Source organism: Pseudomonas sp. P4_D7 (genome assembly GCF_056401755.1).
Genome location: NZ_JBFUIR010000024.1, coordinates 1 through 113,966, shown reverse-complemented (window position 1 = coordinate 113,966; position 113,966 = coordinate 1). Strand labels below are relative to the sequence as shown.

The window sequence follows — 113,966 nt, the reverse complement described above, 5'->3', positions numbered from 1 at the left end:
CAACGGCCATGCCCGCGATGGTCAGGAAATCACCCTCAAGATCATTCCCAAAGCCAAGGACCAACTGCTCGGCGCCTTGCAGCGGGGCGAGGGTGATCTGGTCGCGCCGGGCGAATTGCTCGATTTGCAAGCGGGCTTCGCGGTCGCCAGTAGCGAACCGATTGCCAGCAATGTGCCGCTGGTGCTGGTCGGGATCAAGGGCGAGCGGCGCTACACCAAGGTCGAGCAGCTTTCCGGCAAAACCCTGGCGTTGCCGACCGGCAGTGCGGCGGGGGAGGCGGTCAGTCAGCTCAATCAGAAACTGGCGTTGCACAAATTGGCGCCGATCAAGATCGAATGGGTCGATCCGACCCTGGCGGTCGAAGACGTGCTGGAGATGGTTCAGGGTGGCATTTTCCACCTGACCATCGTCGAGCAACCTATCGCTGAGCGTTGGGGCAAGATCCTGCCGAAGCTGCGTTTTGACCGGCAACTGATAATCAGTGAGCCGGGCGAGGAGTACTGGTTCGTACGCCGCGATGCCTCGATGTTGCGCGCGAGCATCGATCGCTTTCTCGGCGGTTACAAGAAGCCATCCAATGAAGATGCGGCGTTTTTGCGCATCTATCGGCGTCTCTATCAAGTCCACTATCCCTTGGCCAAGGCTGATCGCCAGCGCCTGGAAAAACTGCGCCCGACCCTGCAAAAGCATGCCGACGCGCAGAACATGGACTGGCTGAATCTGGCCGCACTGGCGTTTAAGGAGTCACGCCTGCAACCCAATGCCCGCAGCGGCAGTGGTCCGACCGGGCTGATGCAGATCACGCCTTCTGCCGCTCAGCGAGTCGGCGTGAGCAACATTCAAAATCTCGATGCGAATGTGCAGGCCGGGGCCAAGTACCTGGCGATGATCCGTCGCAAGTTCTTCAACAGCCCAAAGCTCAATGAGCGTGAACGCATGGCTTTCACGTTGGCGGCCTACAACATCGGCCCAGAGCGCGTGCAGGGCATGCGCGCTGAAGCCCGGCGGCGTGGACTGAACCCCAATCAGTGGTTCTTCCAGGTCGAACGCATTGCCATGGAGCAGGTAGGAATGGGGCCGGTCAGCTATGTTAATAGCGTGAACAAGTATTACTTGGCGTTCGACCGGGAGCGGGAGTCGTTGGAGCCCGGGGCGCAAAAAGTCGTCTCACGGAAATGATCTAATAAACTGATTGTTATGGCGGAATATTTGCGCTTTTAACATGAAATTTATTGATTAATATAGCGGCCAACCAACACACATAACTTCTCGCAAAAACAAGGAACGCCCCATGAGCTCTCTGATCAACAAAGTACTGTTCACCCGCGCTGGCTATGGTCTGACCATCCTGCGCATTGCTGTCGGCGTAATCTTTGCGGCTCACGGTTCGCAAAAACTTTTCGGTCTGTTTGGTGGTTACGGTTTGGCGGGCACCGCGCAGTACATGGACAGCATCGGTCTGCACCCGGGCTACCTGATGGCCACATTGGCGGGCGGTACTGAGTTCTTCGCTGGCCTGGCGTTGATCATTGGCCTGCTGGTGCGTCCGGCAGCATTGGGTCTGACCTTTCTGTCGCTGGTGGCGATCTTCACCGTTCACATCAGCAACGGTCTGTTTATGGCCAACAACGGTTACGAGTTCGCCCTGGCTCTGCTCGGTGGCAGCCTCGCCGTCCTGATCGAAGGCGCCGGCAAGCTCTCGGTGGACCGCGCCATCGCCGGTTAAGCGCTCTGGCTCAAGGAACAGGCCCGCATTGTGCGGGCCTTTTTTGTTGCGGCTGATTCTTGACACTGATCGGTCACGTTCTCTAGGATGTTGCCCATGCGCCGATTTAAACAGCTACTTGCGGGGCGCCAGGTGACTTCAAAAGTTGCCGTCAGAAGCCGGAACAGGGCTTCGAAATACCGCTAAAGCGCTGGTTCGGTGTTGCCTCTCACCTGCCATGCAGACTTTTGAGGCAGAGACACGACACGATGAATGCACTACGCCCTCCAGCACGTCCCGCGCCGATCACTGCGCATATCACTCAACGCAACCCGAAAATTCTCCTTGGCGGCAAACATCAGCCAACGCTGCTGCGTTATCTCGATGGCTGGCCACGGCGCAGTGGCGGTCCTGCCGCGTTCCTGATCCAGTTCGTTGAAGACGGCGAGTCGCTGTCACGTTTTGCCAGTGACAGTTTTGATCTGGCGGTGATTCAGACGCCGAGCGCTGAAGATGCGCCGGAGATGATCAAGCAACTGGTGCGCGTTGCGCGGCAGGGCCTGATCACCCGCCGCTGATTCGCTTTACGGATAGTCGATGGCGACGATGTAAACGAACTGCTCGCCGGTCGGCGTCTGCACCCGGACTTCAGCATCCAGCGCCTTGCCGATCAAGGCGCGGGCCAGTGGCGAGTCGATGCTGATCAGGCCCAGTTTCAGATCCAGTTCATCGGGGCCGACGATGCGGTAGCGCGATTGCTTGCCGTCTTCGTCCTCGATGGTCACCCAGGCGCCGAAGTAGACTTTGTTCGGATCGCTGGGTTTTTCACTGACGACTTTCAACGCTTCCAGACGTTTGGTGAGAAAGCGTACGCGACTGTCGATCTCGCGCAGCATCTTCTTGCCATAGGTGTACTCGGCGTTCTCCGAACGATCGCCCTGAGCCGCGGCCTCGCTGACCGATTGCGTCACTTGCGGGCGGCGCACATGCCACAACTCATGGAATTCGGCGCGCATCCGCGCTTCACCTTCAGGGGTGATCAGCGCGGTGCCGGCGGTGCGGGGAGGGCGATAACGGCTCATGGCAACTTCTTTTGATTAAGACCGCTTGAGTCTATCAACCCTCACGCAACACTGTCAGTGGACTTGCGTTGAGTGCCCGACGCGTACCGAATACACCGGCACCACCAATCAACGCCGCGCCAATCAACGGCAGCACCAGCAACCACGGATGCGGATGCCACGGCAGATCGAACGCGTAGCGATACAACACCAGACTCACCACTTCCGAGCCGATCGCGGCGAGTAATCCGCTGACTGCACCGAGCAGGCCGAATTCGATGCGCCGCGCCTTGATCAGCAACTGCCGCTCCGCGCCCAATGCACGCAACAGTGCACCTTGGCGGATACGTTCATCCAGCGTTGCCTGCAAACCGGAAAACAGCACGGCCATACCCGCCGCCAACACAAACAACAACACATATTCGACCGCCAAAGTGACTTGGGCGAGGATGCTGCGCAGTTGTTCCAGCAGGGCCTCGACCTGAAGAATGGTCACCGCCGGGAATGCGCGCGACAGTTCGACGATCTGCTGATCATGGCCGGGGGCCAGATAGAAGCTGGTCAGGTAAGTCGCCGGCAGATCCTTCAAGGTGCCGGGCTGGAAGATCATGAAGAAGTTCGGCTGGAAGTTGTCCCAGTTGATCTCGCGCAGGCTGGTGACCTTCGCTTCACGGTTGACCCCGCCGACACTGAACACCATGTGATCGCCGAGTTTGAGCTTGAGGCTTTCGGCGACTTTGCCTTCCACCGATACGCCGGGAACACCGTCGGTTGGCTGATCTTTCCACCACTCACCGGCAGTGAGCTTGTTCCCCGCCGGCAAATCCGCCGCCCAGGTCAGGCTCAAGTCGCGCTGCACAGCGCGATCGCCTGCCGAATCCTTGCTGACGATTTGCTGCACAGCTTCGCCGTTGATGCTGATCAATCGGCCGGGTACGACCGGATAAAGAGGTGCGGCTTGCGCGGACACTTTTATCAGGTGATCGGTGAAAGCCTGTTTATCTGCCGGCAGAATATTCAGGGCGAAGTAGTTCGGCGCGTTTTTCGGCAACTGGTTTTGCCAGGTGTCGAGCAATTCGCCGCGCAGCAGGGCGATCAAGGCCATCGACAGCAGAATCAGGCCGAAGGCCAGCGACTGACCGGCCGCTGCCAACGGATGCCGCAGCAACTGGCCCAGGCCCAAGCGCCATGGCAGCGAAGCACGGGCGAGCATCCGCCGCAGGCTTTGCAGCAGCAACAACAGCAAACCGCCCAATACCAACGCGGCGACCACGCCACCGCCGAGCAAGGCGAATGTCAGCAGCAGATCGAGGCTCAGGCGCCACATGATCAGGCCGAGGGCGCCTAATGCTGCGCCGTAAACCATCCAGGTGCTCGACGGAATCGGCAGCATGTCGCGGCGCAATACACGCAGCGGCGGCACACGACCCAATGCGGCCAGTGGCGGCAAGGCGAACCCGGCCAAGGCGACCAGCCCGGTGCCGATCCCGGCAACGGCGGGAAACACACCGCCCGGTGGAACGTCGCTTGGCAACAAATCATGCAGCAGTGCGAACAGGCCCAGTTGCGCCAGCCAGCCGAGCAGCGCACCGCTGAGTGCGGCGAACAGCCCGAGTACAGTCAACTGCAGACTGAACAGCACCATGGTTTCCCGCCGCGACAGACCGAGGCAGCGCAGCAAGGCACTGGCGTCGAAACGGCGACTGGCGAAACGGTTGGCCGACAATGCCACCGCCACTCCGGCCAACAAGACGGCGACCAGACTGGCCATATTCAAATAGCGCTCGGCCTTACCGAGTGCACCGCCGATCTGCCGGTTGCCATCGCGGGCGTCCTGAATCCGCTGATTCGCGGCGAGCCCGGGTTTGATCAGTTGTCGATAAGTTTCCAGCGCCTGCGGTTCACCGCGCCACAGCTCGCGGTAACTCACGCGGCTGCCGGGTTGCACCACGCCGGTGGCCGCGAGGTCGTCGAGGTTGATCATGACTCGCGGCGTGAGGCTATAGAAGTTGCCGGCGCGATCCGGTTCATACGTCAGTACTCGGGCCAGTTTCAACGTCTTCATGCCGACATCGATGCTGTCGCCAATTTTCAGATCCAGTGCAGTCAGCAGGCGTGCCTCGACCCAGGCTTCGCCGGGTTGCGGTTCGCCGCCAGATTCTTCGGTGGCGAACGGCGCGGGTGCGCTCTTCAGTTCGCCGCGCAACGGATAGGCACGGTCGACGGCTTTGATACTCGACAACTGAATGCCATTGTCGGTGGCGATGACGCTGGAGAATTCCACCACTTGCGCATGCTTCAGACGCAGCTCGGTGCCACTCCTGATCTGTTCTTCACGGGCTGGCGAGCTGCCCTCCAGCACCAGATCGGCACCGAGAAATTCGGTCGCGCGCAGCATCATGGCGCCGTTGAGGCGGGCGCCGAAATAACCGATGGCGGTACTCGCCGCCACCGCCACCACCAGCGCGAAGAACAACACACGCAATTCCCCGGCGCGGGCATCGCGCATGAGTTGGCGTATGGCGAGACTGAACAGACGCAACAGCGGCAAACGTGCCATCAAGGCTCCAGAGGGGCGACCAACAGCCCGGCTTCAAGACGGATCAGGCGCCGGCAGCGATGGGCCAGGCGTTCGTCGTGTGTCACCAGCACCAGGGTGGTGCCGCGTTCCTTGTTCAATTCGAAGAGCAAGTCGCTGATGCGCTCGCCGGTGTGGCTGTCGAGGTTGCCGGTCGGTTCATCGGCGAACAGCACGTCAGGCTCGGCTGCGAAGGCGCGGGCAATGGCCACACGTTGCTGCTCGCCACCGGAGAGCTGGCGCGGCGAGTGCGTCAGGCGCTGGCCGAGACCGACGCGCTGGAGCAATTCGGTGGCCCGTTCACGCGCATCTTTGCGGCCGTCGAGTTCCAGCGGCAGCATGACGTTTTCCAGTGCGTTGAGGCTATCGAGCAACTGAAAGGACTGGAAGACGAAGCCGACATGCTCGGCACGAATGCGTGCACGCTGGTCTTCGTCGAGATTGCTCAGGCCCTGGCCGGCGAGGATGACTTCGCCGCTGCTCGGCAAGTCGAGGCCGGCGAGCAGGCCGAGGAGGGTGGATTTGCCCGAACCGGACGCGCCGACGATGGCGAGGCTGTCGCCCTTGTTCAGTTCCAGGCTGAGTTCGTGCAGGATAGTCAGTTCACCTTCCGCGCTGGGAACCACTTTGCTGAGGTTCTTCGCGGTGAGAATGCTTGCGCCCATGGAGAATCCGATGCGTGTGTGGTTTTTGAGTGCTGGCCTGGCCTTGATGTGCATGGCCCAGAACGCAGCGGCGGGTACTGTCCTGATCGTTGGCGATAGTATCAGCGCCGGTTTCGGACTGGATACCCGCTTGGGATGGGTGTCGTTGCTCGAACAACGGCTCAAACAGGAGGGTTTCGACGACAAAGTGGTCAATGCCTCCATCAGCGGCGACACCAGCGCCGGAGGCCAGGCACGGCTGCCGGCGCTGCTTGCAGAGCATAAGCCGGAACTGGTGATCCTCGAACTGGGTGGCAACGATGGCTTGCGTGGAATGCCGCCAACTCAATTGCAACAAAATCTTGCCTCGATGATCGACAGCTCGCGTCAGAGCGGGGCCAAGGTGCTGCTGCTCGGCATGCAACTGCCGCCCAATTACGGCAAGCGTTACACCGATGCCTTCGCCGAGGTCTACGGCAAACTCGCCAACGATAAAAAGATCCCCCTGGTACCGTTTTTCCTCGACGGTGTGGGCGGTCATCCGGACCTGATGCAGGCCGATGGTCTGCACCCGGCAGCCGGGGCTCAGGGCAAGTTGCTGGAAAATGTCTGGCCGACGCTAAAACCGCTGTTATGAGGCTTTTCTAAGGACAGGCTTTCGGCTAATGTGGCGCCCCCTTATCTGGAGCCCCCGATGTCGCGTTCTGCCTGGTCCCTGTTTGCCTACCAACTGATCGAGCCTGACGAACAGCTGGATCTGTTCGCCTGCCAGGAAGTGCGGGTGCATCTGGTGACCCGTCAACTCGAACTCGGTGGTTCGGCTGATCGCACCCTGTGCGGCAGCTTGCTGCCGGCGCAACCGCGCTGGTCGAGCGTTGATCGCCGGGTGTTTCAGGATCAGCGCCTGTGCTCGCTGTGCCGGGCGATTCTGGAATCGCAGAAGCGCGGCACCTCGCCGATCTGGCCGGAGCTGCGTTTCGAGCTCTGATTCTGTGGGAGCCGAGCTTGCTCGCGAAGAGGCCAAGTCAGTTAACATTTTTGGCGACTGACCCACTGCTTTCGCGAGCAAGCTCGCTCCCACCTGGAACACCTTGTCGCCTGCAATGGGGTGATCTCCCCGAATATTCAAAGTGCGGTGTACAATCGCGCTCTTATACCCTTGTTGATCATGCGAAGGATTTTCCGGATGTTGCCGCGCTTTCCTGCCGTCACCCGCTGCCTGTCACTTGCCGCCCTGTGTGTGGCCGGTCCCGTTGCTGCATTGGAGTTTCCCCTGCCACCACCCGGTGAAGACATCATCGGTCAGGTGCAGGTGATCAAAGCCAAGTACGAAGATACCTTCGCCGATCTGGGCACGAAGTACGATCTGGGCTACTCGGAGATGGTCGCGGCCAACCCGGGCGTCGATGCCTGGTTGCCGGGTGCCGGCACTGAAATCGTCTTGCCGACCCGCTTCATTCTGCCGCCGGGCCCGCGCGAAGGCATCGTTATCAACCTTGCCGAATACCGCCTCTACTACTTCCCGAAAGGCCGCAACGTGGTGTACACGTTCCCGCTGGGTATCGGTCGTGAGGGTTGGGGCTCGCCAATCGCCCACACCTCGATCATCGCCAAAACGCCAAACCCGACCTGGACGCCTCCAGCGTCGATCAAGGCTGAACACGCCGCAGACGGTGATCCGCTGCCAAACGTAGTGCCGGCCGGCCCAGACAACCCGTTGGGCCCGTTCAAGTTCACCCTGGGTACGCCGGGTTACCTGATCCACGGTTCGAACAAGAAATTCGGTATCGGCATGCGCACCAGTCACGGCTGCTTCCGCATGTTCAACAATAACGTGCTGGAAATGGCCAGCATGGTGCCGGTAGGCACGTCGGTGCGTATCCTCAACGATGCCTACAAGTTCGGCAGCAGTGGCGGCAAGGTTTATCTGGAAGCGCACACGCCGATCGACGACAAGGGCAACCCGTCGGTGGTCGACAAGCACACTGCGGTGATCAACGCGATGCTCAAGCGTGAAGACGTCACCAGCAACCTGCGGGTGAACTGGGATGTGGTGCGTGATGTGGTCGCGGCCGAAGATGGCCTGCCAACGGAAATCGGCACGCCGAGTGCCTCGGCCCCGATGGTTTCGAGTACACCGATCGACTTGCAGCAGTAAGTCGAGGTTAAAGGCCCGCCGATGCGTACAGCGCCGGCGGGTTTTTTATTGCCCGGGCAAAAGCATCGGGCACAAAAAAGCCGACCCGAAAAATCGGGTCGGCTCGATAACAACCCCGAAGGATTATTACTTGCGGCTTGCTTTGTCCAGCATGCGCAGAGCACGCTCGTTAGCTTCGTCAGCAGTCTGTTGTGCTTTTTGAGCAGCAGCCAGAGCTTCATCAGCTTTACGGTAAGCTTCGTCTGCACGAGCCTGGGAGCGAGCAGCTGCGTCTTCAGTAGCGGTCAGACGTGCTTCGGTTTCTTTCGATGCGCTGCTGCAACCGGTAGCCAGAACTGCGGCCAGAGCCAGAGCAGAGAATTTCAGAACGTTGTTCATCGTGTTCCCCTTCAAGGACTTTCAATTAAGTGGCTGTCTCCTCACGATTGAGGAAATAGCCGGCGTACATACTACCCATTACTTGTAGTAAGTAAACTGACGTAAGGCAAGAAGCAAAAAAAATTGTAGGCGTTGATTCTTTTTCGAGCAACTTTTAACTGCGCTGTTTAAAAAATATACAGCTACAAGCCCCGAGCTGAGCGAGTTAATGAGAAAAAGTTCCCGTTGCCACGTGCTGTTTTTGCAGTCTTGGCTAAAGTCTTTCTAGATGAATACGTCGACACTTTTGTTCCGAATTTGCGTGCTGCTTCGCTTATCTTTGTCCATGTTGAGGTGACTTTAAAAAACGCTGCACGTCTTAAGTCTCAACATCCGGCAATGTTCAGGTGACCGGTTTGGCAAGATCTTCTTCCAGGCCCACCCTGCGTCCATCGGAGCAACCCCCGTCAACCCGCTTGATGACGAGCGTACCTTGAGCATTTTTGCCAATGGTGCCTACTATTTATCAGGTGCCAGGTTGCGCGAGATCGGTGTGGCTCTTCTCGGTGTCCATCAGGCACGGGGTGGCGTAGATGTTCCTTCGCCGGAAAAACATCGGTAAGGTAGGGGTCAGAATTCAAGACCCGCGAGGAGTAGTGATGAGCGAGGCGTTGTCCATCCACCATGACCAGGCTGGTCATCAGTTCGAGACCAATGTGGACGGTCATCGTGCCTACCTGACCTATATGGATCTGGGGAAACAGACCCTGGATATCTATCGCACGTTTGTGCCCAATGCCCTGCGTGGCCGTGGCATTGCCGCAGCGCTGACCGAAAGCGCGCTGCAGTACGCCGAAGAAATGGGCTACACGGTGATCCCGTCTTGCTCCTACGTCGAGCGCTACATGGAGCGTCATCAGCGCCGCGCCGCCAAGATCTGAATCGCACACACAAAAACGCCGGGCATTGCCCGGCGTTTTTTTATGCCTGTAAAACGCGTATCAGCTGCGCTGGCGTTTTGGCAGAACATCCTTGAGCTTGGCGTGCATGCTGCGCAGGGTGTTCTCGGTAGCGGACCAGTCGATGCAGGCATCGGTGATCGACACGCCGTATTGCAGGTCGGCGAGGTCTTTCGGAATCGCCTGGCAGCCCCAGTTCAGGTGACTTTCGACCATCAGGCCGATGATCGACTGGTTGCCTTCGAGGATCTGGTTGGCGACGTTCTCCATCACCAGCGGTTGCAGGGCCGGATCCTTGTTGGAGTTGGCGTGGCTGCAGTCGACCATGATGTTCGGCTTGATCTTCGCTTTGTTCAGCGCCTGCTCGCACAGGGCAACGCTGACCGAATCGTAGTTCGGCTTGCCGTTACCACCGCGCAGCACCACGTGACCGTAGGCATTGCCTTTGGTGGTGACGATCGACACGCCACCTTCCTGGTTGATGCCGAGGAAGCGGTGCGGGCTGGACACCGACTGCAAGGCGTTGATCGCCACAGTCAGACCGCCGTCGGTGCCGTTCTTGAAGCCGACTGCCGAGGACAGGCCGGACGCCATTTCCCGGTGGGTTTGCGATTCGGTGGTACGCGCGCCAATGGCCGACCAACTGATCAGGTCCTGCAGATACTGCGGGGAGATCGGGTCGAGGGCTTCGGTGGCGGTCGGCAGGCCTTTTTCGGCCAGATCCAGCAGCAACTGACGACCGATGTGCAGGCCGTCCTGAATCTTGAACGAGTCGTCCAGGTACGGATCGTTGATCAGGCCTTTCCAGCCCACGGTGGTCCGTGGTTTCTCGAAATACACGCGCATGACCAGGTATAGGGTGTCGGAGACTTCCGCAGCCAGCACCTTGAGGCGATCGGCGTATTCGTGGGCAGCCTTGATATCGTGGATCGAGCACGGGCCGATCACTACGAACAGACGGTGGTCGGTGCCATCAAGAATGTTGCGAATGACTTCGCGGCCCTTGGTGACGGTGCGCAGGGCAGCATCGCTCAGAGGAATATCACGCTTGAGCTGATCGGGAGTGATCAGGGTCTCGTTAGAGGCGACGTTTAGGTCGTTGATCGGTAAATCAGCCATCGTTTACTCGTCAGGTCACGGGTGCCGGCCGCCAGCGATCCCCGCGCGGCGGAGCACAGCAGATTTAAGCGCGTCGGGGAGCGGAACCTTAGCGCGTAAAGCGCCTGCTCGACAATGGGCATGTAACGGTTTAGAGAAGAGCGTCAGTCCAGCACTGGCTGGGCGAAAGCCTTGCGCACGCTGTCGTGGGAGAACTCGTCGGCGTGTTGCTCGACCCATTGCAGGGCCACCGCCTGAATTTCTTGCAGGTCATCGTGGGTGTCGTGCATGCGGCAGTAGCGCTCGATCTGACACACTTGCTCACCCATTCGCGCACTGAACAGCGTCTGCTCATCGGTAAACGCGATGCCCACCAGATAGCCTTTTTTGCGCCGCAGGCACCACGCCACGTAGCCCGGGTAACAAATGTCGGCATGCAGTGACGGCATGCGCACTTGCAGCGCCGTGCCATGGCGCCAGGCACGGTGGTAATTGCAAGCGATGCCGCCGAGGCTGATAGTGTGCAGCTGTTGCCTGGAAATACACTCAGGCTTGAGCAAGGTTAATTCAACCGGCACCTCGTCCGGATGAGGAATGAAACGTCCCATGAGCACAGACTCCCTGTGTCAGCCATTTGACATTGTTTCCCCCAGTATAGTGGTCGAATCCGAACTGACCGATTTCGACGCCGACCAACGGCTATTGGCGATGAGCGGCGTTTCGCTGGTGATTTTCACCAGCGTCGGCTGCGCCAGTTGCCGATATGCCCGCGAAGTGTTGCCGGCTATGGCGCTGGGGATTGATCGTCTGTGCTGGATCGATGCCGGCGACAACGGCGGGTTGGTCGAGCGCTATCAGGTCTTTCATTTACCGGCGTTGTTCGTGGTGCGCGACGGCGAGTTCTTTGGGGCATTGCACACGCGCCTGACGACCGATGCGTTGAACGCGGCGCTGGCGCAGGCACTGGGGCGAATTGCAGAGGAGTTGCCATGATGGGGGCAGTGAATAAACCGGTCGTAGGGATCATCGGCACCGGCGCAATTGGTGGTTTTTACGGTGTGATGCTGGCGCGCGCCGGTTTCGATGTGCACTTTTTGTTGCGCAGCGAGTTTTCGGCGGTGGCTGAGCGCGGTTTGCAAATCAACAGCGCGGTGCATGGCCCGCTGACGTTGCATCCGGCGCAGGCCTATTCGTCCGCCGAAGACATGCCCAAGTGCGACTGGCTGTTAGTGGGGGCGAAGACTACCAGCAACGCCGGCCTGGCTCCGTCGATCATTCAAGCGGCCAAACCGGATGCGAAAGTGCTGGTGCTGCAAAACGGTCTCGACGTCGAAGATGGCTTGCGTGAGCTGCTTCCCGATTCCCTGCACCTGTTGGGTGGCTTGTGCCTGATCTGCGTGCATCGCGAGGGGCCTGGACAAGTTACCCACCAAGCCTTGGGCGCGGTGAACGTCGGTTACCACAGTGGTCCGTTCAGCGCTGACGCTGCACGCATGGCGATCGTCGAGGAGGGGGCCGGGTTGTTCCGCGCCGCCGGAATCGATTCCCAGGCGATGGCCAATCTGCACCAGGCGCGCTGGCAGAAACTGGTGTGGAACATCCCCTACAATGGACTCTCGGTACTGCTCGGCGCCAGCACCACGCCGCTGATGGCGGACGCCGACAGCCGTATGCAGATCCAGGCGTTGATGGCCGAAGTGGTGCAGGGTGCCAAGGCCTGCGGCCAGGACATACCGCCGGGATACGCCGATTACCTGTTCATGATGACCGAGAAAATGCCCGACTACTGGCCGAGCATGTACCACGACTTTTTACATAAGCGACCGCTGGAGCTGGAGGCGATTTACGCTCGGCCACTGGCAGCGGCCAAAGCGGCGGGCTGTGAGCTGCCGCGCATCGAAGCGCTGTATCGTAATTTACGTTTTATCGACCGGCGCAACGTTTAGGTCGTTTTTTTGTGAGGGGCGGGGGAAAGCATGGCCAAGAACATCGATGACAAACTGGTGCTGGCGATTTCGTCGCGTGCCCTGTTCGACCTGAGCGAGAGCCACAAGGTCTACCTGTCGAGCGGTGTCGAAGCCTATCGGCAATACCAGATTGAGCATGAAGACGAAATCCTCGCACCTGGCGATGCTTTTCCGCTGGTGGAAAAACTCCTGAAACTCAACAGTCGCCTCGGCCGCGCGCGGGTCGAGGTGATTCTGGTCTCGCGCAACAGCGCCGACACCGGGCTGCGCGTGTTCAACTCGATTCACCATTACGGTCTGGCGATTTCCCGCGCGGCGTTTGTTGGCGGGCGCAGTCCGTATCCGTATCTGAAAGCCTTTGGTTGCGACCTGTTTCTTTCGACCCATGCCGAAGACGTACGCGCGGCGCTGGATGCCGGATTCGCAGCGGCGACGATTCTGTCCGGTGGTGCCAGTCGTGCGGCCAGTGACGAATTGCGCATCGCCTTCGACGGCGACGCAGTGATTTTTTCCGACGAGTCGGAACGCGTCTATCAGTCCGGCGGGCTCGAAGCGTTCCAGGCCAAGGAGCGTGAGTCGGCTCGCGAGCCGTTGCGCGGTGGGCCGTTCAAGGGCTTTCTGGCGGCGCTCAATCTGTTGCAGCGCGAGTTTCCCGATGACGATTGCCCGATCCGCACGGCGCTGGTCACTGCACGTTCGGCGCCGGCCCATGAGCGGGTGATCCGCACCTTGCGCGAGTGGGACATTCGTCTCGACGAGTCACTGTTTCTCGGTGGCCTGACCAAATCGGCGTTCCTTGAAGCCTTCGCCGCCGACGTGTTTTTCGACGATCAGGCCGGTCACTGCGAACTCGCCCGCGAAGTGGTCGCCACCGGTCACGTGCCTCACGGCATCAGCAATGAGCCGTCCATCTAAAGCCCTGTGCTTCAAGACGTTGCGTCGCCCGTCGTAGTCGCCAAGGCACTGCTAAGCTGAATCAAATCTCCGCCATGTTGGCACGCGAGGAGGTCATATGATTCGTTCGATGCTGTATGCCACTGACCTCGGTCTGTACGCACCGTTAGTGATGCAGCATGCCCTGGCGTTGGCGCGAACGTTCAATGCCGATCTGTACGTGGTGCACGCGGTGGAGCCGATGGGGCTGTTTGCCGAATCGGTGTTGCAGAGCTATCTCGACGAGCAGGCATTGAACGAATTCCACAGTCAGGGTCTGAAAACAGTCATCGCCAATATCGAGCAGCGGGTGCTGGACAGTTTTCGCGAAGAACTGGGGGATGAAGGCGAACAGGATCTGCAGCGCATTCGCGCCGTGCGCGTGCTGCAGGGCGATCCGTCGCAGGTGATTCTCGACCAGGTGCAGAAACTCTCCGTCGATCTGCTGATCGTAGGCAGTCATAGCCATGGGGTGGGCGCGGAAACGCCGTTGGGGCGCACGGCGGCGCGGGTCCTGCAATTGGCCAAGGTGCCGGTTTATCTGGTGCCGTTAGTGGAGCGGCGGCGGCGGGAGGATCGCTAAGGCAGGAATAATGGCGCTTTGATAAAAAAGTTCTAGATTTATTATTAAAACCATTAATATAGTTATATACCGTCGCTGATGCCCGTGGCGTCTACCTGCTTTGAGGGATTCATATGAAGCTTCAACAATTGCGCTACATCTGGGAAGTGGCGCACCACGACCTCAACGTTTCCGCTACAGCCCAAAGCCTTTACACCTCGCAACCGGGCATCAGTAAACAAATCCGCCTGCTGGAAGACGAACTCGGTGTCGAAGTGTTTGCCCGCAGCGGCAAACACCTGACCCGCGTGACCCCGGCCGGCGAGCGCATCATCACCACCGCCGGTGAGATTCTGCGCAAGGTCGAAAGCATCAAGCAGATCGCCCAGGAATTCTCCAACGAGAAGAAAGGCACCCTGTCGATCGCCACCACCCACACCCAGGCACGTTATGCACTGCCGCCGGTGATCAGCAATTTCATCAAGCAATACCCGGACGTGGCGCTGCACATGCACCAGGGTTCGCCGATGCAGATCGCCGAAATGGCCGCTGATGGCACTGTGGATTTTGCCATCGCCACCGAAGCGCTGGAGCTGTTCGGCGATCTGGTGATGATGCCGTGCTACCGCTGGAATCGTTGCGTGGTCGTACCGCAGGGCCATCCGTTGACCAAGTTGCCAAAGCTGACTCTGGAAGCGCTGGCCGAATACCCGATCGTGACTTACGTGTTCGGTTTCACCGGCCGTTCGAAACTCGACGAAGCCTTCAGCCATCGCGGCCTGACGCCGAAAGTGGTGTTCACCGCCGCCGACGCCGACGTGATCAAGACTTACGTGCGTCTGGGTCTGGGCGTGGGCATCGTCGCTAAAATGGCAGTCGACACCAAGCTCGACAACGATCTGGTGGTGCTGGATGCCAGTGAATTGTTCGAATCGAGCGTGACCAAGATCGGTTTCCGTCGCGGTACTTTCCTGCGCGGCTTCATGTGCGACTTCATCGAGAAGTTCGCCCCGCATCTGACTCGGGAAGTCATGGCCAAAGCCATTCAGTGCCACAACAAGCAGGAACTGGAAGAGCTGTTCGACGGCGTCGAGCTACCCGTTCACTGATCAGTTGCCTCAGAGTACCTCGGTGACAGCAAACTGTTGCCGAGTGCCCGCCACCAGAATCTCCACCTCATCACCTTCGCACTTGCCCAGCAGACCTTTGCCCAGCGGCGAGCGCGGAGTGATGACGGTAATCGGCTGACCGACCACATCGACTTTCAGGCCTGCTGCATCCGGCGCCAGAAACAGCCATTGCTCGCGACCCTTTTCGTCCTCCAGGCCGAGCAGGGCACCGACTTCGATACCACGGTTTTCATCGTAGGCCCGCAGCGTCAGGTTCTGGCACAACGCCAAAGACTGACGGATTTCCTCGACCCGTTTTGCTTGCCCGGCTGCCAGATACGACGCTTCCAGACCCAGCGTGTCGTACTTGTTTTCGGCGATGTTTTCTTCGTGCGTCGCGGTTTCGTAAGCGGTTTGCGCGGCGCGTTCGGCGATGTCGAGGTCGATGCGCAGTTTGTCGAGAATCAGTTGGTGGACGATGTGCTTGTTCATGATCAATCGCAGAATTGCAAAACGTTGGCGCGGCTTTTCTCGCTCGGGGCCGTCTGATCCTGTTGCAGCCAGAACTGGCATTTCGGATTGGACAGGTTACGCGTGCTGCCGCGTGCCTGATCCAGACGTGCCTGTTGTTCGTTCTTGCGCAGGTTTTCTTCGTACTGCTGGAACTGCGGGCTCGGCGGCGGAATGTCCGGTTGCACCTGCACGGCCGGTGGATTCGCCAGTTGCTGCACCGCTTGCGCAACCGGTGCCAATTGCTCCTTGAACAAAAAGTGCGACAGCAGCCAGCAGGTCAGCGCAATGGCGACAAAGCCCAGCCACATGCCCAAGGCAATGCTGCCGGTCAAATGCAGCGCGCTAAGCTGAACAGGCAACGGGCGACGCGGATTGGGGCGATAGGGCATGGCTGCCTCCTGGCGGATGATTGCGGGCAAGTGGCGATTGTCGCACGAAGATTAATCGCCGTCGGCTCTTCTGCGCGAGGTGATTTATGCGGACAATCGCAGCTTTTGCCAACGGGAGTCTTGAATGCCGCAATTGAAACCCCGCTGGGATATTTTCTGCACGGTGGTCGACAACTTTGGCGACATCGGCGTGACCTGGCGTCTGGCTCGGCAATTGGTGGCTGAGCATGGTTTGGCGGTGCGCTTGTGGGTCGATGATCTGCGCGCCTTCGAACGCATTTGCCCGGCGATTGATATCAACGCCGCACAGCAATCGCAACAAGGCGTCGAAGTGCGGTACTGGCCGGCTGACTGGGTGCACACAGAGGCGGCGGATGTGGTGATTGCAGCGTTCGCTTGTCAGTTGCCCACTGACTACATGGACGCGATGGCTGCGCGCGAGCAGCCGCCACTGTGGATGAACCTCGACTATCTCAGCGCCGAAGACTGGGTGATTGGTTGTCACGGCTTGCCGTCGGTCAAATACAAATCGGTGCAGAAGTTCTTTTTCTTTCCCGGATTCCAGCCAGGCACTGGCGGGCTGTTGCGTGAGCGCGGCTTGCTCGAGCAGCGTCGGCAGTTTCAACAGGATGCCGAAGCTCAACGGCAATTCCTGCAAGGTCTTGGGATCGATCCTGCGTCTGACGCCCAGCTGATTTCGTTGTTTGCCTACGAGAATGCCGGGCTGGCCAGTTGGCTGGACGTTTTGGCGGCGGACGCTGCGCCGACTCACCTGTTGGTGCCGGAGGGGCGGATTCTTGGCGACGTGGCGCGCTGGCTCGGGGTGGAAGCCCTGACGGTGGGCGAGATCAATGTGCGTCAGTCGTTGACCGTGCAGGTGTTGCCGTTCGTCCGTCAGGATCAATACGACCACTTGCTCTGGTGCTGTGATTTCAACGCGGTGCGTGGTGAGGACTCGTTCGTACGGGCGCAGTGGGCGGGGCGGCCGATGCTCTGGCACATCTATCAGCAGGACGAAGACATCCATCTGGACAAGCTTGATGCCTTCCTCGCGCTTTACACAAAAGGCCTGTCACCGGCCGCTGCCGAGGCGATGAACGGTCTGTGGCGAGCCTGGAGCGCCGGTCAGCCCATCGGTGAACACTGGCTCGAAGTCCGCAATCATTGGCCAGAACTGCAAGAAAATGCCGAAGCGTGGTGTCTGGAACAAGGCTTGCAGGCCGATCTTGCCGCAGCGCTGGTACAGTTTTACCTAAATTGGATATGATACGCGGCCTAGATTTTTGTAAATCCCATCCAAATTCGGATATTCGCAATGAAAACTGGTAAAGAACTGAAACCCGGTACCGTGATCCGTCTCGAGAACGATCCTTGGCTGGTTCAGAAAGCTGAATTCACCAAGTCGGGCCGTAACAGCGCGATCATGAAGACCAAGCTGAAAAACCTGCTGACCGGTTACAAGACCGAGATCGTTTACAGCGCTGACGACAAACTGGACGACGTAATCCTCGACCGCAAAGAAGCGACCCTGTCCTTCATCAGCGGCGACACCTACACGTTCATGGACACCACTGACTACACCATGTACGAGCTGAACGCTGAAGACATCGAAGCTGTTCTGCCTTTCGTTGAAGAAGGCATGACCGATGTTTGCGAAGCGATCTTCTTCGAAGAGCGTCTGGTTTCCGTAGAGCTGCCGACCACCATCGTGCGCGTAGTTGACTACACCGAAGGTTCGGCTCGTGGCGACACTTCCGGCAAAGTCATGAAGCCAGCCAAGCTGGCCAACGGTACTGAGCTGCAAGTTGCTGACTTCATCGAAATCGGTGACAAGATCGAAATCGACACCCGCGAAGGCGGTTCCTACAAAGGCCGTGCCAAATAAGCACTGCTTTTTACGGAAAGAAAAAGCCCGGCCATTGAGCCGGGCTTTTTTGTGCCTGCGATTTCTCATTAACCACCGACTCCTGTGGGAGCGAGGCTGCTCGCGAATGCGGGACGTCATTCAATGAAATGTTGACTGACAGGGCGCCTTCGCGAGCAGGCTCGCTCCCACAGGGGGGGTGTGTCCGGTTTCAGACGGTGGTGTGCAGACGTACATCGACGTTGCCACGGGTGGCGTTGGAGTACGGGCAAACCTGGTGAGCGGCGTCGACCAGCGCTTGCGCATCGGCTTGTTCCAGGCCTGGCAGGCTGATGTGCAGGTCGATGTCCAGACCGAAACCGCCAGGGATCTGGCCGATACCGACGTGGGCGGTGATCGAGGCGTCGTCAGGGATTTTGCGTTTGGTCTGGCTGGCGACGAATTTCAGTGCGCCGATGAAGCAGGCCGAGTAGCCGGCAGCGAACAGTTGCTCAGGGTTGGTTGCCGCGCCGCCGGCACCGCCGAGTTCTTTCGGAGTGGCGAGCTTGACGTCGAGGATGTTGTCGCTGGAGACCGCACGACCGTCACGGCCGCCAGTGGAGGTTGCGATTGCAGTGTAGAGAGTTTGCATGGTGTGAGCCTCGTTGAGTGTGATTTTGTGCGCTAATTATTTGCGCGCTAAGTAAGTGCCAGATGAATGTATCGCGCGAATATTTAGTGTGCAAGATAAATTTCGAAAAATGTCCCGCTGGACTGATCTGGCTGACTCGTCCATCGGCTGGAAAGATTCGACTTAGAGGGGATGGCGAGACAATGGGAGCGCTGAAAAATAATTTTCAGTCGATGAAATCAAATGTAGGAGTGAGCCTTAAATAAGGCTTTCCTGCAAATGACTGCGCAGCGCCTGCAACTCCGCTTGCAGCTTCTGCAGCCGTTCCAGAGTGAAACCGCTGGCGCCGAGGATGCATTGCGGAACGGTCTGGGCTTTTTCTTTCAGCGCTCGGCCTTGCTCGGTCAGCTCGACAATCACTACCCGCTCATCCTCACGACTGCGCGTGCGGCTGAGCAACCCTTCGCCCTCCAGGCGTTTGAGCAGTGGCGTCAGCGAACCAGGATCGGTCAGTAGTCGAGTGCTGATTTCTCCGACCGTCAATCCATCCTCCTCCCACAACACCATCATCGCCAGGTACTGCGGATAGGTCAGGTTCAAGGCTTGCAGCAGCGGCTTGTAGACCTTGGTCATCATCAGCGAAGTGGAATGCAGGGCGAAGCAGGCCTGGTTATCCAGCAGCAGGTCGTCGCAGGTGTCGCGTTGGGAAGTCATGTCAAAGCCTTGTTCGGTGATGGTCATGAATCTAGCGCTCGAATCTTTAATGCGCCAGATAATTCTCCGGATCTAATGGCGGCCGAGATCCCGTTGCAGCGCCAGATCCCACGGCGGCACTGGACTGAAACGAGTTTTGAGGTATTCAAGCAACAAGCGGCTGCGCGAGTTGGTTTGCTGTTCCATGCGCAGTGCGTAGATGCCGGTGGATTCCGGGGCCGGCAGACCGTTCTCGCAGAACAGCGGGACCAGTTCACCGCGCAGCAGGTATTCGCTCGCCAGCCAGGTCGGCAAATGCGCAATCCCTAATCCCGCCAAAGCCCCACACACCAGCGCTTCGGCATTGTTGGCGCTCATGCGGATGCGCGCCGGGCGGTGCAAGTGCATCTGGCCTTCCTGCTCGAACCGCCAGGCGAAGGGCGGGGCGAGGCCTTCCCAGTCCAGACCGTCATGCTCGCCAAGTTGCGCCGGACTGCCGGGCACACCCCGGCGTTTGAGATAGTCAGGACTGGCACAGGCTATGCGCACCATGCTCGCCAAAGGCGTCGCCACCAATCGCGTGTCAGCCATTTGCCCGGCACGCAGCACCAGGTCAACCTTGCCCAGGTTCGAGCCGCCCATGTCGACGAAACTGTCGATCAAGTGCAACTGCACATCCAGCCCCGGGTAGAGGACGAGAAAGTCGGCGATCACCGGTGCCAGATGCCGTCGCCCGAACGCGGCGGGGGCGTCGATGCGAATCAAGCCTTCCGGCGCGCTGCTCAAGGACACGGCTTCGGCCCGCGCCAGTTGCAACTCGGCGACAATGCGCCGGGCACGTTCGGCAAACGCCAGACCGGCGGGTGTGGCTCTGACGGCGTGGGTGCTGCGTATAAATAACTGGCTGCCGACGGCGCTTTCCAGGCTGTCGATCCGTCGCGCAACGGCCGAAGGTGTCAGCGGATGACGGCGCGAGGCGGCGGAAAAGCTGCCACTCTCGAGCACATCGAGAAACAGCCCTAATTGTTCAGTCAGTTGGTTGGGGTTCATGAGAATTCACGCTTGTGCGAAATCGGCATAGCCATTGTGCGTTGCTGTGCGTTTCCCCGCCAGCCACGACTGCGTAGGATGAATCGCCTGACGTAAGAGGAATTGAGCTGTGATGGAGTTTTTGTTGTACCTGCTGTTCGGCGCCGCCCTTGGCACACTTGGCGGCATTTTCGGCATCGGCGGCGGCTTGATCGCCATTCCGTTGCTCGGCGTGTGGTTTGGTCTCGATCAGCAGATTGCCCAAGGCACGGCGCTGGTCATGGTGGTGCCGAACGTGATGCTGGCGCTGTGGCGCTATCACCAGCGCAATCGCATCGAACTGCGGCATGCGTTGCCCTTGGCGGTGATGGGTTTTTGCTTTGCGTGGATCGGTTCGATCTGGGCGGTGGGTATCGATGCGCAAACCATGCGCATCGGTTTTGTCGCTTTCCTGGTGGTGCTCTCGGCGTACAACCTGCTGAAGATGTTCGGCAAGCAACCCGCTGCGACTTCCGAGATGCGCTATTCCTGGCCTTGGCTCGGCGTTCTCGGTGCGGCGTCCGGAACCATGGGCGGCTTGTTCGGTGTCGGCGGTGCCGTGGTGGCAACGCCGGTGCTGACCAGCCTCTTCGGCACCACGCAAGTGGTCGCTCAGGGCTTGTCGCTGGCGCTGGCGTTGCCAAGCACCGGCGTGACCCTGGTGACCTACGCGGTACATCACGAAGTGGACTGGATGATCGGCCTGCCGCTGGCCATCGGCGGTCTGGCGAGCATCAGTTGGGGGGTGAAAGTTGCCCACGCCATGCCGGAAAAGCTTCTGCGCGGGCTGTTCTGCGGTTTCCTGGTGCTGTGTGCGGTGATGCTCGCGTTTAAAGTTTAAAACCTTCGACGATATGCTCGGCCAGGCACTCGGTGATCGGCGACGGATTGTTCAGGTTGCGGATCAGCATGATGCTGGCCTCGGGCAACAGCGGCAGATCTTCGGCGGCGCCGAGAATGCGCATGTCCGGGGTGATCAGGCTTTCCAGTTGCGCGGTGATCGCCAGACCCGCGCTCACCACTGCCATCAACGCCGAGAGGCTGGTGCTGTTATATGCGATGCGGTATTCGCGGCCCATCGCATCCAGTGCGTTACACGCCCACAAGCGGCAGAAACAATCACTGTTGAACATCGCCAGAGGTAGTGGCGTTTGTTCGTGGGCGCTGAAATTCTGCGCCTCGGCCCAGACAAAACGCTCCTTGCGCAGCAACTGACCGATTTCGTTGCCCGGTTCACGGGTGACGATCGACAAATCCAGGTCAGTCCGCTGCAACAGTTGTTTGGTCGATTCGCAATGCACTTCGATCTGGATCAGTGGATAGAACTGCGCAAACCGCGACAGGATCCCCGGCAGAAAACGCATCACGTAGTCATCCGGCGTGCCGATGCGCACGGTGCCGACCATGTGCGGCTCGCGCAAGGTGTTGAACACTTCGCTGTGCAGCTTGAGGATGCGCCGCGCGTATCCGAGCAGCACCTGGCCTTCAGCGGTCAGGCGCACCTGGCGTCCGTCGCGCTCAAACAACTGCCGCTGCAACACGTCTTCTTCCAGACGCTTCATCTGCATGCTCACCGCCGACTGCGTGCGGTTGACCATTTCGCCGGCGCGGGTGAAACCGCCCTGATCGGCAATCGCGACAAAGGTGCGCAGGACATCGGTATCGATACTGGGGTAGGCCGACAATTGATGAATCTCCGTGATGCATGCCATCAGAAACATTCGTTGGATTGATCTTAGCGCCGGCGCGAGACTTGAGCCATCCACAAAGGAGGCAACACGATGAAAGGTCAAAGAGAGTATGTAGACGACGCAAAATTTTCCGGCCACGGCCATCTCGTTTCCGACCTGCTGCACAAGTTTAGCCGCTGGTACGAATTGCACCGTGAACGCGAGCTGCTTGCCAGTCTGAGCGACGAAGCGTTGAAAGACATCGGCGTCAGTCGTGCCGACGTTGAACACGAGTCCGTGCGGCCGTTCTGGGATGATCCGATGCATAAATGACCCGCTGCATAAATGATGAGCAGAACGCTACACAAACCCTCTTCCAGTGAGGTAGGTTGCGAGCAGACAAGGAGATGCTCATGCCCGCGACTCTGGCCTTTTCCCTCAAACAGGCGCGACGACTGGCGCTGGCTGCCCAAGGGTTCAACGGGCGCCAGCCGCCGACCGTCAAGGCGCCACACGTCAACCGGCTGATCGAAAGGCTGGGTTTGCTGCAAATCGACTCCGTCAACGCCGTGGTGCGCTCGCACTACCTGCCGCTGTTTTCCCGTCTCGGTTCCTATTCTTCCGATTTGCTCGACCAGGCTGCCTGGAGTTCGGGGCGACGTCGCACGTTGTTCGAATACTGGGGGCATGAAGCGTCGTTGCTGCCGCTGTCGATGTATCCGCTGATGGCGTGGCGCATGCAGCGCGCCAGGCGCGGCGAGGATATTTATCAGCAACTGGCGAAATTCGGTCGCGAGCAGCAGGACGTGGTTCGCCGGGTGTTGAGTTCGGTTGAACAGCAGGGCGCGTTGGGCGCCGGCAGCCTTTCAACCCGTGCAGACAAGGCCGGGCCGTGGTGGGACTGGAGCGCGGAAAAGCATGCGCTGGAGTGGCTGTTCGCGGCGGGTGAAGTGACGGTGGCGGGGCGGCGTGGTTTTGAGCGTTTGTATGATTTGCCGGAGCGGGTGATCCCTTCATCGATCCTGCAACAGGCGTTGCCTGATGAAGCCGAAGCGCAACGTGGGCTGCTGTTGCACGCGGCACAGGCCCTGGGTGTCGGTACTGAAAAAGACCTGCGTGATTACTTTCGCCTGAATCCGGCGGATGCGCGGCCACGTCTCGCGGAACTGGTCGAGGCCGGGCAATTGCAGATGTGCGAGGTTGCCGGTTGGCGGCAAATCGCCTATTGCCTGCCGGAGCCGAGCGTCCCGCGCAAGGTCGTGGCCAGTGCGCTGCTGTCGCCCTTTGATTCGTTGATCTGGGAGCGTAGCCGGACTGAGCGCTTGTTCGATTTTCGCTATCGACTGGAGATTTATACGCCACAGGACAAGCGAGTCTACGGCTATTACGTGTTGCCCTTCTTGCACAACGAGAGGATCGCCGCACGGGTCGATTTGCGCGCCGAACGGGCGGCGGGGCAGTTGGCAGTGCATGCGCTGCACGAGGAAGCGCCGGGGCTGGATGAGCAGGGGATGCTGGCGCTGGCTGTGAATCTGCGGCAGATGGCGGATTGGTTGGGGCTGGCGCGGGTGCAGTTGAATTGTCAGCGCGAGAGTGCGGCGCGGTTGCGGGTGGCAATGGCGCAGGTCGGCTGACTGAGTTGGCCCCTTCGCGAGCAAGCTCGCTCCCACAGGGGATATGCGAACGACACAAATCCAGTGTGGGAGCGAGCTTGCTCGCGAAGGAGGCGACGCGGTCTAGCGGCGAACCTGCTTCAGGGTTTCAGCAATCAAAAACGCCAACTCCAGCGACTGATCAGCATTCATCCGTGGATCACAGTGCGTGTGATAGCGATCCGACAAGCCATCTTCAGTAATCGGCCGCGCACCACCGATGCACTCGGTGACATTCTGCCCGGTCATCTCGATGTGAATGCCGCCGGCATAACTGCCTTCCGCCTCGTGCACCTGGAAGAACTGTTTAACCTCGCCAAGGATCTGCGCAAAGTCGCGGGTCTTGTAGCCGCTGCTGGCCTTGATGGTGTTGCCGTGCATCGGGTCGGAACTCCACAGCACTTGCTTGCCTTCGCGCTGCACCGCGCGGATCAGCGCCGGCAGGTGATCGCCCACCTTGTTCGCGCCCATCCGCGCAATCAGGTTGAGGCGCCCCGGATCGTTGTCCGGGTTGAGCACGTCGATCAGGCGGATCAGGTCATCGGGATCCATGCTTGGGCCAACTTTGACGCCGATCGGGTTGTTCACCCCGCGCAGGAATTCGACGTGCGCGCCGTCGAGCTGACGAGTACGGTCACCGATCCACAGCATGTGCGCCGAGCAATCGTAGTAATCGTTGGTCAGGCTGTCGCGGCGCACGAAGGCTTCTTCGTAGTTCAGCAGCAGTGCTTCGTGGGCGGTGAAGAAGCTGGTTTCGCGCAGTTGCGGCGAGCTGTCCATGCCGCAGGCGCGCATGAACGCCAGGGTTTCATCGATGCGGTCGGCGAGGTGACTGTATTTTTCAGCCAGCGCCGAGTTGGCGATGAAATCGAGGTTCCACTTGTGCACTTGGTGCAGGTCGGCAAAACCGCCCTGGGCAAACGCGCGCAGCAGGTTCAGGGTCGCGGTGGACTGGTGATAGGACTGCAGCAGGCGCTCTGGATCCGGCACGCGGCTCTTTTCGTCGAAGCCGATGCCGTTGACGATGTCGCCCCGGTAAGCCGGCAGCGTCACGCCGTCGATGGTCTCGTCGTTGGCCGAGCGCGGTTTGGCAAACTGACCGGCCATGCGCCCGACCTTGACCACCGGGCAGCCAGCGGCGAAGGTCATGACGATCGCCATTTGCAGTAACACTTTGAACGTGTCGCGAATCTTCGCAGCGGAGAATTCGGCAAAACTTTCCGCGCAATCACCGCCCTGCAGCAGGAATGCCCGGCCCTGGGTGACTTCGGCAAACTGGCGGCGCAGTTCGCGCGCTTCGCCGGCAAACACCAGTGGCGGATAGCTGGCCAGCGTCTGCTCGACCTGGCGCAGATGCGCCGCGTCAGGATATTGGGGTTGTTGCTGGATCGGCAGGGCGCGCCAGCTATCAGGACTCCACGGTTGGCTCATCACGGTCTCTAATTGGTTCTACGCACGGGAAGCCCATGGTAGCAGCAATTAGTACGTGACCTGCTCCCGCCCCATCGCCGACAATCGCCGCTTTGCCACGGCGCCACAGCGGTGCCATCGCGTCACCGCGCCCGGTGACCATCAGGAGACGAAATGACTGAGGAGCGCGTCGAGCATCTGCTCGCCGAAGTACAGGATGAGTTCGGCGTGATTCGCGTGCTGGAAGTGGCCGATTACCGCTTTCTCGAGTTCGGCGATGCGATCGAGCAGAGCTGCGTGTTCACCGCCGACCCGAGCTGGCTCGAATACGATTACACCCGCGCGATGCTGATCGGCGCGTTGTGCCACGAGCAGCCGGAGAGCGCGCTGTTTCTCGGGCTCGGCGCCGGTACATTGACCCAGGCCTGCCTCAAGTTTCTGCCGCTGGAAGATGTCGAAGCCATTGAACTGCGTCCGGATGTGCCGCGCCTGGCCATCGAATACCTTGGCCTGGACGATGATCCGCGGCTGTACATCCGTGTTGGCGATGCGCTGGAGTTACTGCCGACGGCTGAGCCGGCGGACCTGATTTTTGTCGACCTGTATACCGATGTCGGTCCGGGCGTCGGGCATCTGGCCTGGAGTTTTCTCGGCGACTGCCAGAAGCGTCTGAATCCGGGTGGTTGGCTGGTGATCAACCAGTGGGCCACCGATGACGGCAAGCCGTTGGGTGCGGCGTTGTTGCGCGGGCTGTATCACCGGCATTACTGGGAATTGCCGGTGAAGGAGGGCAACGTGATTCTGATTGTGCCGGCGGACCTCGATCAGGAGCTGGACATGCAGGCACTGACGGCCCGGGCTGAAGCGCTGGCGCCGCGGTTGGGGTATTCGTTGCAGTCGTTGATCAACAGTATTCGCCCGGCGACCTGAGTCGTCAGTGATGGCCTCTTCGCGAGCAGGCTCGCTCCCACATTGGAATGCATTTTCCCTGTGAGCGAGCCTGCTCGCGAAGAGGATCTGATAACCAGCAAATATTTCAGATCCCTTTGAAGACTCCAGGCCGCCGCTCCACCAGCGACCGCACCCCTTCCTTGGCATCCTCACTCGCCAACAATTTCTTCACCAACGCCGGTAACCCTTGCGCGGCCGCTGTCTCACCTTCATACCGCGCCTGCCGCGCCGACATCAACGTCGCCTGCACCCCCAACGGCGCCTGCCGCGCAATCCGCTCAGCCAATTCAATCGCCCGCGGCAGCAGGTCTTCGCTGGCCATGACTTCCTGCACCAACCCCAGGTGCAACGCCTCGTGCGCATCAAACTCATCGCCGGTCAGCAGCCAGCGCATCGCGTTGCCCCAACCGGCGATCTGCTGAAAACGTAAAGTCGCACCACCAAAAGGAAAGATCCCACGCTGCACTTCCATCTGTGCGAAGCGGGTATTGCTCGCACACAGGTTTATATCGGCTGCCAGCATCAGCTCGATGCCGATGGTCAGGCAATAACCCTGCGCGGCGACTATCACTGGTTTGCTCACCCGTGGGCCGACGAAAACGCCCCACGGATCGCAACCGCCGGTCGGAACCTGCCAGCTCTGGGCGAGGGCGGAACTGGCGTTGACCAGATCCAGGCCAGCGGTAAAGTGCTCGCCATGCCCGAACACCACCGCCACCCGCGCTTCGCTGTCGGCCTCGAACTCGCCGTAGGCCAAGCTCAGCTCGTTGAGCAGGTCGAGGTCGAAAGCATTGCGCTTGGCCGCTCGATCCAGGCCAATCAGATGGACGTGACCACGACGTTCACGGCTGACGCGGCCGGGGCAGGGCTGATTCATGGGTAGATCCTCGGGCGGGAAGGGCGGGTGCAGCGACGGTATGCCGCACATCAGTGAATCGTTTAAGCGTCATCGCCCGCAGGGCCGGGCCTTTGAAAAATAGACCTTCGCGCGATTATCCGCAAAACCCCGTTACACAGCGGTGACACGCTCATTCAGGCAATAAAAAAAGCTCCCTTTTTGGGCAAAATCCGGTATAGTGCGCGCCGGCCTTTAACCGGGCCGCGTTTAGGTAGCGCATTTCCCGAAGTCAGCTTCGGCTGCACGTCCGCATTGCGGGCTCTTCCCGGACGATTCTTTTTTTCATTCATTCGTTTTCGCAAATCCCCGCCGACAAAGCTGCCAGGGCGACTCTTGAGTCTCAACACGGCATGCGCAGCTTTGGAGCATGGGTCTTTGCGGATGCACTTAGAGGCAGACCCATGACCCAGGAAACCGGCGGATTCGCCGCTTTTAATCTTAACCCGAATATTCTTGCAGCCGTCGCAGCGACTGGCTACGAAGAGCCTTCGGCGATTCAGCAGCAATCGATCCCGATCATCATGGCCGGCCAGGACATGATTGGTCAGGCGCAAACCGGTACCGGTAAAACCGCCGCGTTCGCACTGCCTATTCTGCACCGCATCGATCCTGCCAAGCGCGAACCGCAAGCCCTGATCCTGGCGCCAACTCGTGAGTTGGCGCTGCAAGTAGCAACCGCTTTTGAAACCTACGCCAAGCAAATGCCGGGCGTTACCGTTGTGGCCGTTTACGGCGGCGCGCCTATGGGCCCGCAACTGAAAGCAATCCGTAATGGCGCACAGATCGTTGTCGCCACTCCGGGCCGTCTGTGCGACCACCTGCGTCGCGACGAAAAAGTTCTGTCGACCGTGAACCACCTGGTTCTCGACGAAGCTGACGAAATGTTGAAACTGGGCTTCATGGATGACCTGGAAGTCATCTTCAAGGCTCTGCCAGCGACCCGTCAGACCGTTTTGTTCTCGGCTACCCTGCCGCAGTCGATCCGCGCCATTGCCGAACGCCATCTGCGCGATCCGCAACACGTGAAGATCCAGACCAAGACCCAGACCGTTACCGCGATCGAACAGGCTCACCTGTTGGTTCACGCTGACCAGAAGACTTCGGCCGTTCTCAGCTTGCTGGAAGTGGAAGATTTCGACGCTCTGATCATGTTCGTACGCACCAAGCAAGCGACCCTGGATCTGGCCAGCGCCCTCGACGCCAAAGGCTACAAAGCCGCGGCGCTGAACGGTGACATCGCCCAGAACCAGCGTGAGCGCGTTATTGACTCGCTGAAAGATGGCCGTCTGGACATCGTTGTCGCGACCGACGTAGCTGCTCGTGGTCTGGACGTTCCGCGCATCACTCACGTGTTCAACGTTGACATGCCGTACGACCCAGAGTCCTACGTTCACCGTATCGGCCGTACTGGCCGTGCCGGTCGCGAAGGTCGTGCACTGCTGCTGGTGACTCCACGTGAGCGCCGCATGCTGCAAGTGATCGAGCGTGTAACCGGCCAGAAAGTTGCTGAAGTACGCCTGCCGGACGCTCAAGCCGTTCTCGATGCGCGCATCAAGAAACTGACCAACAGCCTGTCGCCGCTGGTCGCTGATGCCGAATCGACCCACGGTGAGCTGCTCGATCGTCTGACTGCAGACATCGGCTGCACCCCGCGTGCTCTGGCTGCTGCGCTGCTGCGCAAAGCCACCAACGGTCAAGCGCTGAACCTGGCGGCGATCGAGAAGGAACGTCCACTGGTGCCGAACAACGCACCGCGTGGCGACCGTCCTGAGCGCACTGGTGATCGTCCTGATCGTGGTGACCGCGAGCGTCGCGCGCCAATGCCTTTGGGCGAAGGCCGTGCTCGTTGCCGTACCGCGCTGGGTGCGCGTGACGGTATCGCTGCGAAGAACCTGCTGGGCGCCATCCTCAACGAAGGCGGTCTGGCCCGTGAAGCGATCGGTCGCATCCAGGTGCGTGACAGCTTCAGCCTCGTCGAGCTGCCGGAAGATGGTCTGGACAAACTCCTGACCAAACTGAAGGACACTCGCGTTGCTGGCAAGCAGTTGAAGCTGCGTCGCTATCGCGAAGATTGATCCGCCCTTGGGCTGATTGATCGAACATAAAAAATCCCCGACTGGTTCGGGGATTTTTTTTGCCTGTTTTTTGCCTTTGTGGGAGTGAGCCGGCTCGCGAAGGCATCAACCGAAGCGGTAAATATCCATGCCCAGCGCACCCATTGTGAATCCCTTGTGCGCCACGCTGAACTCACCCCCCGCACCCCGGGCAAAATACAACGGCAACAAATGCTCATCACTCGGATGACTGCGCACCGCATGCGGCGCCTGCTGACGATAATCGTGCAGCGCTGCCTCATCGTCGGCCGCGAGCTTATCGATCACCCAGTCACGGAAATCCCGCGCCCAGGGCTCAACGCTTTCCGGGCCGGCGTGCCAGTCCAGTTCGCGCAGGTTGTGCGTGATGCTGCCGGAGCCGATCAGCAAAATGCCCTGATCACGCAGACTCGCCAGTGCCCGGCCGACTCGGGTTTGCAGCGCCGGGCCGCCACGGCTCGGCAGAGAGATTTGCACCACCGGGATATCCGCCTGCGGATACATCAGCGACAACGGCACCCAGACGCCATGATCGAACGGGCGTTGCGGGTCGAGACGGGCAGGCAGGTTGTTGGCAGTCAGTAGATCAGCCACCTCAGCAGCCAGTTGCGGATTACCCGGTGCCGGATACTGCACTTCAAACAGCGCCCGGGGAAAGCCGCCGAAGTCGTGCCAGGTTTCCGGTTGCGCATGGCTGCTGACCAGCAGTTCCTGGCTTTCCCAGTGCGCGGAGACGATAACGATGGCTTTGGGTTTCGGCAATTCGGCGGCCAGACGAGCCAGAGCCGGGCCACTGGCGCCGGGCTCCAGGGCCAGCATGGGTGAACCATGGGAAATGAACAGGCTGGGCAACATGATGGGTTCCTGAGCGTTAAGATGGCTTCATCTTCAGTCAGAACATTGATCTAAATCTAATATAAGTTTTAACGCTTTTTGATCGAATTATTGGGAGTGATGCATGCAGCCTGAGTTTTGGCACAAGAAGTGGGCTTCGGGGCAGATTGGTTTCCATCTGCCTGAGGTAAACCCGTATCTGCAGCGGCACTGGGCGGTACCGGCAGCGGCGCGAGTGCTCGTGCCTTTGTGTGGGAAAAGTCTGGATCTGGCGTGGCTGGCCGGACGCGGTCATCAGGTGCTCGGGGTCGAACTGTCGGAAAAGGCTATCGAGGACTTTTTCAGTGAACATCAGGTGCAGCCGCAGATTAGCCAGAAGGGCGCGTTCAAGGTCTATCGCGGTGAAGCCATCGAGCTGTGGTGCGGTGACTTTTTTGCGCTAACGGCGAGCGATGTGGCCGATTGCGCCGCGTTGTACGACCGCGCCGCGCTGATTGCCTTGCCGGCGACGATGCGTGAGCGGTATGCGGCGCATCTTCAGCAGATTCTGCCGCAGGGTGTGCACGGGTTGTTGATTACGCTGGACTACGATCAGGCGCAGATGCCGGGGCCGCCGTTTGCGGTGGGGGATGATGAGGTGCAGCGGTTGCTGAGTGGTGCCTGGCAGGTGCAGATGCTGGAAGAGCAGGATGTGCTGGGGGAGAGCGGGAAGTTCCTTCAGGCTGGCGTGACGCGGCTGGAGGAGCGGGTCTACCGGGTTTCTTCCCGATAGTTTGTTGGCGCCGTTACGGGCCTCTTCGCGAGCAAGCTCGCTCCCACAGTGATTTGTGCTATGTCACAGATCGCCTAAACACCGCAGAACCCTGTGGGAGCGAGCTTGCTCGCGAAAGGGCCGGCACTGTCGGCGCACACTCCAAAGATGTAAAAAAGGCCCGCATCACTGCGGGCCTTTTTCATTGTTACACCGGTCGGATCAACCGCGACGACGCAGGGCGTCGATACGCTCTTCCAGCGGCGGGTGGCTCATGAACATGCGGGCAAAGCCCTGTTTGATACCACCGTTGATGCCAAAGGCGTTAAGGGTGTCCGGCATGTGCACCGGCAGGCCCTGTTCGGCGCGCAGGCGTTGCAGTGCGCCGATCATTGCGCTGGTACCGGCCAGGCGGGCGCCGGCTTCGTCGGCACGGAATTCGCGCTTGCGCGAGAACCACATGACGATCGCACTGGCGAGAATGCCCAGTACCAGTTCGGCAAAAATGGTCGCCACGTAGTAGGCGATGCCTTGGCCTTCTTCGTTCTTGAAGATCACTTTGTCGACGAAGTTGCCGATGATCCGCGCAAAGAACATCACGAAGGTGTTCACCACGCCCTGGATCAGCGCCAGGGTGACCATGTCGCCGTTGGCGACGTGGCCGATTTCGTGGGCCAGCACGGCTTTCACTTCATCGGGCGAGAAGCGCTCGAGCAAGCCCTGGCTGACCGCGACCAACGCGTCGTTCTTGTTCCAGCCGGTGGCGAAGGCGTTTGCTTCGTAGGCCGGGAAAATACCGACTTCGGGCATCTTGATCCCGGCTTCGCGGGACAGTTGCTCGACAGTTTGCAGCAGCCATTGCTCATGCCGGGTACGTGGCTGGCTGATGATCTGGGTGCCAGTGCTCATCTTCGCCATCCACTTGGAGATGAACAGCGAGAACAGCGAGCCGGCGAAACCAAAGACTGCACAGAAAACCAGCAGCTGACTAAGGTCGAGATCAACCCCGTTGGCCGCCATGAACCCGTTGAAGCCGAAAAGGCTCAGGGTGATGCTGGCTATCAGCACGACCGCCAGGTTAGTGGCCAAAAACAGCAGGATGCGCATCATGGTTGTAGAAATCTCCTCAAGCTAAAGATGTAGCGTACTGCGGGGTATATAAGGTGCTGCACCGGGCTATTCAACTGAGTGACTATTTCAAACTGTGTCCTACAGCGGATTCTTCGGTGCCCGGCACATTTCCCACGACAGATAACGATAGGGATGACGGCCAGCCGCGACCCGTCGCCATTAAGCTGGACGCAGGTAAACGGTACGAATCGCAAGTGTAGAAGGCGTGCGCGGACGCGGAACGCAGAAGTGTTGCTGAATCAGACAGTGCGCAACGTTTGGCCGTTGCGCACTGCTGGCCAGTTACTGGCGGTAGGACTTGAGGAAGTTGCCGATACGGCCGATGGCCATTTCCAGATCGTCGACGCGGGGCAGGGTGACCACGCGGAAGTGATCCGGCCACGGCCAGTTGAACGCCGTGCCCTGTACCACCAGCAGCTTCTCGGAGAGCAGCAGGTCGAGGACGAACTTCTCGTCGTTATGGATCGGGCAGACTTTCGGGTCGATCTTCGGGAACGCATACAGCGCGCCCATCGGCTTGACGCAGCTCACGCCAGGAATGTCGTTAAGCAATTCCCAGGTGCGGTTACGCTGTTCCAGCAGACGACCCTGCGGCAGCACCAGGTCGTTGATGCTCTGATAGCCGCCCAAAGCGGTCTGGATCGCATGCTGGCTCGGCACGTTGGCGCACAGGCGCATGTTGGCCAGCATGTCGATGCCTTCGATGTAGCTCTGGGCATTGTGCTTCGGCCCGGAAATGGCGATCCAGCCGGAGCGGAAACCCGCCACACGGTAGGACTTCGACAGACCGTTGAAGGTCAGGCACAGCAAGTCCGGGGCTAGCGACGCGGTGCAGATGTGCACGGCATCGTCGTACAGAATCTTGTCGTAGATCTCGTCGGAGAACACCACCAGGTTGTGCGCGCGGGCGATTTCCAGCATGCCCAGCAACACTTCCTTCGAATACACCGCGCCGGTCGGGTTGTTCGGGTTGATGATCACCATCGCTTTGGTGTTCGGGGTGATCTTGGCCTTGATGTCGGCCAGATCCGGGAACCAGTCGGCGCCTTCGTCGCACAAGTAATGTACGGCGTTACCGCCGGCGAGGCTGACGGCGGCAGTCCACAACGGGTAGTCCGGGGCGGGCACCAGCACTTCGTCGCCGTTGTTGAGCAGCGCCTGCAACGACATCACGATCAGTTCGGAAACGCCGTTACCCAGATAGATGTCTTCGATGCCGACACCTTCAACATTCTTCTGCTGGTAGTACTGCATCACCGCTTTACGCGCGCTGAACAGACCTTTGGAGTCGCTGTAGCCTTGCGCGGTCGGCAGGTTGCGGATCACATCCTGAAGAATTTCGTCCGGCGCTTCGAAACCAAACGGCGCCGGGTTGCCGATGTTCAGCTTGAGGATGCGCTGGCCTTCCTCTTCCAGTCGTTTGGCGTGCTTGAGCACCGGGCCGCGAATGTCGTAGCAGACGTTGGCGAGCTTGTTCGATTTGCTGAACTGCATGGCGATGTGATCCCGAAAATGAACGATCCAGGCGGCGGATGGACAACCGTACTGGGATTCCTGCGTCTTCACACAGGCGGACGTCTTGAGCCGTGGCTCCCATAATCCGTTTGAATGCGCCCGGTCTGGCTGCCAGACTGGTGCGTGACGAGGCGCAATCATACGTGCCGCCCGATCCGTGGAAAAGGTACAGATCGGGCTTTTTCAGCCGCTGAGGTGTGATGATGGAAAAGTTGGAAAAAACCCTGGAAGAATGGCGGGCGATGCTCGACCCTGAGCAGTACAACGTTTGTCGTCTGAGCGCGACCGAGCGCCCGTTCTCCGGTAAATACAACGACACCAAGACCGATGGTATCTACCACTGCGTCTGCTGCAACGAGCCGCTGTTCGACTCCAAGACCAAATTCGACTCCGGCTGMGGCTGGCCGAGCTTCTACGCGCCAATCGGCGAAAGCGCGATGACTGAAATCCGTGACATCAGTCACGGCATGATCCGTACGGAAGTGAAGTGCGCGCGCTGCGATGCGCATCTGGGCCATGTGTTCCCGGACGGCCCACCGCCGACCGGCTTGCGCTATTGCATCAATTCGGTGTGCCTGGATCTGGTTCCACGCGCATAAACCAATGAAGGCGACTTTCGGGTCGCCTTGTTTTTGAATAATTAAATTGCACACAATTTAATTGCTCGCTATGTTTGATCTTTCTTGACTGTCTGCGGAGCCCGACGCCATGAGCGACAACCTGTTGAACATTCCGTGCACCACCATCAAGGGGGAGCAAAAGACCCTCGCCGATTTCGCCGGTAAGGCGGTTTTAGTGGTCAACACCGCGAGCAAATGCGGTTTCACTCCACAGTACAAAGGCCTCGAAGAACTGTGGCAGACCTACAAGGATCAGGGCCTGGTGGTTCTGGGCTTTCCGTGCAATCAGTTCGGTAAGCAGGAGCCGGGTAACGAAGGGGCGATCAGTGAGTTCTGCGAGCTGAACTTCGGCGTCAGCTTCCCGCTGTTCAAGAAGATCGACGTTAACGGTGGAGACGCGCATCCGCTGTTCGTGCAGCTGAAAAAACGCGCGCCGGGCCTGCTTGGCTCCCAAGGCATCAAGTGGAACTTCACCAAGTTCCTGATTGGCAAGGACGGAAAACTGGTCAAGCGTTTTGCCCCGGCCACCAAGCCGCAGGAGCTGAGCGGCGAGATCGAAGCCCTGCTCAAATGAACAGCTTGCCGGTCGATTCGCTGAAGCTCGACAACCAGTTGTGCTTCAAGCTGTACGCCGCCTCTCGAGCGGTGATTCGTGCCTACAAACCGATGCTCGATCAGTTGGGCCTGACGTACCCGCAATACCTGGCGATGCTGGTGTTGTGGGAATGGCAGGACGCTGCGCCGGAGCAACCGACGGTCAAGGCGTTGGGCGAGCGTCTGGCACTGGACTCGGGCACGCTGACGCCATTGCTCAAGCGTCTGGAACAGTTGCAATGGGTACAGCGCCAGCGTTCAACGCGTGACGAGCGCGAAGTGCACCTGAGCCTGACACCAGCCGGCCAAGCCTTGCGCGAGCAGGTCGGGCCGCTCAAGGCCCGATTGCTGTGCGACAGCGGGGTGGATCTGGACCGTCTCAATGAGTTGCGTGACGGCCTCGATCACTTGCTGGGGCAGATCAAAGCGCTGTCGTAGTCGGGATCCACTGATCGAGCAGCGCCGCCAGCTCTTCACGGCGAAACGGCTTGGCCAGATAGTCGCTCATGCCGGCTGCGCGACAGCGTTCGCGTTCTTCGGACATGGCGTTGGCGGTCAGAGCGACGATGGGCAGGCTCGGCCAGCGCCCGCTTTGACGGATCTGTCGGCTGGCTTCGTAGCCATCCATCACGGGCATGTTGCAGTCCATCAGCACCAGATCGAATTCGTGATACTCCAACTGATCCAGTGCTTCGGCACCGTGGGCGGCGACGATGACCTCGCAGCCCAGTTTGCCGAGCATGCCTTTGGCCACCAGTTGGTTGACCGGGTTGTCCTCGACCAGCAACACCCGCCCGCGCCGCACCGAGGGAGACGTTTCCAACTGCGCATCGTTAACGGCGACCACGTCCGGTTGCAGGGTACGTCGCAGGTTCTGGTACAGCGCATTACGCGCCAATGGTCGGGCCTGTTGCTGCAGAGGCGCGAGTGCGGCGGCTTCTTCGCTGGGCAGGAAACTGCCGTAGGCGGTTACCAGCAGAATCGGTGCCCCAAGCGTCGGGCGCAAGCCGAACAGGCACTCCGGACAATCGGTGATCACCACGTCCGGCGTCAGGCCCAGCAGTGAGTCATCGATGGTGCGCTGCTCATATGCAAGTCCCCACACCGGCAGCAGGCTCTGCAACAGTTCCGCCAGTCCACTGCTGGCAGCGGTGATGGCGAGGATTTTTCCGTGCAGCGGCGCCGGAACCAGTGCGCGGGTATGACACGGCAATGGCAGCTCGGCACAGAACTGACTGCCGAACCCGGTTTCGGAACTGATGGTCAGACGCCCCTGCATGGCTTCGCAGAGGTTGTAGGTCAGCGCCAGACCCAGCCCGGTGCCGCCGTATTGTCGAGTGATACCGGCGCCCGCTTGAGTGAACGGCTGGAAGATTTTCAGCTGCGCGTCCTGGGCGATACCGATGCCGGTGTCGCAGACCTCGATGCGCACGCCATCCTTGTAGGTCGACAAGCGCACATCCACCCGGCCGAAGCGGGTGAATTTCAGCGCGTTGGACAGCAGATTGCTGACGATCTGCCGCACGCGAGTCGGATCGCCCAGCACCAGTGCCGGGAAGTGCGGGTCGATCAGGCAGGTCAGTTCGACGCTCGGCGCGGCATTCTGCGACAACAGGTTGGCGGTGTCTTCAATCAACGAGCCAAGATCGAACGGGATGTGCTCAAGCTCCAGTTGCCCGGCATCGAACTTCGACAGGTCGAGAATATCGTTGAGCAATTCGACCAGCACCTTGCCCGAGTCGTGGGCGATCGACAGTTGTTGCTGCTGTTCGGCATTCAACGGACCGTCGAGTGACAGCGCGATCATTCCCAGCAGGCCGTTGAGCGGCGTGCGGATCTCATGGCTCATGTTGGCGAGGAACGCCGAGCGGGCCTCGGCCATTTCCAGGGCGGTGCTGCGGGCGACTTCGAGTTCCTGATTGGACTGGCTCAGCCGTGCGTTGATCGCCTTGAGTTCAGCGGTGCGCGCCGAGACGATGTTTTCCAGTTGTCCGAGGTAGTCGGTCAGACGGTTTTCGGCGTTGCGTCGCTGCTGGATCTCGGTGGCAATGTTCTCGAATTGCTGATTGGCGACTTTGACCAGCACGCCGATTTCATCGTTGCCGTGGCCGGACGGGCACTCCAGCGTGGTCGGCTCGGCGCTGCGCGGGTCGCGCCCGCTGAGTTCGCGGATGACCCGCACCAGTGGTTTGGTCAACATCACATAGAACAGCGCCAACAGGATGCCGGTGAGAATCAGGCTGCGGGCGAAGCCATTGAGCAGGGTCACCTCGGCGCGGCGCAGGAAGCGACTGCCGAAGGCATAGGTGTCGACCTCAAGGCTTAACACGCCCAGCGATTCATTGGGCAGATGATCCAGATACAGACGGTCTTCGAACTGGCGTTTGGCGCCAAACAGGAAGTCGCTGATGACCCGATAGCCGCTTTGCAGTTCCGGTCGTTTGACGCTGGCCAGCACCGTATTGTTGTTGTCGATCAGTTGCGCAGAAATGATTGCCGGCGAGCGCAACAGGCCCAGGGTCAGTTCCTGCGCCAGTTCGGCGTCGATGTTGTAGGCGATCCGTGAGGCCGGGTTGTGGCTGATTTCCAGCAAAGACAGGATTTCACGGTTGATGGAGGCGTCTTCACTGGCATAATCGATGCCGATTTGCAGCAGGCTGAGCAGCGTGCCCAGAATGAACCCGACCAGCACGGTAAGCCTGGCTTGCTTGTAAGACAGCCGGTGGGTGAATTTGATATCCATGGGGTGTTGAACCACTTCCGTTTCCCTTCGCTGCTCAAGCATAGTCGATCATGTATGGATACCGAGGTTCCCGAATCGCCTTGTAACAAGGCTTGGTAGGGTGATTTTTATCTGTGTGTCGTCGCAGGATTCACCATCATCACTGTGAACGTGCCCGAGGAGAAGACGTGGATTCCCGATTAAATGCTTTTCTTGAACGCGCCGAGTCGGTTCTGGCGCGTATCGAACCGTTGTTGCCGGCACCACGGCCGGTGATCGACTGGGGCACTTGTCTGGCGGCGCGCTGGCAACGCGACGGGCGCAGCGGCTATCTGATGCCGCTGGAAGTCAGCCTCGACATGCGCTTGTCCGACCTGATCGGCGTTGACCGTCAGCTCGAACAGCTGGGGCGCAACACCCAGCAGTTTCTCGATGGCATGCCGGCCAACCATGCGTTGCTCTGGGGTTCGCGCGGTACCGGCAAGTCGTCGCTGGTGCGGGCCTTGCTGGCGGAACACGCCGCCACCGGCCTGCGCCTGATCGAGATCGAGCGTGATCATCTGGCGGATCTGCCGCGGGTGGTCGAGCAGATCGGCAAGCTGCCACAACGCTTCGTGCTGTTTTGCGATGACTTGTCGTTCGAATCCGGTGAAGGCGATTATCGCGTTCTCAAAAGCGTCCTCGACGGCTCGCTCGAGCAGGCCCCGGACAATGTCTTGCTGTACGCCACCTCCAACCGCCGCCACTTGGTGCCGGAAAAGGAGAGCGATAACGAAAACTGGAAACGCGTCGACGGCGAACTGCATCCCAGCGAAGCCGTTGAAGACAAGATCGCGCTGTCGGACCGTTTCGGTCTGTGGCTGTCGTTCTATCCGTTTACCCAAGAACACTTCCTTAACGTCGTCGAACACTGGATCGGCCAGTTGGCCGCCAAGGCCGGCCTGAGCTGGCAGCGCGACGAAGCACTGGACATCCTCGCCGTGCGTTGGGCCACCGGCCGCGGTAATCGCAACGGACGTTGCGCGTACCAATTCGCCCGTTACTGGGTGGGACTGAAATTGTTGGAGCACAAGGCATGATTGATTTGCAACAAAGCGGCCAGGGCCTCGAAGGCTATGGCATGTTGGCCGCACAACTGGAATCGCTGCTGGCGGACGAGCGCGATTTCATCGCCAACGCCGCGCAGTTTTCGGCGTTTCTGTTCAACCAGCTCGATGACCTGAACTGGGCGGGCTTTTACCTCAATCGCAACGAAGAACTGGTGCTTGGTCCGTTCCAGGGGCAGATCGCCTGCGTGCGCATCCCGTTTGGCCGTGGTGTGTGTGGCGCGGCGGCGGCCACTCGGCAAACCCAGCGCGTTGAAGACGTACACGCGTTCCCGGGGCATATCGCCTGCGACAGCGCCTCGAACAGCGAGCTGGTCGTGCCGTTGGTCAAGGACGGTCGCCTGATCGGTGTACTCGACCTCGACAGCCCGAAGCTGGCGCGTTTTACCGCGCAGGATCAGGCTGGCATCGAGCAACTGGCAGCGATTTTCCTGCGTCTGACCGACTGCTGATCATGCGGTGAGGCCAGCCTTGTGCAACAGGCTGGCCGGATCGACGTTATCGATCTGTGCGGGATCGAGAAAGCGCACGGCGTACTGCATGTAAACGCCTTCGTTGATGAACAATCCGAATAGCTGAGCATCGATGTGCGCCTCACGGCACATGGTGGCCATGATCGCCAAGGCCTCGCTCAGGGTTTTGGCCTTTTTGTACGGGCGATCGGCTGCGGTCAGCGCCTCAAAGATATCGGCAATCGCCATCATTCGCGCGGGCAGGCTCATGTCCTCACGCTTCAGGCGTTTCGGGTAACCGGTGCCGTCCATTTTTTCATGATGACCGCCGGCGATTTCGGCAATGCTGTCGAGGTGGCCGGGGAAGGGCAGGTGGCTGAGCATCATGATCGTCTGCACCATGTGGTGATTGATCATGTAGCGCTCTTCGCGGGTCAGGGTGCCACGGTTGATGCTCAGGTTGTACAGCTCGCCGCGATTGTATTTGTAGTGCGGTACATCCAGTTTGAAGCCCCATGGATTGTCTTCGGGGATCAACTCGTTCGGGTCGCGTTCAAGCAAGTGCTCTGGCTTGTCTGCCAAAAGCTTTTCACTGACCGGCAGATTCGGTGCCGGCGTGCGCGCCTGACGCCGGTTCTCTTCCCATGACACGCCCAAGCGGTCATCAAGGGTGCGTAGCCAGGTGCGTTGCGCCAGATGGTCAAGGCGCTGCAGATCCGCCTCTGCCATCGCTTCACTGCCCAGATTGCAGCGCGCGACAAACGTAAAATCGTCGTCCAGCGCCGTCAGCGTGGCATCGCGCAATTCGGCCAGTGCAGTCTCATCGCCGCCCAGAGCGCACGCCTGCCAATAGCTGATCCAGGCATCACGCTTGAGCACTTCGAAACGCGTGCGAATTTCATGAATACGGTCGTTGATGGTTTCCAGTTTGGTGGCCTTGTCGACCACGTATTCCGGCGTCGTCACCTTGCCGCAGTCGTGCAGCCACGCGGCAATGTGCAAGGCTTCCCATTCATCCTCGCTCGGTTGGTAGGCACTGAACGCCGGCGCCTCGCTTGCCGCTGCCGCCTGAGCGAGCATCAACGTCAGCTCTGGCACGCGCTGACAATGGCCGCCGGTGTACGGACTCTTGGCGTCGATGGCGCCAGCGAGCAGTTGAATGAAGGCGTCGAGCAATTGCTTTTGGCGGGCTTGCAGGCGTTGGCTCTCGATGCTGACCGCCGCCGCGCCGGAGACAGCCTGGAGGAACGCGATGCGATCAGGGCGCAGTTTTTCCAGATCGGCTGCCGTGCCGCTGTCGCTCACCAGCAGAATCAGCAGGCCGATGGTTTCGTCGTGGCGGTTGTGCAGGCGGATGCCGATCAGATGGATGCGGGGCGATTGCATTGCCAGCAGGACCTTCTGCAAGTCGCCGGCCTGATCGACGCCGAAGTTGCTCACCACGTTATTGGCGYCGACCAATTGTTCAAACCACGCCGGCCCTTTGTTCTGCTGCAGGTCGTGGCCCTGAATGTCGAATGCTTCCAACGCCTGAGACGTACCATCGATCACCAGCCCGTATGGCTCCATGCGGCTGCTGTCGCTTTCACGCAGATAGATCAGCCCTGCCTGCGCCTGCGCAATCTGCACCGTTTCAAACAGCACCCGTTGCAGCAGCGGGGCGAAGCGGGTTTCGGCGCCGAGGGTGTCGGTAATCCGGAAGAAACTCGCCAGAGTGTCTTTCATCCGCGCCATCGACACGCTCAACTGGTCGACTTCAAGCACCGGCGAGCGGCGGGCCAGAGGAAAGTTGAAATCGAAACTGCGAATCGCGTCGGCTTCCTTGACCAGTGCATGCAACGGCTTGACCAGAATTCGCGAAATCACCCAGCCCAGCGGCAGGCACAGCAGCAGGGTCGCGAGGGTTATCAGCGCGCCTTGCCAGCGCAGGCGGTAGGCATCGATCAATAACTCGTCCTCGGGCACCAGCAGCGCCAACTGCAAACCTTTCGGACCGCCCTCCTGAATGTTGCTGCGGGCGACGATCCACTGGCGACCATCGGCTTCCAGGCGATTGCCTGTGGCTGCGCCGGACAACAGCGCATGCAAGCCCGGACTCAGATCCGCCGCTTTGGCCAGATGCGCGCCGCTACTGTCGACGATCAGGCGTTCGCTGTCGGGATAGGCCACAGCGTTGCCTTCGGCATCGAACAGGGCAATTTCGGTGGAGGGTGTGACGACATGTTTGCTCAGCGCCGCCGACAGGGCGACCAGCGTCAGGTCAGCACCGATGACGGCGTTCTCGCCGCTGCGTCGGGCCAGCGTCGTGCCGACATTGCGCGTGGAGAAAAACACGTAGGGCTCGGTGGTGATTTGTTCGTTTTGCTGGCGAGCATGGTTGAACCACGCGCGGCTACGCGGATCGTAGCTGTCGTCGGGGTTGTCCTGACGGCTGATCAGCGACAATGTCTGGTCAAAAAACAGCGATTGCGAGTGCATCGCGCCCTGCGGGTCATGTTCGATACTCCAGACCTGATACGCCGCCGCTTCAGGGGCCTTGAGCAATGTCTTGATGGCGGCGCTGCGCAGCGGACGCACCATGAAAAAATCGCCATTGGCATAACCCAGATATAGCGACGCCAGATTGGGATTGTCGCTGAGCGACTGGCTAAACGGTCGGAGCAAGGGCAAGCGTTGTTCAAGGCGCGCGGCCTGAGTGGCGGGGTCATCCGCCAGCAAACTCAGCAGGTGCCGAATCGGCTGATAGGTGGCGGACATGTCCAGACGTACGTCTTGTTCGATCCTGTCGAACAGCTTTTCGCTGCTCGACAGGATGATCTGCGTGGTCTGGTGATAATTGAACAGGCCCAGTACGACCCCGGTGAGCAGCAACAGGAATGTGAACATGACGCTGATGTGCACATGCAGCGGAAACCGGCGTTGCTCCGGGCGCAGTGGGCTGGGCATTTCGGACTCTCCATGATGGTTAACTCACTGCTCAGCGCCAAGCATAGTTAAGGCAAGCTCATTGTGCTTCGATCCGACACCGCCAATTGTTGCTGTAGTGCCTGCTCCAGTTCGAGCATGGCGCGGTTGCTCGCCTCGCAACGGCGAGCGACTTCGTCTGTCGCCATGGCCTCGGCGCAGGCCTGCTCAAGGGCATCGCAACACTCGATCACGCGCGATGCCTGCGCGATACGTGCCGCACCCTTGATTTTGTGAGCGACCACCGCCAGCGCCCCGCGATCCTGTTCCGGCGACAGTGCGAGCAGTTCCTCTCGGTCGATACGGCTGCTTTTGAGCAATTCCGCCAGCAGACGGCGAGCCTGGGCCGGATTGCCACCGGTCAGCATGTTCAGGTTTTGCAGGTTGAAAGCCGGCGGCGCTGATGTCGGTGTGATGCCATCGACCCACTGGCTGAGCAGGCTCAGGCTCAGGGGTTTGAACAGGCAGTCGTTCATGCCGGCCTGCTTGCAGCGCTGGATTTCTTCGGGCTGCGCATTGGCCGTGAAACCCAGCACGGTGCATGGCGGACAGCGCGCCTGCAGTTCCTGCTGACGAATGGCGCGGGTCAGATCATAGCCATTCATCAACGGCATGTTGCAGTCGACAATCACCAGATCGAAGTGACCGGTCTTCCACAGTTCCAGGCCGCTGCAACCGTTCTCGGCAATGCTGAAGTGATGGCCGAGAAACTCCAGTTGTTGACACATCAGCAGGCGATTGGCGGGATGGTCGTCCACCACCAACACGCGTAAGGGGGTCTGCGATGCCTTGATTGGGGATTCACTTTTGACCGTGCTCAGCTGTATCGGCAGCGTTTCCAGTGCCAGCGAGACGCAGACCTGGGTGCCGATGCCAGGCTGGCTGCTCAATTGCAATTGCCCGCCCATCATTTCGCACAGGTTACGGCTGATCACCAGCCCCAGGCCGGCACCACCTCTGCCTTGCTGGCTGCTGTTTTCCGCTTGGGCAAACGGTTCGAACAAGCGCTGCTGATCCTCGGCACTGATACCGACGCCGCTGTCCTGTACGGTCAACTGCATCAGGGCGCGGGCAGGTACATCGGTGTTCATGAGGTCGAGGGTGATCCGCACATGCCCCTGCTCAGTGAATTTGATCGCATTGCTGACCAGATTCGACAGCACCTGCTTGAAACGCAGTGGGTCCAGATGCACATCGACGGCCAGATCCGGTGGGTTGAAGATGACTTGCAGGGAGAGGTTTTTCTGCCGGGCGAGACCGTCGAAGATCCTGGCGACTGACGTCACCGTATCGACCAGATTGACCCGTTCCGGGCAAAGACTCAGACGCCCGGATTCGATCCGTGCGATGTCGAGAATGTCGCCGATCAAACCCAGCAAGTCCTTGGCCGAGTGGTACGCGGTGTCGATGGATGAGCGATCCGGATGCTGCGGATCCATGCGTTTGAGCGTCAGTTCGAGCATGCCGATCACCGCGTTCATCGGCGTGCGGATCTCGTGGCTCATGGTCGCCAGAAAGGTGCTTTTCGCCCGGTTGGCCTCATCCGCCCGTTCTTTGGCCGTACGCAACTCGTCGAACAACTGGCGGCGCTCGCTGATGTCGATCCAGCCGCCAATGATGCCTTTCACCTCACCGCTGGAGTCGCGGTACGGCAGTATCCAGTGATAGATCGTCAGACGCCGGTTGCCGATGTGCAGGGGCCGGTCGACGACCATCGGCGTGCCTTCGGCGATGACACGCTGGTAATCGGCCTGAAAGGCCTGGGCCTCGAAGGCATTGCTCAGGGAGCCATCGATGACGTTTTTGCCGATGACATCCTCGCGGCGGGCATTGAATGCTTCGAGATAGCTCTCATTGCAACTTTGCAACCGGCCCTGGCGGTCGCGCACGTAAATTGGATGCGGTGTGCCGTCGACCAGCGAACGCATGAATTCGAACTGGTCGTTCAGCGCTCGTTCGGCAGCCTGGCGTTTTTTGATCTGGTGGCGCATGTAAGCGTTCCAGACCAGCAGCAACAGCAGTAACAGGAAAGCGCCGATGATCACTTGATAGAACAGGCGTTGGTAGTTGTGCCAGATGTTCTGCGAGACAGTCGAGTAACCGCGCCAGCGTCCATTGATCACCCCCAGTTCGTCGGGGGCGATGCTCAACAACGCCTTGTTGATGATCGACGTCAGTTCCGTGTTGTCCCGCGCGGTCGCCAGTGAAAACGCCGCCTGGCCCGTGCCGATCGTGGTGGTGATCTGCAGCGCCTGATTGAAGATTCGTGAAGAAATGAAGTAGTTGGCAATCACCAGCGAGTTCACCGCACCGTCGACATGGCCTTCAGCGAGCTGGGACACCGCGCTGAACGTATCTGCCGTTTCGATCAACTGGATGCGCGGATATTCCCGACGCAGGTACTCGACCATCGGATTGCCTTGGGCAATCGCCAGTCGCTTGCCCTTGAGCTTGCCCAGATTGGTCGGACCATCCGCGCTTTTGCGGGTCAGCAGAACGTAGGAGTTTTCCAGATAGGGACGACTGAAATTGAGGGTTTTCTCGCGCTCCGCCGTCGGCAGTAATGCGGCGATCAGATCGGCTTGATGACGGTCGATCTGCTGGATCATTTCCGCGTCGTTGCGGCTGCGACGGATCTCGAAACGCAGGCCGGTGCGCAGGCGGATCAGCTCGAGCAGGTCGGCACTGATGCCGCGAAAATTACCGTCGTTGTCAAAGAATGTCAGCGGCGCGAACGCTTCATTGACCACCACACTGACCACCGGATGTTGTTTGAGCCACGCTTCTTCGCGCTGTGTCAGTTGCAGTTTCCGGTCGGTGAGCAGCAGATCGCTGCCAGCGCTCCAGCGCTTGGCAATATTGTCACGCTCACTGGCCGGCACAGCTTTTAGTACTGCATCGATGATCGCCAGCAGTTGTGGGTTGTTGCGGCGCACGGCGAAGCTGAATCCCTGGGCTTCCTGCTTGCCGAAATTGGCCATGCGCACGTTGTTCAGATAACCCTTGTTGATCATGTAGTGAGTTGAAAGCGTGTCGCCGAGAAACACATCGGCCTGATCGAACGCCACGGCGTTGATTGCATTCTGGTAGGAGGGGTAGCAGGTGATGAGCGCTTTGGGGTACAGCGCTTTGACTTCGGGCAACGGCAGATAGTGATAGACCATGCTCAATCGCAGCCCGGCCAGGCCTTCGGTGAGTGAGCGGGTTTCGTCCTCGCGGGTAACCAGCACCGGCATGTCAATGGCATAGGGTATCGACAGCGCCAGGTTGGCATTGCCCGCTTCGAAACCGTTCGCGGTACCGAGCAGGTCGATCCGGCCATCGACCAGTGCGCTAATCGCCGCGTCCCGAGAGGGAAAGCGCTGCACCCGGATCGGTAGACCGGTGGCCTGGCCGAGGAGCCCGGCGTAATCGGCCGTCAGACCTTCGTAATCCTTGCCGCTGGTCGTCATGTCAAAAGGCGGGTAGTCGGGCGCGGAGGTGCCCACGACCAGTTCGTTACGTGTCAGCAGCCACTGCCGTTGGGAGTGTTCGAGCGTGACCGGAACTGGCTCGTCCGCCGACCGGCTGAGCAAGGCGTAGTCAGGTGACGTGCCGGGCATGGCGAACACATTGGCGCTCAGGTAAAAACCTGCGCTCAACGCAATTAAATAGTCCTTTAAACGGCTAGGCATGCGGGCTCTCACACGAGTGCGTTTCGTTTGGCCATCTCGATAAGTTCTACAAGGGATTTGGCCTTGAGTTTTTGCATCAGACGTTTTTTGTAGGTGCTGACGGTTTTATTACTCAGAAACATGCCCTTGGCTATTTCCTTGTTAGTGCGACCCTGGGCGAAAAGTTGTAAGACCATCAACTCGCGATCATTAACGGATTTGAATAATTCAAGTTCGGCAAAACGGATGTCGTCGCTGCGCACCGGATTCAATGCCTGGCTGGGGAAATAGTTGTAACCGGACAGTACCGCTTTGATCGCACTGACCAGTTCACTCAAATCTTCCTGTTTACAGACATAACCCGATGCGCCGGATTGCATGCAGCGAATGCCGAACAGCGTCGGACACTGTGCCGTCAGGATCAGGATCTTTAACGGGGAACCCATGGCATTGAAGCGAGCCAGTACTTCGAGGCCATCCAGCTTGGGGATGCTCACATCGAGAATGACCAGATCGGGCATGCACTCGCGCACCATTTGCATGGCATCGACTCCGTTATCGGTTTCACCGACGACCTTGTAACCTTCATGCTCCAGCAGCATTCGAACGGCGAGACGGATGACCGGGTGATCGTCGACAATAAAAACGGAGTTCATAATCAAATCCCATGCAAGCACGAATAAAGCGCGCACCTTAGCTCAGTTGAATGAGCACTCGCATGAAGTGACGTGGCTTCAGTCACGATATCGGATTAATCCTACAATTAATGAAGAAACGGACTACAACCAAACTAGGTTTGACGTAAGGAAGTGCTGGATTTGAACGGGCTTATAGTTTGACTTGAATGATTTGCAAGTACTGGCCGTAAATGGCTTTTTAAAGATGTTTAAAGTTGCTGATTCGTCGGCGCAATAATTGCCGCTATTCCAGCCATATCAGACGCCAGTCGACACTTGTGGGTCGATAATCACAGGCTGTGTGGATACGGGCGGCCATCGTTATGGCCGCCCGTAGGCGAGCGGGTCAGTGACTGGAGCGCCCGGTCATTTCCAGCGCCATGTCGCTGGCGTAGCTGTCGGTCATGCCGGCGATGAAATCGATCATGCGCAGAAACGACGTGTGTAACGATCCCTGCGGATCCGGTGCGTTACTGCCCAGCAGATCGAGAATGCGCCGGCTTTTGAATGACGGTGTACGACCGTTGTGTTGTTCCAGCGCCGCGCCGCAGAACGAGTTGAGCAGAATCTCGAGCGTGGTATAGGCGCCGATTTCATGCAGGGTTTTGCGTTTGTCCTGAAAGATTTTCTTGCGGGCGATGTCCTTGGCATTCAGCACGCAACGCTTGGCCGGGCCGTGCATGTGCTCGACCAGATCGCCGTGCAGCGTGCCGGCGAGGAGGGCGTCCTGTTGCTCGACAAAGGCCCGTGCGGCGGCGTTGGTCAAATGCTCGATGGCCTTGCCACGCAGGATCGCCAGTTTGCGTCGGCGCGAATCCTGCGGGCCGAGCTGGCGATAGGTTTCCGGCAGATCATCACCCACCAGCCCGAGCAGCAGCGATTCGACTTCGGCGTACTCCAGCAGCTCCATTTCGAGACCGTCTTCGAGATCAATCAGCGCGTAGCAGATGTCGTCGGCGGCTTCCATCAGGTACACCAGCGGATGACGCGCCCAGCGCTGGTCTTCGATTTGCGGCAGGCCCAGTTTGTGGGCGATCTGCTCGAGCAGCGGCAACTCGCTCTGATAGCAGCCGAATTTGTGTTTCTTGTAGCCCAGGGAGTCGGCGTGGCGCGCGGTCCACGGGTACTTCAGGTAAGTGCCGAGGGTGGCGTAGGTCAGTCGGGTGCCGCCGTCGAACTGGTGATACTCCAGCTGAGTCAGGACCCGGAAACCCTGGGCATTGCCTTCGAAATTGAGGAAGTCGGCGCGTTCGGCTTCGCTCATGCCGTCGAGCCAGCCGCGTCCGGCGGCCTGCTGGAACCAGTGGCGGATAGCATCTTCACCGGAATGACCAAACGGCGGATTGCCAATGTCGTGGGCCAGACACGCCGATTGCACCACCATGCCGAGATCGGCCGGGTCGCACCATTCGGGCAAGGCATTGCGCAGGGTTTCCCCCACCCGCATGCCCAGCGAACGGCCGACGCAACTGACTTCCAGCGAGTGGGTCAGGCGCGTGTGAATATGATCGTTGCTGGTGACCGGGTGGACCTGGGTCTTGCGCCCGAGACGGCGGAAGGCGCCGGAGAAGATGATGCGGTCATGGTCTTTGTGGAAAGGGCTGCGGCCAAGTTCTTGCGGGCTGTGCAGCGGCTTGCCGAGGCGTTCGCGGTTGAGCAGGGTGTGCCAATCCAAGGCTGATTCTCTCCGTCAGGTGACTGGGGGCGTTGGCCCCTAGCTTCCCGGTTCACGTCCGCCCCTGCAAGCGGAACTACAGTCCGGCGGCGTCAATGTCGATCAGCAGCAAACGTTCACCGTTGTCGAAAAACTGCCCGGCTGTCAGGCAGTACTGATTGCTGGTGGCATCGCGGTAGGTATTGGAGAGCGTCAAGCGCCGCTCCTCCCAACCTTCGGCGAGCAAATGATAGAAGTACGGGCGCCACGACCAGTTGTGCCCCAGATAGCGATTGTCGGCGACCCAGCCATGCTGCCGCCATTCCAGATTGGGCGTCAGTTGCGTGCCGTGGCGATCGCATTGATAAAACCGCAGCAGCCAGGGGAAGGCGTCCAGTTGCGGCAAAGCGCTCAAAGGGGCATGGGCCTGAGCCCAGGCTTGCAGGATCGACATCAGTTCAGCGAGTTGCTGGCGCATTTGCATCAGCCGCCCGCGCTCCACGAGTTTCTGCCGGACATAGCGCTGGCGCAGCTCGGCGAAGCGTTGGACGAACGCGTCACTGGGGAAAAACGCCTCCTGTGCCCGCGCGAACAGGAATCCCTGCACATAGCGCGATCCGCATTCCAGGGCGAAATTCAACTGTGCTTCGGTCTCGACGCCTTCGGCGATGATCCAACAACCGGTCTTCTCGGCCATCTGCGCCAGGGCCTTGACCACGTCGCTGCTCGGCCCACCCAGTGCCGCAGCCTGGAACAGCCGCATATCAAGTTTGAGAATGTCCGGTTGCAACGCCAGCACCCGATCGAGTTGCGAGTAGCCGGCGCCAAAGTCATCGATAGCAATCCTCGCTCCGGCCTCGCGATAGCGCGCGACGACTTCGGCCAGACGTTGACCATTGCCGCCCAGTTCGGTGATCTCGAAGACGATGCGTTGCGGATCGATACCGTAGCGCGCCAATTGTTTGAGGCTGGGCAGGGCTTGATCGGCGCGCAGGCGACTGATCCAGCGTGGCGACATGTTCAGGCTGAGAAACCAGTCTGCCGGCGCTTCATGCAAGCGGCTCAAGGCGTTATCGCGGATCTGCCGGTCGAGACGGCGCAGGGCAATGGCGGGCGTGCGCGGGTCGGCGAATAGAGGCCCAACCGAGTTCAGTTGACAGTCGGCCTGGCGCAGGCGCCCCAGCGCTTCGACGCCGGCAATGCGTCCGGTGGCGGTATCGATGAAAGGCTGAAAGCAGGCGAGCGGTTGCCCGTCGATCACGGGGCCTCCTTAGTGGTTCTTGTTCTGGTGAACCCCGCCGACCGGGTAGGCGCGCGGGATTGAACCTCCGGATAAAGAGGTTCATCCCGCCGACAGTGCAAGAATGTAGCCAGATGTATCTGTTTAGCGTTTCGCCGAGCTCTGCATCACCAGTTTGATCAGCGGCCCGAGGCTGGTGCCGAGCCGGATCAAGCGGGTCAGGCCACCGACACCGCCGCTTTTCGCGCCTTTGCCAGTGATGAATCCCAATAGCGTAACGGCGGCCACGCCCCACAAAGGCGCGTGTTTGATGCCGAAACCACCTTGCAGGTTTTGCGACATGCCGCGCATGCGCTGCAGAGGCTGCAACACTTGCCCGGCTTCATGTCGGATTTCCTGACGATGCATTTCCATGCGCAGGCGGATCAACGCCTTGCGCATTTCCCGACGCGAGCTGTTGTGTGGCAGTTCAGGCAGGCTCATGGCAGCAGGCGCTCCCGGTCGTTGGCCAGCTCTTCGAGCGTGCCGTGGAAAGGCGAAGACTCATCGAAGATCGCAGCCTTGAGGCGCAGCGCGCAGAAGATCGAGGCCAGGGTATAGAACACGCACAGGCCAATGATCGCAGCAAGGCGATAAGTGTCCCAGAACACAATCATCACCAGTGTCGATAAGCCCACCAGTAATAACAGGGCAAAGACCAACGCCAGGCCTGCGAACAGTAACAGGCTGACGGTACGTGATTTCTGCTCCTGCAATTCAATGCCGAACAATTCGACATGGCTGTGCAGCAGACCGAGAACGGCGGCGCCCAGGCGTCGCGTGGAAGAGGCGGTGCCCGCAGCCGGGCCGGATTCACCGATCGACATAATCAGCGCCGGGTAGCCAACAGGCCGATCAGGAAGCCGACACCGGCGGCAATACCGACGGACTGCCAAGGGTTGGCCGAGACGTAATCTTCGGTGGCAGTGACCGCCGCCTGACCGCGATCACGCAAGGTTTCTTCGGTCAGTTTCAAGGTTTCGCGGGCGCGCAGCAGGCTGTCGTGAATCTGCTCGCGCAGCTCATCGGCCTGATCGCCGGCCAGGGTGGCGGTGTGCTCGAGCAAGCGCTCGGTGTCGGCGACCAAAGTCTGGAAGTCGTTCATCAGGATTTCTTGAGCGGTCTTTGCCTTGATGCTGGCCATGGGTGGATCTCCGTAAGTGACGTCTGAAGCGTTCGAGTATGAGCCTTGCGCGAAGGTTCAGTACAAATGACTGGTACAACTTTTGCTGTGTCGTGGTGCGTTCCCCGGCGGTTGTGCGCTGTTGCCGGGCGTGCGCCTCGAGAAACCTTATCCCAAACAAGCCCGGTTCGTGTCAGGACATCGATCTCGTGCGCCAAAGCGGTTCGTCGGACCTTCGGATCTGTGACTGCGTGGTCGCAACTTGGTGCATGAAATGTGCGCATGAACCGCTTTGGTGCCTTTTTCGCCTTTAGGTCTGCCTGCTTATGGAAAATCTGCAAAGCGCTGTGGACACCCTGGTTCACAGTTCCAATACCTTGTTCATTCTGATCGGTGCGGTGATGGTGCTGGCAATGCATGCCGGTTTCGCCTTTCTGGAAGTCGGCACGGTGCGCCAGAAAAACCAAGTCAATGCACTGTCGAAAATTCTCAGTGATTTCGCCGTCTCGACCCTGGCCTATTTCTTTATAGGCTATTGGATTTCCTATGGCGTGACCTTTATGCAGCCGGCGGCGGTACTGAGTGCCGATCACGGTTATGGACTGGTGAAGTTTTTCTTCCTGCTGACTTTTGCCGCAGCGATCCCGGCGATCATTTCCGGCGGTATCGCCGAGCGCGCGCGTTTCGTGCCGCAGTTGTGCGCCACGGCCTTGATTGTCGCGTTCATCTACCCCTTTTTCGAGGGCATGATCTGGAACGGCAACTACGGTTTGCAAGCGTGGCTGACGGCACAGTTCGGTGCCGCTTTCCATGACTTTGCCGGTTCCGTGGTGGTGCACGCCATGGGCGGTTGGCTGGCGCTGGCGGCGGTATTGCTGCTGGGGCCGCGTAATGGCCGTTATCGCGACGGTCGTTTGGTGGCGTTCGCACCGTCGAGCATTCCCTTTCTGGCCTTGGGTTCGTGGATTCTGATTGTCGGCTGGTTCGGCTTCAACGTGATGAGCGCGCAGACGCTGCAAGGCGTCAGCGGTCTGGTTGCGGTCAACTCGTTGATGGCGATGGTCGGCGGCACCATGGCGGCGCTGCTCGTCGGACGTAATGACCCGGGCTTCCTGCATAACGGTCCATTGGCCGGTCTGGTGGCGATCTGTGCCGGGTCGGATCTGATGCATCCGGTCGGCGCGCTGGTGACTGGCGCGATCGCCGGTGCACTGTTTGTCTGGTGCTTTACCGCCGCCCAGGTGAAATGGCGCATCGACGATGTCTTGGGTGTGTGGCCATTGCACGGGTTGTGCGGCGTGTGGGGCGGGATTGCCTGCGGGATTTTCGGCCAGACTGCGCTCGGCGGTATTGGCGGCGTCAGCTTGATCAGCCAGTTGATCGGCACCGCGCTGGGTGTTGCGGTGGCGCTGATCGGTGGCTTCGCTGTGTACGGCGTGATCAAGGCGCTGCACGGGCTGCGCCTGAGTCAGGAACAAGAGTATTACGGCGCCGACCTGTCGCTGCACAAGATCGGCGCGGTAAGTCAGGATTAAGTCTCGGCATCGTCGCTACCGGGATAAAAACCGTGAAGCAGGCGATACCGGTCGATGCGCACCTGATCGACTTTTTCCTGCACCTGATGCGCCGGCAAGCCGAGCATGATCAAGGCGTGAGAGGCGAGCATCAGGCTCGATTCCAACAGTTCCGGCACCACTTCGGTGGCGCCGGCGGCTTTCAGTTCGGCCCACTGGCTGTCGTCGCGGGTACGCACCAGTATCGGTACGTGGGCGTTGAGCCGACGTGCTTCCTTGAGGATACGCAGGGCAATGTCGCTCTGATCCACAGCAACCACCAACAGTCTGGCGCGTAGCAGGCCCACGGCGTTCAGCAGGTCGCCGCGCGACGAGTCGCCGTAATGCACGTCGCTTTCTCCACTGGCGGCTTCCTGTACCCGCACCGGGTCATTGTCCAGCGCAATAAAAGGCTGCTTGGCGTTGCGCATGAAACGACCGATGGATTGGCCGACGCGGCCGTAGCCGCAAATCACCACATGCTGGTTGAGGTCGGCGTTGAGGGCGCTGATCTCTTCGATTTGCGCCTCCTGATTGGGTTTGCGGTGCAGCACTGCTGCGATGCGTGGCGCTGCGCGCAGCAACAGGGGCGTCAACAACATCGAGCAGAACGTCGCTGCGAGCAGCAGGTCGCTCAGTGCTTCGGGCATCATGCTGTGTTGCTGCATCTGTGCCATCAGGGCGAAGCAGAACTCGCCCCCCTGGGCCAGCGCCAGACCGCTGCGCCATGCTGTTTCGCTGTCACTGCCGCGCCACTTCACCAGCAAGGCCACGACGATACCCTTGATCACCATCAAACCGACGGTGAGCCCGAGGATCAGCAGGCTGTGACTGACGAACAGTTGCAGGTCGATGAGCATGCCGATGCTGACGAAAAACACCCCGAGCAGAATGTCGCGGAACGGCCGGATATCCGCCTCGATCTGGTGTCGATAGTGGCTTTCACCGAGCAGCATGCCGGCCAGAAATGCACCAAGGGCAGGGGACAGCCCCAGCAGGTGCGTCAGCCACGCGGTCAACAGCACAATCACCAGCGCCAGCAGCACGAACAATTCTGCCGAGCGTGACGCGGCCACTTCATGAAACAGCCTCGGCAGTAACCAGCGACTGGCCAGCAGCAGACCGACAAACAGCACCACGGTTTTTGCCAGGGTCAAAGGCAACGCCCAGTACCAGACTTGCTCGCTGCTGCCGGCAAACACCGGCACCAACGTCAGCAGCAATACCGCGATAACGTCCTGAAACAGCAAAACGCCGACAGCATTCTGGCCATGACTGCTGAACACCTCGCCGAGGCTGCCCAATTCTTTGGTCACAATCGCCGTTGAGGACAGCGAAAGCCCGGCACCGAGCAACAGCGCCGGCGTCATCGGCATGCCCAACAGCATCAGCAGCAAACCGAGCAGCGCGGTGCTGATCAGCACCTGCTGGCTGCCGAGACGAAACACCACCTGGCGCAGGGCGATCATCTTCGACAGGGAGAACTCCAGGCCCAGTGAAAACAACAGAAACACCACGCCCAACTCGGCTACGTCAGGCAAGTGTTCGCTTTCGTTGACCCAGTCGAAGGCACTCGGCCCGACCAGCAGTCCGACGCACAGGTAACCCAGAACCGGTGGCAACCGCAGGCGACGGAACAGGGCAATGACCACGAGGGACGAGGCGAGGATGATCAACAGATTGGCAAACACTGGACACTCCGATGGCAGATCAGGCTTTTCAAGCGTAGAGGCAAAAAGACCGGGAGGATCGCGCAAATGATTTTTCTGTGGACTGATTTGCGTCAGGGTTTTGCCTGTGACCCTTTGTTGAGGGGCTGGAGCCTTTGGGCGGCGCTGGCTCGACGGGTTTTCAGGTGCGGCCTAGAATAGGCCCACTCATTTTTTGGTTGAGCAATCATGCCTCCTGAATGTCAGCTGTTCGGCACCCTTGGATGCCATTTGTGTGAAGTCGCCGAGGCCGAGTTGATGCCTTTTGTCGAGCACGGCTTGCTGGTGGAACTGGTCGACATCGCTGAAGACGAATCCTGGTTCGAGGCTTATAGCCTGCGGATTCCGGTGTTGCGCCGTGTCGACAGCGGGGCTGAGCTGGACTGGCCATTCAGCGCTGATGAGGTCGTCGCGTTTCTGGGTTAATCCGCATTTTCTGGTTTATCCCGCCGGTCGCTACTGCCATGCATTCCTTGGCATTTTGCGGTTTCATCGGTTACTGTATGTTCATACAGTAAATGCGTCAGAGGGATGAACCGTGGTCAATGTCGAACAGTTGAAAAACAGCGTGAACCGGATGTCGGTTGACGTGGTGCGCGAGGCCGTTCTCGAATTGCGCCTGGACGGGCTGGTCACGGAAGGCAAGACGCCGTTCAACAAGCTGCATTTCAACACTTGCTTTGCCGAAATCGAGGCCTTGTTTCAGCGTGCCGGTTACCACAAGCAACTGGATGTGGTCGGTTATCAGGGGCTGCTCTACGCCTTGTACGATCCGGGGCGCTGGGAGGCAGTTGATGTATTGCGCTGGCTCAAGGAATTCACTGACGCCGCAGCGCTGAAAACAATTCCGGCCTGAACATTCTGCGCTAGGTTCGTTTCCCTCAGTGCTGGATAATGCCGCCCTGCATTGAGGGTCCGATTTTCGTATGTCCACATCTACATTTTCCGCTGCTCAGAATCAGGCGAGCACACTTTATCTGCCGCCCGGTAAATGGCTGACCGTACTCGATTGTCTATGCGAGCATTTCAGCGCCATTGACCGTGAGCAATGGCTGGACCGCATCGCTCGGGGACGTGTGCTGGACGGCCATGGCCAGCCGATCCCGGTGGACTTGCCTTACAAGGAAGGTCTGCGGATTCATTATTTTCGCGAAGTGCCGGACGAGAAGCCGATCCCGGTAGTCGAGTCGATTCTGTATGCAGACGAACATCTGGTGGTGGCTGACAAACCGCATTTTCTGCCGGTGACGCCCGCCGGCGAATACGTTGAGCAAACCCTGTTGCGCAGGCTGATTCATCGCCTGGACAATCCTCACTTGGTGCCGCTGCACCGCATCGACCGGCATACGGCGGGACTGGTGATTTTCTCGGCCAATCCGCAAACCCGATCGGCTTATCAGTCGCTGTTCCCCACGCGGCAGATCGACAAGCGTTATGAGGCCATCGCTCCGGCACTGCCCGATCTGAATTTCCCCTTGGTGCACAAAAGCCGTCTGGTCGATGGCGAACCGTTTTTCCGCATGCAGGAAGGCGTGGGTGCCAGTAATACCGAAACGGCGGTGGAGGTTCGGGAAAAGCATGGCGATCTGTGGCGCTATGGTTTGTTTCCGGTGACTGGCAAGAAACATCAACTGCGCGTCCACATGACTGCGCTGGGGGCGAGCATCTGCAACGATCCGTTCTATCCGCAGGTGTTGAAAGACGTCGAGGATGACTATGCCAATCCGTTGAAGCTGCTGGCGCAAGGCTTGCGGTTTATCGACCCGGTGACCGGTGAGGAGCGCGAATTCGAGAGCCGGATCACCTTGCAGTGGTGATATCGACTTCACTTTTCGAGCGCCCATGAAAAAGCCCGCAATCAATGCGGGCTTTTCTGTATCCGGTGTCGATCCAGAGCTTACAGCTCTTTAACGGTACGAACCTGATCCTTGTTGATGCGGGTTTCTTTGCCGTCCAGCTGTTTGAACTCGTAGAAGCCCGAATCGTCATCGTATTTCGGGGTGTCGACGGCCTGGATTTCGCGACCGTCATTCAAGGTGATCACTGTAGGCGACGAGCAACCGGCGAGGGTGGCAAGGCCCAGTGCGAGCATGAAAGTGGCGAGGGTCCGTTGAGTCATGGGTGTGTCTCCGAATGGGAATTCTTTTGGTTACTGAGCTTGAGACGTATACAAGGCGTGAGAGTTCCTTGAATGGTGTCAGTCTGACACAGTGTTATGGGAATTTAACAGTTCGGGGGTGTTCAGGTTGGCCAGCCGCGGGTCGTTGTCAGGGCACTCCAGGGCAGTGGCGCCGAGACCGCGCATGACCCGGCCGGGGCTGCGTTCACCGGCATTCCAGGCATCTTCGAAAGCCGTTAGAAGAGCCACCGGAATCACACACAGCAAGGGTTCCCAATGCTCGTCATGGCGCAACATTAAAGGTTTTTCAGGATGCTGATTGGCAGTCTCGCGCATGCTTTGCAGCAGCGCGGCGTCAATTCGCGGAACGTCGCACGGCAAAACCAGCAGGTGGCTATGGCGCGCCGCTTTCAGACCGGCACGAATACCCGCCAATGGCCCCGGAAAATCGCCCTCGTCATCGACCACCAATTGATCGGCAAACGGTGCGTAACGCTCGCGGTTGCGGTTGCAGGAGATGATCAGGTCGTCAGTCAGCCCGCGTACCCTACGCTGCAAATGTGCAATCAAAGGTTCGCCCAGCCACTCGACCAGGCCTTTGTCCTGACCGCCCATGCGTTGGCCGCGCCCGCCTGCCAGGAGCAGAATGGAGCAGGGGGGCAATTGCGAATCGCGGGTCATGGCAGCTCTCCAGAGGGGCGGCGAAAAAATAGGGCGCTGTGATATAACACCGGGCTGTTTCTCCTACAACTGGACGAGCCTATGAAAGCCAAGGCTGATGTACCTTTCGTGCCGCTCAATATTGCGGTGCTGACAGTCAGTGACACCCGAACTCTGGAAACCGACACCTCAGGCCAGGTCTTCGTCGATCGCTTGACGGCGGCGGGCCACCGTTTGGCGGAGCGGGTTTTGCTCAAAGATGACCTCTACAAAATTCGCGCGCAAGTCGCCACCTGGATTGCCGACGATGTCGTGCAGGTCGTGCTGATCACCGGCGGTACCGGATTTACCGGTCGCGACAGCACGCCGGAAGCGGTTGCCTGCCTGCTGGATAAACAGGTCGACGGGTTTGGAGAGTTGTTCCGGCAGATTTCGGTAGCCGATATCGGTACCTCGACAGTTCAGTCCCGTGCGCTGGCCGGTTTGGCCAACGGCACGCTGGTGTGCTGTTTGCCAGGTTCGACCAATGCCGTACGCACCGGTTGGGATGGCATCCTGGGCGAGCAGTTGGACGCGCGTCATCGCCCGTGCAACTTCGTGACTCATTTGAAGCAGGCAGCGCCTTGTGAATCCCGTGGGTAAGCCGGGCAAGACCGGAGCGCTGATGCCGGTCGAGCTGGCGCTGGAGCGCCTGCTCGACATGGCCGAGGCGTCGCCGATTGTCGAGCATGAGTATTTGCCGCTGGCTCAGGTTCAGGGGCGTGTGCTGGGCGAAGACCTGATTTCGACGCTGGATCTGCCACCCTGGCCAAACAGCGCCATGGACGGTTATGCGCTGAATCTGGCCGACTGGACGGGCGAACCGATGCCGGTCAGTCAGAAGGTGTTTGCCGGGCAATCCCCCGAACCGCTGAAGCCGGGCACCTGTGCACGGATCTTCACCGGGGCGCCGGTGCCCGCGGGCGCTGATTGCGTGGAAATGCAGGAAAACGCTGAGGTTCAAACCGATGAACGGGTGCGTTTCCTTGAACCGATGAAGGCCGGGCAGAACATTCGCCCGCAAGGTCAGGAAACCACAGTCGGTGAACTGATCCTGCCCGCCGGAACTCGGCTGGGTCCGATAGAGCAGGGATTAGCCGCATCGTTGGGCTGCGCCGGATTGAAGGTCGTGCGCAAGGTTCGTGTTGCGGTGATTTCCACTGGCGATGAATTGGTCGAGCCGGGCCAGGCCCTGGGGCCGGGACAGATATACAACAGCAATCGAGTGTTGCTGTGCAGTTGGCTGCAACGACTGGGTTGTGAAGTGATCGATGCCGGTATTCTTCCGGATGATTTGGCCACTACCCGCACCCGTCTGGGGGAGTTGCAGGATGTTGACCTGATTCTTTCCACCGGTGGCGTGTCGGTGGGTGAGGCGGATTTTTTGGGTGTCGCATTGCGTGAAGAGGGCGAGCTTGCCCTTTGGAAGCTGGCGATCAAACCCGGAAAACCGCTAACTTTTGGCCATTTCCGCAACGTGCCGGTCATTGGCTTGCCAGGCAACCCTGCGTCGACACTGGTGACCTTTGCGCTGCTCACTCGGCCTTATCTGTTACGCCGTCAGGGCGTTCGGGTCGTCGAGCCGCTGAAGTTCACCGTGCCAGCGGGGTTTGACTGGCCGGTGGCAGGCAATCGGCGTGAGTACCTGCGAGGCCGCCTTGAGCAAGGACGGGCGACTGTCTACCGCAACCAGAGCTCAGGTGTACTGCGTAGCGCCGCGTGGGCAGATGGATTGGTCGAAGTGCTGGAAGGTCGCACGCTGAGCATCGGAGACGAAGTGGTCTTCATCCCGCTGAGTGACTTGCTCGACTGATCGCTATCTCGTAAATGCAGGCGTCGGCTGACTCAGGCGGCGCCTGCAATGACTGATTCAATTAATTGCTGATCAATGTCACAAGCTGATCGAATCGGCTATTGGCCACCCAGCCCAGCAAACCCAGCACTACCGCTGTTGCACCCGCCGAGTACGCAAGCCGGTGTTTGATCGTTCGGACATCACCGCGAATTTCGTCCATGTCCCGTCGAAGGTATTTGAGATGGGTTTCCAGCTCGGTAACACGGGGTTCCATATCAACTTCTCCAGTGGTTCTGCCGCTGTTTTTGAAATCGGACTTGTGATTCGCGCGACTTTCGACAATCGGTCCAACCGGGCTCATGGGTATTCTCGCTTCATGACCAGGCATGGAAGCATCCACCGATTGTTTCAACTGTTTGCTTGCAACCTTTTCCAGCTCTCGAACCGGCAAGAGCCCATAGGGTGTATCCACTCATTACATGCACGTCCTTGTGTGTTGGATTGAAAATCGATACCGCCAACACACGGTGACGCAATGCTCGAACCGGGTCAATTAAGCCGATTCCGCATGTTTTGTAAGAAAAGGTACCGCTGTGTAGGACGTCCGGCGCCAGGAGGCTGAATTAATTACGGGTATGACGGCTTTTTTGCGTGCGCCAGTGGTCAACATGTCTTAACCGATCGATTTGGGAGTGATGTTATGAGTGAACGCCGGGCGCTGTTGATTCTGCATGGCAAGCAGGCACTCAACGAGGCGGTACGCACCGCTGTCGAGGACAAGCGCAAGCAAGGCTGGGAGCTGGCCGTGCGTCTGACTTGGGAGGCAGGGGACGCACAGCGCTGGGTAGAACAAGCCTTGGCCGACGGCTACACGAAAATCATTGCCGGGGGCGGCGATGGCACCTTGCGCGATATCGCCGAAGCGCTCGCCGCGCATCCTGGCAAAGCCAGCCTCGTACTCCTGCCTTTGGGCACTGCCAACGATTTTTCCCGTGCCGCCGGCGTACCACTGGAGCCTGCCGAAGCCCTTGAGCTGCTCGATGTGCCACCGCGCGCCATCGATCTGGGTGAAGTGGGCGGGCAGATTTTTCTCAACATGGCCACCGGTGGTTTCGGCAGCCAGGTCACGGCCAATACCTCCGAGGACTTGAAAAAAGTACTTGGCGGTGCTGCCTATCTGTTCACTGGCTTGTCACGATTCAGCGAGCTGCATGCCGCTTACGGCGAACTTCAGGGGCCGGATTTTCACTGGCGTGGCGAGCTGTTGGCACTGGGTATCGGCAATGGCCGACAGGCCGGCGGTGGACACGTATTGTGCCCGGAGGCGCTGGCCGATGATGGCTTGCTGGATATCAGCATTCTGCCGGCGCCCCAAGAGTTGGTGGGCACCTTGAAGACGCTGCTCAGCGATGGTTTCGGGATCGACAACATGTTTGTTCGCACCCGTTTGCCATGGGTCGAAATCAAGTTGGCCGAGGGGCTGTGCATCAATCTTGATGGCGAACCGCTCGAAGGTGACAGCATGCGATTCGAGGCGCGTCCGGCGGCGTTGCGCGTGCATTTGCCGGAACATTCTCCCTTGTTGAGTAGCGCCGGGCTGGTCAGTCGTCCAGGCTGATGATCTGCTCACGCACGGCGAACAGCACCAGACCCGCCACGTCGTAGATTTGCAGTCGCTTCATGATCTGTGAACGGTGGGTCTCGACAGTCTTGATGCTCAGGCCCAGGCCATTGGCGATTTCCCGGGTGGATTTTCCGCGCACGATCAAGCGCAGGATTTCCAGTTGGCGCGCGGTCAGATTGTGCGAGTCGGCTGCCTCCGGCTGCTGCTTCTGATTACGGGTCAGCGCCTGATTGATGACGGTATGGGCGATGGCCGGGCTCAGGTAGCGCTCGTTGTTGCGCAGGGCTTCCAGTGCATGCTCAAGTTCTGTCGCTGTGGTGTCCTTGAGCAGGTAGCCGTGGGCGCCGGATTCCAGCGCCTGCATGATCAGCGCCGGATCGGTGTGCATCGACAGGATCAACACCTTGCTCTGCGGGCGTACCCGCTTGAGCCGTTGCAGGGCTTCCAGGCCACCGGTTTCTTTCATGGAGATATCCAGCAACACGATATCCGGATTCAGTTGCTCGACCATTTCGAGCAGCTGCGAACCGTCATTGGCCTCGCCAATCACCGCGTAACCGGGAATATCCAGCACCAGAGCGCGCACGCCGGCCCTGATCAGCGAGTGGTCATCCACCAGAAGTAAGTTGCAAGTCAACGCATAACCTTATTCGTACTGGCCCGCTCGAGTGCGCGTGGCGCCCACGGGAAGAGTGCTTCGATTTGAGTGCCTTTGCCCGGTTCGCTGATGACGTTCAGGGTGCCACCCAGTTGCTCGATTCGTTCGGCCATCCCGGCCATGCCTCGTTGTCCTTCACGACCCGGGTTGGCCGCCGGGGCGAATCCCAGGCCGTCATCGCTGATCAGCAACGTCAGACCTTTGGGCAGACGTTGCACGCGTATCACCAGATTTTTTGCCTGGGCATGACGCAGGATATTGGTAACAGCCTCTTGGGTAATACGAAAGGCGGCGACTGCCATTTCTTCCGGAATGCCATTGAGCCGCTGCTGGCAATCGAGGCTCCAGTGCACGTTAGTGTTGGCCAATGTCTTGAGCAAGTGCGCACGCAGGCTGGCTTCAAGTCCCAGGCTGGTCAACTGGCGCGGGTTGAGAATGGCTGAAACGTCGCGCACCTTGTTGAGGGTTTCTTCCAGGGTGTCGCACAGCGCGGTGCATTGTTCCTGCAAGTCGTCGGGCATGCGCCGCTTGAGCCATTCGCTTTGCAGTTTGGCGGCCGTCAGCAGTTGGCCGATATCGTCGTGCAGTTCGCGGCTGAGGCGATGACGCTCGTTTTCCTGGACTTCCAGCAAGCGGTCAGCGAGTTCCTGCGGCTGAAACTTGATCGATTTGCGTGACAGTCGATATTGCACCCAGACGCACGCAGTAGCAGCGATATCGAGCAGCAGCAATCCCAGGCAAAGTGGTGTTGAAAGAGCGTAGGTCAGCAAACTGCCGAGCGTGGCCGCGACACACAGTATGAGTGTGAACCGGCGAGCATTTTCGCGGGAGGGTGGCCATGTAGTGATTGACTTGAGGCTGGCGTACATAACGGATGGAGCCAATGGATGTTCGCTGCGGGCAGACCGGCCGGAGGCTGACGGGTCTCTGTCTGAAAATGCTATCAATTATGTTATTGATTTCAACGCGGTTCAGTAAACGTATTGGCCGCCCAATTATCAGTGGATAGCGATCTCTGAGGTCACTGTGCCACTAATTTGAAAGCAACTAATGGGCGGCATAATACCACTTAAGATACCGTTGGTCGCGTTTGCTATATATGTCCATTGAGTCAGGAAATACGTGATATTGGACGCAAGTTCCATAATGGAAAAGTCGATTTGTTGTGTTCGATAGATGTCAGTGTTGCCTGAAGTTGTGCTTGTTTGCACACAGGTAAACCCTGAGGCCGGCAAAAAATATCGGCGTCGGCTTTCAGTGATTATTTAGTTCGACTTGTCGCTGGCAGGTATGAACTATTCAATTGCGACATTCAACGCTTGTGTTCCAAGTGCTTGCGCGGGTACCGAGTGCGGGTCAGGCTTGTCCCGAGTAGGGCAGTTGGGGCAAACGTTTGCCCGTCCGGGGCGGTTGATGGCGGCTTTGGTTGACCTGAAAGGCGAATGCTTCGAGCAACGAAGCCTGCTCACTTTCATCCAGACTCAGTTGCCCTGTCTGCTGATCGACCAGTTCAAGCTGCCAGGCCATCAATGTGAAGCAATCCTGCAAGGCTTGCAGGGCCTGTTCGTGAAGGTCGACGTGATCCTGATTGAGGTTGAGCAGACTGTAAATGTGCAGGGAAAACTCGGAAATTGCCTCCAGCGCCAGGGCTTCAGCCCTGCGTGCGAGTTTCAGCAGAGTACCGAGCATGCACTCGATGGCGTCCTTGTCATTGCTGATCAATTGCAGATGGCTGAGGCATTCTTCGGACTTGGCCAGGAGTTGCTCGGCCTCGACAAGGAATTCGGGGAAGCGTTGTACCCACTCTTTGCGGTCCATTGGCATGCTTATCTCCACAACGTCATGTCTGATGAGGGAATGCCGTGTGTGGCGACGATCGTGAATCGTCGGGAGATCGCGCCCAGACGTGCAAGTGCACAGACTGAGAGGTTCCAGAGGGCTTGTTTCCACTGAACTGCGATCGCACACAATAGCCTGACTCCGTTCATGCAATGAGAATGGCGTCACATTAATGGCTATTGGATATTGCGAATATCAGGTTGGGCCTGATTGTTACTAGGGGAATCCCTTAGACGCGGGAACCTACCGTGCAAACCGAGGTCGCGCCGCAGAGAATGTAGCAGATGAAAATCACCGGGCCAGTAAACCATGATGTTAATGTGACATCAATGCCTGTTCATGGCATTTTTGATGGGGTCGGGTATGGCAATCAAGAACTGCGATTTGCCGCCGATAACCTCACATAGTGAATTCATCAGAACAAGCCCAGGAGTCATTGATGGCCGGCATTCTCGACACGGTAGACCAACGCACGCAACTGGTGGGTGAGAATCGCCTGGAAATTCTCATGTTTCGACTGGCCGGGCGGCAGTTGTTCGCAATCAACGTGTTCAAGGTTCAGGAAGTGCTGCAACTGCCGAAGCTGACCTTGATGCCGCAGCGTCATCCGTTTGTGTGCGGAGTGGTCAATCTGCGCGGTCAGACCTTGCCGGTCATTGACCTGTCGCAGGCGATCGGTATGCGTCCGTTGGTGCCGGGGCCGAACAGCACGATCATCGTCACCGAATACAACCGCTCGGTGCAGGCCTTCCTGGTGGGCGGTGTGGATCGCATCGTCAACATGAACTGGGAAGCCATTCTGCCGCCGCCGACCAGCGCCGGGCGTCAGCACTATCTGACCGCGATCAGCAAGGTCGACGATCAACTGGTGGAAATCATCGACGTCGAGAAAGTCCTCGCCGAAATCGTCCCGTACAACGCCAAGGTCTCGCGTGAAAAACTCGATGATCCGGTGCTCGAGCGCGCCCGTGGCCGTGAAGTGCTGCTGGTCGACGACTCCAACGTCGCGCTTTCGCAATTACGCGACACCCTCGGCCAGCTCGGGGTAAAAATGCACATTGCCAGCGATGGCCTGAAGGCGCTGAACATGCTCAAGGCCTGGGCCGATACCGGCGTGAACATGACCGACAAGCTGCTGATGATCTTTACCGATGCGGAAATGCCGGAAATGGACGGCTATCGTCTGACCACCGAAATTCGCAACGACCCGCGTCTGCGTGGTTTGTACGTGGTGCTGCATACCTCGCTGTCCGGTAGCTTCAACGACTCGATGGTGAAGAAGGTCGGCTGCGWCAACTTCCTCTCCAAATTCCAGCCGGACAAACTGGTCGACGTCGTTCGCCAACCTGACACACCGTTATCGCGAGCAGGCTCACTCCACAGTTATTGCTCTTTGATTCCTGATCAAGCTCGTATAGGGTGGCGTTTTTACCCTCCAGGGAGCTGGCCATGCTGCGTCTGAGCGCGCTTTATCGTTACCCGTTGAAATCCGGCAAAGTCGATGTGCTGCACAGTGTTGATCTCGACAAGCTGGGGCTTGATGGCGATCGACGCTGGATGCTCGTGGACGAGGCCAGCGGGCGCTTTCTGACCCAGCGCGCTGAAGCGAAGATGAGTCAGTTGTCGGCGTTATGGAATGCGCAGGGCGGTCTGACCCTTAGTGCGCCGCAACAGCCTCCCATCGAAATCGCATTGCCGGGCAACAACGCAGAACTGCGCGGCGTGACGATCTGGCGCGATACTTTGCGCGTGCCGGATGCCGGTGATGAGGCGGCCCGTTGGGTCAGCGATTTCATCGGCAAACCGACCCGGCTGGTGCAGGTGCCGCTGGATCGCGCCCGGACCACCCAGGCAGGCTTCGGCAAGGATGACGATCAGGTCGCGTTCGCTGACGGATTTCCGCTGTTGTTGATCGGCGAGGCCTCTTTGCAGGACCTTTCGCAACAGGTCGGACGACCATTGGAAATGCTGCGTTTTCGGCCGAACCTGGTGATCGAAGGCAGTGAGGCTTATGCCGAAGACAGTTGGAAGCGCATTCGCATTGGCGATGTTGAATTCCGCGTGGTCAAGCCGTGTTCGCGTTGTATCCTCACCACCATCGACCCGCAAACCGGTGAGCGCAGTGCCGACCGCGAACCTCTGGCCACCTTGCAGAAATACCGCGCCGAAGCCGATGGTGCGATGTTCGGCCAGAATCTGGTCAACGACAACAATGGCCGACTCGAAGTCGGCATGCCGGTGGAGATTCTCGAATAATCCGTCTCTGAAACGAAAATGCCCGTGTCCTTGGACACGGGCATTTTTTTATCGCAGTGAAAGCCGTGGGTTTAGCCGCGGTACTCGCACAGGTAAGCGGTGTCGACCGCAACTTTCAGCTGGAACTTGCTGTTGGCCGGGACGTTGAACTGGCTGCCGGCGGCGAAGGTTTCCCAGTCGCTGCTGTCGGGCAGTTTGACGGTCAGTGCGCCGGAAACCACATGCATGATTTCACGCTGAGCGGTGCCGAATTCGTATTCGCCCGGGGCCATGACGCCGATGGTCGCCGGACCTTCAGCGGTGCCAAAGGCGATCGACTTGACGGTGCCGTCGAAGTACTCGTTGACTTTAAACATGGGCGATTCCTCGAAAAGGGTTAGAAATTGGAGGCGGCCAGTATGCACAAGGCTTTTCGCGCCGTCACCTGCCCGGCGTCTGTCTGGTGAGTTCTCGAATTGACCCTAGAGTGGCAACACCAGTGGCAACAACCGCGCGGTGTTGCGCGCATCTTCCAGTGCCCGATGCTGCTGGCCGCTGAACTGCATGCCGGCCAATTGCAGCGCACCGTTGAGGCCTAATGGACGCTCCAGGCGCCGGGCCTTGGCGAAGCGTTGTTTGAGGTTCATGTGCGGCACCTTGCTCAAGCCACTGTCGATTTGCAGACGCTGCCATTCCTGCAACAACTGCTTGCGGTCGTAATCACCCCAACTGGCCCAGCCTTCAAGGCGTGTCTGATGTTGCGCGAGCCAGCGTTCGAACGCCGGCCAGACTTCGGTCAGCACTTGCGCCGAGTCGATATTGGCTTGGGTGATGTGTGTCAGTTCACGACAGAAAGGCGTGAGCAACGGCCGTCGCGTCGGTTTGACGAAACGCTGGAAGTGATCCTGCTCGCGCCCGGCGCGATCGACCAGGGTGGCGCCGATCTCGATAATTTCCATTTCGGTGACTGGCCAGCCACCCTCATCGGTGGTGGCTTCCAGATCTATGACCAGCCAGTGAGGCATCGCAGGGTTCCTGATTTCCGCGTTCTGATAACTCAGAGCGTAGTCAAAACCCGCACGGGCGTGTGGCTGACTACTCGACCTGCAACAGAACCTGACGATTTTTTACCTGATCGCCGACCTTGACCTGCACCCGCTTGAGCACGCCGTCGATACCGGCCTTGAGCGGGTGCTCCATTTTCATTGCCTCCAGCACCACCAGCAACTGACCCTTACTGACCGGACTGCCTTCGCTGACCAGTACGTCGACGATGGCACCGTCCATGGGGGCTTTCAGGGTGCCGGAGCTGACGCTGGTCTGACTGTCGATCACGGCGTGAGTTCGATCCTCAAGGTGCAGACTGCCGGGATGGCAGAACAACCAGAGTTGCTCGTCATTGAGGCGGTAGGTGTGGCGCTGACGAAGACCGTCAACTTCCAGCGTGACCGACTGGGCATCGTGGTCGATAAGTTTCAATTCAAGCGTGCGGTCGGCTATCTGCACTTTGAACACGCCGTGTGCCTCAGCGAGCAGTTGCACGGTCCAGGTCTGATCGTCGAGGCCGAGGCGATAATGCAGCGGCACATTCGCGTTATTGCGCCAGCCGTTAAGTGGTGCGCGGTGGCTGCGGGCGCTGGTTTGATAGAAAAGTACCGTTGCGATCGCCAGCTGCTCGGCATCCGGAATGGAGCGGTGCAGGCAAGGGTGATCACTGAAGTGCCGGGCGATGAAGGCAGTACTGAAGTCGCCGCTGATGAACTGCGGGTGTTGCAACAGACTGGCGAGCAGGCGCTGATTACTCTGTACACCCAATAGCACCGTGTCCTGTACCGCGCGCAACAGTTTGCGTCGGGCTTCCTCGCGAGTCGCACCCCAGGCGATCAGCTTACCGAGCATCGGGTCGTAGAACGGGCTGACCGATTGCCCTTCAAGCAAACCATGGTCGATTCGCGTACCGTGCTGCAGCGCCGGTTTCCAGGCTTGCACTCGGCCGGTTTGTGGCAGGAAGTCTTGCGCGGGATCTTCGGCGTAAAGCCGCACCTCCATGGCATGTCCGTTGAGCTGAACCTGATCCTGGGTCAGCGGCAACGGCTGACCTTCGGCAACGAGCAATTGCCATGCGACCAGATCCAGCCCGGTAATCAGTTCTGTTACCGGGTGCTCGACTTGCAGACGCGTATTCATCTCCAGAAAGTAGAACTGGCCGCGTGTGTCGAGCAGAAACTCAACGGTGCCGGCGCCGACATAGTTCACTGCGCGCCCGGCTTTCAATRCCGCTTCACCCATGGCCTGACGCAACTCGGCGGTCATCACCGGGCAGGGTGCTTCTTCGATGACTTTCTGATGGCGACGCTGAATTGAGCAGTCACGTTCGCCCAGGTAGATCAGGTTGCCGTGCTGATCGCCGAACAGCTGCACTTCGACATGCCGCGGTTCGATCAGCGCCTGTTCAAGGATCAATTCGTCGCTGCCGAACGCGTTCAATGCTTCGGAGCGCGCGGTGCGCAGTTGCGCCGGCAGATCAGCCGCATTTTGCAGCAGACGCATGCCGCGCCCACCACCGCCGGCACTGGCCTTGATCATCAATGGGTAGCCGATTCGCTCGGCTTCACGCAGCAGGGTGGCGTCGTCCTGTTCGGCGCCTTGATAACCGGCGATGCACGGCACACCCGCTTCGAGCATGGCGATTTTTGACTGGCGTTTGCTGCCCATCAATTCGATGGCTTCGACGCTGGGGCCGATGAAGATCAGCCCGGCCTGTTCGCAGGCACGGGCGAATTCGGCGTTTTCCGAAAGAAAGCCGTAGCCGGGATGGATCGCGTCAGCACCGCTGCGGCGAGCGGCGTCGAGGATCGCCGGGATGTTGAGGTATGACTGTTGAACGGGGGGCGGACCAATGCGAACGGCTTGGTCAGCCATCTGAACGTGCAGGGCCTTGGCGTCGGCATCGCTGAAGACGGCGACGGTGCGATAGCCCAAGGCTTGGGCGGTGCGCTGGATGCGGCAGGCAATTTCACCGCGGTTGGCGATCAGGATTTTGTGGATGGCGGGCATGGTGATCTTCCTGAGTATTTGGCGGTGAATGTGATGGCCTCATCGCGAGCAGGCTCACTCCTACATTTGGAATGCATTTCCCCTGTAGGAGTGAGCCTGCTCGCGATGCTTTTAAGTGGCCCACCGAGGTTTACGCTTCTGCACAAAAGCCATGGTTCCCTCCACACCTTCGGCGCCAGTCACTGCCTCGCTAAACCACTGCGCCGCCTCATCGAGCAATTCACTTGAAGGCTGCCCGGCACTCGCCAACAACAATTTCTTGGTCATGGCATTCGCCTCCGGCGCGCAACACAGCACATGTTGCAACACCTCATCCAGCCGCTCAGCCAAGGCCTGCGAATCCTCTTCGACAAAATGCACCAGCCCCAGACGGCGCGCCTGGTGCCCATCGAAACGTGCGGCGGTCAGTGCCAACCGACGGGTTTCGGTGAGGCCGATGCGCTGCACCACAAACGGCGCAATCTGCGCCGGCAGCAAGCCGAGGCTGGTTTCCGGTAAACCGAATTGCGCCTGATGATCGGCAATCGCGATGTCGCTGACACAGGCCAGACCGAAACCACCGCCGAGCACCGCGCCTTGCAGCACGGTGATCAGCACTTGCGGCGTGTGCTGGGCTTCTTCCAGCAGGGCGCCGAACGCCCGGTTCAGAACGCGATAAGCCTCGGTGCCTTGAGCGCGAGCGCTGGCCATGTCCTTGATATCGCCACCGGCACAGAAATGCCCGCCGGCACCGCTGAGCACCAACGCCCGAACAGCGCGGTCATCACGCACAGCCGCCAGCACCGTGCGCAGTTCAGCCACCATCTGCAGGCTCATCGCATTTCGACTGTCCGGCCGATGGAGGGTGATGTGCAGCACGCCGCCATGCAGTTCCAGCAACAGCGTCTGACATTGCGGCAGGCTGCTCATTTCTTTTTCCCCGGGAGGATGCCCATCAGTTTGCAGATAATCCCCAACATGATCTCGTCGGCGCCGCCGCCAATCGATACCAGCCGGACATCGCGGTAGGCGCGGGCCACCGGGTTGTCCCACATGAAACCCATGCCGCCCCAATATTGCAGGCAGCTGTCGCTGACTTCGCGGCCCAGACGCCCGGCCTTGAGCTTGGCCATCGACGCCAGCCGCGTGACGTCCTGGCCTTTCACGTACTGCTCGGTGGCCTGATAGACCAGCGCGCGCAGGCATTCGATTTCGGTCTGCAATTCGGCGAGGCGGAAGTGGATGACCTGGTTGTCGATCAGTGCATTGCCGAAGGTCTTGCGCTCTTTGCAGTACTCAATGGTGCTGTCGACGCAATATTCCAGCCCCTTGATCATGTTTGCCGCGCCGAACAGGCGTTCTTCCTGAAACTGCAGCATCTGCATCATGAACCCGGCGCCTTCATGGCCGATGCGATTGCGCTGTGGCACGCGCACGTTGTCGAAAAACACCTGGGCGGTTTCCGAGCTGCGCATGCCGAGCTTGTCCAGGTGCGAGCTGAGGCTGATCCCCGGCGTGTTCATCGGCACCATGATCAGCGATTTGTTGATGTGTGGTTTGTCGTCCGAGGTGTTGGCCAGCAGGCAGATGAAATCGGCGCTCGGCGAGTTGGTGATCCACATCTTGCTGCCGTTGATCACATAGTCGTCGCCGTCCTTGCGCGCGGTGGTTTTCAGCCCGGCGACGTCGGAGCCTGCACCGACTTCGGAGACGCCGATGCAACCAACCTGCTCGCCAGTGATCGCTGGGCGCAGGAACTCTTCGCGCAATTCATCGGAGCCGAAACGGGCGAGGGCAGGCGTACACATGTCGGTCTGCACGCCGATCGACATCGGAATGCCGCCGCAATGAATGGTGCCGAACTCTTCGGCGGCGACAATCGAATAGCTGTAATCGAGGCCCATGCCGCCGAATTTTTCCGGCTTGGAAATCCCCAGCAAACCGAGGTCGCCGGCCTGGCGGAAAATCTCGTGGATCGGGAAGCGTCCAGCCTTTTCCCATTCGTCGACGTGCGGATTGATCTCGTGCTCGACAAATTGGCGGACGGTACGGCGCAGGGCTTCGTGTTCCGGGGTGAAGATCATTGTTATTGTTCTCCGTAGGGTCCGTGGCGGTCAGAACCGGCTGACGCCGAAGCTATTGGGTTGCAGCTTGCGAATGTCGGCCTCGTGGCAGATGTCCAGCAAGTAGCCGAGCAGGGTGCGTGTGTCGCGGGGATCGATCAGCCCGTCGTCCCACAGGTTGGCGCTGCCATAGAGAGCGGTAGACTGGCTGTCGAGTTTCTGCGCGGTGACTTGTTCGAGCATGTCGAGCATTTTCGGGTCTGGCGTCAGGCCGTCCTTCAACTGCTTGGCTTCGGTAACGATGCGCAAGACTTTGCCGGCCTGCGCACCGCCCATCACCGCCGTGCGGCTGTTCGGCCAGGCGAAGATGAAGCGCGGATCGAGTCCGCGTCCGCACATCGCATAGTTGCCGGCACCGTAGGAACCGCCGACGACCATCGTCAGTTTAGGCACCCGTGCATTGGCTACCGCTTGAATCAGTTTCGAGCCGTGTTTGATCACGCCTTGCTGCTCGGATTCGGTGCCGACCATGAAACCGGTGGTGTTGTGAAAGAACAGCAGCGGCGTCTGGCTCTGATCGCACAACTGAATGAACTGCGCCGCTTTGCTCGCGCCGTTGGGTGTGATTGGGCCGTTGTTGCCGATGAACCCGCAGGCGCGGCCCTGAATCTTCAACTGGCCGCAAACAGTTTGCTGATCGAACTCGCCCTTGAATTCGACGAAGCAGGATTCGTCGGCAATGCGCGCGATGATTTCGCGCACGTCGTAAGGTTTTTTCGGATCGTCGGGGATCAGCCCAAGCAATTCATCGATGGGGTAGAGCGGCTCTTTGTATTGCGGCTCCGGCAACCACGGCAGTTGCTCGTTCCACGGCAACATACGGAGGATTTCACGGACCTGACGCACGCCATCGGCATCGTTTTCAGCGAGGTATTCAGCCGTTCCGGCGACCTGTGCGTGCATCTCGGCGCCACCGAGTTCTTCATCGGTGGCGACTTCGCCGGTGGCCGCTTTCAGCAGTGGCGGACCGGCGAGAAACAGCTTGGCCTTGCCGCGCACCACCACCACGTAATCCGACAGCCCCGGCTGATAAGCACCACCTGCCGTGGCCGAACCATGCACCACGGTAATCTGCGGCAAACCCATTGCCGACATCCGCGCCTGATTGGCAAAACTGCGCGCGCCTTCGACAAAAATCTCGGCGGCGTAATTGAGGTTGGCGCCGCCACTTTCGGCAAGGGTGATCACCGGGAGTTTGTTTTCCTGGGCGATCTGTTGCAGGCGCAGGGATTTTTTCAGGCCAGTGGGCGAGATCGTCCCGCCCTTGATTGCGCTGTTGTTCGCCACCACCATCGCGCGAATGCCGCAGACGTAACCGATACCGGCGATCAGTCCGCCACCGGCGGAACTGCCGTCCTTGTCGTCGTGCAACTTGTAGCCGGCGAGGCTGGCCAGTTCGAGAAACGGCGCGCCGGGATCGAGCAACAGATTCAAGCGCTCACGGGGCAGCAGTTGCCCGCGCTTGTCGAACCTGGCTTTGGCTTCGGTGGCCTTGTTCAACAGGCTCTGTTCGAGTTGCTGCACATGTTCGATCGCCGCGAGCATGGCCGAGCGGTTGCGGGCAAACGCTTCGCTGTGCGGGTCGAGTCGGGACTGGATCTGCGGCATGGCTTACTCCTTGTCCTTCAGCACATCGGGTAAATAGGCGCGGTGAAAGCCGTTGAACGACTCGCTGTGGGTCGCCTTGTGCAACGGCCATGCACGGCTGCCGAGGCTGGCCGCGCCGTCGATTTTCAAGGTGCTGCCACTGATAAATGCGGCGGCCGGGCTCAGCAAAAAAACAATCGCCGCACTGACTTCCGACTCGGTGCCGATACGCTTGAGCGGCACGTGTTCGCGCAGGGTCGGAATCACCGCTTTGAACGCGCCTTCGTAAGTGTCCATGCCGCTGGAGGCAATCCAGCCCGGCGCCACCGCGTTGACCCGCACGCCGGCATAACCCCATTCGAACGCGGCAGTTTTGGTGAAGTTGTCCATGCCCGACCGCGCCGCGCCAGAGTGACCCATGCCGGGCATGCCGCCCCACATGTCGGCGAGCATGTTGACGATGTTGCCGCCGTGTTTGCTCATCGACTGGTTGAACACTTCCCGCGCCATCAGAAAACCACCGACGAGGTTGGTGCGCAGCACGGTTTCGAAACCTTTCTGATTGATCGAGGCCAAGGGCGACGGGTACTGGCCGCCGGCATTGTTGACCAGACCTTGGATCGGTCCGTGTTCAGCAATCAATTCGCTGACCAGCTGTTTTACCGCTTCTTCATCGCGGATATCGCAAGCCTTCCAGTGCGCGCGGCCACCGTCCTCGGCGATTTCGTCGGTGACCTTTTGCAGTTTCTCCGGCTTGCGCCCGACCAGCAGCACATTGGCGCCGAGGGCCGCCAGTTCATGGGCGGTGCAGCGACCGATGCCACTGCCGCCACCGGTGACGATGATGGTCTGGCCGCTGAACAGACCGGCGTGGAAAATCGACGCGTAAGCCATGCAAACAATCCTCTAGTCGAGCTGTTCGGCGATGCTCTGCGGCACCGGGATCTGGATTTCCAACAGTTGCTGGGCGAAGGCTTTGCCTTGCGGATCGATGCGCAGACTGGCCACGCCACCACCGCCTAGGGCGTTTTCCAATAGAAAATTCAGGCTGTGGGTGCCGGGCAGATACCAGCGTTCGACGCGGCCGTGGATCGGGTCGAGTACATGATTCATCCAGTCGACAACCACGGCCGGGGTCAGTGCTTCGGCGATCCACGGCAGGTATTCGGGTTTGCGCGGCATCACGCCAATGTTGCTGTGATTGCCCTTGTCACCGGAACGCGCGACGGCCAGTTTCACCAGCGCCACACTGGCATCGGCGCGGCCCTGTGGTTTGGGCGGCTGATGGGGCAGGGGCAAATCCGCGCTGTCGAGTGCGCTGAGCGAAGGCAGGGCGCATGGATAACGTTGACCGGCCATGTCGATCTGTACCGTGCAGGCGCTTTTATCGATCAGGAATGAAAACAGACGAATCAGCGGATACACCGTTGGCCGCCCGCCGACGATGCCGGTCAGCCCCGGCGCCATGCCGGTCGCGGCCTGGGCAATTTCCCGGGAGAACAGTACCAGCGCCTGTTTGCTCGGGTGGCGCACGGCGAGCTTGATCACCACTTCGCGGCTGTCGCGGCGCTGGCCGTGGGGGCCGTAGGTGGCTTCGCTGCCGAGCAGTTCGATGTTGATTTCGCTGTAGGGCGCCCAGCCGCGCTGGCTGAACATTTGCGAAGTCTTGTCGATGATCGACTGACTGACCCGCTGCGCTTTTTCCACTGCATCGATACCGGCGATCAGGCAACTGGCGGTGCAACGAAACCCGTCCGGGTAGGTGGCGCTGATCTTGTATTTATCGCTCGGTGGCAGGCCTTTGGCGCCGTGGACGTGCACGGCATTCTTGCCTTGTTGCTGAAGTCTGACCCCAGTGAAATCACAGACCACATCAGGCAACAGATACGCCTGTGGATCGCCGATTTCATACAGCATCTGTTCGCCGACAGTCAGCGGGGTGACCAGTCCGCCTGAGCCTTGCGGTTTGCTGACGATGAACTGGCCGTCGGCGCTGACTTCCACGATCGGAAAGCCGATGTGCTCGTAATCCGGCACTTCGCGCCAATCGGTGAAATTGCCGCCGGTGCATTGCGCGCCGCATTCGATGATGTGCCCGGCGAGCGCAGCCTGGGCGAGTTTGTCGTAGTCGTGCCATGACCAGCCGAATTCATGCACCAGCGCCGCACTGACCACCGCGCTGTCGACCACGCGCCCAGTGATGACAATGTCGGCGCCCAGGCGCAGCGCTTCGACAATGCCCGGCGCGCCAAGGTAGGCGTTGGTCGACACGCACATTGGCGGCAGCGGGGCGCCGCTGAACATTTCGGTGATGCCGCTGAGCTGTTTGAGCTGTGGTTGCAGATCATCGCCCAGTAATACGGCGATTTTCAGTGCGACGCCGGCCTTGTCGCAGACCGCTTGCAGCGCGGCGGCGCAGGCTTGCGGATTGATCCCGCCGGCATTGCTGATCACGCGGATGTTCTGCTCGGCCAGTTGTGGCAGCAGTGGTGTCAGCACGTCGATGAAGTCGCCGGCAAACCCCGCCTGTGGGTCTTTCATGCGTGCCCCGGCCATGATCGACATCGTGATCTCGGCCAGGTAATCGAACACCAGATAATCCAGCTTGCCGCCCTCCACCAGTTGCGCGGCGGCGGTGGACGTATCTCCCCAGAATGCACTGGCGCATCCGATGCGAACGGTGGTGGGCATTTTTATCTCCGACTCAGCAACCTGCGACAGAAGTGCTCTGAGGCTACCAAGCAAGCGCTTGGTTTGTAAACAGTTGAAACTATCTTCTGCCCAAGCGCTTGCTTGGTTGCCGCTGGCGGCTTAAATTGCGCGCAACCCTGCGGTTTCAGGGGGCAACAGACTGATCGACTGTAGGAGAGAACGGGTGGACGAGCAAAAAGCCCTGAGGGTCATGCGCGATTTGGTTGATGAAGGCCAATTGACCGACCCCGACAGCGCCCGCGGCAAATTGCTGCAAGTGGCTGCTCACCTGTTCCGCAACAAAGGCTATGAACGCACCACGGTGCGCGATCTGGCCGGCGCCGTCGGCATCCAGTCGGGAAGCATTTTTCATCACTTCAAAAGCAAGGATGAAATCCTCCGGGCGGTGATGGAAGAAACCATCCGCTACAACACCGCGTTAATGCGGGCAGCCCTGGCCGATGCGGCCAATGTGCGCGAACGCGTGCTGGCGCTGATTCGCTGCGAACTGCAGTCAATCATGGGTGGCAGCGGTGAAGCCATGGCAGTGCTGGTTTACGAATGGCGTTCGCTGTCCGAAGAAGGCCAGGTCAAAGTGCTGGCACTGCGCGATGTCTACGAGGACATCTGGCTGCAAGTGCTGGGTGAGGCCAAGGACGCAGGATTTATCCGTGGCGATGTATTTATTACCCGACGTTTCCTCACTGGCGCACTGTCCTGGACGACCACCTGGTTCCGTGCCGGCGGCAGTTTGAGCCTCGATCAGTTGGCCGACGAGGCGCTGATTCTGGTCCTCGAAGCGCGTTGAAGCACTTTCTATCCGGCCGGGAAACTGGCTAACTGGGCGAAACCGCCTAGCTTGAATGCATTGATCGGTATTTTTTCGGGGAGTGGGGTGTTTTGAAGTCTTTGCCAATTCGGACGGCCGCGGGGTTGATGCTCGCAGCGCTGGCTGTATTTTGGGTATTGCCCGCTCAGGCAGCGCAATTGGTCCGGGTCGGCGCGGCGCATTTTCCGCCTTACACCGTTCGCCCGGAAAACGGTGCCGACACAGGCCTTCTGCCGCAATTGGTCGAGGCCCTCAATCGCCTGCAAAGCGACTATCAGTTCGTCCTCGTGCCCACCTCGATTCCCCGGCGTTTCGGTGACTTCAAGCAGGGCCGGATCGACATGGCAATTTTCGAGAATCCCGATTGGGGCTGGAAGGAAATTCCCCACACAGATGTCGACATGGGCCTTGAGGATGCGGAAATTTTCGTCGCACAACGCGAAGATGGCCGGCAGCAGAATTATTTCGCCGACCTCACTGGCAAGCGCCTGGCTCTGTTCAGCGGTTATCACTACGAGTTCGCCAACTTCAACGCTGACCCGAAATACCTCGCACAGAATTACAACGCCACGCTGACCTATTCCCACGACAGCAACCTGCTGATGGTGCTGCGCGGGCGCGCTGATGTTGCCCTGGTGACCCGTTCCTATCTGTTCGATTACCTGCTGCGTAACGAAAAAGTGCGCGACGAGTTGCTGGTGTCGCAGCGCATCGATCAGGTCTATCACCATTACGCGATTCTTCGTCCGACCGCGCCGATCACCGGCGCGGCGTTTGGCAAGTTGTTGCAGGGTTTGCGCGACAACGGTGAAATGCTGAAGATTTTCGATCCGTACAAGATTGCCGTAGTGCCGGTGCCTCACCACTGAGGCAGCGATTTGCGGGCAAAGCCTAAATTTACCCTCCCGGATCACGTCCCATCGTTGAACTGTCGACGATTATCGTGAGCCCGACCCATGTCCAATCTGAATGACCTGACTTCCCTGGCCCTGCCTGCGGGCAGTCAACTGATCGCTGATGTCAGCGAAAGCCGTCTGAGCCTGAGCCTGGACGGACAACCGCTGATCCGCTTGCGCCTCGATCAAGACGCAAAGGGGCCGATCCAGATCGATGAGCGTTTTGCGTTGCCGCCCGGGCAGGCGTTGTGGGCAGCCTGTTACTGGCTGTTCGCGCGGGATCCGGCGTGCCGGCAATTGACCTGGCAACTCGATCAGCCACCGACCGAAGCGTTGCTCAGTGGCTTGCTGGTGAGCACCGAAGTGGCTGGCGAATATCGCTGCGAGCGCACGCTGTTCTGGCAATTGCCGCAACCTTGGCTTGGGACTTCGCTGACGGGCAGCTATCCGCAGCAAATGGTCATCAGCCAAGGTAAACGTCATCCGCTGCGGCCAGTCAAACCGCGCGGTGAAGTGTATCGGCGTTTCGATGCCCGCCTTGGTGCGTGGATTTCCCTGCGCACTGTAGAGATCGAAGCAGACCTGGCGCGCTTCAACCGCTGGCAGAACAGCCCGCGCGTCGCCAGTTTCTGGCAGGAAGAGGGCAGCCTCGAGAAGCATCGCGAATACCTGAGCAAGCTCGATACTGACCCGCATACGCTGACGCTGATTGGCTGTTTCGATGATCAGCCGTTTGCCTATTTCGAAGCCTACTGGGCCAAGGAAGATCGCATCGCGCCGTTCTACGATGCCGACAACTACGATCGCGGTATTCACATGCTGGTCGGCGAGGAAGAGCACCGTGGCCCGCATAAAGTGGCGAGCTGGTTATCGGCGCTGGTGCATTACCTGTTTCTGGATGATCCGCGCACTCAGCGGGTGGTCGCCGAGCCACGGGCCGACAACGCGAAGATGATCGGCCATATGCAGAATCAGTGCTTCCACTGCGAGAAGGAATTCGACTTTCCGCACAAGCGCGCGGCGCTGATGATGTTGGGGCGTGAGCGGTTTTTTGATCGGTGCAAACTGGCGTGATGATCTGGCTTCAGGATTTTCTGTGATCTTGAGGCCGCCTTCGCGAGCAGGCTCGCTCCCACATGGGTTTTGTGGCAATCACAAATTCCGTGTGGGAGCGAGCCTGCTCGCGAATGGCTTGACGCAAAATCTGAATCTTAACGACGACCCACGGCTACCGCATCCCGCCGACTGCCCGACACCTTGCGGCAGTGCACCAGTGCATCACGAATCATGAAGTTGACCAGGGTTGGCGAAACCCCCAGTTCCTTGGCAATGTCCTTTTGCGGSACGCCRTGCAGGCGGTACATCTCGAACGCATAGCGCGTGCGGCTGGGCAGTTCGGTCAGCGCGTCGGCGATGTTTTCCAGAGTCGAGAAGTTGATATGCGAGGTTTCCGGCGAAGCACCCTGGATGACCACATTCAGCCCTTCCTCTTCAGGGCCGGAGTACTTCTGCTCAAGCGCCTGTTTGCGGTAGTGATCGATGGCGAGGTTGCGCACGATCTGGAACAGATAGCTCAGTTGAGCCTTGATCGACGACGTGATCGGTGGCGCCGATTGCAGTCGGAAAAACGCATCCTGCACCACATCTTCGGCGCGCGAACGGCAGCCGGTAATGCGGGCTGCAATCTTGACCAGAATCAGTCGATTGTCGACGAATGCATGAAGTAGCGGTGAATCGCACTTGCTTGTGGATACTTGTTCCGTCATGGAAATCACCTTGCTGCCAAATAGGTTCGTGGGGCGCCTTGGGGGAGGGGCGTCCTACACATCGAGCGACAAATTATGTTGAATGATAATGATTGTCAATTGAGAAAGAGAAGTAATGCGCTACAAAAGTGCGTTCTGAGAACTGCGACACGCCGCCGCACCCCGGCCGCATTGGCGCTCCTGCCCGCCGACTAATTATTTCAAGACGTCATCCGTTCTCATTGGTGAATGGTTCCGGGCGCACAACCCCGGCCACACCACATTCCGCAGCCTTGCGTGGTCGGCACAGACCGCGCCCTGCATGCCCTTCGAGGGGCGTGACGCAGCAAACCCGATTCCATTAGCAAGCCGAATTCAGGCAGGAAACCTCATGACCGACGCGTTCGAACTCCCCAGCACCCTGGTCCAAGCCCTCCAGCGCCGCGCGGCCCTGACGCCGGATCGACTGGCCTTGCGTTTTCTCGCCGAAAACGAAGAGCAGGCTGTGGTACTCAGTTATCGTGAGCTGGATGAGCGCGCACGCACCATTGCGGCAGCGCTGCAAGCCGAGGCTGCCTTCGGTGACCGCGCGGTATTGCTGTTTCCCAGCGGTCCGGATTACGTCGCGGCATTTTTCGGTTGCCTTTACGCCGGCGTGATCGCAGTGCCGGCCTATCCGCCGGAATCCGCGCGCCGTCACCATCAGGAGCGTTTGCTGTCGATCATTGCCGACGCCGAACCGCGTCTGCTGCTGACCAGCGCCGAGCTGCGCGACGCCTTGCAGCAGATCGAGGGTGCGCCGCCGTTGTTGTGTGTCGACACTCTCGACAAGACACTGGCGCAAAACTGGGTTGAACCGAGCCTGCCGCAAGACCACATCGCTTTCCTGCAATACACCTCCGGTTCGACTGCACTGCCCAAAGGCGTGCAAGTCAGCCACGGCAATCTGGTCGCCAACGAGCTCCTGATCCGTCACGGTTTCGGCATCGACGTGAACCCTGACGATGTGATCGTCAGCTGGCTGCCGCTGTACCACGACATGGGTTTGATCGGTGGTCTGCTGCAGCCAATTTTCAGCGGCGTGCCATGCATTCTGATGTCGCCGGCGTACTTCCTCGGTCGGCCATTGCGCTGGCTGGAAGCGATCAGCGAATACGGCGGCACCATCAGCGGCGGGCCGGACTTYGCCTATCGCTTGTGCAGCGAACGGGTCAGCGAGTCGGCGCTGGAACGTCTCGATCTGAGTCGCTGGCGCGTGGCCTATTCCGGTTCCGAGCCAATCCGTCTCGACACCCTTGAGCGCTTCGCCGAGAAGTTCGCCGCATGCGGTTTCAGTGAGCACAGCTTCATGGCCTCGTACGGTTTGGCCGAAGCCACGCTGTTCGTCGCCGGCACCCCGCGCGGCACCGGTATCCCGGCACTGCGCGTGGACGATCAGGCGCTGGCACAAAACCGCGCCGAGCCGGGCGATGGCAGCCCGATCATGAGTTGCGGCATCAGCCAGCCGGAACACGCGGTGCTGATCGTCGAGCCGAACACGCTCGTCGAACTCGCCGACAACGCGGTCGGCGAAGTCTGGGCCGCAGGCCCGAGCATCGCCCACGGCTACTGGCGCAATCCTGAAGCGAGCGCCAAGACCTTCGTCCAGCACGCCGGCCGCACCTGGCTGCGCACCGGCGACCTGGGCTTCATGCGCGACGCTGAGCTGTTCATCACCGGACGCCTGAAAGACATGCTGATCGTGCGCGGCCACAACCTGTATCCACAGGACATCGAAAAAACGGTCGAGAACGAAGTGGAAGTGGTGCGCAAGGGTCGCGTCGCTGCATTTGCGGTCAGTCAGGACGGCGAAGAGGGCATCGGCATCGCGGCGGAAATCAGCCGCGGCGTGCAGAAAATCCTCCCGCCGGAGGCGTTGATCAAAGCCATTCGCCAAGCCGTGGCTGAGGCTTGTCAGGAAGCCCCGAGCGTGGTGGTGCTGCTTAATCCCGGCGCCTTGCCGAAAACTTCCAGTGGCAAATTGCAGCGCTCGGCGTGCCGCAATCGTCTGGCCGATGGCAGCCTCGACAGCTACGCGGTGTTCCCGTCGAACACCGTTGAAAGCCAGGATGCAGTCACCAGCGCCTCAGAACTTGAAGGCTTGATCGGCAAGATCTGGGCTGAGCAACTCAACGTCAAACAGGTCAATGCCGACGACCACTTCTTCCTGCTCGGCGGCAACTCGATCGCCGCTACGCAAGTGGTCGCCCGCGTGCGTGAAGAACTCGCGCTTGAGCTGAACCTGCGGCTGTTGTTCGAAGCTCCGACCCTGGCTGCGTTCGCCGCAGCCGTTGCGCAACAGCAGCAGGACGGCGGCAGCGCCCAAGGTGCAATCACCGCGTTGTCGCGCAGCGAGCCGATGCCGCAATCGCTGGCGCAAAACCGTTTGTGGATCACCTGGCAACTCGACCCACAGAGCAGCGCCTATAACATTCCCGGTGCCCTGCGTTTGCGTGGCGAACTGGACGAAGACGCTTTGCGTGCCAGCTTCCAGCAACTGATCGAACGCCACGAATCCCTGCGCACGCGTTTCTTCGAGCGCGACGGCGTGGCCCTGCAACAAGTGACTGTCGGCGCCAAATTCAACCTGCAACTGATCGACATCAGCGACTTGCCGGCGCCCGATCGCGAGGCCCGTGCGCAACAAATCCGCGAAGACGAAGCACGCACCCGGTTCGACCTGGAAAAAGGTCCGCTGCTGCGGGTGACGCTGGTGCGTCTCGACGACGAAGATCACCAATTGCTGGTGACGCTGCACCACATCATTGCCGACGGCTGGTCGCTGAACGTATTGATCGACGAATTCTCGCGCCTGTACGCCACCGCTTCGCAAGGGCTGACGGCCAACCTCGCGCCATTGCCAACCCAGTACGCCGACTACGGCAGCTGGCAGCGTCAATGGCTGGCGCAAGGCGAGAGCGCGCGGCAACTGGCCTGGTGGAAAGCGCAGTTGGGCGACGAGCATCCAGCGCTGGAGCTGGCCACCGATTACCCACGCTCCGCCAAGCAAACTCACAGCGCCGCACGCCACACCGTGCGTCTGGGCGCGAGCCTCAGCGATGCGCTCCGTAACACGGCACAGGCTCAGCAATCGACCCCGTTCATGCTGTTGCTCGCGGCATTCCAGAGCCTGCTGCATCGCTACAGCGGTCAGCGCGACATCCGCATCGGCGTACCGAACGCCAACCGTCCACGCCTGGAAACCCAGGGCCTGATCGGCTTCTTCATCAACACCCAAGTGCTGCGAGCAGAGATCGATTCGCGCCTGTCATTCGTTGCGCTGTTGGCCCAGACCCGCAACGCCGCACTCGGTGCCCAGGCGAATCAGGATCTGCCCTTCGAACAACTCCTCGAAGCCTTCCCGCAGGCCCGCGAACAAGGTCTGTTTCAGGTCATGTTCAACCACCAGCAACGTGATCTGAGTGCGCTCAAACGTCTGCCGGGTCTGCTCGCCGAAGAACTGCCGTGGCACAGCCGCGAAGCCAAGCTCGACCTGCAATTGCACAGCGAAGAAGACCGTAACGGTCGCCTGACCCTGTCGTTCGACTACGCCAGCGAACTGTTCGATGTGGCGACCATCGAGCGTCTGGCCGAGCATTTCAGCAACCTGTTGCGCGACGTCTGCGAACGTCCGGAGCAAGCCATCGGTGATCTGCAACTGCTGACCGCCACTGAGCACGATCAGCAACAACACTGGGGTGTTGCGCCATGCACCCCGGCGCAACAATGGCTGCCAGAACAGCTCAACGAACAGGCGCGCCTGACCCCGGAACGCACCGCGCTGGTGTGGGACGGCGGCAGCCTCGACTTCGCCGAATTGCATACGCAAGCCAACCGCCTCGCGCATTACCTGCGCGACAAAGGCGTCGGCCCGGATGTCTGCGTGGCCATCGCCGCCGAGCGTTCGCCACAACTGCTGATCGGCTTGCTGGCGATCATCAAGGCCGGCGGCGCCTATGTGCCACTGGACCCGGATTACCCGGCCGATCGTCTGGCTTACATGCTCAGCGACAGCGGCGTCGAACTGCTGCTGACCCAGACCGAATTGCTCGGCCGCTTGCCGGCCAGCGACGGCGTCAGCGTGATCGCCATGGACGCGCTGCACCTGGAAAACTGGCCGAGCCAGGCACCGGGCCTGCACTTGCACGGCGACAACCTCGCTTACGTGATTTACACCTCGGGTTCCACCGGTCAACCGAAAGGCGTCGGCAACACCCACGCGGCACTGGCCGAGCGTCTGCAATGGATGCAGAACACCTACTGCCTCGATGAAACCGATGTGCTGATGCAAAAGGCACCGATCAGTTTCGACGTGTCTGTGTGGGAATGCTTCTGGCCACTGATCACCGGTGCGCGTCTGTTGATTGCCGGCCCCGGCGAACATCGCGATCCGCATCGCATCGCCCAGCTGGTTCAGGCCTATGGCGTGACCACGCTGCACTTTGTACCGCCGCTGCTCGCGCTGTTCATCGACGAGCCGCTGAGCGCCGAATGCACCAGCCTGCGCCGGGTGTTCTCCGGCGGCGAAGCGCTGCCCGCCGAACTGCGCAACCGCATCCTCGCGCAACTGCCGGCGGTGCAATTGCACAACCGTTACGGCCCGACTGAAACCGCGATCAACGTCACCCACTGGCATTGCACCACTGCCGATGGTGAGCGCTCGCCGATCGGTCGTCCGCTGGGCAACGTGATCTGCCGCGTGCTCGACGCCGATCTCAATCCGCTGCCGGCCGGTGTGCCGGGTGAACTGTGCATCAGCGGCATCGGTCTGGCTCGCGGTTACCTTGGTCGTCCATCGATGACCGCTGAACGCTTTGTGGTCGATCCATTGGGCGAGCAGGGCGCCCGGTTGTACCGCACCGGCGACCGCGCGCGCTGGACATCCGATGGCGTGATCGAATACCTCGGCCGCCTCGATCAGCAAGTCAAACTGCGTGGCTTCCGCGTTGAACCGGAAGAAATCGAAGCACGCTTGCTCGCCCAGGACGGCGTCGCCCAAGCCGTGGTGCTGGTGCGCGAAACCGCTGCCGGTGCGCAGCTGATCGGCTACTTTGCCGCGACCGATGCCAGTGAAAATCCTGACGAGCAAATCACCCGGCTGAGAACCGCGCTGGCCGCCGAGCTGCCGGAATATATGGTCCCGACGCAACTGATGCGTCTGGATGCCATRCCCCTGAGCCCCAGCGGCAAACTCGACCGCCGCGCCTTGCCCGAGCCGCAATGGCAAGTGCGTGAACACGTCGAACCGGTCACTGCACTGGAACAGCAGATCGCCGCGATCTGGCGCGAAGTGCTCGGTCTGCCTCAAGTCGGTCTGCGCGACGACTTCTTCGCCCTTGGTGGCCACTCGCTGCTGGCCACGCAAATCATCTCGCGTACTCGTCAGGCCTGCGACGTCGAGCTGCCATTGCGCGCGTTGTTCGAGCACAGCGAACTGGCTGATTTCGCCGAACAGATCCGCTTGATCCAGGCCAGCGGTCGCACCAACAAACAGCCACCGATCGACAAGGTCGATCGCAGCCAACCGGTGCCGTTGTCGTACTCGCAACAGCGCATGTGGTTCCTCTGGCAGATGGAACCGGACAGCCCGGCCTACAACGTTGGCGGCATGGCGCGCCTGCGCGGCGTGTTGCATGTCGAGTGTTTCGAGGCCGCGTTGCAAGCGCTGATCCTGCGCCACGAAACCCTGCGCACCACCTTCCCGAGCGTCGACGGCGTCGCCCGTCAGCAGGTGCATGGCGAAACCGGTGTGCGCATGGGTTGGAAGGATTTCTCGAAACTTGCCGCTGATGTGCGTGAGCAGAAGGTTCAGCAGTTTGCCGACGAAGAAGCGCATCTGCCGTTCGATCTGGAAACCGGCCCGCTGCTGCGCGCCTGTCTGGTGAAGACTGCCGAGCACGAACATTACTTTGTCCTGACTCTGCACCACATCGTCACCGAAGGCTGGGCGATGGATATTTTCGCCCGGGAACTCAGTGCGCTGTACGAAGCCTTTGTCGATGACCGTGATTCGCCGCTTGAGCCGCTGCCGGTGCAGTACCTCGACTACAGCGTCTGGCAACGCAACTGGCTGGAATCCGGCGAGCGTCAGCGCCAACTCGACTACTGGACCGCGCAACTCGGTCGTGAACATCCGCTGCTGGAATTGCCGGGGGACCGTCCGCGTCCCCCAGTGCAAAGCCATCAGGGTGAGCTGTTCCGTTTCGACCTTAGCGACGACCTCGCCGCGCGGGTTCGTGCGTTCAATGCGCAAAACGGTCTGACCCTGTTCATGACCATGACCGCCGCACTCGCGACGCTGCTTTACCGCTATAGCGGCCAGACCGATCTGCGCATTGGCGCGCCGGTGGCCAACCGCATTCGCCCGGAAAGTGAAGGGTTGATCGGTGCGTTCCTCAACACCCAAGTGCTGCGTTGCCAGCTCGACGGCATGATGTCGGTCGGCGAACTGTTCGAGCAGGTGCGTCACACCGTGATCGAAGGCCAGTCGCATCAGGATCTGCCGTTCGATCACCTGGTTGAAGCCTTGCAACCGCCGCGCAGCGCTGCGTACAACCCGCTGTTTCAGGTGATGTGCAACGTGCAGCGCTGGGAATTCCAGCAGAGCCGCATGCTCGCTGGCATGACCGTCGAGTACCTGGCCAACGATGCACGAGCGACCAAGTTCGACCTCAACCTGGAAGTTACCGACCTCGACCATCGCCTCGGTTGCTGCCTGACTTACAGCACCGATCTGTTCGACGAGCCGACCATCGCGCGCATGGCCAAGCATTGGCGCAATCTGCTCGAAGCGCTGATCGCCGATCCGCAGCAGCGCCTCAGTGAATTGCCGCTGCTCGATGCGCCTGAGCAACAGCACCTGCTCGACAGCCTCGGCATCGAGTCGGGTGAGCATCGTCTCGATCAGTGCATTCATCACCTGTTCGCCGAACAGGCGCTGGCCCGCAAAGACGCGCCGGCCCTGACCTTCGCCGGGCAGACCCTGAGCTACGCCGAACTCGACGCCCGCGCCAATCGTCTGGCTTGGGCCTTGCGTGAGCGCGGTGTTGGTCCGCAAGTGCGGGTCGGCCTGGCGCTGGAGCGTTCGCTGGAAATGGTCGTCGGCCTGCTGGCGATTCTCAAGGCTGGCGGTGCGTATGTGCCGCTGGACCCGGAATACCCGCTCGACCGTCTGCATTACATGATCGAAGACAGCCGCATCGGCCTGCTGCTCAGTGATCGCGCCATGTTCAAAGCCCTTGGCGATCTGCCGCCAAGTGTGGCGCGCTGGTGTCTGGAAGAAGACAGCGCGGCACTCGCCGCTTACCCGGCCCGCGAGCTGCCGTTTATAAGCCTGCCGCAGCATCAGGCGTACCTGATTTACACCTCGGGTTCGACCGGTAAACCAAAAGGCGTGGTGGTCTCCCACGGCGAAATCGCCATGCACTGCCAAGCCGTGATCGAGCGGTTTGCCATGCGCCCCGACGACTGCGAACTGCATTTCTATTCGATCAACTTCGACGCGGCGACCGAGCGCCTGTTGGTGCCGTTGCTCAGTGGCGCGCAGGTGGTGTTGCGTGCGCAGGGTCAGTGGGACGCGGAAGAAATCTGCGGCTTGATCCGCACGCATAAAATCAACGTGCTTGGTTTTACCCCGAGCTACGGCAGTCAGTTGGCGCAGTTCCTCTCGACGCAAAACGAAATCTTGCCGGTGCGGATGATCATCACCGGCGGCGAAGCGCTGACCGGTGAACACCTGCAACGGATTCGCGCGGCGTTCCAACCGGCGATGTTCTTCAATGCCTACGGCCCGACCGAAACCGTGGTCATGCCGCTGGCCAGTCTGGCGCCGGAGGTACTGGAAGAGGGCGCCGGCAGTGTGCCGATCGGCAGCGTGATTGGCGCGCGCGTGGCGTACATTCTCGACGCCGATCTGGCATTGGTACCGCAAGGCGCGACGGGTGAATTGTTCGTCGGTGGGGCCGGTCTGGCGCAGGCCTATCACGACCGTCCGGGCATTACCGCCGAGCGTTTTGTCGCTGACCCATTCGCCACCGATGGCGGGCGCATGTATCGCACCGGTGACCTGGTGCGCCAGCGTGCCGATGGTTTGGTGGAATATTTGGGACGAATCGACCATCAGGTGAAAATCCGTGGATTCCGTATCGAACTGGGCGAAATCGAAACGCGTCTGCTCGATCACGAGTCGATCCGCGAAGCCGTGGTGCTCGCACTGGATGCCCCGAGCGGCAAGCAACTGGTTGGCTATCTCGTCACCGAGGTTGCTGAGCAAAGTGAAGCCCGTCAGGCTGAACTGCGCGAAGCCCTGAAATCGCACCTCAAGGCGCAATTGCCGGATTACATGGTGCCGACCCACCTGATCCTGCTGGCGAGCATGCCGCTGACCGCCAACGGCAAACTCGACCGCCGCGCGTTGCCTGCGCCGGACCCTGAGTTGAATCGTCAGGACTACGTCGCGCCGAGTAACGAACTGGAGCAGACCCTGGCGCAGATCTGGTGCGAAGTACTCAACGTCGAGCAGGTCGGCCTCAACGACAATTTCTTCGAACTCGGTGGCGACTCGATTCTGTCGATTCAAGTGGTCAGCCGCGCGCGGCAGCAAGGCATTCATTTCAGCCCGCGTGATCTGTTCCAGCATCAGACCGTGCAAACCCTCGCCGCTGTGGCCAGTCGTACCGAGCAGGTGACGGCCGAGCAAGGCCTGGTGGCTGGCGAATCGGCCCTGACGCCGATTCAGCACTGGTTCTTCGACACGGAAATCCCTGAACGTCAGCACTGGAACCAGGCGTTGTTGCTGGAGCCAACTGTGGCGCTGGAACCGCATCGTCTGGAGCAGGCGCTGCTGGCGGTGATTGAGCAGCATGACGCCTTGCGTCTGCGCTTCACCGAGGCCGACGGCCAATGGCAAGCGACGCATCAACCAGCCTCCGATGCGGTGGTGTTGTGGCAAGTGCGCGTGACCTCGATGGACAAGTGTGAAGCACTGTTCGCTGATGCTCAGCGCAGTCTCGATCTTGAACAAGGCCCGTTGGTGCGTGCCGTGCTGGTCGATGGCCCTGAAGATCAACAACGCCTGTTTATCGCCATCCATCACTTGGTCGTCGACGGCGTGTCGTGGCGCGTTCTGCTCGATGATCTGCAAACCGTGTATCGCCAACTCGACGGCGAACAAGCGGTGAAACTGCCGGCGAAAACCAGTGCCTTCAAAGACTGGGCGGCACGTTTGCAGGCCTACGCCGGCAGCGAATCCCTGCGCGAAGAACTCGACTGGTGGCAGACCCAACTGGCCGGGCCGAACGCTGATCTGCCCTGCGAAAATCCGCAGGGCGGCCAGCAGAATCGTCACGCACAAACCGTCAGCGTGCGCCTCGATGCCGAGCACACCAAACAGTTGTTGCAACAGGCTCCGGCGGCCTATCGCACGCAGGTCAATGACCTGCTGTTGACGGCGTTGGCCCGAGTGTTGTGCCGCTGGAGCGGTCAACCGTCGGCGCTGATTCAACTGGAAGGCCACGGCCGCGAAACCCTGTTCGACGAGATCGACCTGACCCGCACCGTCGGCTGGTTCACCAGCGCTTACCCGTTGCGTCTGACCCCGCACAACATCGAAGAAGCTGCGGGGCAGGGCGCTTCGATCAAGGCAATCAAGGAGCAACTGCGCGCGGTACCGCACAAAGGCCTCGGTTACGGCGTGCTGCGTTATCTCGCCGATGACCTCAGCCAGCGCAGCATGGCCGCGCTGCCGCAGGCGCCGGTTACCTTCAACTACCTCGGCCAGTTCGACCAGAGCTTCGGCAGTGATGCGCTGTTCCGTCCGCTGGACGAGCCGGTCGGTGCCGCTCACGATCCGCACGCGCCATTGCCCAACGAGTTGAGCATCGACAGCCAGGTTTACGGCGGTGAATTGCTCCTGCGCTGGACCTTCAGCGCCGAGCGTTATGACGCGCAGACCATCAACGATCTGGCCGACGCTTACCTCGGTGAGCTGCAAAGCCTGATCGCCCATTGCCTGCAAGACGAGGCCGGCGGCCTGACGCCATCGGACTTCCCGCTGGCCAGGCTGACTCAGGCGCAACTCGATGCCTTGCCGGTGCCGGCCGCGCACATCGAAGACGTCTATCCGCTGACGCCGATGCAGGAAGGCATGTTGCTGCACACCTTGCTCGAACCGGGCACCGGCCTGTACTACATGCAGGATCGCTACCGCATCAACAGCGAACTCGACCCGCAGCGTTTCGCTCAGGCCTGGCAAGCGGTGGTCGCCCGTCACGAAGCGCTGCGTGCCTCGTTCTGCTGGAACGTTGGCGAAGACATGCTGCAAGTGATTCATACGCCGGGTCGTACGCCAATCGAATATCTGGACTGGAGCGCCATCGCTGAAATCGAGCAGGAACCGAAGCTGCAAGCGCTGCTGCAACGCGAGCGCGAGGCCGGTTTCGATCTGCTCAATCAGGCGCCGTTCCACTTGCGCCTGATCAAGGTCGGCGCGTCGCGTTACTGGTTCATGATGAGCAACCACCACATCCTCATCGATGCCTGGTGCCGCTCGTTGCTGATGAACGACTTCTTCGAGATTTACACCGCGCTGGGTGAGGGTCGTGAAGCGCAACTCGCCGTACCACCGCGTTACCGCGATTACATCGGCTGGCTGCAACGCCAGAGCCTCGCCGAAGCGCGGCAGTGGTGGCAGCAGAACCTGCAAGGGTTCGAGCGCACCACGCCGATTCCGAGCGACCGTCCATTCCTGCGTGAACATGCCGGTGAAAGCGGCGGCATGGTCGTCGGCGACCGCTACACCCGCCTCAATGTCGAGGACGGTGCGCGTCTGCGGGAACTGGCGCAGGCGCATCAACTGACCATCAACACCTTCGCCCAAGCGGCGTGGGCCTTGGTCCTGCGGCGCCTAAGCGGTGATCGTGACGTGCTCTTCGGCGTCACCGTGGCCGGGCGTCCGGTGGACATGCCGGAGATGCAACGCACCGTCGGTCTGTTCATCAACAGCATCGCGCTGCGGGTGAAAATGCCCGGGGACGATCAGCGCAGCAGCGTGCGTCAGTGGCTCAGTGGTTTGCTCGACAGCAACATGCAACTGCGCGAGTACGAATACCTGCCGCTGGTGAACATTCAGGAACAAAGCGAATTGCCGAAAGGCCAGCCGCTGTTCGACAGCCTGTTCGTCTTCGAGAATGCCCCGGTGGAAGTCTCGGTACTGGACCGTGCGCAGAGCCTGAATGCGACCTCGGACTCGGGCCGAACGCACACCAACTTCCCGCTGACGGCGGTGTGTTACCCGGGCGATGACCTCGGTCTGCACCTGTCGTACGACCAGCGTTATTTCGACGAATCGACCATCGAGCGCATGCTCGGCGAGTTCAAACGTCTGCTGCTGGCGCTGGTCGATGGCTTCCATGGCGACATGGCCGATCTGCCGCTGCTAGGCACAGAGGAACAGGACTTTCTGCTGCACGGTTGCAACCAGAGTGCCCACGATTATCCGCTGGAGCAGAGCTACGTGGCGCTGTTTGAAGCGCAGGTTGTCGCGCATCCGCAGCGCATCGCCGCCAGTTGCCTGGATCAGCAACAGAGCTATGCCGAGCTGAACCACAATGCCAACCGTCTCGGCCATGCACTGGTCGCCGCCGGTGTGCAGATGGATCAACCGGTGGCCTTGCTCGGCGAACGCAATCTCGATCTGCTCGGCATGATCATCGGCAGCCTCAAGGCTGGCGCGGGTTATCTGCCGCTGGATCCGGGCCTGCCGAGTCAGCGTCTGCAACGCATCATCGAGCTGAGCCGCACGCCGGTGCTGGTCTGCTCCAAAGCATGCTTTGAACAGGCGCAGACCTTGCTGGATGAATTCAGCTGCGCCAATCGCCCGCGCTTGTTGGTCTGGGAAGAGATTCAAGCGGCAGCGACAGCGGCGCAGAACCTCGGCATTTACAGCGGCCCGGACAACCTCGCTTACGTGATCTACACCTCGGGTTCGACCGGCCTGCCGAAAGGCGTAATGGCCGAACAGCGCGGCATGCTCAATAACCAGTTGAGCAAGGTGCCGTATCTGCAACTGAGCGAGGCCGATGTGATTGCGCAGACCGCTTCGCAAAGCTTCGATATTTCGGTCTGGCAATTCCTTGCCGCGCCATTATTCGGCGCGCGGGTGGACATCGTGCCGAACACCATCGCTCACGATCCGCAGGGTTTGCTGGTGCATGTGCAAGCGCAGGGCATCACCGTGCTGGAGAGTGTGCCGTCGCTGATTCAGGGCATGCTCGCCTCGGAGCGCCTGAGTCTGGATGGCTTGCGCTGGATGCTGCCAACCGGCGAAGCGATGCCACCGGAACTGGCGCATCAATGGCTGCTGCGTTATCCGGACATTGGTTTGGTCAACGCGTACGGTCCGGCGGAGTGCTCGGACGACGTGGCGTTCTTCCGTGTCGACATGGCGTCGACGCGCGGCAGTTACTTGCCGATCGGCACGCCGACCGACAACAACTTGCTCTATCTGGTCGATGGTGCGCTGGAACTGGTGCCGTTGGGCGCGGTGGGTGAGTTGTGTGTTGCCGGGACCGGCGTCGGGCGCGGCTATGTCAGCGATCCGCTGCGCACCGCGCCGGTGTTTGTACCGAACCCGTTCGGTGCGCCGGGCGAGCGTCTGTATCGCACCGGTGACCTGGCGCGGCGTCGCAGCGACGGTGTGCTGGAGTACGTTGGCCGTGTTGACCATCAGGTGAAGATTCGCGGTTATCGCATCGAGCTGGGTGAGATCGAAGCGCGCCTGCATGAACAGCCGGAAGTGCGCGATGGCGCGGTCGCTGTGCAGGAGGGCGTCAACGGTAAACACTTGGTCGGTTATCTGGTTGCGGCCGATTCGGCACTCAATCCGAGCGAACGCCTGGAGCGGATCAAGCAGCGCCTGCGCGCCGAACTGCCAGAGTACATGGTGCCGCTGCACTGGTTGTGGCTCGAGCAAATGCCGCTGAACGCCAACGGCAAACTCGATCGCAAAGCCTTGCCGGCGCTGGAGATCGGCCAGTTGCAGAGCGAGGATTATCTGGCCCCGCGCAATGATCTTGAACAGACGTTGGCTGATATTTGGGCCGAGGTGCTGAAGGTCGAAAAGGTCGGTGTACGCGACAACTTCTTCGAGCTGGGCGGGCATTCGTTGCTGGCCACGCAGATCGCCTCGCGGGTGCAGAAAACCCTGCAGCGGGATGTGCCGCTGCGAGCGATGTTCGAGTGCAGCACGGTGGAGGAGTTGGCTGAGTACGTCGATGGATTGGCGGCGAGTGATATCACCGAGGAGAAGGTTGATCGGTTGAATGATCTGATGGCGGAGCTGGAGGGCCTCTGATTCTCTAGTGTCTGCACTGGCCTCATCGCGAGCAGGCTCACTCCTACAGGGGAACGCATTCCAAAATGTAGGAGTGAGCCTGCTCGCGATGAGGCCGGTACATTCATGTACATTTCCAAGGTTGACGATAAAGAACCGGCAGCTCAGTCTGCCGGTTCTCTTTTTTGTCGCGGGGGTGGTCGATGCCTTTTTTCACGGTGGACGGACAAGCGCTGCATTACATTGATCAAGGCACTGGTCCGGCAGTTTTGCTGGCCGGCAGCTATCTGTGGGATCACGCGATGTGGGCACCGCAGATCGCCGCGTTATCGCCGCACTATCGGGTGATTGCACTGGATTTGTGGGGCCATGGCGAATCGGGACGGTTACCTGAGGGCACAACATCCCTGGACGACATCGCCCGTCAGGCGCAGGCTCTGCTCGATCATCTGGATATCGACCGTGTCACGCTGGTTGGCCTGTCGGTCGGCGGCATGTGGGGCGTGCGTCTGGCGTTGTCGGCACCGCAGCGGATCAACGGTCTGGTGTTGATGGATACCTACGTCGGCGTCGAACCTGAACCCACCCGTCAGTATTACTTTTCGCTGTTCAAGCAAATTGAGGAAACCGGCGAAATCTCCGAGCAATTACTGGATATCGTCGTGCCGATCTTCTTCCGTCCGGGCATCGATCCGCAGTCGGCGCTGTATCAGGATTTCCGCGCGAAACTGGCGGCGTACTCTTCGGATCGGCTGCGCGAAAGCATCGTGCCGATGGGGCGAATCACCTTTGGCCGTGATGATTTGTTGCCACGGCTGGGCGAATTGAACGCAGCGACCACGCTGGTAATGTGCGGCGATCAGGACAAGCCGCGACCGCCGTCCGAAGCAAAAGAAATGGCCGAGTTGATCGGTTGCCCGTGGGTGTTGGTGCCGGAAGCGGGGCATATCTCCAATCTGGAGAATCCGCAGTTTGTCACCGAGGTGTTGTTTACCTTCCTCAGCGAGCGCAACCGTTAGACCGAGTAATCGTTCTTCGTCGGAACGCCGTCCGGAGACAGGCTCGCTCCCACAGTGACCGCATTGAACACAGAGTCTGTGAACACATTCGATCCCTGTGGGAGCGAGCCTGCTCGCGAAGGCGTCATTTCAGGCGCCAACAAACCCGGAATTATTTAGGCCCGAGAATCTTCGCCAACTTGTCCGGCGAAGGCGCACCTTGCTGCTGTTGCAACTCACCCTTGTCATCCATGTAGAAAATCGCCGGCGTCGCCTGCAAATCCAGGTCTTCCATCAGTTGCATGTTCGCTGCCAGTTTGCTCTGCACGGCCGCCGGAATATCTTTCAGCGCTTTCAGTGAGCTGCCCTTGCCAGCCTTCTCGTGATCTTCCAGGGCCTTGGCCGGATCTTTCGCCGCCAGCAACGCGGCCGACTTGCCCGGGCTGTCTTCGCGAATGATGCCGACCATGATGTGCCGCAACTGCACCTTGCCAGCCTTGACCCATGGCCGTGCCTGTTCCCAGAACATGTTGCAGTACGGGCAGTTCGGATCGCTGAATAGGTACACCGTGCGCGGTGCATCCTTGTTGCCGTCCTGAATCCAATTGCTCGCCTCGAATTTGGCCCAGACTTCCTTGGCCATCGGCGCGTAAACCAGTTTTTGCAGCGGCTCGCTGCTCAGATCCTTGCCGTCGGCGTCGTACAGATTACCCAGCAAAACGTGTTTGCCGTCAGGGGTCAGGTACAGCGCCATGCCTCGGTTCTGATACTGCGCCGCATAACCGCGCAGACCATCGGGCGCATCGAACTGGCCGACGATTTTCGCGCCTTTGGCTTCGATCTGTTTGATCGCCGCAGGCAACTCTTCAGCAGCCTGCACCGACGGCAAGTGCAGCAGGGCGGTGCCCAGAGTCAGCGTCAGCAGGTGGCGGAGGCGGGGCATGGCAGTTTCCTTGCAGAGGTGGCCGGTGCAGTGGCCGGGTTCGAATTCGGGGTTGGGGCGGCGAAGTTTTCCAGCGCGCGCGCCAGGCTGGCGTTGGACAGCTCACCCAGGTGGCTGGTCAGCAGCCGACCGTCAGGGCTATAGAACAGCGTAGTCGGCAATGCCATGGAACCGACGGCCTGACCCAGCCGACCACTGCGGTCGAACAGCACGTTATTGAGGCTCAGGCCCTGGGTTTCGAGAAACGTCGCCACGCTCTGCATGCTTTCGGCTTGGTTGACGAACAGGAAGGTCAGGTCCGGGCGTTGCATCTGAGCGTTTTCCAGCACCGGCATCTCGCGCCGGCACGGCGGGCACCAGGTCGCCCACAGATTGATCACCAGTGGACCGCCCTGATAATCACGGAGCTGAATGGTTTCCCCGGCCGCATTGCGCAGGGAGATGTCCGGCAGCCGGGTGCCTTGTTCGTAGAGGTTCAACGACAGTGTCGCCAACAGCCAGAACGCCAGGCCGCTGGCCACGCCAAACCCCAACGGGCGACGCAGCCCTGGACGGCGCCAGCCGCGATACAGGGCGACCAGCAACAATACGATTACCCCTGGCCAGGCGAGGAAACCACCGTCGCGCAAATCGATGATCTGCCACGGGTCATTGCGATAGTGCGACCAGTACAGCAGCACAAAAGCAATTCGCGCCGCGAGCATGCCCAGCAGAAACAGGCTGAACAATGCTGACTCGGGGTTATCACCGCCACGCTTGGCCACCCGCCAGCCGACAAAGGTTGCCAGCGCCAGGGCACTGATCAGCAGCAGGTGGTTAAGCGCGATGGCAAAGGTGCCGAGGGTGAAAGTCAGCATTAATGGGCATCTCGGGTGGCAGTCCAGTGTTGCAGGAATGTCTCGGCGTCGACTTCGCCGGTGATGCGCTGGCTGCGGCGCTCCAGACCATCAGCACCGATCCAGATGAACGTCGGCGGTCCCGGCACTTTGTAGCGGCTGAGCAGTTCAGCGCTGGCGGCATTGTCGTCGGTGACATCAAGCCTGAGCAGGCGCACGTTGCTCAGCGCCTGCATCACGTTGTCCTTGCCAAACACCTGCTTCTCCATGATCAGGCAAGACTTGCACCAGTCGGCGTAGTAATCGAGCAGCACCCACTGACCCTGAGCCTTGGCGGCATCGAGTTCGCGTTGCAGCGCCGCCGGCTCCTTGATCGTGGTGAACGCTTCATGACCCGAAGGCGCGGTGGCGCCAGCACGACCGGCACTGTAGACCTGCAACGGTTGATACGGATCATCGCTGCCGCCCGCCGCACCAATCACCAGCAAACTGCCCCACAGCCCGAGCAGCAGCGAACTGGCGCCGAACAACTGCGCAACGCGGCCAAAACCTTCGGACTGTTTCCAGGCGCAGAACGCGGCGATCAACAGCAGCGCACCGCACAGGCCCAGCCATAACGACGCATCCAGCACCGGGCGCAACATCACCAGCGCAGTGGCGAGGAAGAAGAATCCGAACACGCCTTTGAGCAGGTTCATCCACGCACCGGGTTTGGGCAGAAAGCCATTGCCAACGGTCACCAGCAACAGCAGCGGCACACCGATGCCGATGCCCAGCGAAAACAGAATCAAACCACCGTGCAGCGCGTTGCCGGTCTGCGCGATATACAGTAAGACACCCGCCAGTGGCGCGGTCATGCACGGGCCGACCAACAGACCGGACAATGCACCGAGCGCTCCGGCACCGATCACGCTGCCACCGCTGCGACTGCGCGAGGCGTGTTCCAGGCGATCGCGCAGGGCCACCGGCAATTGCAGTTCAAAGAAGCCAAACATCGGCAACGCCAACACCACGAAGATCGCGGCAAAGGTCCCCAGCAGCCATGGATTTTGCAACCAGGCCTGCAGGTTCGCGCCGAGCAGCGCGGCAATCACGCCCATCGCCGCATACACCAGCGCCATGCAAATCACATAACTGCCGGCCAATACGAATCCGCGACGCGGAGTGGCACCACTGCCGACGACCATACCGGCCAGAATCGGCAGCATCGGCAATGAGCACGGCGCAAATGCCAGCAGCAAGCCGAAACCGAAAAACGCCAGCAAGCTCCAGCCCAACGCGTGTTCTTGCAGGCTGCTGGCCAGGGCTTGATCCGGTGCCTGGTCGTTCGTTGTCGTTGTTACCGCTGTCGCCGCCGGTGTTGTCGTGGCTGGCGCTTTACCGCCCAGGTCGATGACCCGGGTTTGCGGTGGATAGCACAGGCCGGCATCGGCACAGCCCTGATAGCCGACCTTGATCTGCCCCGTGGCCGAGGCTGGAATTTTAATTTCCAGCCCTTGGCGATAGACCGGTTGCTCACCGAAAAACTCGTCGCTGTGGGATTCGCCTTCAGGCAGCGCGGGCTGTTGCTCTGCGCTCAGCCCTTCGAATTTCAGGCGTTTCTGATACAGGTAATAACCGTCGGTGATTTGCCAGAACAACTGCGTTTCACCGGATTCGAGGCGTTCGGATGTGAGCACGAATGCCTGGTCGACCGGCAGAAACTCCGGTTTTGACTCAAATGGATTGTTCCCCGCCTGGGCCAGGCTGGAGATCAGCAGAGCAAACAAAAGAAAAAAATGACGCATGGAGGAGCCTTGTCCCTGTGCAAGTAAGACGCAGAATGGGCGGCGGCGATTAACCGATAATTAACCGTATCCTACAAGGCCCTCCGGCTTCGGCCAATCAGCCGCGCAGCAGTCCGGGCCAGTTCTCGTCATTGATGGTTTGTGGGCCGGAGACTAGACGGTCGGACTGAATGTTGTAAGTCAGGTATTGGTTGTTGGTCAGGAAGATGTACCAGTAGCTGTCGGCAAAAGTCCGGTCATTTTGCGCTGCCGTGATGATCCGGTCCTTGTACGGTTGCAGCGCGCCAAGTTGATGATCCCCGAAGGATTTGTAAGTCAGGGTCTTTGCCTTGTAGTTAAACGATAGATAGTGCCCATCGTTGAGGATGAATCTGAACAGGAACGGGTGACCGGTTAGTTGAAACCAGGTGCCTGCGATGATTTTGTCGAAGTAGGGCAGTATTGGCTTCCAGATTGAATCGGAAACTTTATAGAAGGCATCGACCTTGTCTTTGTCTTGATTGTATTTACACACCACGGGTGTTGTTCCCTGATAGAAGAACAACCAGGCAATATCTTCATCGGTCGGGGTGTTCCAGCCGAATGAAGTGGTTGTCAGTCCGAAACGCAAGCCTTTGGCATAAGGACCAAAGCTGTCCCAGCTATCGGTAACCGGGGCGGGGTAGTTGGTGGATACCTTGTTGTCAGCGAGATCGAATCGAGAATAGGTGTCGCTGTCCTTGAAGAAGAAATAAATACGGTCGGGGCCGGAGCGCCAATCGATCGCGACGAAGTTTTTTAGTTGAGGCATGTTCATTAAGTCCTTTTAAAAGTTGTAGGTAATCGCCAGCTGAAAACTAAAGGATTGAAGGCGTCTTACAAAGGGAGGAATTGTTTCTTTATTCGTGGGGAGAAGTTTTTAATGCGGCGTGACTATAGGTTTGCGCAATCGGGCGGCACCGGCTTTTGCGCCCGGCTTCCCGTATGCGTCGGTGACGGCCATAATTGCGCCTTAATCCTCGCCTGTTTCACTCGCCTTTTTGTTTCCGGAGTACCCATGCACGTACTGGTTTGCGAAGACGATGAACTGATCGCCAGCGGTATTGTTGCGGGACTCAGTGCCCAAGGCCTGACCGTCGAACACGTCAACACGGCATCGAAGGCCCGCGCGATACTTAAAGTCGCCGAATTCGACGTGATGGTGCTCGATCTTGGCCTGCCCGACGAAGATGGCCTCAAGTTGCTGCAACAACTGCGTCAGAGTGGCCTGGAGATTCCAGTGCTGATCCTGACCGCGCGCGACTCGGTCACCGACCGCGTTGACGGCTTGCAGGCCGGGGCTGACGATTACCTGCTCAAGCCGTTTGATCTGCGCGAACTGTTCGCCCGCCTGCAAACCCTGTTGCGCCGGGTTGCCGGGCGCAGCGTCAACCTGATCGAGCATGGCGCGCTGACGTACGATCCGAGCAGCCGCGAAACCACGCTGGCGGGGCAACCGGTGGACTTGTCGCGCCGCGAGCAATCGCTGTTGCAGGCGCTGCTGCACAATCGTGGCCGGGTGCTGTCCACCGAGCAGTTGAAGGACAGCGTCTACGGCTTCAACGACGAACTGGAAAGCAACGCGCTGAACGTGCACATCCATCACCTGCGCAGCAAACTGGGCAAAGGCATCGTCGAAACCGTGCGCGGTCTGGGCTATCGCCTCGGCCCGGCCGACGGTGGAGATCAAGGCAAGTGATGAGCCTGCGACTGCGCTTGAGCCTGACCCTCGGTGCTGCGTTTGCGCTGATCTGGGCGCTGGCGGCGGCCTGGATGCTCAGTGACCTGCGCAATCAGATGATGTTTTCCCTCGACCAGCGTCTGGTGGCCTCGGCGCGCATGGTCGCCGGGCTGCTGGAACAGTTGCCGACATTGCCGAGCAAAGGCGAGGGCACGCATTTCAGTGCCGAACAACTGAATATCCCCGGTGGCATGGCCTGTCAGGTCAGCTCGTTGCGTGGGGAAATTCTCGCGCGCAGTCACAACAATCCCGAACAAGCGCTGGAAGCCGAGAAAATGGGCTTCCATGACCAGATGATCGATGGCGCGCCGTGGCGCAGCTTCACCCTGGCGCGGGGCGATGTGCGCATCACCACGGCCGACCGGCAGATCGAGCGCGAAGCCCTGAACATGTCGATCCTGCTGGCGGCGTCGGTGCCGGTGGGCGTGGCGCTGCTCGGCTGCCTGTGCCTGTTGTGGCTGGGCATCGGCCAGGGGCTGGCGCCGCTCAACCGTCTGCGTGAGGCGCTGATGCGGCGCAATGCCGACTCGCTCGAGCCGTTGCAGATCCAGACCTTTCCCAGCGAATTGAAGCCGCTGCTGGAAACGCAAAATCAGTTGTTTCAACGCATCGGCAAGACCATCGAGCGTGAGCGCCGTCTGACCGGTGACGCGGCACATGAACTGCGCAGCCCGCTGACGGCGATCAAGACCCACCTGCAAGTTGCGCGCATGACCGACGGCAGTGCCCGCGATCAGTCACTGGCGCGGGCCGAGGAGGGCGCCGATCGCTTGCATCGCACCCTCGAACAGTTGTTGTTGCTGGCGCGGGTCGAGGGCAGCCTGTCGTTCGATGACGGTTCGCAGTGCAGCGCCGAGCAAGTGGCACGCCTGGCGATCCAGGACGCCACCGGTGGCGAGCACCAGCGCATCAAACTGCAACTGCCGGCCGGGCTTAGCGCTGCACCGCTGCACATGCCGGCGGTGCTGTCGATCGCGGCGCTGCGCAATCTGCTCGACAACGCCTTGCGCCATACCCCTGAGGACTGCGCAGTCGAACTGAGTCTGGAAACCATTGGCAACCGCGTGCGGTTTGTCGTGCGTGATCATGGCCCGGGCATTGCACCGGATGATCTGCAACACCTGACCCAACGCTTCTGGCGCAACGGCCAGAGCACTGGTTGTGGCCTCGGCCTGGCGATTGTCCAGGCGATCGTTCAGCGCTGCGACTGCGCCCTGCATTTCGACAGCCGCCCGGATGGCCTGCGCGTCGAGCTGACCATGCCATTGCAGCCTGTCTGACCTGACCACAAATCTCCTGTGTGAGCGAGCCTGCTCGCGAAGACGGCGGCACAGTCAGCATCCAAGTGGCTGACAAAACGCTTTCGCGAGCAGGCTCGCTCCCACAAGGGCGGATGTTTTGGCACATCAAATGTAACTTTTCGACATTCGCTATCCGGCAGGGGTGGGGGTAAGGTCAACGCAGCTTTGACTCAATGGATTGAGGGAATTGCGCCATGGAAGCACCCATCTGCATTCGTCCCGCCACACTGGCCGACGCCGGCATCATCAGCCGCATCATCGAACGTTCGATCCGTATCGGTTGTGCGCTCGACCACCGTAACGATCCGACACGGGTCAGCACCTGGATCACTCAGCAATCCGCCGACTTCATCAGCGCCCGCCTCGCCGACCCGCACTTCTATTTATGCATGGCTTTACTGGCGGACAAACCGGTCGGTGTCGGCATGGCACAGGCCAGTGGTGACATTTCCCTGTGTTACGTGCAGCCGGAATCCTTTCGCCGGGGCGTCGGGCGCGCGTTGATGCACGATCTGGAAGGCTGGTTGCGGGTTCGCGACGTTGCTCAAGCGAATCTCAACAGCACGCGCACCGGCCGTACTTTTTATCGCCGTCTGGGCTATCGCGAGTCAGCGCCGCCCGTCGAATACCAAGGCGTGCAGACCCTGCCCATGCACAAGTCGTTGGCAGCRCCGGCCTGACAACACGATCACGGGCTAAATCCTCAGGCCCCTTAAGCGTTTCCAGAACAGGAAAACCTGCAAGTGCGCCCCGCGATCGGAATGCGCACCTGTCCGGTGTGCTGTTTTGGTCACTATCCATAGCCAATTGAGGGGTCGAGAGATGTCAGTCGCCACCAGCCTTATCGAAGAGTCGTCGGCCCGGGTTACCTCGGCGCCGGCCGAAACGCTGTACCAGTTCAATGAATCGCCATTGCTGGCTCGTCAGGCCCGGCAGGAGTCCAACGCGCGCAGCTATCCACGACGCATTCCATTGGCACTGAAGCGCGCCAAAGGCCTGTATGTCGAAGACGTTGAAGGGCGCACGTTCATCGACTGCCTCGCCGGGGCCGGCACGCTGGCGCTGGGGCATAACCACCCGGTGGTGATCGAAGCGATCCAGCAGGTATTGGCCGATGAATTGCCGCTGCACACTCTCGACCTGACCACACCGGTCAAGGATCAGTTCGTCCAGGACCTGTTCGGCCTGCTGCCGCCCGCCCTGGCGGCGCAAGCGAAAATCCAGTTCTGCGGGCCGACCGGCACCGATGCCGTGGAAGCGGCATTGAAGCTGGTACGCACGGCGACCGGGCGCAGCACCGTGCTGTCGTTCTCCGGTGGTTATCACGGTATGAGCCAGGGCGCGCTGAGCCTGATGGGCAGCCTGGGGCCGAAAAAACCGCTGGGTGCGTTGCTCAGCAATGGCGTGCAGTTCATGCCGTTCCCGTACGACTACCGTTGCCCGTTCGGCCTTGGTGGCGCGGCGGGCGTGAGGGCTAACCTGAGCTATCTGGAAAACTTGCTCAACGACCCGGAAGCCGGCGTGCAACTGCCCGCAGCGGTGATCGTCGAAGCGGTGCAGGGCGAGGGCGGTGTGATTCCGGCGGACATCGAGTGGCTGCGCGGCTTGCGCCGGATCACCGAAAAGGCCGGCGTGGCGTTGATCGTCGACGAGATCCAGAGCGGTTTCGCCCGCACCGGCAAGATGTTTGCCTTCGAACACGCCGGTATCACCCCGGATGTGGTGGTGTTGTCCAAAGCCATCGGCGGCAGCCTGCCGTTGGCCGTGGTGGTCTATCGCGACTGGCTCGATACTTGGCAGCCGGGCGCGCACGCCGGCACGTTCCGTGGCAATCAAATGGCCATGGCGGCAGGTTCTGCGGTGATGCGTTATCTGGTTGAGCACAAGGTCTGCGAACACGCTGCTGCCATGGGCGAGCGCCTCAGCGAGCACCTGCGCATCCTGCAACGGGACTTCCCGCAATTGGGCGACATTCGTGGTCGCGGCCTGATGCTCGGCGTCGAGCTGGTCGAGCCGAACGGCCCACCGGATGCGCTCGGTCATCCGCCGGCGTTCGCACGACTGGCGCCGCTGGTCCAGCGCGAATGCCTCAAGCGTGGGCTGATTCTGGAGCTGGGCGGTCGGCATGGCGCAGTAGTACGTTTCCTGCCGCCGCTGGTGATCACTGCCRCCGAAATCGACCGTGTCGCGGAAATCTTTGGCCGTGCTTTGGCCGCTGCCACCGCTGCGCTGTAAATTTTTCGCCGCGCCGAACGTTCTTTCTACATACCCGGCTGCACTCAGCGTGCAGCCCACCCTTATAACGATGGAGAACCAGCATGACGTCAGTATTCGACCGCGAGGACATCCTCTTTCAGGTCGTGGTCAACCACGAAGAGCAATACTCGATCTGGCCGGACTACAAAGCCGTGCCGCAAGGCTGGCGCACCGTGGGCAAGAGCGGCCTGAAAAAGGAATGCCTGGCCTATATCGAAGAAGTCTGGACCGACATGCGTCCGCTGAGTTTGCGTCAGAAGATGGAAGCCCAGACCGCCGCGCAATAAGCGGCCGGGCAAAAAGAACCCGCTGGACTGGAAACAGTCAGCGGGTTTTTTCATGGCTGGAGTTTGTGTTGTCAGGTCAGGCCTCTTCGCGAGCAAGCTCGCTCCCACAGGTGAGTTGTGAACGACACAGATCCAATGTGGGAGCGAGCTTGCTCGCGAAGAACGATAACGCGGTTTCGGCTAAAACTAAGCTCCGCTCAGCCCTTTGAGCAGCAAATCAACATTGCCTTCCAGCTCCGCCACCGGATCCGCCGCATCGGTGCTCAAAACCACCAGATGACTGCCCGACTCGGCAATTGCCGCTTTCACCGCGTCCGATGGCTGTCGATGATGCAGGACCACCGCGACATCATTGTCCTTGAGCGTCGCCGTCAGTTTTTTCAGATCCTGCGGCGTCCATTCCGCATCAGGGCGTGGATCCTGGCCAACCAGCTCCAGATTCAGACTACCGATCAGATAACCAAAGTGATCACTCAAACTCATCACACTCAGATTGTCGGCACTCGCCAACCGCGCCTCGCTGTCGGCGCTGAGCTTCAGCAAACGCTGCTTCAACGTCGCCAGATTCGCCTCGATCGCAGGCTTGGCGCCCGGTGCCAAGCGCACCAGATCCGCCGCCATCACATCCGCCATGCGCCCCATGTTGTTGCTGGCCAGCCATGGCTGACTGTTCAAGCCATCAACCTTCAGATCCGGTTGTACGGCAATGCCCGGGAGGGCGCCGTCGACCGGGCGCGCCGCATCGACTTCAACGATGCGGATGTTGCTGCGGCGAGCGATCGGGTACAACTGGTCATCTGGCCACAGCGAGCGCACGCCAATGACGGCATCGGCACCGGTTGCCAGTTTGCTCAGGGCCGGAGCTCCACGCCCCGTAAAGTAGGCACTCTGACGGCTGCCCGGCAGGTTCGCTGGCGCCGCGCGTTCGAGATTGACATCAGTGCCCTTGAGCAGCGCTTCTGCCAAGCCAAAGGTGATGGGCAATGAGGCCAGTACCTGCAGCGGCTTAGCTTTTTCGGCCGCCATCAAAGGCGAGCAGACCACGCCGCACAAGGTCATGGCCAAGGTCAGTTTGCGCAGTGAAAAAGTCATTTATCCAAGATTCCCTTTCAGACTCGGGACAACCCCGCGCGCAATGGCGGCGAGGGCGAAGGCAATGCCGGCGACCAGAATGATCGCGGCGCCGGACGGAATCGGCAGATCAAACACGATCGGCGCGAGGATCCCGCACAGTGTGCTGACCGTGGCGATCAACACCGAGCACCAGAAGAAGCCCTTGAGCGACTGGCTGAGCAAACGTGCCGCCGCCGCTGGAATCACCAGCAGCGCGCCGACCAGAATCGCGCCGATGACTTTCACCGCTGCGACGGTGATCAGCGTCACCAGAATCACGAACAGATAATCCAGAGTCTTCACCGCCACCCCGCGCACCGCCGCCAGTTGCGGGTTGAAACTGGCGAGCATGATGCGGTTGTACAGCGGCAGGGCCAACGCCATGACCAGCGAACCGACGATGGCCAATACCGCCAGATCGTTGCCGTTAACCGTGAGTACCGAACCGAACAGCACGTTCTCGAGAATGTGCACGTTGATCTTGCCCGCGAGAATCAGTAGCAGACTCGCGCCCAGTGCCAGTGACACCGAGAGGAATACGCCGATCAAAGTGTCCGGTGCCAGACCGGTACGGTTGCGCAGGTAATTGAGCAGGATGCCGAACAGCAGGCAGTAGCCGAACAGGCTGCCGTAGGGCCCGGTGTAAGGCTCGCCGAGCAGAATGCCGATGGCTACACCGGTGAGCGCCGCATGGCCCACCGCTTCGGAAAAAAACGCGAAGCGCTTGACCACTACCAGCGTGCCTAGGCCGCCGAGTACCGGGCCGATCAACAGGCCGGCAAGCAACGCATTGACCACGAAACCGTAGGCCAGTGCTTCCGGCAGATACCCGGACGAGGCCCAGCCCTGGACCATCAAACGAAAGGCTTCGTAACTCATCAGGCAGCGCTCCGTGGATGGGTCGAGAACAAGGTCAGCAGACGTTCCGGGGTCAGCGCCTCTTGCGGTGAGGTATCAAACAGCATGCGGCGGTTTAGACCCGTGACACGGCTGGCCAGACGCCCGACCGCTTCCAGATCGTGCTCGATCCACAGCACGGTGATGCCCGCTGCACGCCAATCGCCGAGCAGACGTTCGAATACCTGAATCCCGGCTTCATCGAGGGCCGACATCGGTTCATCCAGCACCAGCAATTGCGGCGCCGGAATCAAACCTTGGGCGAGCAGCACCCGCTGCCGCTCACCGCCGGACAGCGCGCCCATGCGGCGCTTGCGTTTGTCTTGCATGCCGACGCGTTCCAGCGCTTCACCAATGGCGCCGGCGTAACGCTTGCTCAAACCGAGAAACGCCGGACGTCGCTGGCACATGGCAGCCATGAAATCGTCGACGGTCATCGGCAGACCGCGATCGAATTCCAGCGCCTGCGGTACATAACCGATGGTGCCGGGTTCGCCGGGCCATTGCAGGCTGAGCTGGCCCTGATGGGGCATTTGTCCGAGCAGGGTCTTGATCAGCGAACTCTTGCCGCCACCGTTGGGGCCGACCAGGGCGTGAACGCTGCCGGGTTGCACCTGAAAGGTGACGTTATCGAGGATTGTCGTGCGACCAAGCGTCAGAGAGACTTCCGCAAAATCCAGAGTCGGTCCCAATCCTTGTGGGAGCGAGCCCGCTCGCGAATGCGGTGTGTCATTCGATAAAGATGTTGGCTGGCCCGGCGCCTTCGCGAGCAGGCTCGCTCCCACAGGGGACTGGAGTTCGGTCGAGATCGTTTCTCTGGAAGTCATGCGCCAGACTCCTGAATCGCCCGCACCACGGTGTTGAGGTTGCCGGTCATTTCCTTTTCGTACTTGTCGGCGGTGTATTCGCCGTAGGAAATGTGCGACAGCGGATACAGCTTCACCCCGGATTCACGCTGGATTGTTTCGACGTAAGTGGAGGGGAAATCCATCTCCGAGAAGATCACTTTCACGTCCAGTTCACGCAACTGGTCAATGGTCTTCTTCAACTGGCTTGGGCTCGGCTCGATACCGTGGGCCGGCTCGACCACGGCGGTCACTTCCAGGCCGAACTCACGCAGCAGATAGTCGTAAGCCGCGTGCACCGTGGCCACGCGCAGTTCCGCGTTCGGCGCTTGCGTCAGTTTTGCCAGGGCGTCGGCGCGCATCTGCCGCAGGCGTTTGCCGTAGGCGCGGGCGTTCTGGGTGTAGGTCTTGGCGTTGTCTGGATCGAGTTTGCCCAGTTCGCGGGCAATGTTGTTGACCTGGGCAATGGAAGCGCTGATCGACAGGAACGTGTGCGGGTTCACCACTTTGCCGGCCCCGCGCGCGGCAACCCCGGTGGCCGCCAGCAACGGCACGTTTTCGTTGGCTTCGATGGTTTTGATGTTTGGCGTTTCGCTGGCGGCGATCATGCGGTCGGCGAAGTCGTCATGGCCAACGCCGTTGAGCACGATCACATCCAGCCCGCTGATGCGTTTGATGTCTTCGGCCCGTGGCTCGTAGGCATGCGGGTTGAAACCGGCCGGGATCAGCGGCACCACCTCGGCCTTGTCGCCGACGATGTTGGCCACATAGCTGTAGTAAGGGTGCAGGGTGATGCCGATGCGCAGGCGTTTGGCCTGATCGGCACTGGCCAACGGGCTCAGCAGGCAGGCACACAGGCCCAATAAAAAGAGGCGTAACAATGGACGGCGTGGCGATGAAATAGACATGAGCAAGCGGTCTTCTCTCGGAGGAGGGCGAGGAATCAATGGCGATGTTCGCGGGTAACCCCGGCATCGTATTGCGCGACGATCTGTTTCCAGCCGGCAGCGGACAGCGCCGCCGCAGTCAGTTGCGCCGGGGCCTGAGCGGCAGCATCGCGGCTGAGCCAGATGTCCGGCGCAGCCTTGTCGTCGGCGCTGAGCCGCATCACAAACGAACCGGCGACGGCCGGATTCTGGCTTTGGCCGAAATACGCGGCGTCCGCCAGCAATTGCCAGGCATGACCACCGCGGCTGACCGAACTCGCATCCTGGGCAAATGGCGCAAACCCTTCGGCGGCCAGATTCTGCGGCGTCGGCAGGGCTTGTTGTTCCTCGCGCAGCAAGCGGATTTCATCGAGGGTCACCCGCAGGTCGGCATAGATGCCTTGCTCGGCAGCACTGAGGTCGCGGCGTGCGTCGAGCTGGTGAGTCGCCACTGGCTCGGGCTCATGGGAAACCCCGCGCCACGCGACCACAGAACCTGCGACCGCGAGGATCAACAGGCACAACAGCAGCACATTGAGGGTTTCATGACCGGCACCGGCCGGGCGCACGATTTGGCTGGTGGGCGTACTCATGGGGCTTCGATATCCGCTTGGTCGATTTCCACCACGTGGCCCGGGCCCGCGTCGAACAGCACGTAAAATTCGCTGCCGGGTTTCTTGAACGTCAGTGTGGAATCGGCGCCGAGCTTGCCCGGCACCAGAATGGTTTCGTCGTAACCGATCACATCGAGGGTCACCCCCGGCGCGCCGCTGCCGTCGGAGAACCCGCCGGTGCATTTGATCTGTTCGGCGTCGATGGCGGTGCATTCGCACATCGGATTGTGGGCCAGCGCACTGACGCTGAAACCGGCGCACAGCACCAGCAGCACGGCCTTCAGGCGCAGGCGGGAAGAGCGTTGGGAACACGTCATGGTTTGACTCCTTGTTTGTTCAGCCAGGCGAAGGTGGCGGGGGAGGCCTGACTCAGGGGAATCGAAGCCTGATGCATGCTGCCGTCCCAGCCTTCCATGGTGATCCACAGTTCGGCGTCGGGTCTGGTCTTCTCCGGGATCGGCATCTGCGTGCCCATGCGGTAAGGCGTGCCGAAGAAAATCGTACCGGCGGCGCGCAGGCTGCGTGGCTTGCCGATGCGCAGGTAGGTGGCCTTGACCTGCTCGACACAGGCATCGCACAGGGCCGCGCTGAAGTCTTTCATGTAGCCGGCCGGGCCAGTGAGCACCGGCGCTTCGTTGCGCAGTTCGGCCAGGCGCAGGCTCCACGGGCCGACCTGGATATTGCCGATTTCATGTTGGCCCAGGCCGCTGTCACCGCGAAACAGCGAGGCGTCGGCGAAGTATTTGGGCATGAACCCCAGCGGGATCAACAGCAGCAGGACGTTGATGTGGAAGCGCCATGTGTGCCAGAAACGCGCGAGTCGAGAAGGCTGTGCCTTGGTGATGGATCTGCTCACAGGCTGGCCTCCGAGGTTTCACGGCTCATCGCCGGTTGTGCCTTGAGGCGGTGTTTCTTGTCTTCGCGCTTCAACGCGTTGGCGGTGGCCAGCGCGGTGCGTTTGGTCCAGATCAACAAGCCGCTGAGGATCATCATGCTCAGGATCAAACCGAAGAAGAACCAGATCAGCTTGATCCAGATGCCGCCGAAGTCGCCGGTGTGCAGTGGCCGCATGGACTCGGTGACGAACTCCAGCGACGAACGATCGGACAGAAGCCGTGAAGCGGCGATGTCGCCGTTGTACGGATTGAGCGTGGCGGTCTGGAACATCAACGGATACCAGCCGCGCCCACCGACGCTCATGTGGCTGTAGGCATTGCCCGGCAGGCTGACGAAGCTGGCTTCCAGCCCCGGAATCTTCTCTTGCGCGAGCTCGACGGCACGGTCCAGGCTGATCCGTGGCGGCGGTGTGCCGGCGGCAGAGATCGGCACGCTCTCGCGGGACATGGCCGGAATGATCGGCTCGCTGGAAATGGCGATCTGGTTGTCGAACAGAATCGCCCGAATCAGAAACCAGATCCCGGTGATGGAAATCACCGCAATGAACCAGATCGACCAGATACCGCACAAGCGATGGAAGTCACCCCAGAAGATCCGCGCGCCGTGACGCACGCGCAGGGTCGGACGCAGAAAACCTTTCCAGAAGCGCTTGTAGACCACCAGGCCTGTGATCAGCGACACCAGCATCGGCACGCCGAGGAACGACACCAGATACCAGCCCCAACTGAAACCGTTGGTGAACGGCACCAGCCACCAGCCATGCAGGGCGCGGGTGAAGGCCTTGAAATCGAACGTCGGGGCAGGGCCTTGAATCACCCCGGTGTAAGGATTGACGTAGACCGTCTGCGAACGACCGTCCGGATAGCTGACCGCAACGTCGAGGGCGAAGTGGGATTCGTCGGGACGACTGATACTTTCAACGAGGGTCTGCGGTTCGGCTGTTTTGATCGCTGCCATGATCTGGTCATAGCTGAGCAGCGGCGCATCGTCCGCAGGCTGGCTGGCGCGCATCTGCGGGTTGGCCAGCCAGACGATTTCCTGGCTGACCACCGCCAGCGTGCCGGTGACACAGACGATCAGGACAAAGAACCAGATCGGTAACGCCAGCCAGCTATGAACGAGGAACCACAGTTTGGAGCGGGATTTCTTCGACATGATTGCGCGTCTTGATAGCGGTGAAAGGGCGCGTGGCTACGGGCTTCGCAGCACGGCAGACCCCGAAAGACCGAACGTGGCTTTTGCCTACGCGAACGGCCTGCATCTCTATAGGACGAATGAGCGGGACAAATCCCGAAAGGTGATATGAAAGCAAATGTTTCCCAATTCCCCGATCACCACAAATCACCTTGTGGGAGCGAGCTTGCTCGCGAAGGTGCCGGGTCAGTCACTTCACCCGTTGTCTGATCCACCGCATTCGCGAGCAGGCTCGCTCCCACAGGGTCTCGCTGATCGGCAGATCAAACACGATTCATGGATGACGCCATCACTGTCTGCCAATTGATGGCCGACCCGCGCTCCCTATGATGGGAATCACCTGATGTCCCTGAGTGAGCGCCTTGATGACCGCCAGAACCCTCTATGACAAACACATCGATTCGCACACGGTGTGCCGCCTCGACGATCAGGGTCATGTCCTGTTGTATATCGATCGTCAGGTGATCAACGAATACACCAGCCCGCAGGCTTTCAGCGGTTTGCGCGCGGCCGGGCGCGATGTCTGGCGGCCGGGCACGGCGCTGGCGGTGGTCGATCACGTCAACCCGACCACGCCTGTGCGTATCGCAGCAATGCCCGACGCCGGCGGCGCGCGGCAAGTGTCGTATCTGGCGGAGAACTGCCGGGACTTCGGCATCGAGTTGCTGGACATCCTCGACAAGCGTCAGGGCATCGAACACGTTATCGCCCCCGAGCAGGGCTTTATTCTGCCCGGTATGGTCATTGCCGCTGGCGACAGCCACACCACCACTCATGGCGCACTCGGTGCTTTCGGTTTCGGCATCGGCACCTCCGAGATCGAACACCTGCTGGCTTCGCAGACCCTGGTCTACAAACGACTGAAAAGCCTGCGCGTGACCGTCGACGGCGGGTTGGCGCCGGGTTTGACCTCGAAAGACGTGATCATGGCCCTGATCGGCCGCATCGGTGCTTCCGGGGCCAGCGGTTACGCGATCGAATTCTGCGGCTCGACCATTGATGCCCTCAGCGTTGAAGCGCGCATGACCATTTGCAACATGGCTGTCGAGGCGGGTGCGCGCGGCGCATTCATTGCTCCGGATGACAAAGTCTTCGCCTATCTCAAGGACAAGCCGCGTGCGCCGCAAGGTGAGCTTTGGCAACGGGGCGTGGAGAAGTGGCGCGAACTGCGCAGTGATCCCGGTGCGCGGTTTGACCGCGAGATTCACCTCGACGCCAGCGTTCTGGAACCGATGGTCACCTGGGGCACCAGCCCCGATCAGGCCGCTGCAATCGGTGCGCGGGTGCCGGATCCGCAAGCGATCAGCGATCCGGTCCTGCGTCAGGACATGCGCCGCGCCCTCAGTTACATGGGCCTCGAAGCGGGCATGGCGCTCAGCGACATTGTTATCAGCCACGCCTTTATCGGCTCGTGCACCAACGCGCGGATAGAAGACCTGCGCGATGCCGCCAGCGTCGTGCGCGGTCAGCAAGTGGCCGGACATGTGCGGGCGATGATCGTCCCCGGCTCCAGCGAAGTTCGCGCTCAGGCCGAGGCCGAAGGGCTGGCGCAGATCTTTATCGATGCCGGATTCGAGTGGCGTCAGTCCGGCTGCTCGATGTGCCTGGCGATGAACGACGACGTACTTGCGCCCGGCGACCGCTGCGCGTCGAGTACCAACCGCAATTTCGAAGGCCGTCAGGGCGCCGGTGCGCGCACTCATTTGATGAGCCCGGCCATGGTCGCCGCTGCTGCGATCTGCGGTCGACTCACCGATATCCGCCAATTTGGAGAACGCCCATGAGCCTGCAACCCTTCACCCACGTCAGCGGTCGGGCCGCACCGTTACTGGCGGCCAACGTCGACACGGACGTGATCATGCCCAAGCAATTCCTCAAAGGCATTGATCGCCAAGGACTCGATCGCGGGCTGTTTTTCGATCTGCGGTTTCTACGCGATGGCAGCCCCGATCCCGATTTTGTGTTGAACAAACCGACATGGCAGGGCGCGAGTTTTCTAGTAGTCGGAGCGAATTTTGGCTGCGGTTCCAGCCGTGAACACGCGGTGTGGGGTTTACAGCAGATGGGCATCCGCGCATTGATCGGCAGCAGTTTTGCCGGGATCTTCTACGACAATTGCCAGCGTAACGGGGTGTTGTTGATCACGCTGGAGGAGGCGCAGGTGCAACGCATCGGACAACTTGTCAGTGAGCCTGAAACGGCGCGGATCGCTATTGATCTGCAGGCTCAGCAGATCAGTCTGGCGGATGGCATGGTGATTGAGTTCCAGATTGATACCCTGCGCAAAACCGCATTGCTGCTCGGCCTGGATGCCATCGGCAGCACCCTGCAACGGCGCGAACAGATCAAGATCTTCGAGCGCGAGCATTTGGCCAACAACCCTTGGCTCTCCTGACCCACCGCTGATCCCTTGTGGGAGCGAGCCTGCTCGCGAAAGCGGTCGTTCAGTCGAAATCAATGTTGACTGACTGGACGCATTCGCGAGCAGGCTCGCTCCCACATTTGATATCGGGTGTTTCAGCTAAAGGGAAAGCCCTTTGAAATGCGCCTGCAAAAACTCCACACACGCGCGCAGTTTCCCCGAGTGTGCCAGCCGCGTCGGGTACACCGCCCAGACATTGGCGCTCTGGCTGTAATCGTCGAGCACCTGCACCAAGCGTCCTTGCTCCAGCAACGGTTTCACATCCCACAACGACCGCAACAACACCCCACGCCCGTCCAGCGCCCACTGCAAAACAATCTCGCCATTGTTTGACGACAACGGCCCGCTGACCCGCACGCTCTCTTGCCTGCCGTCGCGATCCAGATTCCAGATCCCAAAGGCGTTGTCGCGCTCCTTGATCACCAGGCAATCGTGCTGTTGCAACTCGTCCAGCATTTGCGGCGTACCGCGCCGTTGCAGATAACCGGGAGCGGCACACAGCACCCGCCGGTTACTGGCCAGGCGTCGACCGATGTGCTGGCCGGGCAGGTCATCGCCGACGCGGATCTCCAGATCGAAGCCTTCGTTGATGATGTCCACCACCCGGTCAAACAGGTCGAGGCGAATCTCCAGTTCTGGATAACGTTCGGCCAGCAACGACACCGCCGGGGCTACGTGATTGCGACCGAAACCGAAACTGCTGCAAATGTGCAAACGCCCACGCGGGCTGTCGTGGGCGTCGGACAGTTCATCGTGCAACTGCTGGAAATCATCGAGAATGCGCAACGCCCAGCGCTGCACGCGCTCGCCGTCCTCGGTCAGCGAGACGCGACGGCTGGTGCGGTGCAACAGACGCGTGCCGAGGGTGGTTTCGAGAATCTGGATGCGTTTGCTGACGTAGGCCGGTGACAGGCCTAGTTCATCTGCTGCAGCGGCAAAGCCGTTCTTGCGGATTACGGTGAGCAGTACGCGCAGGTCTTCGGGCAGGGGCACGGTGTCTTTCTTATGGGACATGTCAAAAACGAACACTGGCGGCAGAAGCCGCCAGCATAGCACCGAGATCCGGCGGCTCGGCTCAGCGCAAAAAGGCCAATGCTTCGGCGAGCAACGGTTCGGGGACTTCTTCGGCAATGTAATGGCCAGCGGGCAAGGCCTGACCGCTGACGTTGGTCGCCACTTGCTGCCATTCCTTGAGCGGATCGAAGCAGCGCCCGACCGTACCTTCGGCGCCCCACAACACGCGCAGCGGTAGATTCAGCTGATGCCCGGCGGCGATGTCGGCGCGGTCGTGCACAAGATCGATGCCGGCGCTGGCGCGATAGTCTTCGCAGATGCCGCGAACGCTGCCCGGTCGTTGCAGGCAGCGCAGGTATTCGCCAAAGGCTGCATCGGTAAACGGCTTGAACCCGGCGCTGCGGCTGCCCATCACGCTGCGCAGATAGCCTTCCGGATCCGCTTCGATCAGGGTTTCCGGCAGTGGTGCCGGGCGGATCAGGAAGAACCAGTGCCAATACGCGCGGGCGAAGGCTTCGTTGGTTTGCGTATACATCGACAGGGTCGGGGCGATGTCGAGCAGCATCATGCGCTGCACGGCGTTCGGGTGATCAAGCGCGAGACGATGGGCGACCCGCGCGCCACGGTCGTGAGCGAGAATCGAAAACTGTTCGAAGCCCAGCGCCTGCATCAACTCGACATTGTCGCGGGCCATTTCGCGTTTCGAGTAATGGGCGTGCAGCTCATCAGCGGCCGGGCGACTGCTGTCGCCGTAACCGCGCAGGTCGGCGGCGACCACGGTGAAGTGTTCGGCCAGTTGTTCGGCAATCTTGTGCCAGATCACATGGGTCTGCGGGTGCCCGTGCAACAGCAACAGGCCCGGGCCGCTGCCGCCGAGGCGGTAGGCAATGTCGACGCCGTTGACGTGACGCTGGTCTTTGCGGAATCCGGCAAACATCGGGCTGATCCTTTTTCAGGGTTCTGGTTGGCTGCATCCTGAAATCGTCCGRCATTCGCGGCAAGGGGCAAAGCGTGGTCGGCAGGTTCATGAAGTGTGTTGATGGGGTTATGTGTTTTCGGTGCCGGCCCCTTCGCGAGCAAGCTCGCTCCCACAGTAGTTTCCGGTGTGACGATTATCTATGCCACCCAACGAAACCCTGTGGGAGCGAGCCTGCTCGCGAAGAGGCCAGTCCAGACACTGAAATGCTCAACCCTGCTGAAACATCTCCATCGCCCGCTGCTTGATCTGTTCTTCAGTCAGATCTTCCTTGCGCGAGGCCAGAAACCACAGATGCCCATATGGATCCTTCAACGTGCCGCTGCGATCACCGTAAAACTGATCCTTGACCTCGGACACCGTCGTCGCCCCCGCGTCCAGCGCGCGCTGAAAGGACTTGTCGACATCGGTTACATACAGATGCAAACCAACTGATACGGCTTTATCAGGATTGCTCAACGGCCCCTGATCGCACGGCGAGCCGAGCATGATCGCGCTGTCGCCTATGCGCAGTTCGGCGTGGCCGATGCCGCCGTCGGGCATGGCCAGGCGCATGACTTCGGTGGCGCCGAAGGCTTTTTTATAGAAATCGATGGCCTCGGCCGCTTTGTGGATGCCGAGATACGGGGTAATGCTGTGATACCCCTCGGGAATGGGTTTGACGCTCATGACGTTCTCCCTGAATTGTTGTTCTATGGGACAGGACTCCACCGGATTTGTGGAAGATTCACTATAGAACCGTCCTCGCCGTGCAGGTTTTTGCCCGACGAGCAGTCAATCCTTTGGAAAGTGCGGCCCCGGGCCTTGTTCGCCGAGTACATCGCCCTGATTGCGCAGCGGGCAAGCCTCCATCGACAAACACCCGCAACCGATGCAGCCATTGAGCCGGTCACGCAGTAGCGTCAATTGTTCGATCCGTTCATCCAGCTCTCGGCGCCATTGCTCCGAGAGGGTTTTCCAGTCGGCCGCGCTGGGCGCACGATCATCCGGAAGGATTTTCAGCGCCTCGCCAATCTCCGCCAATGGAATCCCCAGCCGCTGCGCGACTTTGATCAACGCCACCCGGCGCAGCACTTCGCGCGGATAACGGCGCTGATTGCCGGCATTGCGCTGGCTCTTGATCAAGCCTTTGGACTCATAAAAGTGCAGGGCGGTGACGGCGACACCGCTGCGCGCCGCGACTTCGCCGACTGTTAACTGCTTGTGCACATTTTCTTTGCTGATCATCTGCAGACAGCTCTTGACCTTGACTTAACTAGAGGTTTTACCCTGCAGGTCTTCGAGTCGCAAGGCTCGTCTTACACTGAGTGGGGGCATTCCATGAACAACCGCAGTTTTACCCAATTGATCGAATTTGAAATCGAACCACGCCAACAACCTGCGCTGGTGACTGCACTATCGAGGCAAACCGAGCGTCTGGCTCAGCGCTACGACGGTTTTGTCAGTGCCAGTGTGCAGGCCAGCGATGACGGCCGGCGCGTGCTGAGTTTTCTCCAATGGCAGACCCGCGAGGCAGGGGAGGCGGCGTTTCGCAGCTTTGAAAGCGGCGAGCAGGATTTCTGGCAACTGATTCACACCCATCAGGCGAAAACCATCACCTTCAATTCGTTTCAGGTGTTGAGCAGCATCGCCCGTAGTCCCGACGATGCGCTGCACTGCCATCTGGTTGGCTAGATCGACAACTGGATCAAGCGCTCGCCTTGCAGGTTTTCCGTGAGTCGCCGCTTGTTCACCGCCAGTTCGCCGATCTTGATCAGTCGCGTGCGGGTGACGTTGCGACTCAGACCGAGCAACGCGGCGGTGTGCACCTGGTTGTAATGGCAAAAGCGATACGCTGCGCGCAGCAAGGCGTCCTCGACTTTCTCGTGCAAAGCACCGGCCTGTTGCGCGAACAGTTTTTGAAAGGCCTGTTCCAGCAACGCTTCCGGTGAATCATCGGCGCTGCTGTGATGATCGTCCGGGCGCTCGATACGCAGGTTCGACAGGCGCAGATCATCGCGTTCGATCACGCCGTTGCGGCAGATCAGCAGGGTATGATGGATGACGTTTTCCAGTTCGCGAATGTTGCCCGGCCAACTGTAGCCACGCAGTTTGTGCTCGGCACCGGGGCTGATGCTGACGCGGCCATAACCGAGGCGCTGGCTGTAGGCCTCGATGAAATGGCGCGTGAGCGGGAGGATATCGCCGGGACGCTCACGCAACGGGCTCAATTCCAGATTGACCACGTTGAGGCGGTAATACAGATCCTCGCGGAAATGGCCGGCATTGATGGCCTTTTCCAGCTGCACGTTGGTCGCTGCCAGCACCCGCACATCGATGGGAATGCTTTTGCGCGAGCCCAGCCGCACCACTTCGCGCTCCTGCAACACCCGCAGC

At 60.0% G+C, this 113,966-nt stretch carries 105 protein-coding genes and 1 pseudogene (1 of these 106 running past the window's edge); 47 read left to right on the top strand and 59 right to left on the bottom strand.

Features of this window, described 5'->3' with window-relative positions:
• The 3 genes from AC1DVF_RS16895 to AC1DVF_RS16885 all read left to right on the top strand — a co-directional run.
• A protein-coding gene (locus AC1DVF_RS16895) for an MltF family protein (RefSeq protein ID WP_477782815.1) crosses the window boundary here: on the top strand, positions 1–1,180 show its 3' portion. 242 nt of this gene lie to the left of the window's left edge; 1,180 of the gene's 1,422 nt are visible here — the last part of the coding sequence; its start codon lies beyond the left edge, outside the window; it ends in the stop codon at positions 1,178–1,180.
• Between the two features lie 112 nt (positions 1,181–1,292).
• Positions 1,293–1,727, top strand: a complete 435-nt coding sequence (locus tag AC1DVF_RS16890) for a DoxX family protein (protein ID WP_007908568.1) — start codon at positions 1,293–1,295, stop codon at positions 1,725–1,727.
• A gap of 248 nt (positions 1,728–1,975) precedes the next feature.
• Positions 1,976–2,284: a hypothetical protein gene (locus AC1DVF_RS16885; protein WP_093435191.1), complete on the top strand. Its 309-nt coding sequence runs from the start codon at positions 1,976–1,978 to the stop codon at positions 2,282–2,284.
• A 6-nt stretch (positions 2,285–2,290) separates the two neighbouring features.
• Here the strand turns inward: AC1DVF_RS16885 and greB are convergent, their stop codons facing one another.
• From greB to AC1DVF_RS16870, 3 genes are read right to left on the bottom strand one after another with little or no spacing between them, the layout of a single operon-like run.
• Positions 2,291–2,788 (bottom strand): transcription elongation factor GreB, encoded by a 498-nt coding sequence (greB, locus tag AC1DVF_RS16880; protein WP_003226818.1) that lies wholly within the window; start codon positions 2,786–2,788, stop codon positions 2,291–2,293.
• 34 nt (positions 2,789–2,822) lie between these two features.
• Positions 2,823–5,327 (bottom strand): ABC transporter permease, encoded by a 2,505-nt coding sequence (locus AC1DVF_RS16875; protein WP_460129707.1) that lies wholly within the window; start codon positions 5,325–5,327, stop codon positions 2,823–2,825.
• On the bottom strand, positions 5,327–6,010 hold the full coding sequence (locus AC1DVF_RS16870; protein ID WP_007908572.1) for an ABC transporter ATP-binding protein: 684 nt from the start codon (positions 6,008–6,010) through the stop codon (positions 5,327–5,329). The genes AC1DVF_RS16875 and AC1DVF_RS16870 overlap by 1 nt, the downstream gene beginning before the upstream one ends.
• A gap of 10 nt (positions 6,011–6,020) precedes the next feature.
• On the opposite strand from AC1DVF_RS16870, the gene AC1DVF_RS16865 reads away from it, so the two are divergent.
• The 3 genes from AC1DVF_RS16865 (at position 6,021) to AC1DVF_RS16855 (ending at position 8,147) form a co-directional block, all read left to right on the top strand.
• Entirely contained in the window at positions 6,021–6,626 is a 606-nt protein-coding gene (locus tag AC1DVF_RS16865) for an arylesterase (RefSeq protein ID WP_150706461.1), read from the top strand.
• 57 nt (positions 6,627–6,683) lie between these two features.
• On the top strand, positions 6,684–6,977 hold the full coding sequence (locus AC1DVF_RS16860) for a hypothetical protein (protein WP_007908575.1): 294 nt from the start codon (positions 6,684–6,686) through the stop codon (positions 6,975–6,977).
• A 198-nt stretch (positions 6,978–7,175) separates the two neighbouring features.
• Entirely contained in the window at positions 7,176–8,147 is a 972-nt protein-coding gene (locus AC1DVF_RS16855) for a L,D-transpeptidase family protein (protein ID WP_460091797.1), read from the top strand.
• 126 nt (positions 8,148–8,273) lie between these two features.
• Here the strand turns inward: AC1DVF_RS16855 and oprI are convergent, their stop codons facing one another.
• The gene (gene oprI / locus AC1DVF_RS16850; protein ID WP_003199355.1) at positions 8,274–8,525 is read right to left on the bottom strand and encodes an outer membrane lipoprotei OprI; all 252 of its coding nucleotides are present in this window, start codon (positions 8,523–8,525) and stop codon (positions 8,274–8,276) included.
• A gap of 638 nt (positions 8,526–9,163) precedes the next feature.
• Between oprI and AC1DVF_RS16845 the strand changes: the two genes are divergently transcribed.
• Positions 9,164–9,445, top strand: a complete 282-nt coding sequence (locus AC1DVF_RS16845; RefSeq protein ID WP_003226804.1) for a GNAT family N-acetyltransferase — start codon at positions 9,164–9,166, stop codon at positions 9,443–9,445.
• Positions 9,446–9,505: 60 nt separating this feature from the next.
• Here AC1DVF_RS16845 and AC1DVF_RS16840 read toward each other — a convergent pair whose 3' ends face one another.
• A complete protein-coding gene (locus AC1DVF_RS16840) occupies positions 9,506–10,582 on the bottom strand; it encodes a 3-deoxy-7-phosphoheptulonate synthase (RefSeq protein ID WP_007908583.1) in 1,077 nt (358 codons plus the stop codon).
• Between the two features lie 143 nt (positions 10,583–10,725).
• Complete coding sequence (locus tag AC1DVF_RS16835) at positions 10,726–11,169, bottom strand: PilZ domain-containing protein (protein WP_099756854.1); 444 nt, start codon at positions 11,167–11,169, stop codon at positions 10,726–10,728.
• Here AC1DVF_RS16835 and AC1DVF_RS16830 point away from each other — a divergent pair.
• From AC1DVF_RS16830 to cysB, 5 genes are all read left to right on the top strand, one after another.
• Positions 11,168–11,554 carry a thioredoxin family protein gene (locus AC1DVF_RS16830; RefSeq protein ID WP_093435180.1) on the top strand — a complete coding sequence of 129 codons (387 nt, stop codon included), beginning with the start codon at positions 11,168–11,170 and terminating at the stop codon, positions 11,552–11,554. The two genes, AC1DVF_RS16835 and AC1DVF_RS16830, sit on opposite strands and share 2 nt — an antisense overlap.
• Positions 11,551–12,507 (top strand): putative 2-dehydropantoate 2-reductase, encoded by a 957-nt coding sequence (locus AC1DVF_RS16825; protein WP_460129701.1) that lies wholly within the window; start codon positions 11,551–11,553, stop codon positions 12,505–12,507. Before AC1DVF_RS16830 ends, AC1DVF_RS16825 begins: the two co-directional genes overlap by 4 nt.
• 30 nt (positions 12,508–12,537) lie before the next feature.
• A complete protein-coding gene (locus tag AC1DVF_RS16820; RefSeq protein ID WP_093435175.1) occupies positions 12,538–13,443 on the top strand; it encodes a 5'-nucleotidase in 906 nt (301 codons plus the stop codon).
• Positions 13,444–13,540: 97 nt separating this feature from the next.
• Positions 13,541–14,044, top strand: coding sequence for a universal stress protein (locus tag AC1DVF_RS16815; protein ID WP_016985500.1), 504 nt, complete (start codon positions 13,541–13,543; stop codon positions 14,042–14,044).
• A 113-nt stretch (positions 14,045–14,157) separates the two neighbouring features.
• Positions 14,158–15,132: an HTH-type transcriptional regulator CysB gene (gene cysB / locus AC1DVF_RS16810; RefSeq protein ID WP_003183769.1), complete on the top strand. Its 975-nt coding sequence runs from the start codon at positions 14,158–14,160 to the stop codon at positions 15,130–15,132.
• Positions 15,133–15,141: 9 nt separating this feature from the next.
• Here the strand turns inward: cysB and AC1DVF_RS16805 are convergent, their stop codons facing one another.
• Both AC1DVF_RS16805 and AC1DVF_RS16800 read right to left on the bottom strand, forming a co-directional pair.
• A complete protein-coding gene (locus AC1DVF_RS16805; RefSeq protein WP_034155245.1) occupies positions 15,142–15,624 on the bottom strand; it encodes a GreA/GreB family elongation factor in 483 nt (160 codons plus the stop codon).
• Positions 15,625–15,626: 2 nt separating this feature from the next.
• Positions 15,627–16,034, bottom strand: a complete 408-nt coding sequence (locus tag AC1DVF_RS16800; protein WP_093435173.1) for a hypothetical protein — start codon at positions 16,032–16,034, stop codon at positions 15,627–15,629.
• Between the two features lie 124 nt (positions 16,035–16,158).
• Between AC1DVF_RS16800 and earP the strand changes: the two genes are divergently transcribed.
• Together earP and AC1DVF_RS16790 are read left to right on the top strand one after the other, a co-directional pair.
• A complete protein-coding gene (earP, locus tag AC1DVF_RS16795; RefSeq protein ID WP_477782814.1) occupies positions 16,159–17,301 on the top strand; it encodes an elongation factor P maturation arginine rhamnosyltransferase EarP in 1,143 nt (380 codons plus the stop codon).
• 48 nt (positions 17,302–17,349) lie between these two features.
• Positions 17,350–17,919 (top strand): elongation factor P, encoded by a 570-nt coding sequence (locus AC1DVF_RS16790; RefSeq protein WP_007908599.1) that lies wholly within the window; start codon positions 17,350–17,352, stop codon positions 17,917–17,919.
• Positions 17,920–18,109: 190 nt separating this feature from the next.
• On the opposite strand, the gene AC1DVF_RS16785 is transcribed toward AC1DVF_RS16790, so the two are convergent.
• From AC1DVF_RS16785 to AC1DVF_RS16775, 3 genes are all read right to left on the bottom strand, one after another.
• Positions 18,110–18,529 (bottom strand): organic hydroperoxide resistance protein, encoded by a 420-nt coding sequence (locus AC1DVF_RS16785; RefSeq protein ID WP_093435168.1) that lies wholly within the window; start codon positions 18,527–18,529, stop codon positions 18,110–18,112.
• Positions 18,530–18,766: 237 nt separating this feature from the next.
• On the bottom strand, positions 18,767–19,222 hold the full coding sequence (locus AC1DVF_RS16780) for a MarR family winged helix-turn-helix transcriptional regulator (protein ID WP_477782813.1): 456 nt from the start codon (positions 19,220–19,222) through the stop codon (positions 18,767–18,769).
• A 72-nt stretch (positions 19,223–19,294) separates the two neighbouring features.
• Positions 19,295–20,251, bottom strand: a complete 957-nt coding sequence (locus AC1DVF_RS16775; RefSeq protein ID WP_257355721.1) for a LysR family transcriptional regulator — start codon at positions 20,249–20,251, stop codon at positions 19,295–19,297.
• 109 nt (positions 20,252–20,360) lie between these two features.
• Between AC1DVF_RS16775 and AC1DVF_RS16770 the strand changes: the two genes are divergently transcribed.
• Positions 20,361–21,110, top strand: a complete 750-nt coding sequence (locus AC1DVF_RS16770) for a sulfite exporter TauE/SafE family protein (protein WP_175553567.1) — start codon at positions 20,361–20,363, stop codon at positions 21,108–21,110.
• Here AC1DVF_RS16770 and AC1DVF_RS16765 read toward each other — a convergent pair.
• On the bottom strand, positions 21,100–21,954 hold the full coding sequence (locus AC1DVF_RS16765; RefSeq protein WP_007908606.1) for a LysR substrate-binding domain-containing protein: 855 nt from the start codon (positions 21,952–21,954) through the stop codon (positions 21,100–21,102). The two genes, AC1DVF_RS16770 and AC1DVF_RS16765, sit on opposite strands and share 11 nt — an antisense overlap.
• Before the next feature lie 96 nt (positions 21,955–22,050).
• Here AC1DVF_RS16765 and AC1DVF_RS16760 point away from each other — a divergent pair, with 96 nt between their 5' ends.
• Positions 22,051–22,272, top strand: coding sequence for a DUF1127 domain-containing protein (locus AC1DVF_RS16760; protein ID WP_093435156.1), 222 nt, complete (start codon positions 22,051–22,053; stop codon positions 22,270–22,272).
• A gap of 80 nt (positions 22,273–22,352) precedes the next feature.
• Positions 22,353–23,573: a winged helix-turn-helix domain-containing protein gene (locus AC1DVF_RS16755; RefSeq protein WP_477782812.1), complete on the top strand. Its 1,221-nt coding sequence runs from the start codon at positions 22,353–22,355 to the stop codon at positions 23,571–23,573.
• A gap of 102 nt (positions 23,574–23,675) precedes the next feature.
• Here AC1DVF_RS16755 and AC1DVF_RS16750 read toward each other — a convergent pair whose 3' ends face one another.
• A complete protein-coding gene (locus AC1DVF_RS16750; RefSeq protein ID WP_077573929.1) occupies positions 23,676–25,022 on the bottom strand; it encodes a class II 3-deoxy-7-phosphoheptulonate synthase in 1,347 nt (448 codons plus the stop codon).
• A 153-nt stretch (positions 25,023–25,175) separates the two neighbouring features.
• On the opposite strand from AC1DVF_RS16750, the gene AC1DVF_RS16745 reads away from it, so the two are divergent.
• Positions 25,176–25,931 carry a spermidine synthase gene (locus AC1DVF_RS16745; protein ID WP_095125136.1) on the top strand — a complete coding sequence of 252 codons (756 nt, stop codon included), beginning with the start codon at positions 25,176–25,178 and terminating at the stop codon, positions 25,929–25,931.
• Positions 25,932–26,037: 106 nt separating this feature from the next.
• On the opposite strand, the gene AC1DVF_RS16740 is transcribed toward AC1DVF_RS16745, so the two are convergent.
• Complete coding sequence (locus AC1DVF_RS16740) at positions 26,038–26,829, bottom strand: crotonase/enoyl-CoA hydratase family protein (RefSeq protein ID WP_477782811.1); 792 nt, start codon at positions 26,827–26,829, stop codon at positions 26,038–26,040.
• Positions 26,830–27,251: 422 nt separating this feature from the next.
• On the opposite strand from AC1DVF_RS16740, the gene AC1DVF_RS16735 reads away from it, so the two are divergent.
• Positions 27,252–28,925: a DEAD/DEAH box helicase gene (locus AC1DVF_RS16735; RefSeq protein ID WP_008088238.1), complete on the top strand. Its 1,674-nt coding sequence runs from the start codon at positions 27,252–27,254 to the stop codon at positions 28,923–28,925.
• Between the two features lie 105 nt (positions 28,926–29,030).
• Here the strand turns inward: AC1DVF_RS16735 and AC1DVF_RS16730 are convergent, their stop codons facing one another.
• On the bottom strand, positions 29,031–29,798 hold the full coding sequence (locus AC1DVF_RS16730; protein WP_093435145.1) for a DODA-type extradiol aromatic ring-opening family dioxygenase: 768 nt from the start codon (positions 29,796–29,798) through the stop codon (positions 29,031–29,033).
• A gap of 103 nt (positions 29,799–29,901) precedes the next feature.
• Between AC1DVF_RS16730 and AC1DVF_RS16725 the strand changes: the two genes are divergently transcribed.
• Positions 29,902–30,549 carry a thiopurine S-methyltransferase gene (locus AC1DVF_RS16725; protein ID WP_460096503.1) on the top strand — a complete coding sequence of 216 codons (648 nt, stop codon included), beginning with the start codon at positions 29,902–29,904 and terminating at the stop codon, positions 30,547–30,549.
• Positions 30,550–30,750: 201 nt separating this feature from the next.
• Here the strand turns inward: AC1DVF_RS16725 and htpX are convergent, their stop codons facing one another.
• Complete coding sequence (htpX, locus tag AC1DVF_RS16720) at positions 30,751–31,638, bottom strand: protease HtpX (RefSeq protein WP_007908619.1); 888 nt, start codon at positions 31,636–31,638, stop codon at positions 30,751–30,753.
• Between the two features lie 303 nt (positions 31,639–31,941).
• Positions 31,942–33,153, bottom strand: a complete 1,212-nt coding sequence (locus AC1DVF_RS16715) for a pyridoxal phosphate-dependent aminotransferase (RefSeq protein ID WP_007908620.1) — start codon at positions 33,151–33,153, stop codon at positions 31,942–31,944.
• Between the two features lie 224 nt (positions 33,154–33,377).
• Between AC1DVF_RS16715 and msrB the strand changes: the two genes are divergently transcribed.
• The 3 genes from msrB to AC1DVF_RS16700 all read left to right on the top strand — a co-directional run bounded on the left by msrB (position 33,378) and on the right by AC1DVF_RS16700 (position 34,826).
• Entirely contained in the window at positions 33,378–33,773 is a 396-nt protein-coding gene (msrB, locus tag AC1DVF_RS16710; protein ID WP_477782810.1) for a peptide-methionine (R)-S-oxide reductase MsrB, read from the top strand.
• 109 nt (positions 33,774–33,882) lie between these two features.
• On the top strand, positions 33,883–34,368 hold the full coding sequence (locus tag AC1DVF_RS16705) for a glutathione peroxidase (RefSeq protein ID WP_477782809.1): 486 nt from the start codon (positions 33,883–33,885) through the stop codon (positions 34,366–34,368).
• The gene (locus tag AC1DVF_RS16700; RefSeq protein ID WP_116256540.1) at positions 34,365–34,826 is read left to right on the top strand and encodes a MarR family winged helix-turn-helix transcriptional regulator; all 462 of its coding nucleotides are present in this window, start codon (positions 34,365–34,367) and stop codon (positions 34,824–34,826) included. Before AC1DVF_RS16705 ends, AC1DVF_RS16700 begins: the two co-directional genes overlap by 4 nt.
• On the opposite strand, the gene AC1DVF_RS16695 is transcribed toward AC1DVF_RS16700, so the two are convergent.
• Positions 34,810–37,131: a hybrid sensor histidine kinase/response regulator gene (locus tag AC1DVF_RS16695; RefSeq protein WP_477782808.1), complete on the bottom strand. Its 2,322-nt coding sequence runs from the start codon at positions 37,129–37,131 to the stop codon at positions 34,810–34,812. The two genes, AC1DVF_RS16700 and AC1DVF_RS16695, sit on opposite strands and share 17 nt — an antisense overlap.
• A gap of 167 nt (positions 37,132–37,298) precedes the next feature.
• Between AC1DVF_RS16695 and AC1DVF_RS16690 the strand changes: the two genes are divergently transcribed.
• Positions 37,299–38,189 carry an ATP-binding protein gene (locus tag AC1DVF_RS16690; RefSeq protein WP_093435135.1) on the top strand — a complete coding sequence of 297 codons (891 nt, stop codon included), beginning with the start codon at positions 37,299–37,301 and terminating at the stop codon, positions 38,187–38,189.
• Positions 38,186–38,668: a GAF domain-containing protein gene (locus AC1DVF_RS16685; RefSeq protein ID WP_093435133.1), complete on the top strand. Its 483-nt coding sequence runs from the start codon at positions 38,186–38,188 to the stop codon at positions 38,666–38,668. The genes AC1DVF_RS16690 and AC1DVF_RS16685 overlap by 4 nt, the downstream gene beginning before the upstream one ends.
• Here the strand turns inward: AC1DVF_RS16685 and AC1DVF_RS16680 are convergent, their stop codons facing one another.
• From AC1DVF_RS16680 to AC1DVF_RS16645, 8 genes are all read right to left on the bottom strand, one after another.
• Positions 38,669–41,614: an HD domain-containing phosphohydrolase gene (locus AC1DVF_RS16680; protein ID WP_477782807.1), complete on the bottom strand. Its 2,946-nt coding sequence runs from the start codon at positions 41,612–41,614 to the stop codon at positions 38,669–38,671.
• A gap of 47 nt (positions 41,615–41,661) precedes the next feature.
• Positions 41,662–45,306 (bottom strand): transporter substrate-binding domain-containing protein, encoded by a 3,645-nt coding sequence (locus AC1DVF_RS16675; protein WP_477782806.1) that lies wholly within the window; start codon positions 45,304–45,306, stop codon positions 41,662–41,664.
• Positions 45,307–45,314: 8 nt separating this feature from the next.
• Positions 45,315–45,941, bottom strand: coding sequence for a response regulator transcription factor (locus AC1DVF_RS16670; protein ID WP_007908640.1), 627 nt, complete (start codon positions 45,939–45,941; stop codon positions 45,315–45,317).
• Positions 45,942–46,308: 367 nt separating this feature from the next.
• The gene (locus AC1DVF_RS16665) at positions 46,309–47,637 is read right to left on the bottom strand and encodes a deoxyguanosinetriphosphate triphosphohydrolase (RefSeq protein ID WP_093435126.1); all 1,329 of its coding nucleotides are present in this window, start codon (positions 47,635–47,637) and stop codon (positions 46,309–46,311) included.
• Positions 47,638–47,713: 76 nt separating this feature from the next.
• Positions 47,714–48,877: an EAL domain-containing protein gene (locus AC1DVF_RS16660; RefSeq protein ID WP_477782805.1), complete on the bottom strand. Its 1,164-nt coding sequence runs from the start codon at positions 48,875–48,877 to the stop codon at positions 47,714–47,716.
• Positions 48,878–49,000: 123 nt separating this feature from the next.
• Positions 49,001–49,339: a hypothetical protein gene (locus AC1DVF_RS16655; RefSeq protein WP_093435122.1), complete on the bottom strand. Its 339-nt coding sequence runs from the start codon at positions 49,337–49,339 to the stop codon at positions 49,001–49,003.
• Complete coding sequence (locus tag AC1DVF_RS16650) at positions 49,336–49,722, bottom strand: phage holin family protein (RefSeq protein WP_093435120.1); 387 nt, start codon at positions 49,720–49,722, stop codon at positions 49,336–49,338. Before AC1DVF_RS16650 ends, AC1DVF_RS16655 begins: the two co-directional genes overlap by 4 nt.
• A gap of 2 nt (positions 49,723–49,724) precedes the next feature.
• Positions 49,725–50,039 carry an ElaB/YgaM/YqjD family protein gene (locus AC1DVF_RS16645; protein WP_007908653.1) on the bottom strand — a complete coding sequence of 105 codons (315 nt, stop codon included), beginning with the start codon at positions 50,037–50,039 and terminating at the stop codon, positions 49,725–49,727.
• A gap of 305 nt (positions 50,040–50,344) precedes the next feature.
• Here AC1DVF_RS16645 and AC1DVF_RS16640 point away from each other — a divergent pair, with 305 nt between their 5' ends.
• Entirely contained in the window at positions 50,345–51,553 is a 1,209-nt protein-coding gene (locus tag AC1DVF_RS16640; protein WP_095048442.1) for an ammonium transporter, read from the top strand.
• Here AC1DVF_RS16640 and AC1DVF_RS16635 read toward each other — a convergent pair.
• A complete protein-coding gene (locus AC1DVF_RS16635; RefSeq protein WP_477782804.1) occupies positions 51,550–53,262 on the bottom strand; it encodes a cation:proton antiporter in 1,713 nt (570 codons plus the stop codon). The two genes, AC1DVF_RS16640 and AC1DVF_RS16635, sit on opposite strands and share 4 nt — an antisense overlap.
• Positions 53,263–53,469: 207 nt before the next feature.
• Here AC1DVF_RS16635 and AC1DVF_RS16630 point away from each other — a divergent pair, with 207 nt between their 5' ends.
• The 3 genes from AC1DVF_RS16630 (at position 53,470) to AC1DVF_RS16620 (ending at position 55,097) form a co-directional block, all read left to right on the top strand.
• Complete coding sequence (locus AC1DVF_RS16630; protein ID WP_093435113.1) at positions 53,470–53,706, top strand: glutaredoxin family protein; 237 nt, start codon at positions 53,470–53,472, stop codon at positions 53,704–53,706.
• A 112-nt stretch (positions 53,707–53,818) separates the two neighbouring features.
• Positions 53,819–54,136 (top strand): transcriptional regulator, encoded by a 318-nt coding sequence (locus tag AC1DVF_RS16625; RefSeq protein WP_093435111.1) that lies wholly within the window; start codon positions 53,819–53,821, stop codon positions 54,134–54,136.
• Positions 54,137–54,206: 70 nt separating this feature from the next.
• Positions 54,207–55,097: a pseudouridine synthase gene (locus AC1DVF_RS16620; protein ID WP_093435109.1), complete on the top strand. Its 891-nt coding sequence runs from the start codon at positions 54,207–54,209 to the stop codon at positions 55,095–55,097.
• 80 nt (positions 55,098–55,177) lie between these two features.
• Here the strand turns inward: AC1DVF_RS16620 and AC1DVF_RS16615 are convergent, their stop codons facing one another.
• Together AC1DVF_RS16615 and mobA are read right to left on the bottom strand one after the other, a co-directional pair.
• Entirely contained in the window at positions 55,178–55,399 is a 222-nt protein-coding gene (locus AC1DVF_RS16615) for a YgdI/YgdR family lipoprotein (protein ID WP_007908660.1), read from the bottom strand.
• A 78-nt stretch (positions 55,400–55,477) separates the two neighbouring features.
• Positions 55,478–56,080, bottom strand: coding sequence for a molybdenum cofactor guanylyltransferase MobA (mobA, locus tag AC1DVF_RS16610; protein WP_427120472.1), 603 nt, complete (start codon positions 56,078–56,080; stop codon positions 55,478–55,480).
• 81 nt (positions 56,081–56,161) lie between these two features.
• On the opposite strand from mobA, the gene moaB reads away from it, so the two are divergent.
• Both moaB and AC1DVF_RS16600 read left to right on the top strand, forming a co-directional pair.
• Complete coding sequence (moaB, locus tag AC1DVF_RS16605) at positions 56,162–56,701, top strand: molybdenum cofactor biosynthesis protein B (RefSeq protein WP_093435105.1); 540 nt, start codon at positions 56,162–56,164, stop codon at positions 56,699–56,701.
• A complete protein-coding gene (locus AC1DVF_RS16600; protein WP_460129682.1) occupies positions 56,685–57,911 on the top strand; it encodes a molybdopterin molybdotransferase MoeA in 1,227 nt (408 codons plus the stop codon). Before moaB ends, AC1DVF_RS16600 begins: the two co-directional genes overlap by 17 nt.
• 61 nt (positions 57,912–57,972) lie before the next feature.
• Here AC1DVF_RS16600 and AC1DVF_RS16595 read toward each other — a convergent pair whose 3' ends face one another.
• A complete protein-coding gene (locus AC1DVF_RS16595; protein WP_460131169.1) occupies positions 57,973–58,281 on the bottom strand; it encodes a hypothetical protein in 309 nt (102 codons plus the stop codon).
• 312 nt (positions 58,282–58,593) lie between these two features.
• On the opposite strand from AC1DVF_RS16595, the gene yegS reads away from it, so the two are divergent.
• Positions 58,594–59,511: a lipid kinase YegS gene (gene yegS, locus AC1DVF_RS16590; RefSeq protein WP_477782803.1), complete on the top strand. Its 918-nt coding sequence runs from the start codon at positions 58,594–58,596 to the stop codon at positions 59,509–59,511.
• Here the strand turns inward: yegS and AC1DVF_RS16585 are convergent.
• The 3 genes from AC1DVF_RS16585 to AC1DVF_RS16575 all read right to left on the bottom strand — a co-directional run bounded on the left by AC1DVF_RS16585 (position 59,495) and on the right by AC1DVF_RS16575 (position 61,999).
• Positions 59,495–60,154, bottom strand: a complete 660-nt coding sequence (locus AC1DVF_RS16585; RefSeq protein ID WP_093435094.1) for a response regulator — start codon at positions 60,152–60,154, stop codon at positions 59,495–59,497. The two genes, yegS and AC1DVF_RS16585, sit on opposite strands and share 17 nt — an antisense overlap.
• Positions 60,151–61,044 (bottom strand): sensor histidine kinase, encoded by an 894-nt coding sequence (locus AC1DVF_RS16580; RefSeq protein ID WP_093435091.1) that lies wholly within the window; start codon positions 61,042–61,044, stop codon positions 60,151–60,153. Before AC1DVF_RS16580 ends, AC1DVF_RS16585 begins: the two co-directional genes overlap by 4 nt.
• Positions 61,045–61,531: 487 nt before the next feature.
• Positions 61,532–61,999 carry a hypothetical protein gene (locus AC1DVF_RS16575; RefSeq protein ID WP_093435088.1) on the bottom strand — a complete coding sequence of 156 codons (468 nt, stop codon included), beginning with the start codon at positions 61,997–61,999 and terminating at the stop codon, positions 61,532–61,534.
• 454 nt (positions 62,000–62,453) lie between these two features.
• Here AC1DVF_RS16575 and AC1DVF_RS16570 point away from each other — a divergent pair.
• A pseudogene (locus AC1DVF_RS16570) lies at positions 62,454–63,359 on the top strand (chemotaxis protein CheV); the annotation flags it as partial.
• Between the two features lie 104 nt (positions 63,360–63,463).
• Positions 63,464–64,270 carry an MOSC domain-containing protein gene (locus AC1DVF_RS16565; protein WP_093435085.1) on the top strand — a complete coding sequence of 269 codons (807 nt, stop codon included), beginning with the start codon at positions 63,464–63,466 and terminating at the stop codon, positions 64,268–64,270.
• A gap of 71 nt (positions 64,271–64,341) precedes the next feature.
• Here AC1DVF_RS16565 and ppnP read toward each other — a convergent pair whose 3' ends face one another.
• The 8 genes from ppnP to AC1DVF_RS16525 form a co-directional block, all read right to left on the bottom strand.
• Positions 64,342–64,626, bottom strand: coding sequence for a pyrimidine/purine nucleoside phosphorylase (gene ppnP, locus AC1DVF_RS16560; RefSeq protein ID WP_003226701.1), 285 nt, complete (start codon positions 64,624–64,626; stop codon positions 64,342–64,344).
• Between the two features lie 105 nt (positions 64,627–64,731).
• Positions 64,732–65,274 carry a 3'-5' exonuclease gene (locus AC1DVF_RS16555; RefSeq protein WP_093435082.1) on the bottom strand — a complete coding sequence of 181 codons (543 nt, stop codon included), beginning with the start codon at positions 65,272–65,274 and terminating at the stop codon, positions 64,732–64,734.
• A gap of 70 nt (positions 65,275–65,344) precedes the next feature.
• Positions 65,345–67,306, bottom strand: a complete 1,962-nt coding sequence (locus AC1DVF_RS16550; protein WP_477782802.1) for an acetyl/propionyl/methylcrotonyl-CoA carboxylase subunit alpha — start codon at positions 67,304–67,306, stop codon at positions 65,345–65,347.
• Positions 67,307–67,417: 111 nt separating this feature from the next.
• A complete protein-coding gene (locus AC1DVF_RS16545; RefSeq protein ID WP_320337681.1) occupies positions 67,418–68,215 on the bottom strand; it encodes an enoyl-CoA hydratase/isomerase family protein in 798 nt (265 codons plus the stop codon).
• Entirely contained in the window at positions 68,212–69,369 is a 1,158-nt protein-coding gene (gene atuD, locus AC1DVF_RS16540) for a citronellyl-CoA dehydrogenase (protein WP_186620625.1), read from the bottom strand. Before atuD ends, AC1DVF_RS16545 begins: the two co-directional genes overlap by 4 nt.
• 30 nt (positions 69,370–69,399) lie before the next feature.
• Complete coding sequence (gene atuC / locus AC1DVF_RS16535) at positions 69,400–71,016, bottom strand: geranyl-CoA carboxylase subunit beta (RefSeq protein ID WP_095048429.1); 1,617 nt, start codon at positions 71,014–71,016, stop codon at positions 69,400–69,402.
• Between the two features lie 3 nt (positions 71,017–71,019).
• Positions 71,020–71,889: an SDR family oxidoreductase gene (locus AC1DVF_RS16530; RefSeq protein ID WP_477782801.1), complete on the bottom strand. Its 870-nt coding sequence runs from the start codon at positions 71,887–71,889 to the stop codon at positions 71,020–71,022.
• A gap of 12 nt (positions 71,890–71,901) precedes the next feature.
• Positions 71,902–73,686, bottom strand: coding sequence for an acyclic terpene utilization AtuA family protein (locus AC1DVF_RS16525; protein WP_460091676.1), 1,785 nt, complete (start codon positions 73,684–73,686; stop codon positions 71,902–71,904).
• Positions 73,687–73,870: 184 nt separating this feature from the next.
• Between AC1DVF_RS16525 and AC1DVF_RS16520 the strand changes: the two genes are divergently transcribed.
• From AC1DVF_RS16520 to AC1DVF_RS16510, 3 genes are all read left to right on the top strand, one after another.
• The gene (locus AC1DVF_RS16520) at positions 73,871–74,494 is read left to right on the top strand and encodes a TetR/AcrR family transcriptional regulator (RefSeq protein ID WP_186620636.1); all 624 of its coding nucleotides are present in this window, start codon (positions 73,871–73,873) and stop codon (positions 74,492–74,494) included.
• Positions 74,495–74,586: 92 nt separating this feature from the next.
• Positions 74,587–75,384, top strand: coding sequence for a substrate-binding periplasmic protein (locus AC1DVF_RS16515; RefSeq protein WP_477782800.1), 798 nt, complete (start codon positions 74,587–74,589; stop codon positions 75,382–75,384).
• A gap of 87 nt (positions 75,385–75,471) precedes the next feature.
• Positions 75,472–76,485: a GNAT family N-acetyltransferase gene (locus tag AC1DVF_RS16510; protein ID WP_477782799.1), complete on the top strand. Its 1,014-nt coding sequence runs from the start codon at positions 75,472–75,474 to the stop codon at positions 76,483–76,485.
• A gap of 137 nt (positions 76,486–76,622) precedes the next feature.
• Here AC1DVF_RS16510 and AC1DVF_RS16505 read toward each other — a convergent pair whose 3' ends face one another.
• The gene (locus AC1DVF_RS16505) at positions 76,623–77,177 is read right to left on the bottom strand and encodes an RNA polymerase factor sigma-70 (protein ID WP_186620642.1); all 555 of its coding nucleotides are present in this window, start codon (positions 77,175–77,177) and stop codon (positions 76,623–76,625) included.
• Positions 77,178–77,547: 370 nt separating this feature from the next.
• Between AC1DVF_RS16505 and AC1DVF_RS16500 the strand changes: the two genes are divergently transcribed.
• Together AC1DVF_RS16500 and AC1DVF_RS16495 are read left to right on the top strand one after the other, a co-directional pair.
• Entirely contained in the window at positions 77,548–90,546 is a 12,999-nt protein-coding gene (locus tag AC1DVF_RS16500; RefSeq protein WP_477782798.1) for a non-ribosomal peptide synthetase, read from the top strand.
• Positions 90,547–90,728: 182 nt separating this feature from the next.
• Positions 90,729–91,544 carry an alpha/beta fold hydrolase gene (locus tag AC1DVF_RS16495; RefSeq protein ID WP_099756824.1) on the top strand — a complete coding sequence of 272 codons (816 nt, stop codon included), beginning with the start codon at positions 90,729–90,731 and terminating at the stop codon, positions 91,542–91,544.
• Between the two features lie 151 nt (positions 91,545–91,695).
• On the opposite strand, the gene dsbG is transcribed toward AC1DVF_RS16495, so the two are convergent.
• The 4 genes from dsbG to AC1DVF_RS16475 form a co-directional block, all read right to left on the bottom strand.
• Positions 91,696–92,466, bottom strand: coding sequence for a thiol:disulfide interchange protein DsbG (gene dsbG / locus AC1DVF_RS16490; RefSeq protein WP_116256557.1), 771 nt, complete (start codon positions 92,464–92,466; stop codon positions 91,696–91,698).
• On the bottom strand, positions 92,442–93,323 hold the full coding sequence (locus AC1DVF_RS16485; RefSeq protein WP_093435049.1) for a TlpA disulfide reductase family protein: 882 nt from the start codon (positions 93,321–93,323) through the stop codon (positions 92,442–92,444). The genes dsbG and AC1DVF_RS16485 overlap by 25 nt, the downstream gene beginning before the upstream one ends.
• Positions 93,323–95,089, bottom strand: a complete 1,767-nt coding sequence (gene dsbD, locus AC1DVF_RS16480) for a protein-disulfide reductase DsbD (RefSeq protein WP_460091668.1) — start codon at positions 95,087–95,089, stop codon at positions 93,323–93,325. The genes AC1DVF_RS16485 and dsbD overlap by 1 nt, the downstream gene beginning before the upstream one ends.
• Positions 95,090–95,186: 97 nt before the next feature.
• Positions 95,187–95,879: a hypothetical protein gene (locus tag AC1DVF_RS16475; protein ID WP_093435045.1), complete on the bottom strand. Its 693-nt coding sequence runs from the start codon at positions 95,877–95,879 to the stop codon at positions 95,187–95,189.
• A 246-nt stretch (positions 95,880–96,125) separates the two neighbouring features.
• Here AC1DVF_RS16475 and AC1DVF_RS16470 point away from each other — a divergent pair, with 246 nt between their 5' ends.
• From AC1DVF_RS16470 to AC1DVF_RS16450, 5 genes are all read left to right on the top strand, one after another.
• The gene (locus AC1DVF_RS16470; RefSeq protein ID WP_034155191.1) at positions 96,126–96,806 is read left to right on the top strand and encodes a response regulator; all 681 of its coding nucleotides are present in this window, start codon (positions 96,126–96,128) and stop codon (positions 96,804–96,806) included.
• The gene (locus tag AC1DVF_RS16465; protein WP_093435043.1) at positions 96,806–98,128 is read left to right on the top strand and encodes an ATP-binding protein; all 1,323 of its coding nucleotides are present in this window, start codon (positions 96,806–96,808) and stop codon (positions 98,126–98,128) included. The genes AC1DVF_RS16470 and AC1DVF_RS16465 overlap by 1 nt, the downstream gene beginning before the upstream one ends.
• Positions 98,129–98,343: 215 nt before the next feature.
• On the top strand, positions 98,344–98,829 hold the full coding sequence (locus AC1DVF_RS16460; protein WP_220556632.1) for a GNAT family N-acetyltransferase: 486 nt from the start codon (positions 98,344–98,346) through the stop codon (positions 98,827–98,829).
• Between the two features lie 142 nt (positions 98,830–98,971).
• Complete coding sequence (locus AC1DVF_RS16455) at positions 98,972–100,384, top strand: diaminobutyrate--2-oxoglutarate transaminase (RefSeq protein WP_477782797.1); 1,413 nt, start codon at positions 98,972–98,974, stop codon at positions 100,382–100,384.
• 83 nt (positions 100,385–100,467) lie between these two features.
• Positions 100,468–100,692, top strand: coding sequence for an MbtH family protein (locus AC1DVF_RS16450; RefSeq protein ID WP_186620653.1), 225 nt, complete (start codon positions 100,468–100,470; stop codon positions 100,690–100,692).
• A gap of 186 nt (positions 100,693–100,878) precedes the next feature.
• On the opposite strand, the gene AC1DVF_RS16445 is transcribed toward AC1DVF_RS16450, so the two are convergent.
• From AC1DVF_RS16445 to AC1DVF_RS16410, 8 genes are read right to left on the bottom strand one after another with little or no spacing between them, the layout of a single operon-like run.
• A complete protein-coding gene (locus AC1DVF_RS16445) occupies positions 100,879–101,784 on the bottom strand; it encodes a metal ABC transporter substrate-binding protein (protein WP_460129643.1) in 906 nt (301 codons plus the stop codon).
• A complete protein-coding gene (locus AC1DVF_RS16440; protein WP_007917717.1) occupies positions 101,785–102,684 on the bottom strand; it encodes a metal ABC transporter permease in 900 nt (299 codons plus the stop codon).
• Positions 102,684–103,529, bottom strand: coding sequence for a metal ABC transporter ATP-binding protein (locus tag AC1DVF_RS16435; RefSeq protein WP_477782796.1), 846 nt, complete (start codon positions 103,527–103,529; stop codon positions 102,684–102,686). The genes AC1DVF_RS16440 and AC1DVF_RS16435 overlap by 1 nt, the downstream gene beginning before the upstream one ends.
• Complete coding sequence (locus AC1DVF_RS16430) at positions 103,526–104,455, bottom strand: metal ABC transporter substrate-binding protein (protein ID WP_034155183.1); 930 nt, start codon at positions 104,453–104,455, stop codon at positions 103,526–103,528. The genes AC1DVF_RS16435 and AC1DVF_RS16430 overlap by 4 nt, the downstream gene beginning before the upstream one ends.
• A gap of 35 nt (positions 104,456–104,490) precedes the next feature.
• The gene (locus AC1DVF_RS16425; protein ID WP_477782795.1) at positions 104,491–105,066 is read right to left on the bottom strand and encodes a DUF6162 family protein; all 576 of its coding nucleotides are present in this window, start codon (positions 105,064–105,066) and stop codon (positions 104,491–104,493) included.
• Complete coding sequence (locus AC1DVF_RS16420; RefSeq protein WP_460129634.1) at positions 105,063–105,404, bottom strand: hypothetical protein; 342 nt, start codon at positions 105,402–105,404, stop codon at positions 105,063–105,065. The genes AC1DVF_RS16425 and AC1DVF_RS16420 overlap by 4 nt, the downstream gene beginning before the upstream one ends.
• A complete protein-coding gene (locus AC1DVF_RS16415; protein WP_257355686.1) occupies positions 105,401–105,943 on the bottom strand; it encodes a thiamine pyrophosphate-binding protein in 543 nt (180 codons plus the stop codon). The genes AC1DVF_RS16420 and AC1DVF_RS16415 overlap by 4 nt, the downstream gene beginning before the upstream one ends.
• Entirely contained in the window at positions 105,940–107,139 is a 1,200-nt protein-coding gene (locus AC1DVF_RS16410; RefSeq protein WP_093435024.1) for a PepSY-associated TM helix domain-containing protein, read from the bottom strand. The genes AC1DVF_RS16415 and AC1DVF_RS16410 overlap by 4 nt, the downstream gene beginning before the upstream one ends.
• A 404-nt stretch (positions 107,140–107,543) precedes the next feature.
• On the opposite strand from AC1DVF_RS16410, the gene leuC reads away from it, so the two are divergent.
• Complete coding sequence (leuC, locus tag AC1DVF_RS16405) at positions 107,544–108,962, top strand: 3-isopropylmalate dehydratase large subunit (RefSeq protein WP_477782794.1); 1,419 nt, start codon at positions 107,544–107,546, stop codon at positions 108,960–108,962.
• Positions 108,959–109,573, top strand: a complete 615-nt coding sequence (leuD, locus tag AC1DVF_RS16400; protein ID WP_477782793.1) for a 3-isopropylmalate dehydratase small subunit — start codon at positions 108,959–108,961, stop codon at positions 109,571–109,573. The genes leuC and leuD overlap by 4 nt, the downstream gene beginning before the upstream one ends.
• Before the next feature lie 126 nt (positions 109,574–109,699).
• Here leuD and AC1DVF_RS16395 read toward each other — a convergent pair whose 3' ends face one another.
• The 4 genes from AC1DVF_RS16395 to soxR all read right to left on the bottom strand — a co-directional run bounded on the left by AC1DVF_RS16395 (position 109,700) and on the right by soxR (position 112,817).
• Positions 109,700–110,614, bottom strand: a complete 915-nt coding sequence (locus tag AC1DVF_RS16395; RefSeq protein ID WP_477782792.1) for a LysR substrate-binding domain-containing protein — start codon at positions 110,612–110,614, stop codon at positions 109,700–109,702.
• Between the two features lie 61 nt (positions 110,615–110,675).
• Entirely contained in the window at positions 110,676–111,551 is an 876-nt protein-coding gene (locus tag AC1DVF_RS16390) for an alpha/beta fold hydrolase (protein ID WP_477782791.1), read from the bottom strand.
• Positions 111,552–111,800: 249 nt separating this feature from the next.
• The gene (locus tag AC1DVF_RS16385; RefSeq protein WP_477782790.1) at positions 111,801–112,259 is read right to left on the bottom strand and encodes a VOC family protein; all 459 of its coding nucleotides are present in this window, start codon (positions 112,257–112,259) and stop codon (positions 111,801–111,803) included.
• A gap of 105 nt (positions 112,260–112,364) precedes the next feature.
• Positions 112,365–112,817 carry a redox-sensitive transcriptional activator SoxR gene (gene soxR, locus AC1DVF_RS16380; protein WP_460091649.1) on the bottom strand — a complete coding sequence of 151 codons (453 nt, stop codon included), beginning with the start codon at positions 112,815–112,817 and terminating at the stop codon, positions 112,365–112,367.
• Between the two features lie 93 nt (positions 112,818–112,910).
• On the opposite strand from soxR, the gene AC1DVF_RS16375 reads away from it, so the two are divergent.
• Positions 112,911–113,264: an antibiotic biosynthesis monooxygenase gene (locus tag AC1DVF_RS16375; protein ID WP_093435009.1), complete on the top strand. Its 354-nt coding sequence runs from the start codon at positions 112,911–112,913 to the stop codon at positions 113,262–113,264.
• Here the strand turns inward: AC1DVF_RS16375 and AC1DVF_RS16370 are convergent.
• On the bottom strand, positions 113,261–113,966 hold a 706-nt coding region (locus tag AC1DVF_RS16370; RefSeq protein ID WP_477782789.1), incomplete at its 5' end, for an AAA-type ATPase lid domain-containing protein. The genes AC1DVF_RS16375 and AC1DVF_RS16370 overlap by 4 nt on opposite strands.

Coding starts and splice junctions, on each gene's coding strand:
- AC1DVF_RS16475 (WP_093435045.1), bottom strand. CDS start 95,879: ATGCCTCAACTAAAAAACTTCGTCGCGATCGATTGGCGCTCCGGCCCC.
- AC1DVF_RS16890 (WP_007908568.1), top strand. CDS start 1,293: ATGAGCTCTCTGATCAACAAAGTACTGTTCACCCGCGCTGGCTATGGT.
- AC1DVF_RS16725 (WP_460096503.1), top strand. CDS start 29,902: ATGCAGCCTGAGTTTTGGCACAAGAAGTGGGCTTCGGGGCAGATTGGT.
- AC1DVF_RS16700 (WP_116256540.1), top strand. CDS start 34,365: ATGAACAGCTTGCCGGTCGATTCGCTGAAGCTCGACAACCAGTTGTGC.
- AC1DVF_RS16650 (WP_093435120.1), bottom strand. CDS start 49,722: ATGTCGATCGGTGAATCCGGCCCGGCTGCGGGCACCGCCTCTTCCACG.
- AC1DVF_RS16805 (WP_034155245.1), bottom strand. CDS start 15,624: ATGAACAAGCACATCGTCCACCAACTGATTCTCGACAAACTGCGCATC.
- AC1DVF_RS16785 (WP_093435168.1), bottom strand. CDS start 18,529: ATGCAAACTCTCTACACTGCAATCGCAACCTCCACTGGCGGCCGTGAC.
- AC1DVF_RS16485 (WP_093435049.1), bottom strand. CDS start 93,323: ATGCTGACTTTCACCCTCGGCACCTTTGCCATCGCGCTTAACCACCTG.
- oprI (WP_003199355.1), bottom strand. CDS start 8,525: ATGAACAACGTTCTGAAATTCTCTGCTCTGGCTCTGGCCGCAGTTCTG.
- AC1DVF_RS16670 (WP_007908640.1), bottom strand. CDS start 45,941: ATGAACTCCGTTTTTATTGTCGACGATCACCCGGTCATCCGTCTCGCC.
- AC1DVF_RS16495 (WP_099756824.1), top strand. CDS start 90,729: ATGCCTTTTTTCACGGTGGACGGACAAGCGCTGCATTACATTGATCAA.
- yegS (WP_477782803.1), top strand. CDS start 58,594: ATGAGTGAACGCCGGGCGCTGTTGATTCTGCATGGCAAGCAGGCACTC.
- htpX (WP_007908619.1), bottom strand. CDS start 31,638: ATGATGCGCATCCTGCTGTTTTTGGCCACTAACCTGGCGGTCGTGCTG.
- AC1DVF_RS16450 (WP_186620653.1), top strand. CDS start 100,468: ATGACGTCAGTATTCGACCGCGAGGACATCCTCTTTCAGGTCGTGGTC.
- AC1DVF_RS16620 (WP_093435109.1), top strand. CDS start 54,207: ATGTCCACATCTACATTTTCCGCTGCTCAGAATCAGGCGAGCACACTT.
- AC1DVF_RS16865 (WP_150706461.1), top strand. CDS start 6,021: ATGCGTGTGTGGTTTTTGAGTGCTGGCCTGGCCTTGATGTGCATGGCC.
- soxR (WP_460091649.1), bottom strand. CDS start 112,817: ATGATCAGCAAAGAAAATGTGCACAAGCAGTTAACAGTCGGCGAAGTC.
- AC1DVF_RS16430 (WP_034155183.1), bottom strand. CDS start 104,455: ATGTCTATTTCATCGCCACGCCGTCCATTGTTACGCCTCTTTTTATTG.
- AC1DVF_RS16410 (WP_093435024.1), bottom strand. CDS start 107,139: ATGTCGAAGAAATCCCGCTCCAAACTGTGGTTCCTCGTTCATAGCTGG.
- AC1DVF_RS16630 (WP_093435113.1), top strand. CDS start 53,470: ATGCCTCCTGAATGTCAGCTGTTCGGCACCCTTGGATGCCATTTGTGT.
- AC1DVF_RS16555 (WP_093435082.1), bottom strand. CDS start 65,274: ATGCCTCACTGGCTGGTCATAGATCTGGAAGCCACCACCGATGAGGGT.
- AC1DVF_RS16685 (WP_093435133.1), top strand. CDS start 38,186: ATGATTGATTTGCAACAAAGCGGCCAGGGCCTCGAAGGCTATGGCATG.
- AC1DVF_RS16640 (WP_095048442.1), top strand. CDS start 50,345: ATGGAAAATCTGCAAAGCGCTGTGGACACCCTGGTTCACAGTTCCAAT.
- AC1DVF_RS16385 (WP_477782790.1), bottom strand. CDS start 112,259: ATGAGCGTCAAACCCATTCCCGAGGGGTATCACAGCATTACCCCGTAT.
- AC1DVF_RS16425 (WP_477782795.1), bottom strand. CDS start 105,066: ATGAGTACGCCCACCAGCCAAATCGTGCGCCCGGCCGGTGCCGGTCAT.
- AC1DVF_RS16395 (WP_477782792.1), bottom strand. CDS start 110,614: ATGTCCCATAAGAAAGACACCGTGCCCCTGCCCGAAGACCTGCGCGTA.
- AC1DVF_RS16435 (WP_477782796.1), bottom strand. CDS start 103,529: ATGACTTCCAGAGAAACGATCTCGACCGAACTCCAGTCCCCTGTGGGA.
- AC1DVF_RS16595 (WP_460131169.1), bottom strand. CDS start 58,281: ATGCCTGGTCATGAAGCGAGAATACCCATGAGCCCGGTTGGACCGATT.
- AC1DVF_RS16755 (WP_477782812.1), top strand. CDS start 22,353: ATGCCCGCGACTCTGGCCTTTTCCCTCAAACAGGCGCGACGACTGGCG.
- AC1DVF_RS16800 (WP_093435173.1), bottom strand. CDS start 16,034: ATGCCCTATCGCCCCAATCCGCGTCGCCCGTTGCCTGTTCAGCTTAGC.
- AC1DVF_RS16845 (WP_003226804.1), top strand. CDS start 9,164: ATGAGCGAGGCGTTGTCCATCCACCATGACCAGGCTGGTCATCAGTTC.
- AC1DVF_RS16735 (WP_008088238.1), top strand. CDS start 27,252: ATGACCCAGGAAACCGGCGGATTCGCCGCTTTTAATCTTAACCCGAAT.
- AC1DVF_RS16705 (WP_477782809.1), top strand. CDS start 33,883: ATGAGCGACAACCTGTTGAACATTCCGTGCACCACCATCAAGGGGGAG.
- AC1DVF_RS16445 (WP_460129643.1), bottom strand. CDS start 101,784: ATGACTTTTTCACTGCGCAAACTGACCTTGGCCATGACCTTGTGCGGC.
- AC1DVF_RS16565 (WP_093435085.1), top strand. CDS start 63,464: ATGCTGCGTCTGAGCGCGCTTTATCGTTACCCGTTGAAATCCGGCAAA.
- AC1DVF_RS16885 (WP_093435191.1), top strand. CDS start 1,976: ATGAATGCACTACGCCCTCCAGCACGTCCCGCGCCGATCACTGCGCAT.
- AC1DVF_RS16745 (WP_095125136.1), top strand. CDS start 25,176: ATGACTGAGGAGCGCGTCGAGCATCTGCTCGCCGAAGTACAGGATGAG.
- AC1DVF_RS16545 (WP_320337681.1), bottom strand. CDS start 68,215: ATGAGCAGCCTGCCGCAATGTCAGACGCTGTTGCTGGAACTGCATGGC.
- dsbG (WP_116256557.1), bottom strand. CDS start 92,466: ATGCCCCGCCTCCGCCACCTGCTGACGCTGACTCTGGGCACCGCCCTG.
- AC1DVF_RS16420 (WP_460129634.1), bottom strand. CDS start 105,404: ATGACGTGTTCCCAACGCTCTTCCCGCCTGCGCCTGAAGGCCGTGCTG.
- AC1DVF_RS16730 (WP_093435145.1), bottom strand. CDS start 29,798: ATGTTGCCCAGCCTGTTCATTTCCCATGGTTCACCCATGCTGGCCCTG.
- AC1DVF_RS16775 (WP_257355721.1), bottom strand. CDS start 20,251: ATGAACCCCAACCAACTGACTGAACAATTAGGGCTGTTTCTCGATGTG.
- AC1DVF_RS16530 (WP_477782801.1), bottom strand. CDS start 71,889: ATGGCTTACGCGTCGATTTTCCACGCCGGTCTGTTCAGCGGCCAGACC.
- AC1DVF_RS16825 (WP_460129701.1), top strand. CDS start 11,551: ATGATGGGGGCAGTGAATAAACCGGTCGTAGGGATCATCGGCACCGGC.
- AC1DVF_RS16655 (WP_093435122.1), bottom strand. CDS start 49,339: ATGAGCCTGCCTGAACTGCCACACAACAGCTCGCGTCGGGAAATGCGC.
- atuC (WP_095048429.1), bottom strand. CDS start 71,016: ATGCCGCAGATCCAGTCCCGACTCGACCCGCACAGCGAAGCGTTTGCC.
- dsbD (WP_460091668.1), bottom strand. CDS start 95,089: ATGCGTCATTTTTTTCTTTTGTTTGCTCTGCTGATCTCCAGCCTGGCC.
- AC1DVF_RS16575 (WP_093435088.1), bottom strand. CDS start 61,999: ATGCCAATGGACCGCAAAGAGTGGGTACAACGCTTCCCCGAATTCCTT.
- AC1DVF_RS16615 (WP_007908660.1), bottom strand. CDS start 55,399: ATGACTCAACGGACCCTCGCCACTTTCATGCTCGCACTGGGCCTTGCC.
- AC1DVF_RS16860 (WP_007908575.1), top strand. CDS start 6,684: ATGTCGCGTTCTGCCTGGTCCCTGTTTGCCTACCAACTGATCGAGCCT.
- AC1DVF_RS16675 (WP_477782806.1), bottom strand. CDS start 45,306: ATGCCTAGCCGTTTAAAGGACTATTTAATTGCGTTGAGCGCAGGTTTT.
- AC1DVF_RS16830 (WP_093435180.1), top strand. CDS start 11,168: ATGAGCACAGACTCCCTGTGTCAGCCATTTGACATTGTTTCCCCCAGT.
- AC1DVF_RS16835 (WP_099756854.1), bottom strand. CDS start 11,169: ATGGGACGTTTCATTCCTCATCCGGACGAGGTGCCGGTTGAATTAACC.
- AC1DVF_RS16695 (WP_477782808.1), bottom strand. CDS start 37,131: ATGGATATCAAATTCACCCACCGGCTGTCTTACAAGCAAGCCAGGCTT.
- AC1DVF_RS16855 (WP_460091797.1), top strand. CDS start 7,176: ATGTTGCCGCGCTTTCCTGCCGTCACCCGCTGCCTGTCACTTGCCGCC.
- AC1DVF_RS16375 (WP_093435009.1), top strand. CDS start 112,911: ATGAACAACCGCAGTTTTACCCAATTGATCGAATTTGAAATCGAACCA.
- greB (WP_003226818.1), bottom strand. CDS start 2,788: ATGAGCCGTTATCGCCCTCCCCGCACCGCCGGCACCGCGCTGATCACC.
- ppnP (WP_003226701.1), bottom strand. CDS start 64,626: ATGTTTAAAGTCAACGAGTACTTCGACGGCACCGTCAAGTCGATCGCC.
- AC1DVF_RS16580 (WP_093435091.1), bottom strand. CDS start 61,044: ATGTACGCCAGCCTCAAGTCAATCACTACATGGCCACCCTCCCGCGAA.
- AC1DVF_RS16740 (WP_477782811.1), bottom strand. CDS start 26,829: ATGAATCAGCCCTGCCCCGGCCGCGTCAGCCGTGAACGTCGTGGTCAC.
- earP (WP_477782814.1), top strand. CDS start 16,159: ATGCCGCAATTGAAACCCCGCTGGGATATTTTCTGCACGGTGGTCGAC.
- cysB (WP_003183769.1), top strand. CDS start 14,158: ATGAAGCTTCAACAATTGCGCTACATCTGGGAAGTGGCGCACCACGAC.
- AC1DVF_RS16525 (WP_460091676.1), bottom strand. CDS start 73,686: ATGCCCACCACCGTTCGCATCGGATGCGCCAGTGCATTCTGGGGAGAT.
- AC1DVF_RS16780 (WP_477782813.1), bottom strand. CDS start 19,222: ATGACTTCCCAACGCGACACCTGCGACGACCTGCTGCTGGATAACCAG.
- AC1DVF_RS16465 (WP_093435043.1), top strand. CDS start 96,806: ATGAGCCTGCGACTGCGCTTGAGCCTGACCCTCGGTGCTGCGTTTGCG.
- AC1DVF_RS16875 (WP_460129707.1), bottom strand. CDS start 5,327: ATGGCACGTTTGCCGCTGTTGCGTCTGTTCAGTCTCGCCATACGCCAA.
- mobA (WP_427120472.1), bottom strand. CDS start 56,080: ATGACCCGCGATTCGCAATTGCCCCCCTGCTCCATTCTGCTCCTGGCA.
- AC1DVF_RS16715 (WP_007908620.1), bottom strand. CDS start 33,153: ATGCAGTTCAGCAAATCGAACAAGCTCGCCAACGTCTGCTACGACATT.
- moaB (WP_093435105.1), top strand. CDS start 56,162: ATGAAAGCCAAGGCTGATGTACCTTTCGTGCCGCTCAATATTGCGGTG.
- leuD (WP_477782793.1), top strand. CDS start 108,959: ATGAGCCTGCAACCCTTCACCCACGTCAGCGGTCGGGCCGCACCGTTA.
- AC1DVF_RS16390 (WP_477782791.1), bottom strand. CDS start 111,551: ATGTTTGCCGGATTCCGCAAAGACCAGCGTCACGTCAACGGCGTCGAC.
- atuD (WP_186620625.1), bottom strand. CDS start 69,369: ATGATCTTCACCCCGGAACACGAAGCCCTGCGCCGTACCGTCCGCCAA.
- AC1DVF_RS16750 (WP_077573929.1), bottom strand. CDS start 25,022: ATGAGCCAACCGTGGAGTCCTGATAGCTGGCGCGCCCTGCCGATCCAG.
- AC1DVF_RS16760 (WP_093435156.1), top strand. CDS start 22,051: ATGAAAGGTCAAAGAGAGTATGTAGACGACGCAAAATTTTCCGGCCAC.
- AC1DVF_RS16440 (WP_007917717.1), bottom strand. CDS start 102,684: ATGAGTTACGAAGCCTTTCGTTTGATGGTCCAGGGCTGGGCCTCGTCC.
- AC1DVF_RS16820 (WP_093435175.1), top strand. CDS start 12,538: ATGGCCAAGAACATCGATGACAAACTGGTGCTGGCGATTTCGTCGCGT.
- AC1DVF_RS16815 (WP_016985500.1), top strand. CDS start 13,541: ATGATTCGTTCGATGCTGTATGCCACTGACCTCGGTCTGTACGCACCG.
- AC1DVF_RS16870 (WP_007908572.1), bottom strand. CDS start 6,010: ATGGGCGCAAGCATTCTCACCGCGAAGAACCTCAGCAAAGTGGTTCCC.
- leuC (WP_477782794.1), top strand. CDS start 107,544: ATGACCGCCAGAACCCTCTATGACAAACACATCGATTCGCACACGGTG.
- AC1DVF_RS16470 (WP_034155191.1), top strand. CDS start 96,126: ATGCACGTACTGGTTTGCGAAGACGATGAACTGATCGCCAGCGGTATT.
- AC1DVF_RS16510 (WP_477782799.1), top strand. CDS start 75,472: ATGTCCAATCTGAATGACCTGACTTCCCTGGCCCTGCCTGCGGGCAGT.
- AC1DVF_RS16790 (WP_007908599.1), top strand. CDS start 17,350: ATGAAAACTGGTAAAGAACTGAAACCCGGTACCGTGATCCGTCTCGAG.
- AC1DVF_RS16645 (WP_007908653.1), bottom strand. CDS start 50,039: ATGGCCAGCATCAAGGCAAAGACCGCTCAAGAAATCCTGATGAACGAC.
- AC1DVF_RS16840 (WP_007908583.1), bottom strand. CDS start 10,582: ATGGCTGATTTACCGATCAACGACCTAAACGTCGCCTCTAACGAGACC.